General features: G+C 67.1%; 83 protein-coding genes and 1 tRNA gene. 37 read left to right on the top strand and 47 right to left on the bottom strand.

The annotated features are described in order from the left end of the window. Positions 1-308: 308 nt before the first annotated feature. Complete coding sequence (locus tag NA11_RS14255) at positions 309-1,763, top strand: stealth family protein (protein WP_439957073.1); 1,455 nt, start codon at positions 309-311, stop codon at positions 1,761-1,763. Here NA11_RS14255 and NA11_RS14250 read toward each other — a convergent pair. From NA11_RS14250 to NA11_RS14225, 6 genes are all read right to left on the bottom strand, one after another. Beyond that, positions 1,711-2,664, bottom strand: a complete 954-nt coding sequence (locus NA11_RS14250) for a phosphodiesterase (protein WP_174567688.1) — start codon at positions 2,662-2,664, stop codon at positions 1,711-1,713. The two genes, NA11_RS14255 and NA11_RS14250, sit on opposite strands and share 53 nt — an antisense overlap. Before the next feature lie 274 nt (positions 2,665-2,938). Then, a complete protein-coding gene (locus NA11_RS14245; protein ID WP_069162337.1) occupies positions 2,939-4,039 on the bottom strand; it encodes a glycerol dehydrogenase in 1,101 nt (366 codons plus the stop codon). Positions 4,040-4,226: 187 nt separating this feature from the next. Continuing rightward, a complete protein-coding gene (locus NA11_RS14240; RefSeq protein WP_245745873.1) occupies positions 4,227-4,865 on the bottom strand; it encodes a nucleoside triphosphate pyrophosphohydrolase in 639 nt (212 codons plus the stop codon). Between the two features lie 250 nt (positions 4,866-5,115). Further along, positions 5,116-8,730: a transcription-repair coupling factor gene (gene mfd, locus NA11_RS14235; RefSeq protein WP_069162335.1), complete on the bottom strand. Its 3,615-nt coding sequence runs from the start codon at positions 8,728-8,730 to the stop codon at positions 5,116-5,118. A gap of 90 nt (positions 8,731-8,820) precedes the next feature. After that, positions 8,821-9,468, bottom strand: a complete 648-nt coding sequence (locus NA11_RS14230) for a TetR family transcriptional regulator (RefSeq protein WP_069162334.1) — start codon at positions 9,466-9,468, stop codon at positions 8,821-8,823. Between the two features lie 182 nt (positions 9,469-9,650). Further along, a complete protein-coding gene (locus NA11_RS14225) occupies positions 9,651-10,265 on the bottom strand; it encodes a TetR/AcrR family transcriptional regulator (protein WP_069162333.1) in 615 nt (204 codons plus the stop codon). 452 nt (positions 10,266-10,717) lie between these two features. Here NA11_RS14225 and NA11_RS14220 point away from each other — a divergent pair. The 9 genes from NA11_RS14220 to NA11_RS14180 all read left to right on the top strand — a co-directional run bounded on the left by NA11_RS14220 (position 10,718) and on the right by NA11_RS14180 (position 20,085). Then, positions 10,718-10,788, top strand: a tRNA-Gln gene (locus NA11_RS14220). Positions 10,789-10,876: 88 nt separating this feature from the next. Beyond that, positions 10,877-12,364 (top strand): bifunctional UDP-N-acetylglucosamine diphosphorylase/glucosamine-1-phosphate N-acetyltransferase GlmU, encoded by a 1,488-nt coding sequence (gene glmU / locus NA11_RS14215; RefSeq protein WP_069162332.1) that lies wholly within the window; start codon positions 10,877-10,879, stop codon positions 12,362-12,364. Then, positions 12,364-13,344 carry a ribose-phosphate diphosphokinase gene (locus NA11_RS14210; protein WP_069162331.1) on the top strand — a complete coding sequence of 327 codons (981 nt, stop codon included), beginning with the start codon at positions 12,364-12,366 and terminating at the stop codon, positions 13,342-13,344. The genes glmU and NA11_RS14210 overlap by 1 nt, the downstream gene beginning before the upstream one ends. Positions 13,345-13,570: 226 nt before the next feature. Beyond that, positions 13,571-13,831, top strand: coding sequence for a hypothetical protein (locus NA11_RS14205; protein WP_069162330.1), 261 nt, complete (start codon positions 13,571-13,573; stop codon positions 13,829-13,831). Positions 13,832-13,985: 154 nt separating this feature from the next. Then, positions 13,986-14,753: a DUF308 domain-containing protein gene (locus NA11_RS46295; RefSeq protein ID WP_218023297.1), complete on the top strand. Its 768-nt coding sequence runs from the start codon at positions 13,986-13,988 to the stop codon at positions 14,751-14,753. Between the two features lie 43 nt (positions 14,754-14,796). After that, positions 14,797-15,987, top strand: a complete 1,191-nt coding sequence (locus NA11_RS14195; RefSeq protein WP_069162329.1) for a Fic family protein — start codon at positions 14,797-14,799, stop codon at positions 15,985-15,987. A 90-nt stretch (positions 15,988-16,077) separates the two neighbouring features. Beyond that, on the top strand, positions 16,078-16,737 hold the full coding sequence (locus NA11_RS14190; RefSeq protein WP_069162328.1) for a DUF2461 domain-containing protein: 660 nt from the start codon (positions 16,078-16,080) through the stop codon (positions 16,735-16,737). 114 nt (positions 16,738-16,851) lie between these two features. After that, entirely contained in the window at positions 16,852-18,561 is a 1,710-nt protein-coding gene (locus NA11_RS14185; protein ID WP_084654609.1) for a serine/threonine-protein kinase, read from the top strand. A gap of 96 nt (positions 18,562-18,657) precedes the next feature. After that, the gene (locus tag NA11_RS14180) at positions 18,658-20,085 is read left to right on the top strand and encodes a serine/threonine-protein kinase (protein WP_069162326.1); all 1,428 of its coding nucleotides are present in this window, start codon (positions 18,658-18,660) and stop codon (positions 20,083-20,085) included. Positions 20,086-20,089: 4 nt separating this feature from the next. Here NA11_RS14180 and egtD read toward each other — a convergent pair whose 3' ends face one another. From egtD to egtA, 4 genes are all read right to left on the bottom strand, one after another. After that, positions 20,090-21,061, bottom strand: coding sequence for an L-histidine N(alpha)-methyltransferase (egtD, locus tag NA11_RS14175; RefSeq protein WP_069162325.1), 972 nt, complete (start codon positions 21,059-21,061; stop codon positions 20,090-20,092). Next, positions 21,058-21,876: an ergothioneine biosynthesis protein EgtC gene (gene egtC, locus NA11_RS14170; RefSeq protein WP_069162324.1), complete on the bottom strand. Its 819-nt coding sequence runs from the start codon at positions 21,874-21,876 to the stop codon at positions 21,058-21,060. Before egtC ends, egtD begins: the two co-directional genes overlap by 4 nt. Further along, the gene (gene egtB / locus NA11_RS14165) at positions 21,876-23,216 is read right to left on the bottom strand and encodes an ergothioneine biosynthesis protein EgtB (RefSeq protein ID WP_069162323.1); all 1,341 of its coding nucleotides are present in this window, start codon (positions 23,214-23,216) and stop codon (positions 21,876-21,878) included. Before egtB ends, egtC begins: the two co-directional genes overlap by 1 nt. A gap of 148 nt (positions 23,217-23,364) precedes the next feature. Then, positions 23,365-24,720 (bottom strand): ergothioneine biosynthesis glutamate--cysteine ligase EgtA, encoded by a 1,356-nt coding sequence (gene egtA / locus NA11_RS14160; protein ID WP_084654607.1) that lies wholly within the window; start codon positions 24,718-24,720, stop codon positions 23,365-23,367. Between the two features lie 202 nt (positions 24,721-24,922). Here egtA and NA11_RS14155 point away from each other — a divergent pair, with 202 nt between their 5' ends. Next, positions 24,923-26,110: an aminotransferase class V-fold PLP-dependent enzyme gene (locus tag NA11_RS14155; RefSeq protein ID WP_069162322.1), complete on the top strand. Its 1,188-nt coding sequence runs from the start codon at positions 24,923-24,925 to the stop codon at positions 26,108-26,110. A gap of 48 nt (positions 26,111-26,158) precedes the next feature. On the opposite strand, the gene NA11_RS14150 is transcribed toward NA11_RS14155, so the two are convergent. After that, on the bottom strand, positions 26,159-26,716 hold the full coding sequence (locus NA11_RS14150) for a TetR/AcrR family transcriptional regulator (RefSeq protein WP_069162321.1): 558 nt from the start codon (positions 26,714-26,716) through the stop codon (positions 26,159-26,161). 106 nt (positions 26,717-26,822) lie between these two features. Here NA11_RS14150 and NA11_RS14145 point away from each other — a divergent pair, with 106 nt between their 5' ends. The 3 genes from NA11_RS14145 to NA11_RS14135 all read left to right on the top strand — a co-directional run bounded on the left by NA11_RS14145 (position 26,823) and on the right by NA11_RS14135 (position 29,861). Next, entirely contained in the window at positions 26,823-27,485 is a 663-nt protein-coding gene (locus NA11_RS14145; RefSeq protein WP_069162320.1) for a lysophospholipid acyltransferase family protein, read from the top strand. 151 nt (positions 27,486-27,636) lie between these two features. Next, complete coding sequence (locus NA11_RS14140; RefSeq protein ID WP_069162319.1) at positions 27,637-29,283, top strand: fatty acyl-AMP ligase; 1,647 nt, start codon at positions 27,637-27,639, stop codon at positions 29,281-29,283. A gap of 68 nt (positions 29,284-29,351) precedes the next feature. After that, the gene (locus NA11_RS14135; RefSeq protein WP_069162318.1) at positions 29,352-29,861 is read left to right on the top strand and encodes a pyridoxamine 5'-phosphate oxidase family protein; all 510 of its coding nucleotides are present in this window, start codon (positions 29,352-29,354) and stop codon (positions 29,859-29,861) included. 57 nt (positions 29,862-29,918) lie between these two features. On the opposite strand, the gene pth is transcribed toward NA11_RS14135, so the two are convergent. After that, on the bottom strand, positions 29,919-30,497 hold the full coding sequence (pth, locus tag NA11_RS14130) for an aminoacyl-tRNA hydrolase (RefSeq protein ID WP_069162317.1): 579 nt from the start codon (positions 30,495-30,497) through the stop codon (positions 29,919-29,921). Between the two features lie 24 nt (positions 30,498-30,521). Next, entirely contained in the window at positions 30,522-31,112 is a 591-nt protein-coding gene (locus tag NA11_RS14125; RefSeq protein ID WP_069162316.1) for a 50S ribosomal protein L25/general stress protein Ctc, read from the bottom strand. A gap of 304 nt (positions 31,113-31,416) precedes the next feature. On the opposite strand from NA11_RS14125, the gene NA11_RS14120 reads away from it, so the two are divergent. Beyond that, positions 31,417-33,036, top strand: coding sequence for a peptide chain release factor 3 (locus tag NA11_RS14120; protein ID WP_439957072.1), 1,620 nt, complete (start codon positions 31,417-31,419; stop codon positions 33,034-33,036). Between the two features lie 86 nt (positions 33,037-33,122). On the opposite strand, the gene NA11_RS14115 is transcribed toward NA11_RS14120, so the two are convergent. Next, entirely contained in the window at positions 33,123-33,701 is a 579-nt protein-coding gene (locus NA11_RS14115; protein WP_281196891.1) for a nuclear transport factor 2 family protein, read from the bottom strand. Between the two features lie 269 nt (positions 33,702-33,970). Beyond that, positions 33,971-34,864: an Abi-alpha family protein gene (locus NA11_RS14110; RefSeq protein ID WP_069162376.1), complete on the bottom strand. Its 894-nt coding sequence runs from the start codon at positions 34,862-34,864 to the stop codon at positions 33,971-33,973. A 194-nt stretch (positions 34,865-35,058) separates the two neighbouring features. Here NA11_RS14110 and NA11_RS14105 point away from each other — a divergent pair, with 194 nt between their 5' ends. Both NA11_RS14105 and NA11_RS14100 read left to right on the top strand, forming a co-directional pair. Then, positions 35,059-36,450, top strand: coding sequence for a DUF445 domain-containing protein (locus tag NA11_RS14105; protein ID WP_439957075.1), 1,392 nt, complete (start codon positions 35,059-35,061; stop codon positions 36,448-36,450). Beyond that, positions 36,441-37,328 (top strand): Abi-alpha family protein, encoded by an 888-nt coding sequence (locus NA11_RS14100; protein ID WP_069162313.1) that lies wholly within the window; start codon positions 36,441-36,443, stop codon positions 37,326-37,328. The genes NA11_RS14105 and NA11_RS14100 overlap by 10 nt, the downstream gene beginning before the upstream one ends. Before the next feature lie 86 nt (positions 37,329-37,414). Here NA11_RS14100 and NA11_RS14095 read toward each other — a convergent pair whose 3' ends face one another. Next, positions 37,415-39,226 (bottom strand): ABC-F family ATP-binding cassette domain-containing protein, encoded by a 1,812-nt coding sequence (locus NA11_RS14095; RefSeq protein WP_069162312.1) that lies wholly within the window; start codon positions 39,224-39,226, stop codon positions 37,415-37,417. Positions 39,227-39,516: 290 nt separating this feature from the next. Between NA11_RS14095 and NA11_RS14090 the strand changes: the two genes are divergently transcribed. Beyond that, positions 39,517-40,410 carry an LLM class flavin-dependent oxidoreductase gene (locus NA11_RS14090; RefSeq protein WP_281196883.1) on the top strand — a complete coding sequence of 298 codons (894 nt, stop codon included), beginning with the start codon at positions 39,517-39,519 and terminating at the stop codon, positions 40,408-40,410. Between the two features lie 58 nt (positions 40,411-40,468). Here the strand turns inward: NA11_RS14090 and NA11_RS14085 are convergent, their stop codons facing one another. Together NA11_RS14085 and NA11_RS14080 are read right to left on the bottom strand one after the other, a co-directional pair. Beyond that, positions 40,469-41,404, bottom strand: coding sequence for a 4-(cytidine 5'-diphospho)-2-C-methyl-D-erythritol kinase (locus tag NA11_RS14085; protein WP_069162375.1), 936 nt, complete (start codon positions 41,402-41,404; stop codon positions 40,469-40,471). A gap of 77 nt (positions 41,405-41,481) precedes the next feature. Beyond that, positions 41,482-42,234 carry an SDR family oxidoreductase gene (locus NA11_RS14080; RefSeq protein WP_069162310.1) on the bottom strand — a complete coding sequence of 251 codons (753 nt, stop codon included), beginning with the start codon at positions 42,232-42,234 and terminating at the stop codon, positions 41,482-41,484. A 77-nt stretch (positions 42,235-42,311) separates the two neighbouring features. Between NA11_RS14080 and NA11_RS14075 the strand changes: the two genes are divergently transcribed. The 4 genes from NA11_RS14075 (at position 42,312) to NA11_RS14060 (ending at position 44,989) form a co-directional block, all read left to right on the top strand. After that, positions 42,312-42,911, top strand: coding sequence for a TetR/AcrR family transcriptional regulator (locus tag NA11_RS14075; protein ID WP_069162309.1), 600 nt, complete (start codon positions 42,312-42,314; stop codon positions 42,909-42,911). Between the two features lie 72 nt (positions 42,912-42,983). Beyond that, positions 42,984-43,805, top strand: coding sequence for a CPBP family intramembrane glutamic endopeptidase (locus NA11_RS14070; RefSeq protein ID WP_167837641.1), 822 nt, complete (start codon positions 42,984-42,986; stop codon positions 43,803-43,805). Between the two features lie 90 nt (positions 43,806-43,895). Continuing rightward, complete coding sequence (locus NA11_RS14065; protein WP_069162307.1) at positions 43,896-44,102, top strand: heavy-metal-associated domain-containing protein; 207 nt, start codon at positions 43,896-43,898, stop codon at positions 44,100-44,102. After that, entirely contained in the window at positions 44,102-44,989 is an 888-nt protein-coding gene (locus tag NA11_RS14060; protein ID WP_069162306.1) for a DUF8832 domain-containing protein, read from the top strand. Before NA11_RS14065 ends, NA11_RS14060 begins: the two co-directional genes overlap by 1 nt. 232 nt (positions 44,990-45,221) lie before the next feature. Here the strand turns inward: NA11_RS14060 and NA11_RS14055 are convergent, their stop codons facing one another. The 3 genes from NA11_RS14055 to NA11_RS14045 form a co-directional block, all read right to left on the bottom strand. Next, on the bottom strand, positions 45,222-45,668 hold the full coding sequence (locus NA11_RS14055; RefSeq protein WP_069162305.1) for a DUF6392 family protein: 447 nt from the start codon (positions 45,666-45,668) through the stop codon (positions 45,222-45,224). Between the two features lie 54 nt (positions 45,669-45,722). Continuing rightward, on the bottom strand, positions 45,723-46,604 hold the full coding sequence (rsmA, locus tag NA11_RS14050; protein WP_069162304.1) for a 16S rRNA (adenine(1518)-N(6)/adenine(1519)-N(6))-dimethyltransferase RsmA: 882 nt from the start codon (positions 46,602-46,604) through the stop codon (positions 45,723-45,725). Between the two features lie 191 nt (positions 46,605-46,795). Next, positions 46,796-47,953, bottom strand: a complete 1,158-nt coding sequence (locus NA11_RS14045; RefSeq protein WP_069162374.1) for an alpha/beta fold hydrolase — start codon at positions 47,951-47,953, stop codon at positions 46,796-46,798. A 206-nt stretch (positions 47,954-48,159) separates the two neighbouring features. On the opposite strand from NA11_RS14045, the gene NA11_RS14040 reads away from it, so the two are divergent. Then, the gene (locus NA11_RS14040) at positions 48,160-48,741 is read left to right on the top strand and encodes an isochorismatase family protein (RefSeq protein ID WP_069162303.1); all 582 of its coding nucleotides are present in this window, start codon (positions 48,160-48,162) and stop codon (positions 48,739-48,741) included. Here the strand turns inward: NA11_RS14040 and NA11_RS14035 are convergent. Further along, complete coding sequence (locus tag NA11_RS14035; RefSeq protein WP_069162302.1) at positions 48,734-49,861, bottom strand: resuscitation-promoting factor; 1,128 nt, start codon at positions 49,859-49,861, stop codon at positions 48,734-48,736. The genes NA11_RS14040 and NA11_RS14035 overlap by 8 nt on opposite strands. Positions 49,862-50,071: 210 nt before the next feature. Then, positions 50,072-50,899: a TatD family hydrolase gene (locus tag NA11_RS14030; protein WP_069162301.1), complete on the bottom strand. Its 828-nt coding sequence runs from the start codon at positions 50,897-50,899 to the stop codon at positions 50,072-50,074. 166 nt (positions 50,900-51,065) lie between these two features. Between NA11_RS14030 and metG the strand changes: the two genes are divergently transcribed. Together metG and NA11_RS14020 are read left to right on the top strand one after the other, a co-directional pair. Continuing rightward, complete coding sequence (gene metG, locus NA11_RS14025) at positions 51,066-52,625, top strand: methionine--tRNA ligase (protein ID WP_069162300.1); 1,560 nt, start codon at positions 51,066-51,068, stop codon at positions 52,623-52,625. A gap of 157 nt (positions 52,626-52,782) precedes the next feature. Next, complete coding sequence (locus tag NA11_RS14020; protein ID WP_069162299.1) at positions 52,783-53,442, top strand: TetR/AcrR family transcriptional regulator; 660 nt, start codon at positions 52,783-52,785, stop codon at positions 53,440-53,442. Positions 53,443-53,527: 85 nt separating this feature from the next. Here NA11_RS14020 and NA11_RS14015 read toward each other — a convergent pair whose 3' ends face one another. The 3 genes from NA11_RS14015 to rsmI form a co-directional block, all read right to left on the bottom strand. Further along, positions 53,528-54,280, bottom strand: coding sequence for an isocitrate lyase/PEP mutase family protein (locus tag NA11_RS14015; protein ID WP_069162298.1), 753 nt, complete (start codon positions 54,278-54,280; stop codon positions 53,528-53,530). Between the two features lie 98 nt (positions 54,281-54,378). Beyond that, positions 54,379-55,311 carry an SMP-30/gluconolactonase/LRE family protein gene (locus tag NA11_RS14010; RefSeq protein WP_069162373.1) on the bottom strand — a complete coding sequence of 311 codons (933 nt, stop codon included), beginning with the start codon at positions 55,309-55,311 and terminating at the stop codon, positions 54,379-54,381. Positions 55,312-55,516: 205 nt separating this feature from the next. Next, positions 55,517-56,386 carry a 16S rRNA (cytidine(1402)-2'-O)-methyltransferase gene (gene rsmI, locus NA11_RS14005; protein ID WP_084654606.1) on the bottom strand — a complete coding sequence of 290 codons (870 nt, stop codon included), beginning with the start codon at positions 56,384-56,386 and terminating at the stop codon, positions 55,517-55,519. A 192-nt stretch (positions 56,387-56,578) separates the two neighbouring features. Here rsmI and NA11_RS14000 point away from each other — a divergent pair, with 192 nt between their 5' ends. Further along, a complete protein-coding gene (locus NA11_RS14000; RefSeq protein ID WP_069162371.1) occupies positions 56,579-58,204 on the top strand; it encodes a dolichyl-phosphate-mannose--protein mannosyltransferase in 1,626 nt (541 codons plus the stop codon). A 31-nt stretch (positions 58,205-58,235) separates the two neighbouring features. Here the strand turns inward: NA11_RS14000 and NA11_RS13995 are convergent, their stop codons facing one another. Continuing rightward, the gene (locus NA11_RS13995; protein ID WP_069162297.1) at positions 58,236-58,595 is read right to left on the bottom strand and encodes a GntR family transcriptional regulator; all 360 of its coding nucleotides are present in this window, start codon (positions 58,593-58,595) and stop codon (positions 58,236-58,238) included. A 45-nt stretch (positions 58,596-58,640) separates the two neighbouring features. After that, positions 58,641-59,939 (bottom strand): arginine deiminase, encoded by a 1,299-nt coding sequence (arcA, locus tag NA11_RS13990; RefSeq protein ID WP_245745869.1) that lies wholly within the window; start codon positions 59,937-59,939, stop codon positions 58,641-58,643. Between the two features lie 187 nt (positions 59,940-60,126). Here arcA and soxR point away from each other — a divergent pair, with 187 nt between their 5' ends. Beyond that, positions 60,127-60,612 (top strand): redox-sensitive transcriptional activator SoxR, encoded by a 486-nt coding sequence (gene soxR / locus NA11_RS13985; protein WP_069162296.1) that lies wholly within the window; start codon positions 60,127-60,129, stop codon positions 60,610-60,612. On the opposite strand, the gene NA11_RS13980 is transcribed toward soxR, so the two are convergent. The 6 genes from NA11_RS13980 to NA11_RS13955 form a co-directional block, all read right to left on the bottom strand. Continuing rightward, positions 60,581-61,453 (bottom strand): SDR family oxidoreductase, encoded by an 873-nt coding sequence (locus NA11_RS13980; RefSeq protein WP_245745868.1) that lies wholly within the window; start codon positions 61,451-61,453, stop codon positions 60,581-60,583. The two genes, soxR and NA11_RS13980, sit on opposite strands and share 32 nt — an antisense overlap. 58 nt (positions 61,454-61,511) lie before the next feature. Beyond that, positions 61,512-62,639: a glycosyltransferase gene (locus NA11_RS13975; RefSeq protein WP_069162295.1), complete on the bottom strand. Its 1,128-nt coding sequence runs from the start codon at positions 62,637-62,639 to the stop codon at positions 61,512-61,514. Positions 62,640-62,740: 101 nt separating this feature from the next. Beyond that, positions 62,741-63,751 (bottom strand): GAF domain-containing protein, encoded by a 1,011-nt coding sequence (locus NA11_RS13970; RefSeq protein ID WP_069162294.1) that lies wholly within the window; start codon positions 63,749-63,751, stop codon positions 62,741-62,743. Then, positions 63,748-65,565, bottom strand: a complete 1,818-nt coding sequence (locus tag NA11_RS13965; protein WP_069162368.1) for a putative bifunctional diguanylate cyclase/phosphodiesterase — start codon at positions 65,563-65,565, stop codon at positions 63,748-63,750. The genes NA11_RS13970 and NA11_RS13965 overlap by 4 nt, the downstream gene beginning before the upstream one ends. 864 nt (positions 65,566-66,429) lie before the next feature. Then, on the bottom strand, positions 66,430-66,864 hold the full coding sequence (locus NA11_RS13960) for an effector binding domain-containing protein (protein ID WP_069162293.1): 435 nt from the start codon (positions 66,862-66,864) through the stop codon (positions 66,430-66,432). Next, entirely contained in the window at positions 66,861-67,304 is a 444-nt protein-coding gene (locus tag NA11_RS13955) for a GyrI-like domain-containing protein (protein WP_069162292.1), read from the bottom strand. The genes NA11_RS13960 and NA11_RS13955 overlap by 4 nt, the downstream gene beginning before the upstream one ends. Positions 67,305-67,543: 239 nt before the next feature. Here NA11_RS13955 and NA11_RS13950 point away from each other — a divergent pair, with 239 nt between their 5' ends. Next, positions 67,544-68,278: a uracil-DNA glycosylase gene (locus NA11_RS13950; RefSeq protein WP_439957071.1), complete on the top strand. Its 735-nt coding sequence runs from the start codon at positions 67,544-67,546 to the stop codon at positions 68,276-68,278. On the opposite strand, the gene NA11_RS13945 is transcribed toward NA11_RS13950, so the two are convergent. The 7 genes from NA11_RS13945 to NA11_RS13915 form a co-directional block, all read right to left on the bottom strand. Further along, the gene (locus tag NA11_RS13945; RefSeq protein ID WP_069162290.1) at positions 68,255-69,193 is read right to left on the bottom strand and encodes a GlxA family transcriptional regulator; all 939 of its coding nucleotides are present in this window, start codon (positions 69,191-69,193) and stop codon (positions 68,255-68,257) included. The two genes, NA11_RS13950 and NA11_RS13945, sit on opposite strands and share 24 nt — an antisense overlap. 5 nt (positions 69,194-69,198) lie before the next feature. Next, positions 69,199-71,046, bottom strand: a complete 1,848-nt coding sequence (locus NA11_RS13940; RefSeq protein WP_069162289.1) for an NAD(P)/FAD-dependent oxidoreductase — start codon at positions 71,044-71,046, stop codon at positions 69,199-69,201. A 19-nt stretch (positions 71,047-71,065) separates the two neighbouring features. Further along, entirely contained in the window at positions 71,066-71,875 is an 810-nt protein-coding gene (locus NA11_RS13935; RefSeq protein WP_084654605.1) for a TauD/TfdA dioxygenase family protein, read from the bottom strand. Beyond that, entirely contained in the window at positions 71,872-72,816 is a 945-nt protein-coding gene (locus NA11_RS13930) for an L-tyrosine/L-tryptophan isonitrile synthase family protein (protein WP_245745867.1), read from the bottom strand. The genes NA11_RS13935 and NA11_RS13930 overlap by 4 nt, the downstream gene beginning before the upstream one ends. 610 nt (positions 72,817-73,426) lie before the next feature. Next, positions 73,427-74,617, bottom strand: a complete 1,191-nt coding sequence (locus NA11_RS13925; protein ID WP_069162288.1) for an acyltransferase family protein — start codon at positions 74,615-74,617, stop codon at positions 73,427-73,429. 36 nt (positions 74,618-74,653) lie between these two features. Further along, the gene (locus NA11_RS13920) at positions 74,654-75,832 is read right to left on the bottom strand and encodes an acyl-CoA dehydrogenase family protein (RefSeq protein WP_069162287.1); all 1,179 of its coding nucleotides are present in this window, start codon (positions 75,830-75,832) and stop codon (positions 74,654-74,656) included. A 10-nt stretch (positions 75,833-75,842) separates the two neighbouring features. Next, positions 75,843-76,628, bottom strand: a complete 786-nt coding sequence (locus NA11_RS13915; RefSeq protein WP_069162286.1) for an SDR family oxidoreductase — start codon at positions 76,626-76,628, stop codon at positions 75,843-75,845. Positions 76,629-76,927: 299 nt separating this feature from the next. Between NA11_RS13915 and NA11_RS13910 the strand changes: the two genes are divergently transcribed. From NA11_RS13910 to NA11_RS13895, 4 genes are read left to right on the top strand one after another with little or no spacing between them, the layout of a single operon-like run. Beyond that, positions 76,928-78,166, top strand: a complete 1,239-nt coding sequence (locus NA11_RS13910; RefSeq protein WP_069162285.1) for a cation:proton antiporter — start codon at positions 76,928-76,930, stop codon at positions 78,164-78,166. Next, complete coding sequence (locus tag NA11_RS13905) at positions 78,163-78,855, top strand: HAD family hydrolase (protein ID WP_069162284.1); 693 nt, start codon at positions 78,163-78,165, stop codon at positions 78,853-78,855. Before NA11_RS13910 ends, NA11_RS13905 begins: the two co-directional genes overlap by 4 nt. Before the next feature lie 58 nt (positions 78,856-78,913). Beyond that, positions 78,914-79,969: an ABC-2 transporter permease gene (locus NA11_RS13900; protein ID WP_069162283.1), complete on the top strand. Its 1,056-nt coding sequence runs from the start codon at positions 78,914-78,916 to the stop codon at positions 79,967-79,969. 55 nt (positions 79,970-80,024) lie between these two features. Further along, complete coding sequence (locus tag NA11_RS13895) at positions 80,025-80,678, top strand: TetR/AcrR family transcriptional regulator (protein ID WP_069162282.1); 654 nt, start codon at positions 80,025-80,027, stop codon at positions 80,676-80,678. 4 nt (positions 80,679-80,682) lie between these two features. Here the strand turns inward: NA11_RS13895 and NA11_RS13890 are convergent, their stop codons facing one another. Then, positions 80,683-82,713, bottom strand: a complete 2,031-nt coding sequence (locus tag NA11_RS13890) for a CocE/NonD family hydrolase (protein WP_069162281.1) — start codon at positions 82,711-82,713, stop codon at positions 80,683-80,685. 136 nt (positions 82,714-82,849) lie between these two features. Next, positions 82,850-84,028: an alpha/beta hydrolase gene (locus NA11_RS13885; protein ID WP_245745866.1), complete on the bottom strand. Its 1,179-nt coding sequence runs from the start codon at positions 84,026-84,028 to the stop codon at positions 82,850-82,852. 248 nt (positions 84,029-84,276) lie between these two features. Between NA11_RS13885 and NA11_RS13880 the strand changes: the two genes are divergently transcribed. Continuing rightward, entirely contained in the window at positions 84,277-85,575 is a 1,299-nt protein-coding gene (locus NA11_RS13880; RefSeq protein ID WP_167837640.1) for an FAD-binding oxidoreductase, read from the top strand. On the opposite strand, the gene NA11_RS13875 is transcribed toward NA11_RS13880, so the two are convergent. Next, a complete protein-coding gene (locus tag NA11_RS13875) occupies positions 85,565-86,410 on the bottom strand; it encodes a GNAT family N-acetyltransferase (RefSeq protein ID WP_069162278.1) in 846 nt (281 codons plus the stop codon). The genes NA11_RS13880 and NA11_RS13875 overlap by 11 nt on opposite strands. 263 nt (positions 86,411-86,673) lie before the next feature. Between NA11_RS13875 and NA11_RS13870 the strand changes: the two genes are divergently transcribed. After that, positions 86,674-87,066 (top strand): nuclear transport factor 2 family protein, encoded by a 393-nt coding sequence (locus NA11_RS13870; RefSeq protein WP_069162277.1) that lies wholly within the window; start codon positions 86,674-86,676, stop codon positions 87,064-87,066. Between the two features lie 75 nt (positions 87,067-87,141). On the opposite strand, the gene NA11_RS13865 is transcribed toward NA11_RS13870, so the two are convergent. Continuing rightward, a complete protein-coding gene (locus NA11_RS13865) occupies positions 87,142-87,345 on the bottom strand; it encodes a hypothetical protein (protein WP_069162276.1) in 204 nt (67 codons plus the stop codon). Between the two features lie 235 nt (positions 87,346-87,580). On the opposite strand from NA11_RS13865, the gene NA11_RS13860 reads away from it, so the two are divergent. The 3 genes from NA11_RS13860 to NA11_RS13850 all read left to right on the top strand — a co-directional run bounded on the left by NA11_RS13860 (position 87,581) and on the right by NA11_RS13850 (position 90,115). Continuing rightward, a complete protein-coding gene (locus tag NA11_RS13860; RefSeq protein WP_069162275.1) occupies positions 87,581-88,234 on the top strand; it encodes a response regulator in 654 nt (217 codons plus the stop codon). Further along, positions 88,231-89,337, top strand: coding sequence for a sensor histidine kinase (locus tag NA11_RS13855; protein WP_069162274.1), 1,107 nt, complete (start codon positions 88,231-88,233; stop codon positions 89,335-89,337). The genes NA11_RS13860 and NA11_RS13855 overlap by 4 nt, the downstream gene beginning before the upstream one ends. Before the next feature lie 121 nt (positions 89,338-89,458). Beyond that, positions 89,459-90,115: a maleylpyruvate isomerase N-terminal domain-containing protein gene (locus NA11_RS13850; RefSeq protein WP_069162273.1), complete on the top strand. Its 657-nt coding sequence runs from the start codon at positions 89,459-89,461 to the stop codon at positions 90,113-90,115. A 53-nt stretch (positions 90,116-90,168) separates the two neighbouring features. Here the strand turns inward: NA11_RS13850 and NA11_RS13845 are convergent, their stop codons facing one another. Together NA11_RS13845 and NA11_RS13840 are read right to left on the bottom strand one after the other, a co-directional pair. Next, the gene (locus NA11_RS13845) at positions 90,169-101,382 is read right to left on the bottom strand and encodes a non-ribosomal peptide synthetase (RefSeq protein ID WP_084654601.1); all 11,214 of its coding nucleotides are present in this window, start codon (positions 101,380-101,382) and stop codon (positions 90,169-90,171) included. 142 nt (positions 101,383-101,524) lie between these two features. Further along, a partial coding sequence (locus NA11_RS13840) for a non-ribosomal peptide synthetase (RefSeq protein WP_141717577.1) occupies positions 101,525-115,343 on the bottom strand: 13,819 nt, incomplete at its 5' end.

Below are 115,343 nucleotides of genomic sequence, written 5' to 3'. Positions count from 1 at the left end.
TGCTGTCTCCCGTGCGCACGCTCGGTCGTCTCACCGCGCACGGATCCAGCACTTCCCTGCAACGCGTCTGCGTTCTGCCGTGAGTGAGGTGAAAACGAAATGGTTTACCGCTCGTCTGGATACCGCGCGATCAATTCGTTCCTGCGCTACGGCATCGTCCCCCATTTCTGAATCCGACCGCGCTGGGCGCGGTGGTCTGCCTGCCGACGTCACGACGTCGGCGGTGACACCGCTCGGCTCCGGCGCGGTGCCTAGGAGTTGGGACCCAATGGTGCACGGACGAAGGTGGAGTACAGCTGATGATGGACATGGGAGCTCTGAACCCGGGGGCAGTAGACATGGTGACCCGCCCGGTGGCGGGAAATCTGGCGGTATCGGCCGCGATGAGCGCGGATCTCGGCTATCTGCGCTCCGAACTGGCGGCGGCGGAGGTGCCGTTCCTGCTGGTCCGCGATCGCGGGCAGCGACTGGTGCTCGCCGCCGACGCGGCGCATCAGCAGATGGTGCGCCGGGTGACGGCGGCCGCGGTGGCCGCCGGATTCGCGTGCGATGAGGTGCAGCACAACGTTTTCCGGCTCGGACGCGACAACGATCCGGCCCACCACGTCGATCTGGAACTGTGGCAGTACCACGGCGACACGGTCGAATGCCCGCGCCCGAACGCGTTGACCCGCACCATGTTCGACCTCGCGGATGTCGAACAGACCCAGGTGCTGCTGTTCGATCGCGCGTGGCCGACCCTGGTCGACATGTTCGCGGCCCAGGCCACCGACGTGAACTTCGACATCGACCTGGTGTTCTCCTGGGTGGACGGCTCGGACCCGGAGTTCCGGGCCCGGCGCGCAGGCATGCTCGCGCAGGTCGTCGTCGGCGAGGGTGACGACGCCGACGCCAGGATCCGGCAGATCGACGAGCTCAAATACGCACTGCGGTCGGTGTACAAGAACGCGCCGTGGATCCGGCGGATCTTCATCGCCACCGACTCCGCGACGCCGGACTGGCTCGCCGACCATCCCAAGGTGACGATCGTCCGTGCGCTGGAACACTTTTCGGACACCAGCGGGCTGCCGACGTTCAATTCCCATGCGGTGGAATGCCAGTTGCAGCACATCGAAGGGCTCAGCGAGCACTTCCTGTACTCCAACGACGACATGTTCTTCGCCAGGCCGGTGCGTCCGTCGATGTTCTTCACCGCGGGCGGGGTGAGCCGGTTCATCGAGGCGGACACCAGGATCGGGCCAGGCCGGAACAACGAGCGCCGCAGCGGCTTCGAGAACGCCGCGCGGGTGAATCGGGAACTGCTGGCCGAGCGGTTCGGGCACCTCATCACCAGGCATCTCGAACACACGCCGGTCCCGTTGCGCCGCAGCGTCTTACTGGAGATGGAGGAGGAGTTCGCCGCCGATTTCGCACGGACACGGACCAGCAGGTTCCGGGCCGCCACCGATATCTCGGTGACCAACTCGCTCTATCACTACTACGCGCTGCTCACCGGGCGCGCGGTGCCGCAGGAGAAGGCGAAGATGCGCTATGTCGACACGACGAGCCGTAAGGGGCTCGCGCTGCTCGACGGGATCGCGCGGCGGCGCAAGTTCCACTTCTTCTGCCTGAACGACGGGAGTTTCCCGGAGATCTCCGAGGCCGAGCGCGTCCGGGCGGTGTCGGAGTTCCTGTCGAACTACTTCCCCGATCCGGCTCCGTGGGAGCAGCTCAGCGCACCGCCTCGTCATCCGATTCCGGAGTCGTCGCCCGGCGCTGCATGACATGCGGGATGCGGGCGGCGGGCGGGATCACGATCCCCTCCTCCGCCAGCGTCCGGCGCGCCTGCTCGGCGGTCGACGGCGAGCCGACGGTCGGGCCTCGGTCGATCGGGACCACCGAATGCACCACGGTGTCCGGGTAGATGTGCACGTAGTTGAAGGCTTGGGCGCCGTCGCGGCCGCGCAAGCCGCCTTGTTCGACGCCGAGGTCCTGGCTGTAGCAGGTCGCCGAGGCCACCGAGACCGGGATGCCTGCGAAGGTCGCGCTGGTCGAGAAGTGCAGATGGCCTGCCAGGATGGCGCGGACGTCGCTGCCGTCGAGCACGTCGGCGAGCCTGCGCTGGTCCCGCAGTTCGACCGTGACGGCAAGGTCGAGCACGCACGGCACCGGCGGGTGGTGCATGGCGAGGATGGTGCCGAACGGGGCGGGTTCGGCGAGCACCGAGCGCAGCCACGCGAGCTGCTCGTCGGAGATCTCGCCGTAGTGGTGGCCGGGCACCGAGGTGTCGAGGGCGATGATGCGCAGCCCGTCGATCAGGTGTACCCGGTCCAGCGGGGCGGTCGAGGAGCGCTCGCCGAGCAGCCTGCGGCGCAGGATGCCGCGGTCGTCGTGGTTTCCGGCGACCCACACAATGGGCGCTGGCAAACTTCTCGCGAACGGCTCGATCAGCTTCTTGAGCTTGTCGTATGCGCCGGGCTCACCCTTGTCGGTGAGGTCGCCGGTGAACACGATCGCCGTCGGCGTGATCCGGCTGGCCGCAGCCTGCTCGAGCAGCTGACATAATCGCTGGTCGGCATCGACGTCGCCATATAAATCGCCGTCGCCGGCGATTAGATGTGTGTCACTGAAGTGGAACAACACATGATCCGGTCGCGGGTACTCCGCGACTCTGCTGATGTGCACCGGACCGAACGTCCTCCCCGGCGGTTTGCCCGCCATTGGCTTCGGGTTCCACCGCCAGGATAGCGAAGGCCTACCGACAGGTTTCCCGTCAGACGGTGACAACATGCTTGCGAGAAGGTGAGGTTTCCGTGTCGATGCGGGACACGTGTGCGAGTATCGCGGTCCGCACCAGCTCTCGGAATCCGCACCCGTTCTCGGGATCCGCACCCGCTGTGGGCGCCCGGAAGGGGGCGAATCCCCGGAAACAGTGCGGATTCGTGGCGGGAGTGCAGGATCAGGAGGAGTGGCGGCGGCCAAGGGCGTCGGCGGCGCGGAGGGCGTCGAGGGTGATGTCGGCGTCCACCTCGAAGGGTTCGTTGTGGATGGTTTCGCCGGGCGCGGTGGCGCGGGTTGCGATGGCGGCGAGGGTGGTGTGGGCGGGATCGGGGAGGCCGAGGGCGGCGAGGGTGGTCGGGAGGCCGACCTCGGTGCAGAAGTCGAGCACCGTGTTGATCTCGGCCGCAGGGGCGCCTTCGAGCACCAATTGGGTCAGGACGCCGAAGGCGACCTTTTCGCCGTGCAGGAACGGGTGGGTCTGCGGTGCGGCGGTGAGGCCGTTGTGGATGGCGTGCGCGGCGGCCAGGCCGGAGGATTCGAAGCCGAGGCCGGAGAGCAACGTGTTGGCTTCGACGATGCGTTCCAGGGCGGGGGTGACGGCGCGCTCGCGGACCGCGGCCAGCGCTTGCGGGCCGTCGGCCAGGAGGGTGTGGTAGCAGAGCTCGGCCAGCGCGGTGGCGCTGCGGGTGGATGCGCCGCCGCGCATGTTCCTGACGTGTGCCTTCGTGCACGTGCGGGCCTCGAACCAGGTGGCGAGGGCGTCGCCCATACCGGCGGCGAGCAGTCGGGGTGGGGCCTGGACGATCGCGGAGGTGTCGACGAGGACCAGGGCCGGATTGCGCCGGACCAGTTGATAGGCGTCTACTTCGCCTGCGGCGGTGTAGATCACGGAAAGCGCGCTGCACGGCGCGTCGCTGGATGCGGTGGTCGGGCAGCTGATCATCGGGAGATCGAGGTCGTCGGCGACCGCGCGGGCCGCGTCGAGGACCTTGCCGCCGCCCGCGCCGAGCACGGCCGTGCACCCGCTGTCCTGCACCGCCGCGATGATGGCGGCAATCTCCGCCCTGGTGCACTCGCCACCCGAACTATGCACGGAATAGGCGATTTTCGCGTCGGTGAGCGACCGCTCCCAGACCTCGCCCAGCAAGCGTTGCGCGCTACCGCCCGCAACGATCTGCACCGGACCGTCGAGCCCGAGCCGCTTCATCTCCGCCCCGAGCTGCTCGGTCGCGTTCCGCCCCTGCACGTAATGACCCGGTGAAGAAAACACGCTCAGCATCCGACACCTCCCGATCTCGGCCCGCCGCAAGCCATGTCGCCTCCGCGCACAGCACCGCCACCGGCCACCGACGTTCCTACCGACACAAACGTACCCATCCGGTCGCTCGTGGCGGCAGCGACGCGGCAGTGGCGCGCAGAACCGCGCAGTATCGATAGCCAGACCCACAGGTGCGGTCAGCTGATCGTCAGGCGGCAGGAGTCCAGTACTTGCGCCAATCGTCGGCGGCCAGCGGAAGGCGGGCGCCACGGTCGGCCTCGGCGGCGTCTTCGGCGGCGCGGATGGTGGCGGCGAAGGAAAGGGCGGCTTTGCGGAGGCGCTCTTCGGCGCTGTCGGGGGCGCCGAGGTGGACGACGCGGAGATCGGTGGGGATCAGGTCATCCGGGAGGCCCGCCCTGGTGCTGCGGTCGCGGATCTTCTCGGCGAGGGCGAGCGCGGGTTGGGCCATGGCGATGCCGTCGAGGCAGGAGCGGCGCGACTTTTCCGCGGATTTGCTTTCCTCCCAAGCACTTTCCTGGGCGGCGATCTTCTCCGCGAGGGTGGTGCCAGCGGCAAACCGGTCGTCGCGCAGGATGGGACTGCGGTTGACGAGCTTCTCGACCAGGGCGGCGGCCACCTCATCGACGGTGAATTCGCCTGCGGCCTGGGCGATTCGGGAGTGGAAGAGGACCTGGAGCAGCAAATCGCCGAGTTCTTCCTTGATGACATCGATATCGTTGTGCTGGATGGCGTCGAGGAGTTCGTAGGTCTCCTCGAGCAGGTAGGGGCGCAGCGAGTCGTGGGTTTGGGTCACTTCCCAGCCGCCGAAGTGCCAGAGGCGATCCATCACCTCGACCGCCCCGGTCAAACCCGCCGCCACCACGGCGGTATCGGAGGGCGGCTCGTCCGCGTCGCGTCGAGTCGCCTGGCTGGCGGCGTGCCGAGCGGCCCTGAGGACAGCCTCGTCGCGGTTACCACTCATCGTGCACCTCGCTGGCGCTCGGCTCCGGCATCAGCGCCGGGGCAGCTGTCTTCGTTGGTCGCGCACTACGCTCACCCATGCCCGCACCCGCAGGCCGTTGACGTCGCTCGCGCACTCATCGGGCCGCCGAAACCTCGGTCGCGGCGGTGAGATCGACTGCGCCCTGCGCCTTTCCGTCCAACGCGAGCAGCAGGTCGGCGACGAACTGCAGCAGCACGACGTCGCGCACCCGGTCCGCGCCGACGCTGTCCTCGACCCGTGGCAACGGCAGCGAGATGACGCCGCTGGCGGCGCGGTACCCCGCACTCGGGTAGATGCGCTTGAGGCGCAGCTGCTTGGAGTCGGGCAGGTGCAACGGCGACACCTTGAGTGTGGTTCCGGTGACCGCGATTTCGGTGACCTCGTATTCGCGGGCGAGCAGCCGCAGCTTCGCGACCGAGACCAGTCGGCCGACCTCGATCGGCAGTGGCCCGTACCGGTCGACGAGCTCCTCGACCACCGAGGCCAGGGTCGAATCGTCTTGGGCGGAGGCGAGTTTGCGGTACGCCTCCAGCCGGAGCCGATCGCTGGCGATGTAGTCGGGCGGGATGTGCGCGTCGACCGGCAGATCGATGCGCACCTCCTTCGGCTCCTCGGTGGTGATCGGCCTGCCGTCGGCGGCCGCGCGATACGCCTCGACCGCCTCGCCGACCAACCGGACGTAGAGATCGAAACCGACGCCGGCGACGTGGCCGGACTGCTCGGCGCCGAGCACGTTACCGGCGCCACGGATTTCGAGGTCCTTCATCGCCACCGCCATGCCTGCGCCGAGATCGGAGTTCTGCGCGATGGTGGCCAGCCGGTCGTAGGCGGTCTCGGTGAGCGGCTTTTCCGGCGGGTAGAGGAAGTAGGCGTAGCCACGTTCCCTGCTGCGCCCGACCCGCCCGCGCAGCTGGTGCAGCTGCGAAAGACCAAGCGCGTCAGCACGTTCCACGACCAGGGTGTTCGCGTTGGAGATGTCGAGGCCGGTCTCGATGATGGTGGTGCAGACGAGCACGTCGAATTCGCGCTCCCAGAAGCCTTCCACGGTGGATTCGAGGGTGTCCTCGTTCATCTGGCCGTGCGCGACGGCGATCCGCGCCTCCGGAACCAGGTCGCGAATCCGCTTGGCCGCCTTGTCGATCGAGGACACCCGGTTGTGCACGTAGAAGATCTGGCCGTCGCGCAGCAGCTCACGCCGGATGGCGGCGGTGACCTGCTTGTCGTTGTAGGCGCCGACGTAGGTGAGCACCGGGTGCCGCTCCTCGGGCGGGGTGAGGATGGTCGACATCTCGCGGATGCCTGCCAGGCTCATCTCCAGGGTGCGCGGGATCGGCGTCGCGGACATGGTCAGCACGTCGACGTGGGTGCGCAGCGCCTTGATGTGTTCCTTGTGCTCGACGCCGAAGCGCTGCTCCTCGTCGACAACGACGAGACCGAGGTCCTTCCAGCGCACCCCGGTCTGCAACAGCCGGTGCGTGCCGACCACGATGTCGACGCTGCCGTCGGCCATCCCCTCCAGCACCTGCCTGGCATCGGCCGGGTCGGTGAACCGGGACAGGCCCTTCACGGTGATCGGGAAGCCTGCGACGCGTTCGGTGAAGGTCTGCAGATGTTGTTGCGCGAGCAGGGTTGTCGGCACCAGCACGACGACCTGCTTGCCGTCCTGCACCGCCTTGAACGCGGCGCGCACCGCGATCTCGGTCTTGCCGTAGCCGACGTCGCCACACACCACCCGGTCCATCGGCACCGGCTTCTCCATGTCCGACTTGACCTCGGCGATGGCGGTCATCTGATCGACGGTCTCGGTGAACGCGAACGCGTCCTCCATCTCTTGCTGCCACGGCGTGTCCGGACCGAAGGCATGGCCTGGCGCCGCCTGGCGCGCGGCGTACAGCTGCACCAGTTCGCCCGCGATCTCGCGGACGGCCTTGCGCGCCTTGCGTTTCGTGTTGGCCCAGTCGGAGCCGCCGAGCTTGGACAGGCTCGGCATCTCGCCGCCGACATAGCGGGACAGCTGATCGAGCGACTCCATCGGCACGAAAAGCCGGTCGCCTGGCTGACCACGCTTGCCCGGCGCGTATTCGATGACGAGGTATTCCCGGCGCGCGCCGCCGACGGTGCGCTCGATCATCTCGACGAAGCGCCCGATGCCGTGCTGGTCGTGCACCACCATGTCGCCCGCGTTCAACGCGAGCGGGTCGACCTGGTTGCGACGTTTGGCGGGCAGCCGCTTGCCCTCGCCCGGCGCGGTGACCCGGTTGCCGGTGAGATCGGATTCGGCGACAATCACCAGCCCGGCGTCGTCGAACACCAGTCCGTCGTGCAGCGAACCGCACAGCACGCCGACGACACCGTTGGCCGGTTCGGCCCCGGTCTCCAGCGCGGCGGCCGGCACCTCGGCGTCGGCCAGTCGTTCCAGAACGCGTTGTGCCGTACCGTGTCCGGCGACGACGACCACGGCGCGACCGCCGGTGGCCACGTGCGCGCGCAGCGAGGCGAAGATCGTCGCGACCAGCTCATCGGAACCGCGCGCGGTCGGCCCGGCCAGCACCGGGAGCACCACCTCGGTGGCGGCGCCCGAGGTGAGCGGGCTCAGCGTCCACCACGGCAGGCCCTGCTGGTTCGCGCTCTCGTGCACGGCGGGCAGCGCTCGATAGCCCGACGCGGCCAGATCGAGGCCGTGCGCGCCGAGCGGTGCCGCGGCCCCGAACGACGCGGCGGTCCAGGATGCTTCCAGGAACTCCTCACCGGTGCGCACCAGATCGGCAGCGCGCGTACGGATCTTCTCCGGATCGCACAGCAGCACATGGGTTTCCTCGGGCAGCACCTCGGTGAGCAGGCGCAGCTCGCCGGGCTGCAACACCGGAAGCAGCGCCTCCATGCCGTCCACCGGAACGCCGTTGGCCAGCTTCTCCAGCATCTCGACCAGGGCGGCATCGGCCGCGTTGTCGAGCGCGACCTCGGCGGCGCGCTCGCGCACGGCGGCGGTGAGCAGCAGCTCGCGACACGGCGGCGCGACAACCACCTCGACCGACACCTCGCTCAGCGAGCGCTGATCGGCGACGGCGAACGGCCGCAATTCGGTGACCTCGTCACCCCAGAACTCCACGCGCACCGGATGATCGGCGGTCGGCGGGAACAGGTCGAGGATGCCGCCGCGCACCGCGAACTCGCCGCGCTTGCCGACCATGTCGACCCGGGTGTAGGCGAATTCGACCAGCCGCGTGAGCAATTCGTCGAAGTCGAACTCGGCGCCGACGCGAAGCACGACCGGCTCGATGTCGCCGAGCCCGCCGGCCATCGGCTGCATCAGCGAGCGCACGGTGGTCACGACCACCCGTAGCGGCTCGGGAAACACCGGGTCCTCGGGGTGCGCCAGCCTGCGCAGGACTTCGAGTCTGCGACCGACCGTGTCCGCGCCCGGCGACAACCGTTCGTGCGGCAGCGTTTCCCAGGACGGGAACTGCGCGACCGCCGCGCCGAGTATCTCCTCCAACTCGACGGTCAGATCGTCCGCTTCCCTGCCCGTCGCGGTGACCACGACGAGCGGCTGCTTCGCGGCGATCGTCGCGGCAACGAACGGCCGCACCGCGGACGGTCCGACCAGCTCGACCGACGTCTTCCCGACCAGGTCGGCGACGGTCCGCAAGGCGGCGTCGGCACCGGCGACCGCCGCCAGTCCCACCAGCGGTGGACGAAGGGTCGACATGAACAACTCCTGAGCTCAAGCGGCTGATTCGAGCGGCAGGCCGAGTCTAGTTCGTGCCGCCGACAACCCGAGCTTGGGCTGTACCGACTGCTACGGCACGTAGCGGCGTAATCGGCGGGCGGCGAACTCGCGGAAGTAGGCGAGCTTCTCCTCGGGAACGATCGAGGGCAGCAGGAAGTACCAGACGCGTTCCATCCTGGTCGCCATCTGATCGATCGACTCGGTGCCGACGGCGATGATGTGCACGCCCGCGGTCATCTCCTGCAGCAGCATGCCGATCACGTCGGCATCCAGCTCCGGCTGCAAATCGCCCTGGGCGATGGCTCTTTCGGAGAGAACGCGGTAGGTGTCGCCCCAGGTCTTCGCGATGTTGTCGCCTTGGGCGCCGCGATAGTCACCGATCTGGTGGGTCAGCTTGAGCATCGCACCGACCATCGGATCGTTCATCGATAGATCGGCCACCACATAGGTGATTCCGATACACGCTTCCAGCGCAGGCACTCGAGGGTCGAAGAAGCCCTGACACGAGCTGACCAACCGCTCGTTGCCCTGGTCGACGACCGCGCGCGCCAGCTCTTCCTTCGAACCGAAGTGAAAGTACAAGGCGCCCTTGGTCACATTGGACTGCGCGATGATCTCGCTCAGACTCGCGTTCGCGTAACCCAAGCGCAGAAAGACATCGGCAGCGCCCGCAAGAACGGAGTCGCGGGTGATCTCCGCGCGCGCTTGCCTAGCCATCAGATCCGCCTGTCATCCTAAAAACCAGCCATCCTGAAGTAGACCGACATCACGAAGTAGACCGACTTACCGCCCGAACAGCACCCAAAGGATGGGTGAACCGTACCATCAGGTGCCCGTCCGGCAGCCAATTCGAGCATTCGACCGGACCCACTTCGCAATTCGCTGGTTAACACGCTGAGTCACTCCCCCGTACCGGCGCGCCACTCCGAGCTGAGTTGCGGGTCGGCTTCCAGATGACTCAGCCCGTTCCAGCACAGATTCACCAAATGGGCCGCGACAACCTCTTTCGACGGTTTGCGCTCGTCCAACCACCAGGTGGCCGCGGTCGCCACCTGCCCGACCAACGCCTGGGCGTAGAGCGTGGTGAGGCTGGTGTCGAAGCCGCGGCGCTCGAAATCCCCGGCAAGGATGTGCGCTACCTGGTTCGTTGCCTCGTTGAGCAGGCTCGAGTAGCGCCCCTCCGCGGCGGCGGCAGGCTGATCGCGGACCAGAATTCGGAACCCGTCGGTCCGTTCCTCGATGTAGGTCAGCAGCGCGAGCGCAACCTGTTCGAGCCGAATCCTGGAGCGATTCTGGGTGAGCGAGGACACGATCATGTCGAGCAACATCGACATCTCGCGGTCGACCACGACCGCGTACAACCCCTCTTTGCCGCCGAAGTGTTCGTACACCACAGGTTTGGAGACCTGGGCCCGCTGGGCAATCTCTTCGATCGAGGTGGCGTCATAGCCACGCTCGGCGAACAGCGCGCGACCGATCTCGATCAGCTGCTGCCGTCGCTGCGTCCCGGTCATCCGCGGACGGGAAACCCGGGCCGGTTCACTCGCTGACAACGCCCTCCCGCCTCCCTTCGCTGGACCATCCGGTCCCCTAACTGTTCCAGACACCCGGTCAGAACGCCCCGTCAACCCCGGGCGAGCCGTCAAACATCTCCGAACCGCATCCAGTGAGCACGCAAAACACAGTTCGCCACCCCGAGTTCCCACTCGAACTTCTCTGTTCTCCTTGTCTCTATCTCTTCGCAACCCGACAACAGATCTCGCACGAACATGGGTAACTCACCGGGCACGGGCTAACTCACCGAGCACCTCACCGCCGGTCGCCAACGTCACAGTCGCGGCACCCGAATCTGGCCAAAAACCGCGGAGAGGCGGAACAGAATCGCGGAGAAGCGGGACTATGTGCGAGGATCTGTCCCGTGCCGTTTGGCGCAGCGGCGGGTGATCCCGATCCGCCGGTGTGGCAATCCGCCGTGGTGTAATGGCAGCACCTCTGATTTTGGTTCAGATAGTTCAGGTTCGAGTCCTGGCGGCGGAGCTCGGCAGCACGATGACTATCGTTGGCCCGCACATCTGCGCCCAGCACAGTAGAGCCCCAGACGATGACAGGCAGCCGAGGGAGATCCATGCCACAGCAGACCGCCGTCGTCGTTCTCGCAGCAGGTGCCGGGACACGAATGCGGTCGAAGACCCCCAAGGTGCTGCATTCGCTGGCCGGCCGGAGCATGCTCGCGCACGCGCTGCATGCGGCAAACGAGATCGACCCCGCCTATCTGATCACCGTGATCGGGCACGACCGGGAACAGGTCGGCGCCGCGGCCAACGCGGTCGCCACCGACCTCGGCCGTGAGATCACCCCCGCCATCCAGGAGGAGCAGCTCGGCACCGGTCACGCGGTGCAGTGCGCGCTTGCCGCCTTGCCGGTCGGCTTCACCGGCGATCTGCTCGTCACCTCCGCCGATGTGCCGCTGCTCGACGGGCACACCCTGTCCGCGCTGCTCGACGAACACCGCAGCTACTCCGAACGTTCCGCGGTCACCGTGCTGACCTTCGTGCCCGACGACCCGAACGGCTACGGCCGGATCATCAGGGACGCCGAGGGGCACGTGGTCGAGATTGTCGAGCACGCCGACGCCACACCTGCCCAGGCGGCGATCACCGAGGTCAACTCGGGTGTGTACGCGTTCGACGCGGCCGTGCTGCGCACCATGATCAGCCGACTGTCCACGGCAAACGCCCAGCACGAGCTATATCTGACCGACGTGCTGCGGCTGGCCCGCGAGGCCGGACACCCGGTGCACGGCGCAAGGCTCGTCGATGCCGCCAAGGTCACCGGCGTCAACGACCGGGTCCAGTTGGCCAATGCGACGAACACGCTCAACCGCTACATCCTGGAACGGCACATGCGCGCGGGCGTCACCATCATCGACCCGGCGTCCACTTGGGTGGACGCGAGCGTGCGGATCAGCAGGGACGCCGTGATCCGCCCCGGCGTTCAGTTGCTCGGCGACACCGTGATCGGCGAGGACGCCGAGATCGGGCCGGACAGCACGCTGACCGACGTGGTCGTCGGCGACGGCGCGAAGGTGGTGCGCACGCACGGCGAGGGCGCGATGATCGGGCCTGGCGCGAGCATCGGCCCCTACAGCTACCTGCGGCCGGGCACCATTGTCGGCAACTCCGGCAAGCTCGGCGCCTTCGTCGAAACGAAGAATGCCTCGATCGGCGCGCACTCCAAAGTGCCGCATCTGACCTATGTCGGCGACGCGACCATCGGCGAGTACAGCAACATCGGCGCTTCGAGTGTTTTCGTGAATTACGACGGGGTGGCCAAACACCACACCACCGTCGGCTCGCATGTGCGCACCGGCAGCGACACCATGTTCGTCGCACCTGTCACGGTGGGTGACGGTGCGTATACGGCGGCGGGTACTGTACTGCGCAGAAGCGTTCCGCCGGGAGCGCTCGCGATTACCGGCGGTCCGCAGAAGAACATTGAGGGCTGGGTGCAGCGACACCGTCCAGGGACGGCCGCGGCGCGCGCGGCGGCGGAAGCCATCGCGGCCAAGGAATTGTCGGGGCAGGCAATCGAGCAAAAGGATGGCAAACAGTAGTGACCGCGTCATGGATCGACAACCAGAAGAACCTGATGCTCTTCTCGGGACGCGCTCATCCTGAGCTGGCCGAGCAGGTAGCCAAGGAACTCGACGTCCACGTCACGCCGCAGACCGCGCGCGATTTCGCCAACGGCGAGATCTTCGTCCGGTTCGAGGAGTCGGTCCGCGGCTCCGATGCGTTCGTGCTGCAGAGTTTCCCCGCGCCGCTGAACCAGTGGTTGATGGAGCAGCTCATCATGATCGACGCGCTCAAGCGCGGTTCGGCGAAGCGGATCACCGCCGTGCTGCCGTTCTACCCGTACGCCCGCCAGGACAAGAAGCACCGCGGCCGCGAGCCGATCTCGGCCCGCCTGGTCGCCGACCTGCTCAAGACCGCTGGTGCGGATCGCATCATCACCGTCGACCTGCACACCGACCAGATCCAGGGCTTCTTCGACGGCCCCGTCGATCACATGCACGCGCAGCTGCAGCTCGCCGAGTACGTCCGCACCAACTACTCCCTCCACAACATCACCGTGGTGTCCCCCGACTCCGGCCGTGTGCGCGTCGCCGAGAAGTGGGCCGACTCGCTCGGCGGTTCGCCGCTGGCGTTCATCCACAAGACCCGTGATCCGCTGGTGCCCAACCAGGTCAAGTCGAACCGCGTTGTCGGTGAGGTCGAGGGCCGCACCTGCATCCTGATCGACGACATGATCGACACCGGTGGCACCATCGCCGGCGCCGTCAAGGTGCTCAAAGACGCGGGTGCGGGCGATGTCGTCATCGCCGCAACGCACGGTGTGCTGAGCGACCCGGCCGCGGAGCGGCTCGCCTCCTGCGGCGCCAAGGAGGTCGTGGTCACCAACACGCTGCCGATCACCGAAGAGAAGAAGTTCCCGCAGCTGACGGTGCTGTCGATCGCGCCGCTGCTGGCCCGCACCATCCGCGAGGTCTTCGAAAACGGTTCGGTCACCGGCCTTTTCAACGGCAACGCGTAGGAACGCTCCCCCGCCTCTCCGGGATTTCTGGCCAGACCTAGGTGCCGCAACAGTCGCGTTGGCGTCCGGCGGTGAGATAGTGGGGACGCTAGCCCGTACCCGGTGAGTTACCCATGTGCTCACGAAATCAGAGATTGCGTAGAAAGGCCGCCCAGACTTTGGTCAGGGCGGCCTTTCGCTTGCGCGGGGTCCGTTAGTTGTGGCGGTGCGCGGGGATACTGAGGGTATGGACCGTGAACCGTTGGACACTGACCTAGGCGACGACGAGCAGGCCGACGAGATCCGCGCGTATCAGCGCAACGTCGAGGATCCGCCGGATGACCTGCGGATTCGGTATCACGAGAACGACGATGACGGCAGGCTCGGGATCGGCGACGAGCTGGCCCAGGAGTGGACGGCGCGCGGTCAGCGCGCCGAGGACGCGGAAGACGACGAGCGGCCCGCCGAAGTGGCGGCCATGGACATCGTCGACGATTCGGATCTTTGAGCCGCGCCGCCTAGCGCAATCCGCTATCACCGCTCGCGCGGCGTGGTACGCATAACGGGAGCATTCGGACATTGTTCGTCCGTTGGCGACCCGGGGACGACGCGAATGCGGGGCTGCACAGAGGTAGCGACCCGACGATCCGAGGGAGGGCGCGATGAGTACGCCGCACGATCCGAAGTCCACCGGCGGTGCACCGGAACCTGCGGACGCGGAGTCCGCGGCATCGTCGGGCGCTTCCCTGCGCAAGGAACCCGCTGCGCCACCGTCTGGCGCGGCACCTTCCCTCTCGAAAGATGCTGGTGCGGCCCAGTCTTCGAGTCAGTCCGATACCCCGCCGCCCGCGCAGGCCGGTGCATGGTGGGAGCCGTCCGATGCACCCGTCGGGCCGCTGGGCGGGACCGCCTCGGATTCCGGATCATCTGCAGGCAACCAGCCGGGCGTGCATCCTCCGGGTAGCCAACAGCAGTGGGGCACACCGCAACCCGCGCCACCCGGCGGCCAGCAGTGGGGCGCGCAACAGCAGTCCCCGTACCCGCCCTACCCCGGCGGCAGCCAGCCGCAGGACGCGACCAGCCCACCGCAGTATCCGCAGGGCGGAATCTACAACTATCCCGGCTACGGCGAGCCGCAAAGCCCGCCCCCAGGCCAATACGGGGCGTACCCGCAACAGCCCTACCAGCCGTACGCCAACCCGCCCCACCCGTCCGGTTCCCAGGTGTACTCGATCATCGGACTCGTCTGCGGCATCATCGCGGTCCTGTTCTGCCCCATCCTGTTCGGCCCCGCAGGCATCATTCTCGGCGTCATCGGCCACCGAAAGGGCGAACCACTCGGCAAATGGGCCGCGATCGTCTCAGGCGTCTGCATGGTCCTAGGCCTCATCGTCGGGTTCCTCATCTTCAACGGCGACCTGACCACGTAGCGATGTCTAATTAAACTAGACATTTCAAGCGTAGAATGTCTACATGAATGCAACATCGCAACATGCGCCGATCTACGCGATACCAGCGCTGACCAGCGAAGATGAAGTTGTGCTCGGTGAGATCCACCAGATGCGCAAAGAGTTGCGTCACATGCTGCGAACCCCGAAACGCTGGGAGGGCGGGCTGCGACGATCGGCCTTGGCCAAAGCCATCCAAGGGTCCAACAGCATCGAGGGCTACAACGTCGAAGAAGACGACGCAGCGGCAGCTATCGACGGAGACGAACCGCTCAGTGCCGACCAGCAGACCTTTCTCGAGATCCAGGGCTACCAACGGGCGTTGGATTATGTCCTGGCCGTAGGTGATGACAAGCAGACGACATTCTCGGCGGCAGAGTTGCGGGCCATGCATTTCATGCTCTTGCAACACGAGCCCGCGAAATCGCCTGGGCGATACCGGCAAGGGCCCATCTATGTGCATGACGCCAAGACGGACTCGACCGTGTACGAGGGTCCAGACTTCCAAGCCGTGCCTGCATTGATGGAATCGCTGGTGGAATCACTGCAGGAAAACGCAGGCCACGATCCACTCGTCCGGTCGGCGATGGCACATCTGAACTTGGTGATGATTCACCCATTCCGCGACGGAAACGGGCGCATGGCAAGGGCGTTGGCCACGCTGGTGCTGACCAGATCGGATATCGGCGAGCCGACCTTTTCCAGCATCGAGGAGTGGCTCGGAGCCAATACCGAGGACTACTACGCCGCCCTGGCGTTGACCGGCCGAGGTCATTGGGCGCCGCGTGCTGACGCACAGCTCTGGATATCGTTCAATCTGCGGGCACACCACATGCAGGCACAGACCGTGGCGCAGCGCATCGTCGAGGCGAACCGCACCTGGATCGGCCTCGACCAACTGACGGCGGACAACGCGCTGCCCGAACGGACCGTCGACATCATGTTCGACGCGGTACTCGGCTATCGGATCCGTCGGTCCGGGTACATAAAGCGGACCGGTATCGAGGGACATACGGCTACGCGAGACCTGGCGCAGCTGGCGGACTCAGGCGTTCTTGCGCCGCATGGCACCGGGCGCGGGCGCTTCTATACCGCCGGACAACCGTTGGTGGAATTGCGTACGAAGGTCCGATCCGAGCGAAGTCCACTCCGCGATCCCTACCCGTGGATGCGCCCGAAGCTGGCAGAACCAAGGGACAGTGGCCAAGCACGGTGACCTATCGACACTCGATCACTACGTAGCCCGCAACTCGATCAGCGGCGGCCGGAACAACCGGCGGTCCGAGGGAGTCGTAGCGTTGTCACCATGACCGGATTCAGTGGGTTCCCACTCGCGGGCCTGGATTTCTATGAGGACTTGGAAGCGGACAACTCGAAGGCGTTTTGGAATGCGCACAAGGAGGTCTATGAGTCTGCGGTGCGGGGGCCGATGGTTGCGTTGACCGCTGGGTTGGAGTCGGAGTTTGGTCCGGCCAAGATCTTTCGGCCCTATCGTGACGTGCGGTTCTCCAAGGACAAGGTGCCGTACAAGACGGCGCAGGGGGCCGTGGTGCGCGCGGCGGAAGGGGTCGGCTGGTATGTGCAGATCGGGGCGGCTGGGCTGTTCATCGGCGGCGGATTCTATCAGGGTTCGCCCGCGCAGATCGCGCAGTTGCGCGCCACCATCGCCGACGAGGTGCGCGGGCCTGAGCTCGAGGCCATCCTCGCCAAGCTCACCAAGGCGGGCTACACCATCGACGGGGAGAAGCTGAAGACCAAGCCCAAGGGCTATGAGGCCGACCATCCGCGGATCGACCTGCTTCGGCACAAATCCCTGCGCTGCGGCAAGGAGATCGGTGCCCCGGCGTGGCTCGATACGCCGCGGACGGCCAAGGAAGTGCGTGCCGCCTGGGAGACGATGCGACCGCTGATCGAATGGCTGGCCGCCGTGGTCAGCGGTTCCGGGGCACTGGGCGCCAGCCGCTAGCGGCCCCAAGCCCCCGGAATGGGCTTCGACACCGGTCAACCGCACGGGCGGGCGTCGTCCAGCCGCCGCGGTTATGCTCCCCTGGATCCGAGAGCTCGAGAGAAAGGCGTCGTCGTGTTGGGGGTGGGCCAGACATTCGCCGACTATCTGATCGAAGACGTGCTCGGCCAAGGTGGGATGGGCACCGTCTATCGGGCCAGGCATCCACGCCTCCCGCGATTGGTCGCGCTCAAGTTGCTGCACCGCGCGGTGTCCCAGGACGAGGAACTGCGGCGGCGTTTCGTGCAGGAAGCCAATGTGGTCGCCCGCCTGGAGCATCCGGGCGTCGTCGGCATCTATGACCGCGGCACCCACGACGGGCATCTGTGGATCTCCATGCAGTACATCGCGGGCACCGACGCGGCTCGCCTCGAGCAGCGCGCGGCGCCGCCGGGGCATATCGTGCAGATCATCGCCGAGACGGCCGACGCCCTCGATTACGCGCACAGCCAGGGCGTTTTGCACCGCGACATCAAACCGGCGAATATCCTGCTCGCCCCGTCACATTCCGGTCGCGCACCACGGGCCGTGCTCACCGACTTCGGCATCGCCCGACTACTCGAGTCCGATACGAAGCTGACCGCCACCGGAACCTTCACCGCCACGCTCGCCTACGCCTCACCCGAACAACTCTCCGGCGAGCCGATCGATCACCGCGCCGACCAATATTCGCTCGCCTGCACGCTGTACACCCTGCTGGCTGGGCAAACACCGTTCCCGTCGACCAACCCTGGCCAGATCATCACCGGTCATCTCGCGAAGCCGGTGCCCCGGCTCAGCGAAAGCCGACCTGATCTGCCGCCACCGCTCGACGATGTAATCGCCCGCGCGATGGCCAAGCAGCGTCAGGACAGGTTCGCCACCTGCCGTGAATTCGCCGCAGCCGCGACGTCAGCCCTGCACGGCCAACGCGTCGCGCTCGGCGCTCGGCTCGCACCTACGGCATTGAACTCTCGACCGGCTCCGGGCTCGCCGACACCGCAGCCCGCTCCAGCACGGCGGGCCGCCCCGCCCGCACAACCGGATCCGACGCGGCGCGACGGCTCGCCCCTATCCACCGCGCAACCCGGCCCGGCGCAGCGCGGCGGTTCGCCCGTAGCTACCGCACAACCGGATCCGGCGCAGCGCGGCGGCTCGTCTTTGCCTACCGCACAACCAGATCCGGCACAGCGCGGCGGCTCGCCCCTATCCACCGCACAACCAGATCCGACGCGGCGCGACAGCTCGTCTGTGTCCGGCGCACAACCGGATCCGACCAGGCGCGGCGGCTCGTCCGTTTCTACCGCACAACCGGATCCGGCACAGCGCGGCGGCCCGTCCTACCCACCCATGCGGCCGGTCACGACGCGGCCACCTTCGGGCCGCGCTGCCCGAACCGGCGCCTTCCTCGCCGCGATCCTCAGCCTGTTTGCCGCGTATCGCGCCGTCACCGCGCTACGCGAGATCGCAACCTGGCGTAGGTATTACGGATCGTTCGACCTCACCAGTGAACTGGTCTTCATCGCGGTGATCGCCGCCGCCCTGGCGCTGCTGCTGTTCTGCGGATCCGTCGCGCTGTTCGCCCGACGACCCGTCGGCAGGCTCGCCATCGCTGCCAGCACCGGCATCCTGTCACTGGCTGCCCTCGGAGCTACGGCTCGGCATATCGTCGATTTCGGCCTGCACGACCAGGATTACTACGCCTTCTATGCCGCGGTGCTGATCCTCTCGCTGATCACCTTCGCGATCGTGGTCTCACCCGCCACCGCCCGCTGGCTCGCCCAGCGCCGCTCCGGCCGCCGATAACCACCGGCTCGGAGAGACGTGCCGCGCGGACCGGTCGGGCACGATTATGATCCCCGGGCATAGGGGAGTCGAGAGGAAGGCGTTCTCGTGTTGGGGGTGGGCCAGACATTCGCCGAGTATCTGATCGAAGACGTGCTCGGCCAGGGCGGAATGGGCACCGTCTATCGAGCCAGGCATCCGCGTCTGCCCCGACTGGTTGCGCTGAAACTACTGCACCGCGCGGTGTCTCAGGACGAAGAGCTGCGGCGGCGCTTCATCCGAGAGGCCAATGTCGTTGCCCGCCTGGAACATCCAGGGATAGTCGGAATATACGATCGCGGCACCCACGACGGCCACCTGTGGATCTCCATGCAGTACATCGCAGGCACCGACGCGACGCGCCTCGACCACCACTCGACATCGCCAGCCCACGTCGTGCAGATCATCGCCGACACCGCCGACGCCCTCGACTACGCACACAGCCAGGGCGTACTGCACCGCGACATCAAACCAGCCAACATCCTGCTCGCCCCATCACATTCCGGACGCGCACCACGGGCCGTGCTCACCGACTTCGGCATCGCCCGACTACTCGAATCCGACACCAAACTCACCGCCACCGGAACCTTCACCGCCACCCTCGCCTACGCCTCACCCGAACAACTCTCCGGCGAACCGATCGATCACCGCGCCGACCAATATTCGCTCGCCTGCACGCTGTACACCCTGCTGGCGGGACAAACACCGTTCCCATCGACCAACCCCGGCCAGATCATCACCGGACATCTCACCAAACCCGTCCCACGCCTGAGCGAAAGTCGACCCGACCTACCGCCACCACTCGACGACGTCATCGCCCGCGCGATGGCCAAACAACGTCAGGACAGGTTCACCACCTGTAGCGAATTCGCCGCAGCCGCAACAGCAGCCCTGCACGGCCAGTCCGCGCTCGGCGCTCGATCGGCACCGACGGTACTCAACTCGCCACCAGCGCCGAGCCCGCCGCAGGCACCCGATCCGTGGCGTCGTGTCTCCCCGACCCTGCACAACCCACAGCCAGATCGCCACACCGGCGAATCGATGTACCTGGAACCGATGTCCCCGGTCTCACTGGCCCCTTCGCTGCCGCCAAGGGGCCGTGGCGCGAAATTCGCTGCCGTCCTTTCGCTGATACTCGGCTTGATCGCCGTGATCCCTACCGTAACTGCAGTTTTCGGGCTGATAGTCGGGCATGGTCAGGCCTTCGACGACACCGTCGGGTTGATCGCGGGCGGGTTGATTTCAGGGTCGCTCGCGGTGCTACTCATCGGCGGGTCCATTGCCCTGTTGGCCCGAAAGCGCCTCGGACGGTGGGCAGTCGCGCTCGGTTCCGGAATCGTCTCGTTCGGTGCGGTTGCCCTTGTCGCCCAAGGCCTGGTCAGCGCTGACCAGGCCATCCTGGCGATCGCCACCCCGGTGGCGCTGGTGTCCCTGACCGTGCTGTGGAATATGTTCTCGCCCTCGACAATCCGCTGGCTAGAACACGGTCGTTCCGCACGCAGGTAGCTACTCAGCTACGCGCCGCGAGGACGAGAGCGAATCGGTCGTCGGGGTCGGTCCACACCTGCTCGGTCTCGAAGCCTGCGGCGGCCAGCTCCGCGGCCAGGCCGTCGACCCGGAATTTGGCCGAGATCTCGGTGCGCAGCTGCTCGCCGCGGGCGAATTGCACGGTGAGATCCAGGTCGCGCACCGAAACGGTCATGTCTTCGGTGGCCGCCAACCGCATTTCGATCCATTCGTGCTCCGCGTCCCACAGCGCGATGTGCTCGAACTTCTCCGGCGCGAAGTCGGCGTCGAGGCGGGAGTTCAACACGTGCAGCACATTTCGGTTGAACTCGGCGGTGACGCCTGCCGCGTCGTCGTAGGCGGGGACCAGGACCGCCGGGTCGATGACCAGTCCTGCGCCGAGCAGCAGCTGCTCACCCGGTTCGAGCACGTCGTAGATGCTGCCGAGGAATTCGGCACGCTCGGCGGGAATCAGGTTGCCGATGGTGCCGCCGAGGAAGGCGATCATCCTGCGCCCGCCGCCGGGCAGGTTGTGCAGGGTATCGGTGAAGTCGCTGACCACACCGTGCACGGCGAGACCGGGGAACTCGGCCGCGATCTCGTCGGCCGCGGCGCGCAACGCCGAGGACGAGACATCCTGGGGCACATAGGTCTTCAACGGCCCCTCGGAGGTCAGTGCGGTGAGCAGCAGCCGCGTCTTGGCCGCGGAGCCCGCACCGAGCTCGACGAGCACCTCGGCCTGGGCGACCCTGGCGATCTCGCCGACCACCCGCTCCAGCAGTGCGCGTTCGGTGCGCGTCGGGTAGTACTCGGGGAGCTCGGTGATCTGCTCGAACAGCTCACTGCCGCGCGCGTCGTAGAACCACTTGGGCGGCAGCCACTTCGGATCCGCGGTGAGGCCGAGCCTGGCGTCCGCGCGCAGTGCCGAGGTGAGGTCGTCGTCGGATAGGTGGATCTCCAGCGTCGGTGCGGTCATAGCGATGGGCCTTTCGTGCCGTTGGTCAAGGGGTCGATGGTGAGCCGCCCGGGGCGGGCGGTCACCAGACTGCGGTCGGGAATCGACTGCCACTGCGGATCGTCGTCGTAGGGTTCGGAGGCGAGCACGGCAACGGTGTCGGTGACCAGGGCGGACAGCGAGTGGTACACCGTTGTCGCCCAGAGGGTTTCGCCGTCGCCGAGCAGGAGGTTCAGCCGCGCCGCCGGCGCGTGCCGGAGCACGGTGGAGGCCAGCAGGCCGAGGGCGGCCGCGGGCGATTCGAGGAAACCACCCGGCTCGACGCCTGCCAGCAACTGCCGCAACAACACCCAGAGCGTTGCGGCGTCGGTGGGCGCCTCCGCGTCGAGCAGCCGGATGGTCTCCAGCAGCCTGGTCGCGCCGGAATAGGTCGCGGCGGTGTCCAAGTCTGACGACACCGCGGACAGCACCGGTCGCCAGTTCGGCACCACCCCGTTGTGACTGAACGCCCAGCGGTCGGCGGTGAACGGCGCACACGCGGCCCGCTCGATCGGCATGCCGACGGTGGCGGACCGGATCGAGCCGAGCACTGCGGTCGAATGCAGTTGCGGCAGCACCTCTTCCACCGCGGGGTCGGTCCAGATCGGCGCGGCATTGCGGTAGCGGCTGGCTACCCCGTCCCGCCACCAGGCCACCCCGAACCCGTCGGCATTGATGGTGCCGCCGCCGCGCATGTCGTTCGGCGCCCACGCCTGGGTGCGCAGCGCATGTGTGCCGGCCGTGAGCAGGTCACCGACGCCGACGGCCGGGCCGAGGTACCCGAGATGCCTGCACATCAGCCCTCCCCCTCGACCAGATCCCTGGCGAGCCGGAAGCCGGCGAAGATCTGCCGCCGGATCGGGTGATCCCAGTTGCGGAAGGTGCTGCGGCAGGCGACCGGATCGGTGCCGAAGGAACCGCCGCGCAACACGCGATAGTCGCCGCCGAAGAAGACCTCGGAGTACTCCCGGTAGGGGAAGGCGCGGAAACCCGGGTACGGCTCGAAACCCGAAGCCGTCCACTCCCATACGTCGCCGATGAGCTGATGCACACCCGCAGGCGTCGCACCCGCCGGATAGGCGCCGACGTCGGCCGGTTCCAGGTGGCGCTGACCGAGATTCGCGGTGGTGTCGTCGGGTTCTGTTTCACCCCACGGGAATCGGCGCACCGCACCGGTGGCGGGGTCGTGCGTGGTGGCCTTCTCCCATTCGGCCTCGGTGGGTAGCCGCTTGCCCGCCCAGTTCGCGTAGGCCTCGGCTTCGAACCAGCAGACGTGCACCACCGGCTGATGGGGGCGCAGCGGGGTCAGCACGCCGAAGACTCGGCGCCACCAGTTGCCTGAGGAATCACGCTCCCAGAACTGCGGAGCGACCAGGCCTGCCTCCTGCCGATGCGCCCAGCCGTGGGTGGACCACAGCTCGGGGCGGTCGTAGCCACCGTCATCGAGGAAGGCCAGGTATTGCGCATTGGTCACCGGTGCGGCGTCGATCGCGAAGCCGGGCAACCGCACGCGGTGTGCGGTGCGCTCGTTGTCGAGCGCCCACGGGTCGGTGCTGGTGCCCATGGTGAATTCGCCTGCGGGAATGACGACTTCACCGGTGACGGGCGCGGCGACGGTCGGAACGGCGAGCCCGGTCAGCACCGGCGCGCCGGTGCGCAGCTGGTGGGTGGCCAGCATGGTCTCGTCGTGTTGCTGTTCGTGCTGGGCGATCATGCCGAAGGCGAAGCCGCCGTCGATCAGCGGCGATCCGCGTAACTCACTGCGGTCGAGCACATCCCAGACCTTGTCGCGCACGGTGCCGACGTAGCCACGTGCCTGGGTCGGGTCGAGCAGCGGCAGGGTCGGACGATTCGCGCGCGCATGCTTGAACGCGTCGTACAGCTCGTCGATGTCGGCACGGATCGGTTCCCGGCCGCCGACGTCGCGGACCAGCCACAGTTCTTCCTGATTGCCGATATGCGCGAGATCCCAGACCAGTGGGCTCATCAGCCGCGAATGCTGCGCGGTCAGTTCGGCTTCGTCCATGCCGTCGGTGAGGGTGAGGGTGCGCTGCCGCGCCCGCGTGAGCACGGCGGCGATCTGGTCGCGTAGGCGCTCGGTCGCGGAGTTGTCGGTGGCAGGCGAATGAATGGTCATGATAGGTCTCCGGTGGTTGTGCTTATCGGCTGCGGCCACGGCGCATCGTCCGATGCCAGGCCATGCCGAATCGGTGCGGCAGCATGCTGCTGATGTCCTCGGCCGAGGGGCCGACGACGGTGGTCGGCGCTGCGCCGACCGAGGCCTTTCACGAAGTGACTCCGGAACCGCCCGTCCCGTGCGCACCGGATTCCGCGGTGGGAATCCGGCCGTTGCGACATCGCTCGGCGGCGGCCTCGATCTCGCGTGCGGCGTCCGTGCCGCGTGCGTTGGCGGCGGCCAGGCTGAGCAGGTCCACGGCCACGGCACGAATGTCCAAGTCGGCGAGGCCGTATCGCGCGGCGTCGAGCCAGTGCCCGGCCAGCGGTGCGGCCAGCGCGGTCGCCTCGGCGATCACGGCACGGCTGGACAGCAGCGCGTCGAGGACATGGATGGGCACGGTCCAGCTGTCGCCGGGCTGGGCGTCGAGGTAGCGGACCTCCAGGTACCCGGACGCACGCACCGGCGGGAACAGCGTGGTCAGGTGATAGTCGAGATCATGGCGATCGGGCCTGCGGCCCACCTCGTCGTCGAGTGCGCCGGACAGCCAGTCCGCGAAGGTCGCCCCCGGCGGCGGCGACCAACTGAGGTCATGCCCCGCGCCGTTGCCGTTGGCGGGGCGCCCCTCGGTGTCGTCGGGTCTTCGGACGCACAGCAGCGGCACGTCGAGCGCCCACCGGCTGTAGCCGAGGATGGGATCCGGCCAATCCAGCAGCGGCGGGCGCGTCCTGGCATTGTCGAGCCGCAGCCAGGCCCGCATCCGCTGGGAGGCCCATGCGCCCGGCGGTGCGCTGTGCAGCACGGGCGAACAGGCGAAGGCGGCGAGCAGGGCCGGTCCCATGGCGTAGAGCGCGGTCCAGCGGGCGGTGACATCGGCGCGATCGGCGCCCGCATCGACGCTGACCTGGGTCGCGGCGGTGTTGCACATCATCAGCTTGCCGTAGGGGCCGATGCCGCCGAAGCTCTGTTCCATGGCGCGGTAGCGCGGCAGCTGGAGCAGGCGTTCGGGGTGGCGATCCGCGTCGGCGGCAGCGGAAACCATGCGGATGGATCGAGATTCGAGAAGGTCCCGCAAATAGCGGGCGTCGTCGCGGAGCGAGGAAGTCAGCTGCGCGGCATCAGCGAACGGTGCGCTGGATAGTTCGATTTGACCGCCGGGTTCGATGGTGACCCGGCTGCCCCCTGGCAACGCTAGCGCCGGAGAATCGGGGGCGATGGACCGTGGTGCGTGGGGTCCGAGGGCATCCGCCAGAGCAGTCAGCTGCGGACGCGGGGCGGCCGAGGGGCCTGACGCCGGACACTCACCCTGCACGGTGAGCCACTCGAGCTCGGCGCCGATCAGCGTGGGTGGGCCCTGCTTGAAGCAGACACCGCCGATATACGCCTCGGCGGCGGCCCGCGACCCTAGGTCTCCGTCGTGGATAACGCGACTGACCAGCTCTGAATGTTCCAGCGTGACCGCCATACCAACCTCCACCTGCTGTGCGAGCAACCGTGGCACCTGGTTGCCGTGGGTTCGTGTCCGCCGTGGTTCTTGTCCGCCGTTGTTCCGTTATCACCGTGTTGCCGTCCTGTGTCCGGCACACAGCGATTCATCCAGAGTAGCGAGACCGACCGACAAGAAATCGACAAGAAGTGATCTCGGCCGCCCCGATAGGGTCGGAACCATGCTGGATCAAGATCGTGTGCGAGCCGATACCCCAGGATGCGCGTCGGGTACCGACCCAGGACTGGTGTTCCTCGACAGCGCCGGTTCGTCGCTGCCTCCACAGGTGGTCCTCGACACCACCGTCAATCATCTGCGCCGGGAGGCCGAGGTCGGCGGCTACCGTGCCGCGAACGAACGCCTCGCCGATCTCGCCGCGGTGAAGACCTCGATCGGCACGCTGATCAACGCGGCGCCGACCAGTATCGCGCTGAGCGACAGCGCATCTCGGTCATGGACCGACTTCTTCTACTCGATCCCGCTTGCCGAGGGCGACCGCATCCTCATCTCCGAAGCCGACTACGCGAGCAACGCCATCGCGGCACTGCAGCGCGCCCGTGCCACCGGGGCCACGGTGGAGACGATCCCGAGCGACGGCAACGGACAGCTCGATCTCGACGCGTTGACCGCGCTGGTCGACGAACGGGTCAAGGTGGTGTCGGTGCTGCACGCACCAACCAACGGCGGCCTGGTGAACCCGGCCGCGGAGGCCACCCGTATCGCGCATTCGGTAGGTGCGCTGGTGTTGCTCGACGCCTGCCAGTCGACCGGGCAGCTCCCGATCGACGTTGCCGACCTCGACGTCGACGCGCTCTCGGCGACCGGACGCAAGTGGCTGCGTGGCCCGCGCGGCACCGGATTCCTTTACGTCCGGCCGGAATTGGCGGCAACGATGGAACCGCAGCGGCTCGATCTGCACAGCGCGGCATGGACCGGCCCCGACGAGTATCGGCTCGCACCGGATGCCGGTCGCTTCGAGTTCTGGGAGTGCGACGTGGCCGGGCGACTCGGGCTCGGCGCCGCCGTCGACTATCTGCTCGAGCTCGGCCCCGACAACGTCTACGCCGCCGTCGCCGCCCGTGCCGAGCACCTGCGCACACGCCTGCCGGAGATCGACGGGGTGACCGTGCGCGATCTCGGCGTCCGGCGCAGCGGCATCGTGTCGTTCACGGTGGCGGGCATCGACTCGATCGAGGTGCGCGATCGCCTTGCCGCACAAGACATCACGGTGACCGTGAGTCACGCGGGCTCGACCCTGCTCGACATGACATGGCGTGGACTCACCTCCGTGGTGCGCGCCTCGCCGCACTACTTCGTGAGCTTCGAGGAACTGGATCGTTTTGTCGCCGCGGTGGCCGCATTGCGTTGACCGCCAGGCCGACTCGGTCGCGCTACCGCGCCGTGGAACCGAATCCGTTCAGGCCAAGTGCAATTCGAGTTCGCGGTCGACCAGCGCGCGGATGTCGACCGATGGGCCGATCAGGTGCAGGCTGCGATTCGCGTAGAGCGTTGCGATGCCGTGCATGCTCGTCCACAGCGCGAACGCGCGGAACTCGGGATCGGGCACGCTTGGATGCGCCGCGGCGACCAGGCCCGCGAAGCGGCCGAACAGCGGCCGGGTGGTCGCACGCAGATTCTCGCCGGACCCCTCCAGCAGATCGTGCCGGAACATCAGGCCGAACATCTCCGGCCGCAGCCGGGCAAACTCGACGTACTCGATGCTCATGCGCGCCAAGCGATCCCGCGGGTCCGCCGCCTCGATCGCGGCGAACCGTTCGATCAGATCGGCGAACCCGCGCGCCGCGACGGCAGCGAGCAGCGCACGATGCGTCGGGAAGTGCCGCCGCGGCGCCCCATGGGAGACACCGGCGGCCCGCGTGATCGCGCGAAGTCCCAATTGCGCCGCGCCGACCTCTTCGAGTAGCTCGACGCCCACGTCGACCAGCCGCTCCCTGAGCGGTTCACGCTGATCCATGCAGATATTGTCTACGGCTGCCGTCCGAACTCCCCTCACTGGGTGTAGACACTGTCTACTCCGATGCGGTAGACAGTGTCTACACATTCACTCCGGGAGGTTTCACGTGTGGTACTGGCTCTTCAAGTATGTACTGGTCGGCCCAGCACTTCGGCTGCTCGGCAGGCCGGACATCGAAGGGCTCGACCAGGTTCCGCGTACCGGACCGGTGATCATCGCGGCCAACCATCTCGCGTTCATCGACTCGCTGTACCTGTGCCTGGTGCTGCCGCGGCGGGTCACCTTCCTGGCCAAGCAGGAGTACTTCACCGGCACCGGACTGCGCGGCCGCTGCCAGCGGTGGTTCTACACAGTGTCCGGCCAGGTGCCGGTCGACCGGACCGGCGGCAGCGCCGCGGCCGACGCACTCGCCGCAGCCACCCGGATTCTCGAATCCGGCGGCATCTGGGCCATCCATCCCGAGGGCACCCGCTCCCCGGACGGGCGCATCTACCGCGGCCGCACCGGCACCCTGCGCGTCGCGCTGGCGACCGGCGCCCCGTTGATCCCGGTCGCTATCTCCGGCACCGACCACGTCAATCCGCGCGGTAAACGACTGATGCGCTTCGGCAAGGTCCGCATCAGCTTCGGCGCCCCGCGCTACTACCTGCCCGTCGAGGCCGATGCTCGTGCCGTTGCCAGGACCGCAACCGATGAGCTCATGCGCGAGCTCGCCACCCGCACGGGCCGTCACTACGTCGACCATTACGCCGCCACTTTCCGCGGCTAGAAAAGGCGCATTCCGCCCGCTCCGTCCGGTATTCCGCGACACTCCAGCAAACCAAGACACGCGGGAAGGGGGTTAACGCCACGCCGGAATGGCGGGATAGTTGGTTGCAGGTCGGCAGGCGACCGACAGCAACGTGATGAGGGAGTCGACGTTGAGCAGGTTCACCGACGAGATGTATGCGACGGCGCAGGCGTCGACCCGGGGGCTGGTGACCGGCGAACCAGCTGCACCGCTGCGCCAGTCGTGGGGAGAAATCCATCGGATCGCGCGCAAGATGGCGGGCGGCCTTGCCGCGGCGGGCATCGGGCACGGTGATGCCGTCGGCGTGCTCGCGGGCATGCCGGTCGATATCGCGCCAGCCTGCCAGGCCATCTGGATGCGCGGCGCGTCGATCACCATGCTGCACCAGCCGACCCCGCGCACCGACCTGGTGGTCTGGGCCCGCGACACCGAGGCCGTGCTGACCATGATCGAGGCGCGCGCGGTGGTGCTCGGCGCCCCGTTCGAGGCGGCAGAGTCGTTGCTGCGCGAGCGCGGCATCACCGTGGTGCGCATCGACCAGCTGCGCGACGGCGCCGACACCGACCCGGTGCCGACCACCGAGGACGATATCGCCTTGCAGCAGTTGACCTCCGGATCGACCGGATCACCCAAGGCGGTGCGGATCACGCACGGCAACTTCTTCGTCAACGCGTACGCCATGTTCGACCGGGTGAAGTTCCAGCTCGACGACGACGTGATGATCAGCTGGCTGCCGCTGTTCCACGACATGGGCATGGTCGGATTCCTCAGCGTCCCCATGCAAATCGGCGCCGAGGTGGTGTGCGTGACGCCGCTGGACTTCCTGATGCGCCCGCTGCTGTGGGCCGACCTGATCGACAAGTATCGCGGCACCGTCACCGCCGCACCGAATTTCGCGTACTCGCTGCTGGCCCGCAGGTTGAAGCAGGCCGACGACGGCGCGTTCGACCTCAGCAGCGTCCGCTACATGTGGAACGGCGCCGAGCCGGTCGACCCGGACACGATGGAGACGCTTGCGCAGGCAGGCAAGCGCTTCGGGCTCAACCCGCTGGCGCTGACCCCGGTATATGGCATGGCCGAAACCACACTGGCCGTGTCGATCCCGGATCCAGGCCGGGGTCAGGTGCTCGACGTGATCGACGCCGACCTGCTCGACGCGCTCGGTAAGGCCGTTCCGGTACCCGACGAGCACGGGCACCCAGGCAACATCCGCAGGCTGCCGACGCTCGGCTATCTGGTCGACCATCTGGAGGGCCGGGTCGTCGACGCGGAGCGCCAGACATTACCGACCCGATCCGTCGGCCTCATCGAATTACGGGGCCCGGCGGTCACTTCCGGCTATGTCACGGTCGAAGGGTTCCGTCCGGCGCAGGACGCCGCAGGCTGGATCGACACCGGCGACATCGGGTACTTCACCGAGGAGGGCCTGATCGTGGTGTGCGGCCGGGTCAAGGACGTGATCATCATGGGCGGCCGCAACATCTACCCCACCGACATCGAACGCGCGGCCACCCGGGTGAAGGGGGTGCGGCCGGGCAACGCGGTGGCCGTGCGCCTGGACGCCGGGCAGAAGCGGGAAAGTTTCGCCGTGGTGGTGGAGAGCAACGACCATCAGAATCCCGAGGAGGTCAAGCGCATCGAGCGCGAGATCGTGCACGCGGTGTTCTCCGAGGTCGGCGCCAGGCCACGCACCGTCGCCATCCTCGGCCCCGGCGCACTCCCCAAGACCTCCTCAGGCAAGCTGCGCCGCGCGGCCACCGCCATCCACCTGCGCTGACGGACCGCGGCGATGAATTCGCGCCGCCGACATCGTCTGTACTGATATCCGAGAGAAGGAGATCAGTGATGCCCGAGCTCGAACCCGTTGCCGTCCTCAACCCGGAATTCAGCAGCGCAGGCGCCACCGCGCCCAGTTGGTCCTCGGTCGCCGAGGTGCTGTCCACCTCGGAGATGTTCTGGCTGTCCACCACTCGGCCCGACGGCAGGCCGCACGTGGCGCCGCTGCCCGCGATCTGGCACGACGGCAGCCTGCACTTCTGCACCGGCGGCAAGGAACAGAAGGCGGTGAACCTCGCGGCCGAGCCGCGGTGTGTGCTCAGCACCGGCACCAACACGATGAACGCGGGCCTGGACGTTGTGCTGGAGGGCACGGTAGCCCGCATCACCGATCCGGCGACGCTGCACGAGCTGTCCGCGCTGTGGAAAGCCAAGCTGGACTGGGACTTCGCCGTGGTCGACGGCGGTTTCAACGACGGAAGGGGCAACACAGCGCCGGTGTTCGCGATCGCCCCGGAGAAGGTGCTCGCCTTCGGCAAGGGCGAGCCGTTCAGCCAAACCCGTTACCAATTCAGCTGACTGGCCGACTCGACACCGAGAAACGATGCCTGCGTGGCGAATTCGCCACGCAGGCGCTCAATGCACCTGGTTCTGCGCGGTTTCCAGGCCGACGCGCAGCAGTAGTTCCACCGCGTCGGCGGCCTGCTCGACGATCACCGGCACCTCTTTGCGCTCCGGCGCCGCGAACGGCTTGAGCACATAGTCGGCGGGATCCTGCCGACCGGGCGGGCGGCCGATGCCGATCCTGGTCCGCAGATAGTCCTTCGTGGTGAGGGCGCTCGACACCGAGCGGAGCCCGTTGTGCCCGCCCTCGCCGCCGCCGCGCTTGAGCTTGATCTCGCCGAACGGCAGGTCGAGTTCGTCGTGCACGACGATCACCTCGGTCGGCGGCACCGAGAAGAACTTCGCGAGCGCGGCGACCGGGCGGCCGGACAGGTTCATGAAGGACCGCGGCTTGGCGATCAGCACCTGACGGCCGTCGAGCCGGGCCTGCAGCAGGTCGGCGCCGGACTTCTTGTGCACGGTAAAACGGCCGCCGACGCGCTCCGCGAGCACGTCGGCGACCAGAAACCCCACGTTGTGCCGGGTCCGCTCGTATTCGGCGCCTGGATTACCCAGTCCGACAACGAGCGCGGGCCCGGTGGATTCGGTCATCGAGATGAACCGATTCCGTAGTTCTTACTCGGCGCTCTCGGCGGCAGCCTCTTCCGCCTCGGCGGACGACTGCGGCGCGGCGATCACGTTGACGATCAGCGTCTCGGCGTCGATGTTCAGCGTGACGCCCTTCGGCAGCGGCAGCGAACCGGCGTTGATCTGGGTGCCGGCCTCGACGCCCTCGACCGAGACCTCGATGGACTCGGGGATGTTCATCGCGTCGGACTCGATGGAGATCGTGGTGACGTCCTGGGTGACCAGGGTGCCGGAGGCCGCGTCGCCGGTGATGATGATGTTGACGTCGGCGGTGACCTTCTCACCCTTCTTGATGATGAGCAGGTCGGCGTGCTCGATGTAGCGGCGAATCGGGTGCACCACAACGGATTTGGTCAGCGCGAGCTGCTTCTTGCCGTCGATGACGAGGTTGAGCACCGCGTTGGTGCCGTGCTCGCGCAGGATGGCGGAGAAGGCCTGGGCGTTGACCGACAGGTGCTGCGGGTCGGCCTGGTGGCCGTACAGGACGGCGGGAACGTTGCCGGCCCGACGGGTACGGCGGGCGGCACCCTTACCGAACTCGGTGCGGACGGCGGCTTCGAGAAGGTTGGCGTCGGACATGACTGGATCTACTCCCTACGGCTGTTCCGGGCTGTCAACAGTGCGCCAGGGACTGTTATCCGCCCTGGCTAGGTTGGTCTACTCGTCGGGCGAAGAACAAACGAGGACGGCCGGAAGCCGAGCCGCGTCGATCACGGTGAACGCAAATCTGGTCTGCGGTCACCCTCGCCGAGACAACCCGGACACTGTACCGCAAGGGTTATGCGCAGATGGAATCGGGTGGTCAGACTAGGTCGTGTCGCGGCCATATCGATCCAGTAGATTAGAGCGGTTGCCGATCGGACGTCTGTGAAAGGTTGTTCTGTTGACCGCCTCCCCTGAGGGACTGCCCGCCGAGGTTTCCCGACGGCGTACGTTCGCGGTGATCTCGCACCCCGACGCCGGCAAGTCGACGCTCACCGAGGCACTAGCGCTGCACGCCAGGATGATCTCCGAGGCGGGCGCGATCCACGGCAAGGCCGGGCGCCGCTCGACCGTCTCGGACTGGATGGAGATGGAGAAGGCGCGCGGCATCTCGGTCAGTTCGACCGCGCTGCAGTTCAATTACCGCGCCGAGGGCTCCGACATCGACAACGTGATCAACCTCGTCGACACGCCGGGCCACTCCGATTTCTCCGAGGACACCTACCGGGTGCTCACCGCCGTCGACGCCGCGGTGATGCTGATCGACGCCGCGAAGGGCCTGGAGCCGCAGACGCTCAAGCTCTTCCAGGTGTGCAGGCACCGCGGCATCCCGGTGATCACCGTGATCAACAAGTGGGACCGGCCGGGCCAGGCGCCGCTGGAACTGCTCGACGAGATCAACGAGCGGATCGGGCTCACCCCGACGCCGCTGTTTCTCCCGGTCGGCATCGCGGGCGACTTCCGAGGGCTGCTTCGCCGCGGCGACGAGGGCGCCGCGCTCGAATACATCCACTTCACCCGCACCGCGGGCGGCGCGACCATCGCGCCGGAGGAGTCGCTGACCCCGGCCCAGGCCGAGGCGCGCGAGGGCGAGCCGTGGACGACCGCGGCCGAGGAGAGCGAGCTGCTCTCGGCGACCGGGCAGGACCATGATCAGGAACTGTTCCTCGCCGGGCAGACCTCCCCGGTCATCTATGCCTCGGCGATGCTGAATTTCGGTGTGCGACAGCTGCTGGAGACGCTGGTGGCGCTGGCCCCGGCGCCCGGCTCGCGCGACGACGTGAGCGGTAAGCCGCGCGCGACCACCGAGCCGTTCAGCGCGGTGGTGTTCAAGGTGCAGGCAGGCATGGATGCCGCGCACCGGGACCGGCTGGCGTTCATGCGGATCGTGTCCGGCGAGTTCGAGCGCGGCATGGTGGTCACGCACGCGCAGACCGGTCGCCCGTTCGCGACGAAATACGCGCTGACGGTGTTCGGCCGGGAACGCAACACCGTCGACACCGCCTACCCCGGCGACGTGGTCGGCCTGGTCAACGCGACGGCACTGGCCCCTGGCCACACGCTGTTCGTGGACAAGAAGGTGGAGTTCCCGCCGATCCCGTCCTTCGCGCCGGAGCATTTCGCCGTGCTGCGCGCCGAAAGCGCAGGCAAATACAAGCAGTTCCGCAAGGCCATCGACCAGCTCGATTCCGAGGGCGTTGTCCAGGTGCTGCGCAACGATATTCGCGGCGATGCCTCGCCGGTGCTCGCGGCCGTCGGCCCGATGCAGTTCGAGGTGGTCACCGCGCGCATGCTGACCGAGTTCAACGTCGAGACCAGGATGGAGAACCTGGCCTACACGCTGGCGCGGCGCACCGACACCGCCTCGGCCGACGAGCTCGGCAGGCAGCGCGGCGTCGAGGTGTTCCTGCGCAGCGACGGGGTGCTGCTCGCGTTGTTCAGCGACAAATGGCGGCTGCAGTACATCGAGAAGGAATTCCCGAAGCTCACCCTCGAGCCCTTGGTCGCGACGGCGGACTGAGGGCTGAGCGTCAGCGCCGGAGGAGGTAGCGCAGCGTCACCACGTAGGCGTAGCGAAGCCCTCCATCGGTACTGAGGGCTGGGGGTTTACCCCGCTTCCGGTTCGCGCCGCATCGGCGGCACGCCGGGGTCACGTTCGATGGTGGACATGCCGTCCTCTCTGGCGATGAGCCCCCACCGACTCGAGGTGAGCCGCAAGCTCGGCAGATCGCTGAGCGAGAGCACCACTTCATAGGTGCGTTCGTAGCCGGTGTGCGAAATTCGCCATTGCCCGTCGTCGCAGCGCACATATTCGTCGGAGTAGAAGGCCGCGCCGCGCAGCAGCATGTTGTGGCCGGGAATGAGCACGGTGTCGGCGAGGTACCAGGTGCCGATCGCACTGTCGCCGTCGACGTCGATCTCGGGATGGTCGCAGCGGTGCTCGGTGATCACGTGCGGGCCGAGGGTGTTGCGCATGAACGCGAGAAACGCGTCGCGCGATTCGAACTGGAGGTACTCGCTGTAGGTGGCGGTCGCCTCGGGAATCATGGTGTCCGCGAACTCATCCCAAGACTTGGTGTCCAAGCTGCGGAGGTAGCGGAACTTCAACCTGCTTATCGCGGTGATGTCATCGAGTCTGCGGTCGTCGACGGGCGCTCCCCGGGTCCGTCGCTCCTGCGCGCCGATTTCGATCCCCGGTTCGCCGGGCGGTGCCGAGGTACTTCGCTCTGTTGCCACGTCATTGTGCCGCTGTTGCTGCGGCCCACCACCACCCGCGCTCGGGTCGCCGCGGCCCTGCCCGCCGGTTCCCTGATTCATCCCTCAACAATCCCATCCAAAGCCCGATGGCTACACCAATTACGAGATTTGTATCAGATTGCTATCACTGTTCGACGGACATTCCCCCGTAGATCAACTACGGACCCGGGCAGAAACGACGCCCGCGACGATCGCGGTCAGTTTCCGATGGTGAAGCAGGTGCGGCAGAAATCTTCACCGAACTCGGTGAGGCGCAGCGATTTGCGCACAATTTTCGGCGCGCGGCCCGCCTTCTTCAGTGCCGCCTCGACCACCGGCTGCACCTCGAGCACCATGTATCGGCTCAACACCACCGGGTCGTCGGAGATCAGCGTGAGCCCGAGCCGGTTGAGGTTGATCAGATAGGGGCGCGACCGGTCCGGGTAGCGCACGCCCGCCTGCTCGGGGACCGAGGTCAGATCACCCTGCACCAGTTCGGATCCGATGCCGAGCGGCCGGTTGGTCCGCACATCGACCGAGGGCTGCGCGCCGTTCTGCGCCATGAAGCGCAGGATGCGCGCCTCGTCGGGGGCGAGCTCGTCGAGGATGCGGTCGTAGGCCGGATGCACGTCCTCGGTGAAATACACGTCGGCGGAGCGAGCGAGCAGCGCGTCGCCGCGCCTGCGTAGCTCGTCGGTGCTCGCCGAGCGCAGATAGGAGCCGACGGCGAGGGCCTGTTGCTGGCTGCCGTGGTTGTTCGCCGGGCCGTTCGGCGTCGGCACGTAGCTCACGATCTCGCGCACCGAGCCCTCGGTGACGCCGAGCGCGCTACGAGCTATGGAGCGCAACGCATTTCCGGTCCGCTCCGCGATGTCGGCGGACGATTCGCCGTCCAGCGCGGCCTGGGTGATCTCCTTGGTGACCTCGAACGTGGTGCCGACCGCCCACTGCCCACCCCGCACCACGGTGCCCGCCGCGAGCCCCGCCGCGCGGAAGACCCCGCGAATCAGCCGCGCCTCATTGCTGATCTGCCGTTGTTCGACATCCGCGCTGCGCTCCACGGAGCGGGAACCGGCTCGGGTGATGTCCTGTCCGGTCCTGTCGTCTGCCACGTCATACTCCGATATCGCCAGGTGAACGAATCCGCCCCACAGATTACTGCCCCCTGTGTCGCTGGTCATTGTCGCCGCCGGGCTCCGGCGATGCGGCATTGCAGACAAACACTGTGACCGATATCTCCGCATGCGGGACTGTGGGTCCGCACACTCGAGGTGGACCCAGTTCCTCTGATCACAATAGAGTCCCGATGCCGACGGGGTGCTACTTTGAGGTGCCGGTGAGGCGGCGGTCACCGGTGTGTCGGCAGGAGGGTGTCGTGTTAGAGAGTGTGTTCGGAATCCACCCGACAATCCTGCTAGAGCTTCTGACAATCCCACTATTCACGGGGATCATCGGCTACATCACCAACTGGACCGGCGTGCTCATGCTGTTCCGGCCGATCGCGTTCCACGGTTTCCGGCTACCCGGATTGAAGGCGCTGTACCCGTTCCTGCCCAAACGAATTCAAGTGCTCCCGCTGCTCAGCTACGACGGGCGAATCGGCTGGCAGGGCATCGTGCCGTCGCGTGCGGACAAGATGGCAAGCATCGCGGTCGACAAGGGCCTGGCCAAACTCGGTAGCGTCGCCGACTTTTATCGCGAACTGGAGCCGGACAAGCTCGCCGAACATCTCGCCAGCATCGCCGACGCACAGATCCAGGACATCGTCGAAGAAATTCTCAAACGAGAACACCCGCAGCTCTGGTACAACCTGCCGACCCAAGTGCGCGAGATGGTGCACGCGCGGGTCAGGCAGCAACTTCCGGATATTTTGCGCGAGCTGACAGATGAATTGGGCGCGAATATTGATCAACTGCTCGACGTGAAGCAGATGGTCATTCGTTACTTCCAGGCAAGGCCGCAACTGCTCAACACACTGTTCCAGGTGCTCGGTGCGAAAGAGTTGCGATTCATGATCAACTTCGGCTTCTGGTTCGGCGCGCCGATGGGCGCCGTACTGGTAGCGATCCTGCATCTCACCGGCTGGTCGACGCTGGTGGTGCTGCCGATCGGCGGCGTGATCATCGGCTGGACCGTCAACTGGGTCGGCATCAACATGATCTTCGCGCCCGCCTACCCGAAGTGGTGGTGCCCGTGGCGGCGCGGCCTGCTGATCAAGCGCCAATCCGAAATCACCGACGGGTACGCCGAATTGGTGTCCAGTCAGGTGATGACGGTGGCCAACATCGGCGACGAGCTGCTCAACGGCCCGCGCTCGGACCGCACCATGCAGATGCTGGAGGACACCCTGCGCCCGGCCGCGGACCGCGCGCTCGGGCCTGCCAGGCCCGCCGTGAAGTTCATGCTCGGCAGCCGCGAATACGACTCGCTGCAGTCGACGCTGACCACCGAGGCGATGGCCATCGCCCCCATCGCCTTCGCCGACCCCGAGTTCAACGTCCGCCAGGGCAGGCAGATCAACCAGTACATCGCCAGGCAGATGGCGGCGCTGAAGCCGCCGGACTTCGTCGACATGCTGCGCTCAGCCATCAAGCAGGACGAGTGGCTGCTTTTTCTCCATGGCGGCGTGTTGGGTCTGTTCGCCGGATACGCTCATATCCTGATTTTCGGAACGGGAGTGGCGACCACATGGCTGTAGCGAAATCCGACCCTGGCGACGATGCCGGGGCCGCCGGGCATCCTCCCGAGGCCGTCGCGCCGTCGACGGAGCTCGCCCGACGGCCGGACAGCGAGATCGTGCGGGCCGACGAATCACCTTCGCGGGTGCCGGTTCCCATTGCGACCGTGCGTGCGGCCACCGGCGTGGCCAGGGTCGCCTGGAGCGCGTTCACCGGCGTGACGGCGTGGAGCCTCGGCACCGCGGTGGGGGTCACCTCGACCGTCGTCGCGCGCAGCATTCAGGGAGTGTCGCCGCGAGAAGTGCTGGCAGAGGCCGAATCCGAGGTGCGCGATCGGATGCGCCAGGCGCTCGGACTGCCCGAGGTCCCGAATGAGCCTGCCGCGCATGCCGTTCCCACGCTGCGCGAGCAGGGCGCCGCGCTGCTGCGGTGGTCGCCGAGCACCAACGACGAAGACGAGAACCATCCGGCGTTCGCAGGCATGCTCGCCGAGCTGACGCCGGACGAGGCGCGGGTGCTGCGCTTCCTGCATCTGGACGGCCCGCAGCCCTCGATCGACATCCGCACCGGGCGGCCGCGCGCGCTCGGCGCGGAACGCCTCGGGTCCATGCTGACGCTGGTCGGCGAGCAGGCCGGGCTGCGCTTCCCGAACCGGATCCAGCAGTATCTGACCAACCTGCGCAGGCTCGGCCTGATCGAGCACGAGCGGGAGCCCGTCGGCAACCCGCAGCGGTATCAGCTGCTGGAGGCGCAGACCACGGTGCGAGAGTTGTTGAAGCGCTCCGGTTTCGGCACCAAGGTCATCTACCGCAGCGTGGCCCTGACCGGGTTCGGCACCGACTTCGTGCGCACCTGTCTGCCGGTGGCGATCCAGGACGACCGCGCCGCCGGGCACTGACGCACACAGACGTCCCAGGCGGCTTGACCTTCGCCCCGCCGCACAGCAGCTGGCACCACGGTGCGGCGGGGTGAGCACGCGACGGGCTACGCGCCGTCCGCCAGCTCCATCCAACGTTCTTCCGCGGCTTCCTTGTCCGCGACGACCTGCTTCAGCTCGGCATTGAGGGTGACCAGCTTGTCCGGGTCGGTGGCCGCGGCGGCCAGTGCGTCGTGCAGCTTGCGCTCGCGGTCGTCGAACTTCTCGATGGCGCGTTCCAGCCTGGACAGTTCCTTGCGGGCGGCACGCTGGGCGGCGGCATCGGTCACCGGCGCGGACTTGGCGTCCGCGGCGCCTGCGCGGGCCGGGACGGCGGCGAGCGTCGCGCGCTTCTTCAGGTATTCATCGATGCCACCGGGCAGGTTGGTGAGCTTGCCGTCGCCGAACAGCGCCCAGGTCGAATCGCAGATGCGCTCGATCAGGTAGCGGTCGTGACTGATGACGACCAGCGTGCCCGCCCAGTTGTCGAGCAGGTCTTCCAGCTGCTGCAGGGTGTCGATGTCCAGGTCGTTGGTCGGCTCGTCGAGCAGTAGCACGTTCGGTTCGGCCATCAGGATGCGGGTCAGCTGCAGCCTGCGCCGCTCGCCACCGGACAGATCGCCGACCGGGGTGCGCTGGCGGGCAGGCGTGAAGCCGAGCCGTTCGGCCAACTGACCGGCAGAGATCTCCTTGTCGCCGAGCATGATTCGCTGCGCGATCTGTTGCACCGCCTCCAGCACGCGCATATCGGTCGGCAGGTCGTCGAGTTCCTGCCGCAGCCAACCGATCTGCACCGTCTGGCCCTGAATGCGCTTGCCGACAGCCGGTTCCGCATCGCCGGCCAGCGTGCGCAGCAGCGTCGTCTTGCCGGAACCGTTCACGCCGACCAGACCGACCCGCTCCCCCGGCGCGAGCCGCCAGGTCAGATCGCGCACCAGCTCCCGGCCGTCCGGGGTGGTCAGGGTGGTGTCCTCGAGCTCGATGACGACGCGCCCAAGGCGCTTTCGTGCGAACGCGGCCAGCGAGACACTGTCGCGCGGCGGCGGCACGTCGGCGATCAGCGCCTCGGCCGCCTCCACCCGGTAGCGCGGTTTGGAGGTGCGGGCCTTCGCGCCACGCCGCAACCAAGCCAGTTCCTTGCGCGCCAGGTTGGCGCGCCGTGCCTCGGAAGCATCGGCCTGCCTTGCCCGTTCGGCGCGCGCGAAAATCCAGTCGCCGTAACCGCCCTCGTAGCTCTCCACCTTGCCGCCGACGACCTCCCAGGTGTTGGTGGCGACGGTGTCGAGGAACCAGCGATCGTGGGTCACCACGACGAGTGCGCTGCGCCTGCCGAGCAGATGCTCGGCGAGCCACTGCACGCCCTCGACGTCGAGGTGGTTGGTCGGCTCGTCGAGGACGAGCAGGTCGAGATCGCGAACCAGCGCGGCGGCCAAGGCAACTCGGCGGCGCTCGCCACCGGAGAGGTTGTCGATCGAGGTCTCCAGGCCGAGTCCGGCGATGCCGATGCCCTCCATCACCGAGCGGATGCGCGGGTTGGCGGCCCATTCGTGTTCGGCGACATCGTCGGATCCACCCGCCGCCCGACCGCTCCCGATGTCGTCGGCCAGACCGGCGAGCACCACCGAGCCGACGGTCGAACCAGGGGGCAGCACACCGCGCTGCGTCACCACGGCCAGGCGCAGACCACCGACTCGGCTGACCCGTCCGCTGTCCGGCGGCTCCAGTCCGGTGAGCACCTCGAGCAGGGTGGTCTTGCCACCACCGTTCAGACCGACCACCCCAATGCGCTCGCCAGCGTGCACGCCGAGCGAGACGTCGTCCAGTAGCGGGGTGATCCCGAAGCTCTTGGAGACTTGTTCGAGGTTGATCAGATTGGACATGAAACCTACTAGCCCGCCTCTCCGCGTTTTTTGCCGGCCGTGAGAGCCTACTCACGGCGCGTGCCGGGCCGGCGGGCGCGTACGGGGCCGGGTTCTGGACGTACCCGACGAGTTACCCATGTACGACCGAAACCAGTTGTCACCTGCCCATTCCGGAACACTTGCGGAACGAACGGCGTTCGTCTACAGTCAAGTCGACGAACGACGTTCGTTACGAACATAGTTAGTCAGACAGGCGCTCCCCGGAACCACAGCCGCAGAATGGGAGCCCCACCTCGGCCTACCGAGGTGTGAGAGGGCGGCACGACTCCGTCTTTTCGCTCTGGAGGTTCTCCATGCACGTCGGCCTTGGCCTGCCCATCTCCGATTCCACCCGGCTGCTCGACTGGGCCCGTCGCGCCGATGCCGGCCCGTTCAGCACGCTCGGCCTGCTCGACCGGCTCGTCTACGACAACCCCGAACCACTCGTCGCACTCGCATTGCTCGCCGGCGCAACGACCCGCATCACGCTGCAGACCGAAGTTCTGATCGCGCCGCTGCGCGAACCGACCCTGCTCGCCAAACAAGCCGCGACACTGGACCGCATGTCCGGCGGGCGCTTCGTGCTCGGCCTCGGCGTCGGCGGCCGCGCGGACGATCACCTCGCCTCCGGCACCGATCTCCGCACCCGAGGACGTCGCCTCGACGAACAGCTCGAGGTCATGCGCCGCATCTGGTCCGGCGCGCCGTACAGCGACGAGTGCGGCCCGATCGGACCTGCTCCGCTGCGCGCCGAAGGCCCCGAGTTGCTCTTCGGCGGCTTCCAGCCTGCCGCCCTCGAACGGGTAGGCCGTTGGGGCGGAGGCTTTCTCGCGGCCGCCGCCCCCTCGTGGGCCGGTGGCCTTTTCGACACCGTCCGCCGCTCATGGACCGACAACGGCCGTGCCGGACAGCCCCGCATCGTCGCCCAGGTCAACGTCGCACTCGGCAGTCCAAGGCTGATCGAGGACGCCCGCGCCTCGATGGGCGGCTACTACGAGTTCAGCGGTCGCGCCGATTACATGCTCGCCGGGATGCTCACCACTCCCGACGAGATCCGTTCTGCCATCAAGCAGCTCGATGATCTCGGGGCCGACGAGGTGATGCTGTACTGCTACGGCCGCGATGCCGACCAGGTCGATCGCCTGGCCGACGTGGTCGCCTGAATCACGAAAGAGCCACCCGCAGTGGCACCGTGCTCATCGACACGGCGCGGTGCCACACTCAGCGCTTGCCAGGGGTTTCGCTACTGAGAACGCGAGCGCCGGGAACCGGGCCGCTGGCCGTTCGGACGCTACGGCACACTCCGGCCCCTGCGAGTTCCGCAGCCACCGCCACCGCGGATTCCTCACTCTCGCAAAGGAATGCACAGGTAGGCCCGGAGCCGGAGACCAAACCGGCCAGCGCGCCCGCGTTGACACCGGCGCGCAACGTCCGGCGCAGCTCCGGCTCGAGCGACAACGCCGCCGCCTGCAGGTCGTTACCCAGCAGCGGCGCAAGCTGTTTCGGGTCACCGAAGGCCAACGCCTGCATCAGCTGTTGCGGCTCACCGAGCCGCGGCGGCGTGCCGTGTGCGCGCAGGCGGTCGAGCTCGGCGAAGACCGCAGGTGTGGACAGCCCGCCCTTGGCCAGCGCGAGCACCCAGTAGAAGGTGTTGCGGGACAACACCGGAAGCAGCCGCTCGCCCCTGCCGGTGCCGAGCGCCGTACCACCGTGCAGCGCGAACGGCACATCGCTGCCGAGTTCGGCGGCAACGGCGGCGAGTTCGTCGCGGCTGAGCCCCAAGTCCCATAGCTCGTTGAGTCCGACGAGCGCCGCGGCGGCGTCCGCGCTGCCACCCGCCATACCGCCTGCCACCGGAATGCCTTTGGCGATGGCGATTTCCACCAGCGGCGCCCTGCCCGCCAGATGCGCGAGCCGGACGGCCGCCTTCCACACCAGATTGGTGCGGTCGGTCGGCACCTCGGCGGCGCCTTCGCCGGAGACCCGCACTGCCATCGATGCGGCGGGGGTGATCTCCAGATCGTCGCTGAGCGACAGCGCCTGGAAGACCGTCGTCAGGTCGTGAAAGCCATCGGCGCGCAGGTCACCGACTCCGAGATGGAGGTTCACCTTGGACGGTGCGCGCACGGTGATCGGGCTTGGCACAACTGACAGCACGGTGCCCAAGCCTAACCGGTGGTTCTGCCGGACGCGCGCCTCTGCCTCGGCCTTTCCATGCGGCAGCAATCATCCGGTCACAGCAACGCGCCGCCGGTCGCGTCGATCCATTGGCCGGTGACCCAGCGGCCGTCCTCCGACGCGAGAAATCCGACGACATCGGCGACCTCGGCGGGTTGGGCGAGCCGCCGCAGCGGGGACATCGCCGTGATGGCCGCCACCGTGTCCGGGTCGTTCAGGAAGGACGCGTTCATATCGGTGTCGACGATGCCAGGCGCGACCGCGTTCACCGTGATGCCGCGCACCCCGACCTCTTTGGCAAGCACGTTGGTCATCGTGTTGATCGCACCCTTGGTCATCGTGTACGCGATGAGTTCCGGCATGTGCGCGCCGTGGGTGAGGCCGGTGGAGATATTGATGATCCGGCCGCCGTCGCGGAGCCGGTCGAGGCCGAGCTTGGTGACGAAGAACGGCGCCTTGGTGTTGACCGCGAAGACCCGGTCGAATGCGGCCTCGTCGGTGCCTGCGATCGGTTCGCGGATGCCGTCGGTGCCCGCGTTGTTGACGATGATGTCGACGCCATCGGCGTGCGCGTCGAAGGCGGCCCACAGCGTGACGGCGTCGTCGGGCACACCCAGTTCGGCGCGAATCGCGAAGGCCGTGCCGCCCGCGGCTTCGATGGCGGCGACGGTGTCCTTGGCCGCCTCCTCGTTCCCGTTGTAGTGGACCGCAACCCGCGCCCCATCCCGTCCGAGCCGTTCGGCGATGCCACGGCCGATGCCACGGCTGCCTCCGGTCACCAACGCGGTCTTGCCTGCCAGTGCGCTCATCGTGCGCCCCTTTCTCTAGCGATCACTACAGAACTGGACAGTAGCACATTCTCTAGCGCTCGCTATAAAATACGAAGATGGTGACAACGACCCGCGGCAGGCCCCGCTCCTTCGACCGGGATGCCGCGCTGGACAAGGCCACCCGGCTGTTCTGGGCGCGCGGCTACGAGGCCACCTCCATCGGCGACCTGACCGCGGCGATGGGCATCGGCGCACCGAGCCTCTACGCGGCCTTCGGCGACAAGGCGACGCTGTTCAACGAGGTGGTGCAGTCCTACGGCGCGCGCTACGGCTTGTTCATCCCGCGCGCGCTCGCCGAAGAGCCGACGGCCGAGGCGGCCATGCGACGGGCGATGCGCGAGGCGGCCGCGGAATACACCCGGCCCGACTGGCCGCACGGCTGCCTGGTGATCAGCGCGGGCATCAACACCACAAGCACCGCGGTCGCGGAGATGCTACGGACGATGCGTAACCAGAACATCGGGTTGTTCACGGCGCGAATCCAGGCCGATATCGACGCAGGCATCCTGCCTGCCGAACTCGACGCGGCCGTCATGGCGCGCTACATCGGGACTGTGCTGCAAGGGATGTCGCAGGCGTCGAGGGATGGCGCGACCCGGGCAGAACTGGAGAAGGTTGCCGAGCTGGCCATGCACGGCTGGGGCCGGGTGGACTAGCGAGCGACACAACGCGGGGAACGACACTGCGGTATGACGGAGAACAGCGGGGCATCGTGCGACGATCGCCCGGTGATAGATCACTGGCAGCATCCCACCGGATCATCATCCCCAGACATCACCTCCGACTCGACGCGAACGACCGCGGCAGCGGCCCGCGTCTTCTGGACGATCATCGTGACCTTCGTGCTGGCAACCATGCTGTGCACGGTGGCTATGCTTGCGGCGCAATCGCTTTCGGGTATCGATCCGGCCGCGTTGACGCTGACCCAGTTCGGCCCCGCACTCGGCGCGCTGGCCACCTGGCTCAGCTGGCGCAAGGTCATCGCGTCGCTCCTGCCCTTGCGGGCACCGCTGCGCGCGGTGCGCGCGAATCTCGGGTACCTGGCGGCGGCATGCGTCTTGCTCGGCCTGCTTGTCGCCGCGGCGATGACGCTGACAGGACACGACCTGGTCGGCCCCGTCGCGGTGGGCGGGGTGCCGTTCGCGGTGTTCGTCGCGGTGCAACTGCTCGGCGCGACCGGCGAGGAGATCGGGTGGCGCGGATTCATGCAGCCGCTGCTGGAATCCCGGGTGCGCCGCTACACCGCGATCGCGGTGACCGGCGCGGTCTGGGCGCTGTGGCATGTGCCGTCGTACAGCCACGGGCTGGTGACCGGGGTGTCGTTCTTCGTCGCGGCGGTGGCGTTCGCGGTGATCCTCGGCACGCTCACGATCGGCAGCTACTGGCAGCGGGTCGCGGTCGCCGCGGTGGGACACTGGTTGATCAATATCGGGCTCTACCTGAGCGCGGGCGACGCGACGCTCGGCAGGCCGCAGGTCGTGTTCATGGCGCTCGCAGCGGTTTTCGTCGCCGCAGGCGTCGTCGGCGCGCGCGAGTGGCGCGGGCGATGAACCCTTGCGCGCAATACCCAGTGGGGGTATGGTCGTTCGTGTCGGGGTACCCCCGGCCCGTATGATGAGAAAGAGCGAAGGAGTCGACAGATGCCCAGTTCCACCTACACCGTCACGGGGATGACCTGCGGGCACTGCGTGAGCTCCGTCAAGACGGAGATCGGCAAGATCGACGGCGTCACCAGCGTCGACGTGGATCTCGCCAGCGGCGCGGTCCGGGTCGACAGCACAGCGCCGATCACCGATTCCGTCATTGCCGCCGCCGTCGACGAGGCAGGCTACGAGGTCGCCGTCTGATGCAGGACCGGCTGAAGTTCGCCGCCTTCGGCGGTGCGCTTGTCGTGTTGTTCGGTGTCGCGCTCGGCATCGGCGCCCTGGTCGGCGAACCCGCCGGGCCGGCATCGAACAGCAAGCAGGCCGCGACAGGGTTGTCGGACGCGCAATCTGGCTACACCCTCACCGACCTGACCGCGCCGACGGAGCCGAATCAAGCCGGTACCCTGCGCTTTCGGATCACCGGACCGGATGGTGCGCCGGTGGTCCGCTTTCGTACGCAGCACGACAAGAAGCTGCATCTGATCGTCGTCCGCTCCGACGGCACCCAGTATCGGCACGCGCATCCGACGATGGACGACGCAGGCGCCTGGTCGATCGAATGGAGCTGGGCACAGCCTGGCACCTACCGGGTGTTCGCCGACTTCATGTCGGACACCGACGGGATCGCAGCGGTGCTCAGCCGCACCGCCACCGTGGCGGGAACAGTTGAGCTGCAACCACTTCCGCCACCGGCACGCACCGCGTCGGTGGACGGATACCAGGTGACGGCGGCAGGCGAGCTGACCACCGCGGGGAGCGAGCTGCGCTTCACGATCAGTCGCGACGGCGTTCCGGTCACCGATCTGGCGCCTTACCTCGGCGCCTACGCACATCTGGTTGCCTTGCGCGCCAACGACCTCGCCTATCTGCACGTCCATCCGGAGGGCGAGATCGGCCGCACGCCCGCCGGACCCGACGTGGCATTCCATGCACAGGCCCCGAGTGCGGGCGCTTATCGGCTGTATCTAGACTTCTCGCACGGCGGCGCGGTGCACACCGCGGAGTTCACCATGGAAACACCCGTGGCCGAATCATCCACAGGCTCATCCACATCCGGTGACACGCCCCAGCACGGCGGTGGCCACTGACCAGCGGCCCACCGAGCCGCACAGGAGCAATCGATGGATCGCCGAACCGACCTGCACCTGCCTTCTCTCCACCACCGCTGAACGCAACTCCGGCGAACAGGTAGCGCCGCACCGAGCACGCGGCGCGCCACCTGAAGGCAAAGACACGTTATCCACAACTGTGTAATCCGTTCCGCCCCAACGCAAACTGACCAGTCTGCAACGCGGACTGCTGGCGCTGGTCCGACGATTGTCAGACCGGTTCGAGCAGCGCCGTGAGCTTGGCGGCATGTCCAGCAGCGTCGAATTCGAAGTGCAGATAGCGGCCGTTCACCGCGTACCTGTCGAAGTGCTGCCCGCTGCGCTCCGGCTTCCCCAGCAGCGCCGCCACTTCGGCGCGGGTTGCCGTTGGTGCGAGGCCGTCCACTAGATCGTCTGGGCGCGGATACAGCCCGTAGGCCGGGTCTGCGCTGTCCGGCTGGGTCCGCACCATCGCAGCCACCAGCACGTCGTTTTCGAAAAGCAGGTCCGTCCCGGCCGGGTGGAAGACGTAATACTTCGACTTCTCCCCGTCCCAGTCGAACTCTGCGATCTCCATCCTCGGACCGACGAGTGCGATTGCCGCGAGAATACGGTCGTCCCCTTGCCGCAGCCCGAGAACCTCCAGCATTACCGCGATCTCGCCTCGGACGACGGTCATATCTCTACTCCGACTCAGCTCGTGCGGCAGATCAACAGTTGACGACGGTGCGGATCAGGATTGGGCGGCCAGGCGGACGAAGGCTGCGGTGTCGAGGGTTTCACCGCGGGCAGTCGGTGCGATGCCCGCTGCGACGAGGCGGCGTTCGGCCTCGGCGGGCGAGCCTGCCCAGCCGGCGAGTGCGGCGCGGAGGGTTTTGCGACGTTGGGCGAAGGCGGCGTCTATGACGTCGAAGACGCGGCGGCGGTGGTCGACGTCCATCGGCCACGGCGGTTCGGCGTAGCGGTCGATGCGGACCAGGCCGGACTCGACGCGTGGGACCGGCCAGAAGACCTGGGTGCCGACGGCGCCCGCCCGGCGGACGGTGCCGAAGAAGCCTGCCTTGACGCTCGGCACGCCGTAGATGCGGCCGCCGGGTTCGGCGGCGAGCCGATCCGCGACCTCGGCCTGCACCATCACCAAAGAGACTGCGATGCTCGGCAATTCGGCAAGCAGGTGGAGCAGCACCGGGACCGCGACGTTGTACGGCAGGTTCGCGACCAAGGCGGTCGGCCGCGCGGGGATGTCCGCGGCGGCGACGCGCAGCGCGTCGGCCTCGACCACCGTCAACCGATCGGCCAGTTCCGGCGCTCGATCGGCGACCGTCACCGGAAGGTGCCGCGCGAGTACCGGATCGATCTCGACCGCGACGACCGAGTCGACCACGTCGAGCAACGCCAACGTCAGCGAGCCGAGCCCGGGGCCGACCTCGAGCACCACATCGTCGCGGCCGACCCCGGCCGCCGTGACGATCCGGCGCACCGTGTTCGCGTCGTGCACGAAGTTCTGTCCGAGCTGCTTGGTCGGTCGCACGCCGAGCCGCTCGGCCAGCACCCGCACCTCGGCGGGCCCGAGCAACGCGGCACTCCCACGCGCGGCAACTTCAGGTTCGGACACCTGAAGAACCTATCAACCCGCAGCACCCCACCCCGACTGCAGCCACGCCCCACGCCTACCGCCAGCAACCCGACAATGCGGACGCCCCGCCGGGGAACGGCGAGATCCGCACTCCTTCTGTGGATCCGCACTCGTTCCGGGCGCCCAGAGTGGGGCGGATCCGCAGAAGGGGTGCGGACTCGGAGGTGGTGTTAGGGGGTCGCCTTGATGCGGGCGAGGAAGGTGTCTAGGGCCGTGTGCATGGCGGGGTTGAGTTCGGTGTGCTTGCCCGTGCCAGGGACCACGTCGAGGTCCGCGCCGTTGGCGGCCAGTTGCGCGGCCAGGGTGCCGTGCAGGGGGCTGGGGACCGTGGTGTCGGTGACGTTGAGCAGCAGCAGGATTGGCGCGTTGTACCCGGAGGTCGGCACGGTGAGGTATTGGGTGAGGGCGGCGCGGAGAGGTTCGGTGGCCAGGGGTTTGGCGAGCAGGTCACCGACGCCGAGGCCCCGCACCTGGTCGAGGATGCCGTCGAGGCAGAGTGCACCGACGGCGTCGACGACGGTGCGGCCGCGGGGCGTGAGGTACTGATCGACGTCGATGTCGGGGCGGGCGGCGCGCAGGCCTGCCAGGATGCTGACGAAGAAGCTCATCGCGTTGTCGGCGCCCTGGATGGCGGGCGTGTCAGGTCCTGCGATCGGGAGCAGCTTCTCGACATCGGACTCGGGGTCGATCGCGACGGTGCCGCGGAAGTCGAGGTCCGGCGCGTAGGTGGACTGGAGATGGCCGGTGCCGAGTGCGGCTTGGCCGCCCTGCGAGACGCCGAGCACGGCCCAGGTGCGCGAGAGTTCGGGGCGGGTAGCGCGAGCGGCACGCAGCAGATCGATGGTGGCGGACGCCTCGGTCGCGATCTCCAGGTACGGGTGCGGCCCGGTGTCGAAGCGGCCGAGGCCGAGGTAGTCGGGGGCGACGACCGCGAAGCCCTGCCCGACCAGTCGCTGGATGAAGCGCTCCTCACGCACCCGAACCTGTTGGTACGGATGGCCGTCCGGATCGGACTGTCCGCCGCAGCCCGCACCGAGGCCGCTGGTGCCGTGGTCGTAGGCGATGACCGGCCAGCCTGCGGCAGGCGGCGGGCCCTGCGGGACGAACAGTGCGCCACTGGCTCGCCGCGGCGTGCCGTCGGACCCGCGCATCCAGTATTCGAGCACCGAGGCGTCCGAGGCGCCACGCCAGCCGTCCGCTTGTGCGTCGACCGCGATCACCGTCCCCGGCGCTTCCGCCTGTGCGGGAGCGACATTCGCGAACAGCACGGCACTCGCGGACACCACGGACACCACCAGCGCCCGCAGGCACACCGGACCTACCCTCATCAGAACAACCTCACTGACCCGACTGACACACCACCACAAACCTGGACGATCGTACAGATCGGCGGGATGTTGCCAGCATCCCGTGACCAGCCGGCCAACCACAGGCAACACCGAGGAATCGGGTACGCCGCCATCCGGTTTCACGCCCGTGTAGCCGCGCTCAACATGTTTGACCGGGCACGATGCCACTCAGCAGAATTTCCCCGATGTCAGAAATCGCCCCCGTCGACGCCCTCCTCGTCGTAGATGTGCAATCCGCTTTCTTCGAAGGCCAGGAAGCAATCCCGTACGCGGACGCGGTCAAGATACAGATCGCCGCGCTGATCGCCCGCGCGCGGCTGACGGGTGCGTTCGTCGCCCACCTGCAGAACGATGGCGGGCCAGGCGCCGTCGACGAGCCGGGGACCGACGGCTGGCAGTTGCTGCTGCCCGTCCAGCCCGGCCCGCGAGAAGCAGTGGTGCACAAGGCAACCGACGACGGCTTCGACGGCACCGAGTTGAACTCACTGCTGGTCGAGCGTGGCGTCAACGCACTGGCGATCGGCGGCGTGCAGTCGGAGATGTGCGTGCTCGCCACCGCCCGCACGGCGCTCGACCATGGTTATCGCGTGGTCCTACCGCACGACGCGCACGGCACCTACGACATTCCCCCGGCACCCGGCGACACCGAAGGCGTTCCGGCCAAGCAGGCTTCGCGAGTGGCTGAGTGGGCACTCGGCGACGAGGTCGAGGTCATCGCGCACGCGAAGGAGGTGGAATTCCGTGCCATCGATCCAACAGTCAGCTGAGCCCGAGTCGACTCGTACACGCAGGCCAGGCACCCCAGCCCTGCCGCGCCCGTGTTACCTCGGCGATCGCGATCTGCTCCTCGCGGGTGGCCAGGTCGGCGCGGGGCGCGTACTTCAGGCCGCCCTGGCGTTCCCAGGTGCTCTGGTCGAACTGGATGCCGCCGTAGTACCCGTTGCCGTTGTTGATGGCCCAGTTGCCGGTGGACTCGCAGCGGGCCAGCGCATCCCAGATCGCGCCGTCGCGCACCGGCGGCACCTCGGTGCCGGGCTTGGCGCCCTTGCGGACGGTCTTCGGCGCCGCGGTCACCGTCACCGTCGAGGCGATCGGCTTGCGATCCACTTCCTGACCATTGACCATGGTGACCGCGAAGGTGACGTCCTGAACGCCGGGCGCGCCCTTGCTTTCCACCACCGAGCGGCTCATGTTCATGGTCGGGTCTTCGATCACCTGCTCGGGCGGGTCGAGCGGCAGCGTCTCCATGCGGTTCTCGATCCGCTTGCGGGTCACCGTGATGCGCAGGCCGTCGGTCAGCGGAGTGGTCGCGGCGGGCTCGACGGAATCCTGCTGGATCAGCGGAACGCCTGCCACGGCAAGGAATTCCCCCACCGTCGGCGCCGCGAGCCTGACGTCGACGAACCCACCGATGCCGTCGAGCAATGACACCGACTTGGGCGAGGCGACCTGCAGCGCGGCACCTGCGAGCGGCAGCTTCTCGTCGCGGGCAGGCGATACGTACATCTCTTTGGGCAGGCTCAATTGCTCGAGCGCCTCGCCCGCGGTCAGGCCGGTGGTCCACACCTTGCGCTCCTGGCCGTCGACCATGAGCTGAACCTCGCGCGCCCGGTTGAGCGTGATGGTCGCGCCGTCGCCGATCCGCGCGGCGAGCGCGGGGGCGACCCGGTCCCGCTCGGTGACGGCGAACCCGGCGGCGCGCAGCACGCCGCGGACATCGGGCGACATCGTGGTCTCGAACAGGCGCTCACCGTCGACGACGACGGTCACCGTCTTGCGATTCACAATCGCCAGTCCGGCGCCGACGATCAGCGTCATCAACAGCGCCGCGACCGCTACGTACAGCAGCGGGGAGCGAGACTGGTTGATTCTCGTGAATGGCGACATGGTCACAGTACGATAACGAGGGGGTTAGGGGTCGACAACCATCATGTGCGTCAACTGCGGGATTCAATATCACAGACAGATATCGCCGCCGCAGGTTAATCGCGAAACGTGCAGACAATAGTGATGTAGGACACACCACACATATCCAGGCCCCTTACGGGTACGCAAAAGGCCGGAAAACGACAAACGTCGTCCAACCGTCCGCGTCGTTCAGATGCCGTAGACGCGGCGTGCGTTGGCCGTGGTGATCTTCGCCAATTCGGCAGGATCCTGCTCCCGTAATTCCGCGAGCGCGCGCACCGTGTACGGCAGGCAGTACGGTTCGTTGGGAGCGCCACGGAACGGATGCGGCGTCAGATACGGTGCGTCCGTTTCGACCAGAATGAGCTCGTCGGGCACCACCTTGGCGGCCTCGCGCAACTCGTGCGCATTCTTGAAACTCACCGTGCCGGAGAAACTCAGCACATAGCCCTCTGCCACGCAGGACAGCGCCATATTGGTGTCGGACGAGAAGCAATGGAAGATCACCGTCGGCGGCGCGCCCTCGTCCAGCAGTACCGTCAGCAAATCGTGGTCGGCCTCGCGGTTGTGGATCATCAACGGCTTGCCGACCCGCTTCGCCAGGTCGATATGCCAACGGAAGCCTTCGATCTGGGTCTCGATGTCGGCGCAGCCGTCGAGCTTGCCAGGCCAGTAGTAGTCGAGGCCGGTCTCGCCGATCGCCACCACCCTCGGGTCCGCCGCGAGGCGCTCCAACTCGCGCTTGGCCGCATCGTCGAGCGCGTTCGCCCGCGTCGGATGCAGTGCGACAGCGGCATACACCCGCGGGTCGGCGTTGGCGGCCTGCACCGCCCACTGCGCGGCGGTCAGGTCATCGGCAACGGTGACCACCTGGCCGACGCCGACCGAGGCGGCGCGGTCCACGATCACGGCCGTCGACGCCGCGTCGCTCGCGCCGCAGGCATCGAGGTGGGTGTGCGCGTCGACGAGCGGTGTCAGCGGCTCGGGAAGCTCGGGCGCGGGACGCGTGGCCTTCACCGCAAACCCCCGGTCGAGACCTCGGGATCCGCGGCGGGGATATTCACGTGAGGGCAGGAAACCACGCGCATTACAGTAGACGCACCATGAGTGAGCGAAGCGAGCGATCAATCAACACAGCTGCGTATGCGGTCATGCCGGAACCGAGCGTCAGCGAGGTGCAGGCATGAGTGCAGCTGAGCGTCCCGCCTTCTACATCACCACGGCCATCGCCTATCCGAACGGTGCGCCGCATATCGGGCATGCGTACGAGTACATCTCGGCCGACGCCATCGCCCGCTTCAAGCGGCTCGACGGGTACGACGTCTTCTTCATGACCGGCACCGACGAGCACGGTCAGAAGATGCAGCAGGCGGCCGTCGCCGCAGGCGTCCCGGTCGAGGAGCTCGCCGCGCGCAACTCGGACGTGTTCGAGGCGATGGACAAGACGCTCGACATCTCCTTCGACCGGTTCATCCGCACCACCGACGAGGACCACCAGGTCTCCAGCGTCGCGATCTGGGAGCGGATGCTGGCCAACGGCGATATCTACCTCGGCAACTACTCGGGGTGGTACTCGGTGCGCGACGAGGCCTTCTACACCGATGAGGAGACCACGCTGCTCGAGGACGGCAGCCGGATCTCCACCGAGTCGAAGACGCCGGTCACCTGGACCGAGGAGTCGAACTTCTTCTTCAAACTCTCGGCCTACCAGGACAAGCTGCTCGCGCTGTACGAGGAGCATCCCGAATTCATCGCGCCCGCAACGCGTCGCAACGAGATCGTCAGCTACGTCAAGGCCGGCCTGAAGGATCTGTCGGTCTCGCGCACCACGTTCGACTGGGGTGTGCCGGTGCCGGGCCACCCCGATCACGTGATGTACGTCTGGGTGGACGCGCTCACCAACTACATCACCGGCGTCGGCTTCCCTGACACGGAATCTGCGGCGTTCCAACGATTCTGGCCTGCCGACGTGCACATCATCGGCAAGGACATCACCCGGTTCCACACGGTCTACTGGCCTGCGTTCCTGCTGTCCGCCGGCGTCGAACTGCCGAAACGCGTTTTCGTGCACGGGTTCCTGTACAACAAGGGCGAGAAGATGTCCAAGTCGGTCGGCAACGTGGTCGACCCGCTCGAACTCGTCGAGACCTATGGCCTCGACGCGGTGCGCTTCTTCCTGCTGCGCGAGATCTCCTACGGCCAGGACGGCAGCTACAGCCACGACGCGATCGTCGGCCGGATCAACAGCGACCTCGCCAACGAGTTCGGCAACCTCGTGCAGCGCAGCACCAAGATGGTGGCGCGCGACTGCGGCGCCGTGGTGCCGACGCCAGGCGCGTTCACCGACGACGACCGCAAGCTGCTCGATTCGGTGAACGGTCTGCTCGCCCGCTGCCGCGCCGAATACGACGCCCAGCAAATGCATCTCGCGCTGGAGGCGATCTGGCTGGTGCTCGGCGAGACGAACCGGTACTTCTCGGCGCAGGCGCCGTGGACGCTGGCCAAGTCAGGCACGCCGGAGGATCTGGCCCGCGAGGCGACGGTGCTGTACGTGACGCTCGAGGTGTTGCGCATCGTCGCGATCCTGGTGCAGCCGGTGATGCCGGGTTCGGCGGCCAAGATCCTCGATCAGCTCGGCCAGCAGGAGCGCACGTTCGCCGCGATCGCGACGCCGATCGAGCCGGGGGTGCCGCTCCCCGCGCCGGAGCCGGTGTACCCCAAGTACGTCGAGCCCAAGGACTGACTCCTTTCCGCGAATCACGCTGCGCCCGTACCCCATTCGCGGGGTACGGGCGAAAGGCCGTTGGCGGTGACCACCGTTGTCGCCAGCCCGCGCGTAAACCGCTGGCACGCAGACGGATAATGCTTGGTTACGGACGCTCACGATCGGGAGGTACGTGATGGACCGAGACCAGGCACCGGGCGCGGCGCGAACCAGTTTCGCCGACCGGCATCGGGCAGCACGCGACGCCGTCCTCGTCTCGCAGCGCGGACGGCTCATCGAGGCGATGGTCGAATGTGTCGACGGCAAGGGGTATTCCGGCACCACCCTCACCGATATCGTGGCCAGCGCGCGGGTTTCGCGCAGCACCTTCTACGAACACTTCGCCAACAAGGAGGAGTGCTTCATCGAGGCGGTGCACACCGGCGTCGACATCGTCGCCACCCGGATCGCCGAGGAGCTCGCACAGCTCGACGCGGACGCCGACGCCACGGCCAAGATCGAGTCGATCGTGGTCACGTTCTGTCGCACCGTCGCCACCGAACCGGATTTCGCCAGACTCGTCCTCGTCGAATCGTTCAAGGTCAATCAAGCCGCGGTCGGCTACCGCGACCTGGCCGTCGACCGATTCGCGGAGCTGTACCGCCTCTTCTATGACCAAGCGCGGCAGGCGAATCCGGCGCTGCCCGAGGTGTCGGACGAGTTGATCGCCCTCATCCCGGACGCGATCGGCGAACGGACCCGCCGAGTGATCGTTTCCGACGGGCCCGACCGTGTACCCGATCTGGCGCCACTGTTCATCCAGTTCGTCACTGCGACATTAGGACTGGCCGCGTAGGCCTGAAACGGCCTGCCTCACTTGCATATCGAACAAACGCTGGAGCACCCGCCGCTCCAGCGATCAGCGATGCGTACGAGAGCCCCTACTTCCAGCGAGTGAGCAGCCGCTCGATCTCGGCGGTCAACGCACGCTGCAGGAAGGGGCCGAAGCTGATTCGGGCCACACCCTGAGCGGCGAGTTCCGCCTTGTCGGACTTGTCCGGCAGCCCGACCATGCTGATGGGCAGCGACAATTCACTGGTCAGGCGGCGCACCACGACGTCACCCCTGGCGCCGGCGGGGAAGAGGACGTCGGCGCCTGCCGCAGCAGCGAGCCGCAGTCGCTCGATGGCGCGATCGGCCCGGTCGGCCTCGTCACCGTCTTCCCGGATGAACAGGTCGGTCCTGGCGTTCACCACCACGTGCACCCCGGCCGCGTCGGCGAACTGACGCAAGCCGTGCACCAGGTCGGCGTGCTCCTGCGGTGCGCGCAGGCGCTTGCCCTCGCTGTGCACCGTGTCCTCGATATTGAGGCCGACCGCGCCCGCCTCCAGCAGCCCCTCGATCAGCTGCGCAGGCTCGAGGCCATAGCCGGACTCGATGTCGACCGACACCGGAACGTCGACCGCGTCGGTGATCTGCTTGACCCTGGTGAGCGACTCGGCGAAAGTCATGCCTTCACCGTCACCACGCCCGATCGAGTCGGCGACCGGATGACTGCCAACGGTCAGCGCCGCGAATCCCGAATCCACCACGACTTTCGCCGACCAGGCGTCCCACACGGTCGGCAGCACAACGGGATCACCGGGTTGGTGCAGTGCGAGGAATGCCTTGGCCTTGCTCTCCAGAGAAGTCATGGGTTCAATCATGCCGCGTTGGGCGTCGGCTGCACCATGACAATCAACACCGGACCAGAGCCGCGGTCCCGAACCGTGGACAGGCAGCCGGTCTCGCCTCAAGCGGTCGGGGTCAACCGGGTGACGGTTCCCGCAAAACTCGTGACATAGAGCGAGCGCGGATCCCAGCCGTGGCCTGCACCGAAGCGGGCCGACGTGGGAAACGAAATGTCCTCGGCGACTGTGCAGGAGCGGCCGGTCTCCGGGTCGACGCGGACGATCCGGCCCGCGACGTTCAAGGCGAGATAGACGTTGCCGTCGGGCCCGACCGTCAGATCGTCGGCCGCGTTGAGCGGGCCGTACCCGGGCACCGTGATGCGGACGGGCGCGACATCGGGTCGATCCATGTCGAGCACCGCGAGCGCGCTGACCGGCTCGAAGGTGGTCGAGACGAACAGCTTTCGCCGATTCGGATCGTAGGCGAGCCCATTGGTCGAGGTCAGGTCCGTGGCGAGCGGAGCGAGCGAACCGTCGGCGGCGACCCTGGTCAGCGTGGTCGGCGTGCCGACATCCCGGCTCACCACGAAGCCACCGTCCGGCAGCACCGCGAGGCCGTTGGGCGCGACGAGACCACGCGCCACGGTCGAGACCGTGCCCCGATCCAGGTCGAGTGCTTGGATGACCCCGTCCGCGCGACCGGCCACACCGCTGATCAACGAGCCGCCGTTGGTGAAATACGCCGTGCTGCCCGACACCACGATGCCGCCGGGAGACCCCGCGAACGCCAACACTTCTCGGACCCCGTCGGCGCGGATACGCCGCAACGCACCGTCGGTGCCGGACGCGGGCACCTCCGACAGCAGCAGCCCGCCGCGCCCATCGAACGCCAGGTTCTCCAGCACGCCCAGCCCCGACGACACAGTCGACGCGGTCCAGCGCCCGCACTGATCGGTGCTACCCGGCTCAGCGGCCCCAACCCCGGCACCTGTTGCCATCGCGAGCACAGCACTGAGCGCGAGCACACCGCGGGCCGCGACACGGCGCACAGTCATCGACATTCCTCCCCGTCGGGCCGGCCGCACGGTCGGCACCGCTGACAACTTAACGGCCGATCGACGCGAAAAGGGCGGAAACTCAACGCTTTGTGCAAATGCCAGAATCCGCCCAGCGACCTTCTCGGTGCGCCCGAGATCTGCTATCTCGTCGACCGCCGGGTGATCGACGGTTGCTCCGGTTACCGCCCGGCGCGCGGCCCGATCACGCCTCGCCGTCGCGCCGCGCGACCAGCACGGCGTCGTACAACTCGTTGCGGGAGGCGCCGTTGGCGGTGGCCACCTGCGCGCAGGCGTCCTTGAGGCGCACGCCCGTCGCGGTCAGCGCCTCGACCTCGTCGACCAGATCTGCCGGGTCGGCGGAGCGGGGTTGCGCCCCTTCGAGAACCACGGTGATCTCGCCGCGGGCACCGTCGACGGCCCACGCGGCGAGCTCGGCCAGCGTGCCGCGGACGACCTCCTCGTAGGTCTTGGTGAGCTCACGGCAGACGGCCGCGCGCCGATCCGGCCCGAGCACCGCGACGGCGTCGGCCAGACAATCGGCGAGGCGGTGCGGCGCCTCGAAGAACACGCAGGCGCGCGGCTCGGTGGCCAACGTGCGCAACCACTCTCGCCGCTGCCCGGATTTGCGCGGCGCGAAGCCGTCGAAGCAGAACCGCTCCACCGGAAGCGCGGACAGCGCAAGTGCGGTGGTGACCGCCGAGGGGCCTGGCAGGCAGGTCACCGGCAGCGAGCGCGCCGCGCAGGCCGCGACCAGCCGGTATCCGGGATCGCTGACCGACGGCATGCCTGCGTCGGTCACCAGCAGCACCGTGCGCCCCGCCTCGATCTCGCCGAGCAGCGTCGGGATTCGGGCGGTCTCCACGTGGTCGTAGAAACTCACGACCCGTCCGGTGATCTCCACCCCGAGTGCCTTGGCCAGCGACTTGGTGCGGCGGGTGTCTTCGGCCGCGACGACATCGGCCGACCCGAGCGCGTCGCGCAGCCGCTGCGACGCGTCACCGATGTCGCCCATCGGCGTCGCCGCCAGTACCAGCCTGCCCTGCCCTGGCTCACCCGTCGCCTCGTCCGCCACCGCACTCCCGTCTGGACACACCCGGCACCCGCCGGACCATGGCAGCCTATCGAGCCACGCCGAACGTACCGCCGTCGCACGGTTCGATATGTGATCGTGACAACGCGGGAGTCGGCCGCGTGCTATGTGATTCGTACTGTGTCGGGCTCACCGCTGCGGGACCTCGCGGCGCGCACAGCATACGATCGGGGCGTGACACAGGTGACCGACCAGCGCGCGACCGCTCCATTCGGGGCCGTGCCCTCCTGGTCGAGCCCCGCGCCGCTGCGGCCGCCGCCCGATTTCGGGCCGACCGACACCCTGCGCGGCTGGGTGGTCACCGCGTTCCTCACGGCAATCGCGGCAGTGACGCGGTTCATCATGCTCAGCTATCCGACCGACGCGGGCACCCCGGTGTTCGACGAGAAGCATTACGCGCCGCAGGGCTGGCAGATGCTCACCGGCGGCTGGGTGGAGGACAACCCCGGCTACGGGCTGGTGGTGCATCCGCCGATCGGCAAGCAGCTCATCGCGATCGGCGAGGCGATGTTCGGCTACAACGGCTGGGGCTGGCGGTTCGCCTCGGCGGTGGCAGGCACGCTGCTCGTGCTGCTGGTGATCAGGATCGTGCGGCGGCTGGCGCGCTCCACCCTGATCGGTGCGTTCGCGGGCGTCCTGCTGATCGCCGACGGGCTCACCTTCGTCTCCTCGCGCATCGGCATGCTCGACATCTTTCTCGCGTTGTTCGTCACCGCCGCCTTCGGTTGTCTGATCGTCGACCGGGACGAGGTCCGCGCCCGCATGGCGAAGGTCGACGCGGAGGGCCGGATCGACATGAGCCCTTGGGGCCCGCGGCTCGGCGTGCGGTGGTGGCGCTTCGGTGCAGGCGTGCTGCTCGGCTTGGCCTGCGGAACCAAATGGTCCGGCGTGTATTTCATCGTCGCCTTCGGCCTGCTCAGCGTCTGCTTCGATCTGGCGGCGCGGCGGGCCTACGGGGTACGCAGGCCGTGGTTCGGCACCGCGCTCCGCGATATCGGGCCCGCGCTGTATGCCTTGGTGCTGATACCGATCGGGGTGTATCTCGCCTCGTACTGGGCCTGGTTCGCCAGTGAGACCGGCGTCGATCGGTACATGGCAGGCAATCCGTCCGCGCCGACCGCGCCGATCGGCACCGGCGGATTCTGGTCGCATATCGTGCCCGACGCGATGCGGTCGCTGTGGTATTTCAACGCGCGGGCGCTGGAATTCCATGAGGGCCTGACCAATTCGGCGGGCAATCACCATCCGTGGGAATCGAAGCCGTGGACCTGGCCGATGGGCCTGCGGCCGATGCTCTACTACTACGCCGACAACGGCGTCAGCGGTTGTGGGCAGACCCAGTGCGTGAAGGCCGTCATGTTGATCGGCACGCCCGCGATCTGGTGGCTCGCGTTCCCGTTGCTCGCGTGGATGCTGTGGCGCAGCGTGGTCCGCCGCGACTGGCGCTACATCACGGTGCTCGTCGGCTACGGCGCGGCGCTGCTGCCCTGGTTCCTGACCCTCGATCGGCAGATGTACTACTTCTACGCGGTGGCGCTCGCGCCGTTCCTGGTGATGGGGATGGCACTGGCGCTCGGCGATGTGCTCGGGCCCACCCGGCGAGTCCCGGTGCCGCGCAGCCCCGTCGGGACCTACCTACCCGTGGCGCCCGACGAACGACATGCCTTAGGACTGCTTGCGGTCTGTCTCTATCTCGGTTTGGTGATCGCCAACTTCATCTGGCTGTGGCCCATTCTCACCGCGCTGCCGATCACACCGGGCAACTGGCACGACCATCTGTGGCTGCCGAGCTGGCGTTGACGCTCCGCATCCCGCGCTCGACGCCGCGCGCTCAACTATCCAGCGCCGCTTTCACATAACGCAGCGCCGCCTCGTCGTCCAGGCCGAGCCGCCGCACGGTGGCGACATAGGCGGTGGCGGCGCGACCAGCGACATCGCGGGTCGGGTCACCGGAGGAGGCAATGAAAGACCCTTGCCTGCCCCGGGTTTCGACCACCCCGTCCGTTTCCAGCTCCCGATAGGCGCGGGCCACCGTGTTCGGCGCGAGCCCGAGTTGCGCGGCAAGGGCACGGACCGTGGGAATCTTGGTGCCCGCGGTCAGCTCGCCGGAGCGCACCTGAGCGATGATCCCCATGCGTAGTTGTTCGTAGGGCGGCACGGTCGACTCGTGCGACACGGTGATGTTGAACATGGTTCGCTCCTATGCCTCACTCACAGTCGCCTGCGCCCCGACGTCTTACCGGTGATCCCGAGAAAGCGGACAGGACAGGCAGCGGGGACCGCCTCTGCCGGAACCCAATTCGGAGCCCGGTATCCGCAGCACCTCGATGCCCGCGTCCTCCAGTCGCCCGTTGGTCATCTCGTTGCGCTCATAGGCCGCGACCACGCCCGGCGCCAGCGCGAGCGTGTTGTTTCCGTCGTCCCACTGTTCGCGCTCGGCGGTGACGCCGTCGAGTCCGGTATCGATGACCCGCAGCTTGTCGATGCCCATGGCCTTGGCGGCGGCGACCAGGAACGGGTCGGGTCCGCTCATCGAGACCCGGCCAGCGCCGTTGCGCCCGCCGTAATCGTCTTCGCGCTGAATGGTGAACGCGCACAAGGAGTCACGCACCGCCGGATACATCACCAGCGCGTCGGTGTCGACCATCGTGCACACGGTGTCCAGGTGCATGGTCGCCCGGCTCTGCGCGATCGGGATGACCAGCACGGTGTGCGCGAGGTCGTCGTCGAACAGGCTGCGCGCCAACGCTTCCGCGCCCGCCGGTGAGGTGCGCTCGCCGACGCCGACCGCGACGACGCCCGGTGCGAGCAGCAGCACGTCGCCGCCTTCGATGGGCGCGGTGTGCGATTCGTAGGCACGGCGGACCCCGAGGAACCGGGGATGGAACGCGTAGATCAGATCGGTGAGCGAGGTTTCCCTGGCTCTGGCGGGCAGCGCCAGCGAGGTGATCGCGACGCGCGGGCCGATCCAGAACGAGGAATCCCTGGTGAACAGCAGGTTGGGCAGCGGATCGATGACGAAGTCGGCGCCGTGATGCATCCGGCGCACCAGCGAGGTGGCGTCCGGCCCGAACGGTAGCTCGTCGAAGGTCATCCCGGCCATCAGGATGTTGGCCAGGTCCCTGGCGCGCACGCCACGCAGGAACGCGGCGAGCTGGTCGGCCAGGGTGTGCCCGAGCCTGCGCGCGTCGACGGCCGCGGAGATGCCCTGGATGCGGGCCGCGCCGCTGACGGCGAGGGTCTCGGCGAGCAGATCGGCGAGCAGCAGCACCTCGACGCCGCGCTCGCGCAGCACGCCCGCGAAGGCGTCGTGTTCCTGTTGGGCCCGTTCCACCCAGGGAATGCCGTCGAACAGCAACTGGTCGTTGTTGCGCGGGGTGAGCCTGCGCAGCTCGTCACCCGGCCGGTGCAGCAGCACCGTGCGCAGCGTGCCGACCTCGGAGGTCACCGTCAACTGCACGCCCGGACGGTCGGGATCTAGCCCGTCCGCGTCCGAATCCTCTCCGTGCCGCGCGGGCACAGCGTCTGCTCCCATGCTCAGACCGTAGTTCGCCGCGGCCACAAGAGCACGCAATTCTTCCCTTCGTTGCGGTGTTGCTGCGCACACGGGCGGATCCGGGGACGAGGAGGTGGGCCCCGGGGACATTGACATACCGTTGTCCCGATTCCTCCCCCAGGTCGCCCTAACCTCAAGTATTGTTTAGGCGAATGGAGGAGCGTGAATGTCGACAGCCGATTGGCGAGCGAAGGAGCTGACCCCCGGGCAGCTTTCCGAGCGTAGCGGAGTAGCCGTTTCCGCGTTGCACTTCTACGAACGCGAAGGCCTGATCAGCAGCCGCCGGACCAGCGGAAATCAGCGCAGATACGCGCGAGAGACGCTGCGGCGGGTCGCCTTTATCCGCATTTCCCAACGAGTCGGTATCCCGCTCAGTGAAATTCGCGACGCACTCGATCAATTGCCGGAAGGCCGCAATCCCACCCGCCGCGACTGGGAGACGCTGTCCACCAACTGGCGGGCCGACCTCGACGACCGCATCACCCAACTGATCCGGTTGCGCGACAACCTGACCGGCTGCATCGGCTGCGGCTGCCTGTCGCTCGGCAGCTGCAAACTCGTCAACGAACACGACCGGCTCGGCACCGAGGGACCCGGCGCCCGCGTGCTCGACGTGCAGCTCAATTGCGCTGCGAAGCCAGCAATCGGGTGAACCGGGCGCTGGCCTGGCGCATCACGATTTCGTAGGGCAGCGCGAACTTGCGCGCCCACCAGTAGCCGAACCGGATGTCGAACGAGGTGTAGATCAGGAACCGGTTGCGCGCCATGCCGCGCAGGATCGCGGCGGCCACGTGCTCCGGCGCGACAGCGTGCCTGGTGAACGACTTGATCGCGCGCTGGATCTTCGGCGACTCCCGGTCGACGCCGACCAGCTCGACCGTGTGCACCAGCGGCGTGTCCACCGCGCCTGGCACCACCAGGTGCACCGAGATGTCGTGCTGGTCCAGGTCGAAGCGCAGCACCTCGGAGACGCCGCGGATGCCGTATTTGCCCGCGCTGTAGGCCGCGTGCCACGGCAGCGCGAGCAGGCCTGCCGCCGAGGACACGTTGACCAGCGCGCCGCCCTTGCCCGCCCGCACCATCGGCGGCACGAAGTTCTCGATGACGTGGATCGGGCCCATCAGATTGACCTCGACCATGCGCCGCCAGTGCTTGTGCTCCAGGTTCTCCACCGTGCCCCACGCCGAGGTGCCTGCCACGTTCATCACGACGTCGAGGCTGCCGTGCGCGGTGTGCACCTTCTCCGCGAATGCGGTGACGGCGTCGTAATCGGTGATGTCGAAGGCCTCGGCGACGAGCACGACACCGCCGCTGCCGCGAATGTCGGCCACCGTCGCGTCCAACCCCGCCGCGTCGATATCGGTGAGCACCAGCTCTGCGCCCGCCGCGCCCGCGGCCTGCGCGGTAGCCCGGCCTATTCCGCTGGCCGCCCCCGTGATCAGCACCTTCGCGTCCCGCACGGTCCTGCGGCCGCGTCGCCAACTACCTCGCACTACGCATCCCATCTCGAATTGCTCGAATCGGTTCATCGCAGGGTACTCGAGGCAGGCACTACCGGCCCAGCACGTCAAGCATTCCTGCCACCGCCCGCGGCCAGGTGTACTGCTCGGCCCTGCTGCGTGCGGCCTTCCTGCGCCCTGCCGTCGGCATCGCCAGCACGTCGGTGACGGCCTGCGCGAACGCGGAGCCGCGGTCGGCGGCGACCGCGCCGCACTCGGCGGTCACGATGTCGGCGAGCGCCGAGGATCGGCTCGCCACCACCGGCGTGCCCGCCGCGAGCGCTTCCAGCGCGGCGAGGCCGAAGGTCTCGTGCGGGCCTGGCGCCAGGGAAACATCCGCGGTGGCAAGCAGTTTCGCGACCATCGCGCGTTCGGAGATGAAGCCGGTGAAGTGTACGGCGGATTGTCCGTCGGCCAGTGGCGGCAATGCGCGGGCCCGGCGTTCCAGCGCCTCGCGGCGCGGGCCGTCACCGGCGACGACCAGGCGGACCTCGGTGCCCGCCCTGCGCAGCGCGGCCACCGCGTCGATGCTGCGGTCCACCCGCTTCTCCACCGAAAGCCTGCCGCAGTGCACCAGCAGCGGATGGCCCTGCGCACCGAGGTCGGCGCGCAGCCTGCCGTCGCGCCTGCGTGGACTGAACAGTTCGAGATCGACGCCGAGCGGCACCAGCTCGGCGTTCGACGCGCCGATGCGCAGGAATTCCTCGCGGGCGAATTCGGTGGTGCAGACCACGATGTCGTAGTCGGCGGCGGTCCGGCCGTTGGCCACATCGGCGCAGCGGCGCGCGGCCTGGCGTGGCATGAACTGACCGAGCAGCCGGTCGAGGCGTTCGTGCGAGATCATCACCCCTGCCACGTCGCGCTTGCGCGCCCAGCGGCCGAATCCGCGCAGCGTCAACCGATCCGAGACCTCGAGCACGTCCGGGCGCAGGCCTGTCAGCACGTCGGCGACCCGCCGTGGATCGGCCGCGCGATAGCCGCCGGTCCACGGAATGGCCAAGGCGGGCAACGTGACCCGGACGACCCCGGTGGGCAGCAGCTCTTCGGATCGGCGCGCACCAGGCACAATGAGCACCACTTCGTGCCCGGCCGCCACATATCCCTCACCGAGATGATGCAAGGCAGTGCGCAACCCACCCGAACGCGGGCCGTAGAAGTTCGCAAGCTGAACTATGCGCACCTCGCCGATGGTGCAGCTAGTCGGGTTATCTTCGGGACCACTGCGCCGAACGGCACGTGAACAGCCGTGAAAGACCCGGCGAAACCGGTTTGTCCGTATTTTCAGTCGGTCGGTTCCGCCCAGACCCGAAGCAGCCCGTGCCCGCTCGCGTCGACCACGACCGGCCGCAATTCGGCGCGCACCGGAATCCACTCGGAGTCGAGGAATCGCACCCGCAGGCGTAGCTCGATGGCGGTGGTGCCTGCCAGATCCGCACAGGCGGTGCGGAACTCCTCGATATCGTCCGGGTGCACGGTCGGCCGCTCGACCGCCCAGCGGTCCAAGGGCGGGGCGGGGATGCGGGTCCACTCGTAGATCAGACCGGTGCTCAGCCAGACGAAGCCGACGCCGTCGTCGGCGCGCTGGGCGACGGCGCGGAGCATGGTCATGTCGACGTCGGGTCGAGCCGGTGCGACGTCGGTGCACTCGTGCATCAGCGCCCGCACCCGGCGGGCCACCGGGTCGGCCCTGGTCACCATCTGGAAGCTGCGGACGACGTCGTCGTCGCCGATCATGTCGACGGCGCTCTGGTGCCGGCCGTCGAGCTTGCCGACCATGTCGAAGTAGTCGAGCCGTCCGTCGAACCGCACCATCCGGCCGAACGCCTCGGGCGGTGTCCGGATCACCCGCACCTCCTGCGGCGCCCTGGCAAAGATCAACTCCTCCAAACCCGGTCCGTGGTGGGCCAATTCGGTGTCGGCGACCCAGTCCCATGCCGCAACGCGCGGGCGCGGCGCCGGGTGCGCGTCGACCGGCCCCACCCACACCTGGACCCCGTGCACCTCGCCGAACGCGCACCGCACGGGCACACCGACGATCGCGAATCCGCTCTCGCAGTTGCTGATCGGCTCGGCCGTCGCGACGCAGCGCCGCACGACCTCCTCGATCCATTGCGGTGCGGCCGCATGCAATTCCCGGCGCGGCCGCAACAGGCTCACCCAGTCCTTGACCCGAGGACCGTCGGCGACCAGCGTCGGCACCGAGGGCGACCCGTCGGCAGCCCGCTCCAGCGTTTCGATCAGCAGCCAATCATGTTCGGACGGTGGGCTTTCCGACGCATGATCGCCGGTCATATGCCGGCCGTACCCCGACTCGCACGCGGTAGATCGAGATCGAGCGGGATGCGCCCCACCGCAAGATGCGCTTCCACCTCATCGGCGGGCATCGGCCGCGCGATCAAAAAGCCCTGTGCCCGATAGCAACCGAGACCGACCAGAGTGCGCGCGGCCACCGCCGTCTCGACGCCCTCGCCGACTACCCCGAGGCCGAACGAACCGGCAAGGCCGATAATGGATTTCACGATCGCGAGATCGTCGGTGCTCGCACCGAGCCGCTGCACGAAACCGCGGTCGATCTTCACCGCGTCGACCGGAAGCGCCTTCAGGTGCGACAGCGAGCTGTAGCCGGTGCCGAAATCGTCGATCGCGATCTGCACGCCCATCCGCTTGAGTCCGCGCAGCGTGACCTGGGTGCGCGCCAGGTCCTGCACGACGACGTGCTCGGTGATCTCCAGGCAGATCGAGCTGCCGTCGATGCCGAACAACCGCAGGATGTCTTCGATCCGCTCCACGAAATCGAGGCTGACCAACTGCACCGGCGAAACATTGATCCGCATCACGACATTCGCCGCGAGCCCGCGCCTGCGCCACTCGGCGAACTGCGCGCAGGCCGACCTGATCACCCAGCGGCCGAGCTCGCCCGCCAGGTTGGTCGCCTCGGCCACGGTGACGAACGCGGCGGGCGGCAGCAGGCCTCGCGTCGGATGCAGCCAGCGGACCAGCGCCTCCAGCGCGACGATCCGGCCGGTGCGCAGGTCGACCTCCGGCTGATAGTGCAGCAGCAACGACCCGTCGGACACCGCGCCGCGCAGGTTGAGCTCCACATCGTCCTGCAGCTCGAACTGGGCCCGCATCGCATCGGTGAACACCGCGACGCCGTTGCCGCCGCCCGACTTGGCCGAGAGCAGTGCGTGATCGGCCCGGCGCAGCACGTCGGCCACGGTGGTCTCGCCGGGAATGCCGACGGCGACACCGATGCTCGCGGCCCGGCTCACCGACTCACCGCCGACGGTGACCCGGCGCCCGATGAGCTGCTGAATCCTGGTGCCCTCCTCCTCGGCGGCCACCGCGTCCATCGGCTTGGCAGGCACGATGACGAATTCGTCGCCGCCGAGGCGCGCGATCATGTCGTCGGGATCGAGATGCTCACGCAGGCGCGAGGACAGCGTGCGGATGAAGTTGTCGCCTGCGGTGTGCCCGAGGAAGTCGTTGAGCGCCTTGAGCCGATCCAGGTCGAGGAAGAACGCCGCCACCGGGCCGGGGCTGCCAGGCCGGAGGCGTTCCTCCATGTGCTCGAGCAAGGCGCGCCGGTTCGCGAGCCCGGTCAGGTCGTCGTGCAGCGCGATGTAGCGCAGCCGTTCCTCGGCGACGACCCGTGCCTGCAGCTGCGCGAACAGCGCGGCGATCGCCTTGAGCACGTTGAGCTCGCGGGTACTCCACTCCCGGTCGCCGGTCTTGATGAAGCCGAGCACGCCGGTGGACTCACCGCGCGAGAGCAGCGGCACCGCGGCGGTGGTGACCACCGGGATGCCGGAGGCCCGGCGCATCGTCTCCTGATAATCGGCGAACTCGGGCGTCGGGCGGGCGATCATCGGCTCGGTCGCATGCTCGAACGCGCGGAACACCGGGTCGGCGCCCTCGAAGTAGACGACCTCCAGCGGATCCGGATCGGGCACCTGCGGCCGATGCGGCCACTCGGCGATCAGCACCGACGCCCGGCGTTCCCGGTCGGTGTGGCGCACGTAGCTGAAGTCGACGTCGAAGTATTCGACCAGCTGGGCAAGGACCCGCTCGGTCGTCTCGGCCATGTTCGTGGCGTCGACGCCCATCAGCTCGGAGGCGACCTGAGTCACCAATGAGTCGAGCGTCCGCCGAGGCACCTTGTCTCCGATCACGCTATCCACGGGTGTCCACGCCCGGCATCGGACGCCGCCTGCTACCGGGCTGCCGATTCCGCACCCGGGCAGCAGCCGAATCGCTCAGGCATAGCACCAACGCCATGGTCTCATGCTCGGGTTCTCCGAGCAGGTCCGAGAAACGAAGCGACGCCAGTCTATCCAGGGGATCCACGAAAGTCGGTGCCGCTGCGCTGGGGAGTCGCGCTTTTCGGCTGTTGTCATCACCCATCCGTCACCCCACCGCTCCGGGGTCGGTCTCCGACACTGCGCGTCCGTGCTTCGTCGGCTCGAATCGGCGAGCCGTGCAATCCATCGGCAATTGGCCGATGTCGACGATTATCCCACCAGACCGGACCGGCCCGGTAGCGATCATGGGAATCGGCGCAGGGCGGGAAATGACCTGCAACCGCCGCGTCGCGTCGACCAGCAACCCGTAGCGGCGCGGCCGCGGTGCGCGAGGCACCCATGGCCTGACCGTCCCGAAGCCGCAGCCTTCCGCCGGGGAATTCTCTCGGGACGACTGCGATCGCCTCGACAGCCATACTGTTCCTACTCCGTTGCTCCGCATGCCAGCGCGGTGGTCGATCCGGGGTCGGCATCCCCGTCCGAAACCCTGCTTCCGGACGACTTTGCCTAGGGCAGTATCCGTCATCCGGCAGGAATTGACCAGACGTCTGGTTAATCTTCCGAAAACTGGAGGCATCTCCACAAATCCCTCCTGGTCAGAACCCTTCTTACGGTTCAGCTAGATAACCAGGAGACCGGTTGGTTCTAGTGCAGCTAACCAACAGCAAGCTATACGAGGATGGAGATGAACAGCTCAACCGTGTCCGGACCCTGCCAGATCTCGATCTCTTCACGATAGGCGCGAGTGATCTCCGCCGAGGCCGTCGCGTCGTCGACCTGGGCCCACACATCCTCGACCGGATCGTGGTAGTCCCCGTTCGGCGCGAAGCGCGCGTAGACGCCCTTCGGCACCCGCACCAGCACGTCACCGATCGGCACCGCCTCCGGCTCGCGGTACTCGAAACAGACCACGGCGTTGTAGTTGCCTGCCGGGTCGGGCACGTACACCGTGAACATCGGCCGATCCGCGCCCTTCCGGTCGCGCAGCCGGTCCTTCAGGAACTCGATCAGGTCGCTGTTGCTGACCTTGAAACTCGGGCGCACCCGCGGGACCACCAGGCCGCCGTAGATCGCCTCGTTGCGCACCGCGATCGCATAACTCATCGGGCGTCGACCGCCAGGTACAGCTCGATCTTGTAGGCGTGCGGATAACACTCGAAGTCGCCGGTGTAGGTCCGCTTGATCTGGTTGTGCTCCTCGGCGTACGCGATCTGGGTCCAGAGGTCGGTCATCACCTGCGGGAAGTTACCGACCGAGGCGAATCTCGCATAGGTGCCGCGCGGCAGCCTGGCCACCAGATGGCCGCGAGTGACATCGCCGAAGGACGCGCACTCATAGCCGACGATCTGGGTGTTGTAGGTGCCGAGCTCGCCGGTGTAGTCGGTGTAGGCGCTGGCCAGCGGGCCGCCGAGCTCCTGATGTAAGACGGCGGCCCACGCGGCCTCCAGGTCGTGGTCACGCAGTTCTCCGAGCGCACGCTTCGGGCTGCGCACCGGCAATCCGGCAACCCACGTTTCGTCCCGCTCGACGATGTCAAACTGCATGGAAAACTCTTTCGAGGTGAATCCGGGGGCGAAGCCCCCAGATGAACACAGCGGCCCCGCCCGGCGAGCGCAGCGAGCTTCGGGCGAAGCCCGCATCCGGTCGGTCAGAAAGGCCATGCTATCAAGCAGGGCGGGGTGGCAACGATCACATGTCCTGGTCGTTATCCGTACTCAGGACGTGCATTGAACTGGACAAATGACCTGTCGAGCGGCACCGGCGCTGTGGTCGAATGGATCTCGTGTGCCGCACCATTGCCGAGCTCGACGCAGCCGTCGCGGACTGCTTCGCGTGCGAGCGGCTTGTGGCCTGGCGCGAGCAGGTCGCGCGGGACAAGCGCGCCGCCTTTCGTGACGAAACCTATTGGGGACGGGCGGTTCCCGGATTCGGCCCGGACGACGCCCGACTGCTGATCGTCGGGTTGGCTCCCGCCGCGCACGGCGCCAACCGGACCGGCCGGATGTTCACCGGCGACCGCAGCGGTGACGTGCTCTACGCGGCGCTGCACGCCGTCGGCCTCGCCAGCCAACCGACCGCCGTGCACGCCGACGACGGCCTGCGCCTCTTCGGCGTCCGCATCACCGCCCCCGTGCACTGCGCACCGCCGGACAACAAGCCGACACCGGACGAACGCGACCGCTGCCGCCACTGGCTCAGCACCGAATTGGCCTTACTCACCCCGACCCTCCGCGCCGTCGTCGTCCTCGGCGCCTTCGGCTGGCAAGCCCTGCTCCCCGTGCTCGCCGACGCAGGCTGGACCATCCCCCGCCCCCGCCCCAAGTTCACCCACGGCGCCCACACCCAACTAACCCCCACCGACACAGGCCGCGCACCCCTACACCTGTTCGGCTGCTACCACGTAAGCCAACAAAACACCTTCACCGGCCGACTCACCCCAGCCATGGTCGAAGAGGTGCTGCGTACGGCGGCCGATGCCGCAGGGATCGGCGGGTCAGAGGAAGGCTTTGCGGTATGACTGGGGGGTGACGCCGGTGGTTTTGCGGAAAGCCTTGCGTAGGGCGGCTACTGAGGCGAAGCCTGCTTGGTGGGCGATGTTTTCCATTGTGGCGTCGGTCTTTTCCAGCAGCTCCTGCGACTTGCGCACCCGGACGGTCTGCAACCATTCGTTGGGTGTCATCCGGACTTGTTCGTTGAAACGCCGGATCAGCGTGCGCTGGCTCACGCCTGCGCGGGCGGCCAAGTCCGACACGGTGATTCGGGTGCCGAGCACGGATTCGGCCCACTCCAGTGTTGGATTGATCGACTTCTGGTCGGCCTCGGACCGCGGGCGATCCGCGATGAACTGCGCCTGGCCGCCGTCGCGGGTCAACGGCATCACCGAAAGACGTGCGGTCTCGGCCGCCACCGCCGACCCGTAGTCCCTGCGCACCATGTGCAGGCACAGGTCCAATCCGGCGGCCGCACCCGCTGAGGTGAGCACACTTTCGTTGTCTACGAACAACACGGCCGGATCCACCCGGACCCGCGGATAGTCGGAAGCCAGTTCGGCGGCCGCCATCCAGTGCGTGGTGACGCGCATGCCATCGAGCAATCCGACCGACGCAAGAGTGAACGCCCCCAGGCAGATCGAGGCCACCCGTGCGCCGCGCTCGTGGGCGCGGCGCAGGGCAGCCCGCAGTCTCGGTGACGGCGCCGAACGATAGCTGAGTGAGCCGGGAACGATGATCGTGTCCGCCTCGTCGAGGAATTCGATGTCCCGCACCGCGGAAATCGCGAAAAACCTCGACGAGACATCGGAATTCTCGCCACAGACACGAACGTCGTACCCCGCGGTGCCATCTTCCAGCCTGGCCCGGCCGAAGATCTCGATCGGGACCGAGAGGTCGAACGGTATGACGTCGTCGACCGCTAGAACCGCCACTGACCTCATAGGAACTACCCTTGCTCTCCCCCTTGGCCGAGCCCCGCCCCAATTTCGGCATCCCCCACCGGGTTATCGGGCTGGGCGTTGGTCTCGTTAATCACCAGGCCCGCGCGGAGCAATCGTTTGAGCGCACGGCCCTGCAATACCGACAGCGTCGGCGCCAGCTCCGCCCAGCGCACCGGACCGTTCGAGAGCGCGGCCCACAGTTCTTGTCCGCCGTCGCGTTCCAGACAGCGCACCTCGACCTCGGGGTCCGCGCTGGAGTAGAAGCGGTGACACGGCACCGCGTCGGCGAGCGGCTCCGGCGCCGAATCGGCGTTGGCGATCGGATCGAGCCAGTATCGGCCGAGTCCGTCGCGCACCTCCTGCGGCACCTCGAACGGTGGGGACATGCCTTTGAAGCCGGGCATATCCGCACCGAGCCCTGACCTGATCCGCGTCTGCGGCGCCAGCGAAATCCAGTCGTCCGCACCGAGTTCCACCGCGTCGGCCGCGGTGAGCGCGGTGAGATAGGGCCCCTCGGTGGCCAGATCGCGTGGATCCCGGCTGCCGTTGGTCATCACGTTGAGCAGGTCGGGGACCAGCGCCGTGTTCAGCAACGCTTGGAAGGTGCCCTCGGTGGCGTTGCCGAGTGCGGTACCACGCTTTTGACCCTGCCAGTACATGCTGTCAGGGTGGGTGCGCGAGATCTCGTGGTACCACTGGTCAATGCTGAGGGCCCAGGTCTCGGCCATGCCTCGCCATTCGACGTCGTAGTCGCGCCACAGATCCCGCTTGGTCTGCTCGTCGACCGAGGCATCGAAACTCTTGCGCAGCACCAACGCCGCCGCCCACGCCTGAGTCACCGCGAACGACATCCCCGACGAGAACAACGGATCCACGAAATACGACGCATCCCCCACCGCGAGCCAACGCTCGTCGAAGGACCCGAAGTGATCGCTGATCCGCGAATAGTTCGTCGCCGTCAGCATTTCCGGGCGAATCGGCTCCGCATCGACGATCAGATCACGCAGCACCGGAATCGAATGGATCGTCTTGCGGAAGATCTCCGGATCGCGCAGATCCACTCTGGCCAGCGAGTCCGGGTTGGTCACGATGCCGATGGACCAGACATTCTCGCGCACCCCGTCGATCAGTCGCGGTGTCGGGATGTACCAGACCCAGCCGTGCTCGAAGGCAACGGCGTAGATGGGCGACAAGTTGTTCTCCCGGAACATATTCCACTCGCCGGCGGCATGCTGTGCGGGGATGCAGTTGCGGAAGTGCGACCACACCGCGATGTTGCGGTACTCCGAGAGCCACTGCTTGTCCCGCTGCGATCCACGCGCGGCCACCGAGTTCGCCCGGCCCGACGCGTCCACGAAGTACCCGGCGCGCAGCTCCGTGCCGTCCTCGAGCACAACGGTCGTATACCCGTCGCCAGGAAGGAATTTCGTGATGCGAACGCCCTGGAAGACGTGCGCGCCGCTGTCCTCGGCGTGATCGAGCAGGACGGTGTCGAACTCCTCCCGGTTGACGTGAATCGACCAGCGATAGATCCCGTCGACCAGATAGTCGGCGTGCTCGAAGAACGACACGAACGGACGATCGTTGTCCCACTGGTAGATTCCGCCGAACTTCTGAATCCAGCATTGGCTGGCGAGCACCTTTTCCAGTGCCCCACTGGCTTGCAGGACCGGCACCAGCGGATGCGCGCCGGATTCCCCGATGTGTTCACGCGGGAACACTTCTCGGTCGATGACGGCGACTCGCAGATCGCTCTCCCGGCACAGTATCGCCGCGAGGGTCGATCCGGCGGGTCCGCCGCCCATGATCACCACGTCGTATTCGGTAGCTATTTCGGTGATGGGTGTTGGCATGTCACGTGCCTTTCGACGCTCAGACGATCTGGATTCGCTGCACGTGGCGCTCAGCGGATCCACTGAATCCGTTGCGTCCGTGTAGCAAAGCATGGTTTTCGACGACGACGATGTCGCCGGTTTCCCACGGATGGGCATAGCAATAGCGCGGATCGTGCAATCGCTCGCGCAGGTCCTCCATCACCCGCACCCCGTCCTCCGGGGAAATCCCCTCGAGGGTGAGGAAGAGCGGGTTGAGATACTTTGCGGGATCAAGAGGTTCGGCGTAACGAATCGTCACCTCGCCGGTGGCCGGGTGCGTACCGAGCAGTGGCCACTTGGCCAGCCCGCCGTAGTGGGCGAGCTTGTCGGTCCGATAGGTGATCGTGGTGCGTGCCCAGAGCTGTTTGAGCTCTTGCGGCGCTTCGCGATACACCTCAGTGGTGTCGGAGAACACCGTCTCCCCACCCGCACCCGGCGCACTGCCCTGCACACACTGGAACAAGAAGAACCGCGGCACCCGTGCGGCGAACGCACCGTCCCAGTGGAACGGCACATCACCCTTGTCGAACAGGTAGTTCTGCGGATCGTCCCGAACCACCAAGTCCAGGATCGTGCCGAAATCCCACTCCAACAACTCCCCCGCGGCACGGCAATACCGCTCCAGCTCAAGCTTGTTCAGCAGACCGTAGCCACGTAACACGGTCACCTTGGTGGCGAGCACGGTCTCGAGCAGATCCTCGATCGGCAGATCGGCCAGGGATTGCCCGGGGGATTCGGCGGTCACGATCCGGGCGAACGGCTCCAGATCGATACCGTCCAGCGGAGCCGGGCGGACGCTGCTTGTCATGATGCTCCTCGAGGTGCGGTGACGAAATGGCTCGGGCGGCTGTTCCGCCAAACCAGGCGTGCGCCAAGGCTTTCCGCCTCGGCCCGTTTGATCAGCGTGTACTTCGTGCCGTCGTCGAGCACGACACCGTGCCACGGAGTCAGCCAGTTGTCCTGCGTGCGCAGGAGATGGAAGCCGATCTTGTCGCTGTGATGGGTTTGCGGATGGATCGACAACCGCACCGCGTCAGGGAACACGCCCGCGACCAGCCTGCTCCACGCCTGACTGCGCTGCACCACCTCATAGGCGGTCTCCTTCGACCGGTTGCGCCGCTGGGTCGCGCTCAACTCCGGCATCAACGCCGTGTTGTCCTCCACCATGAACCGGTGAATCCCGTTGAACATCCGCCGCATCGCCGGATCCGTCTTCACCGACTCACGAATCGAGTCGATACTCGTGGCGAACTCCTCGAGCAGCCGAGCACGCCGCTCATCCCACGACAGACCAGGCATCGCATCACGCAACCCGTACAAGCCGATCGAGCCGCCGCCAGTGGACCGGATCACCCGGCGCAGCTCAGCGGCATACTCGTCGACATGCGGATCCGGGATCTCCAGCGAGTCGCTGAACACGTGGCCGTCGGAACAGATCGTCACGATCGCACCGGGGGCATAGACCGCCGAGACCTGATCGCAGAACCCCTGCAGCGACTCGATCGCCAACGTCTCAGCCATATCCGGCAGTCGCCCAAGGGTTTTGCGACGATTACGCGACTTTGCCGGAAAGGCGGGAATCACGAAGTGCACCGGCTTGCCCGCCTCGACAAAACCGATCACCTTCTTCAGATGCGGCGCGAAACACTCATCGCAGGCGATGACGTCGCAGACCGTATCCGGTTCGGCGCACCGTCGCCTGGCAAAGACGACGCGGAGTACGCCCGTCGCGACCGCCTCGGCGGCCACTGGAATCGGAGGCGACGTCGGCTCCGAGAGATGTCTATGTACGAATTCAGAACTACTACCGACGGTTGTGCTCATAACTACCTTTCGGTGACTTATGACAGCACGGACGGATACGGCCGGATCAGTAAGTAGACGGTTCGCCGCATGGCATACCGCCCGTGTCCGTCCGAGCACCTGTACTGAAAATATCGCCTGGTCACCGCATGTCGTTGACATCAATATTCGGATCCAAGCTGACATCGGCTGCATTCAATTCGATAATGAAGGTTGCGGACCCCTCCGCCTCCATTCATCGAGCATCGCGCTGCCTATTGAGCGATTCATTTGTCGCTCAGCTCCACAGTCGCCTGAACAGCATGCACCGAAGAATTGTCGATCTATGACTTCGGCCAGCTGACCGCGGCACATCATCTGCACCCGCGTGCGGCCGGAAAACGGCCCCCCAATCTCTACACGCCGATCGTTAATAACGTAATCATCGTAACTCTGTTCGAGTGACCCTGCAAGCAAGTTTCAGTGCGCATATCAGCATTTTGCAATCCTCGGAGATCGGCCTTGCATACCGGATCTCCGAGTTCGCACATGGTGAACACATCGTGAAAAATAGGAACTAATCTCCCGCGATCTGCGTCTGCGGAACGCCACGCTCGGCGGGTGCACCGGCTGAGACAGACGTGGGCTTGCGCTTCGGTTTCGGCCGCGCCAGGTGGCGCATGGCCGGCGATTCCACGAAGCTGTGCAGCGCCCACGCCATCAGGATGTTCAAGACGAACAACGCGAAGATCACGAGTACCGCGATCGGCGCACTGAATGTCACGTCACCCATTTGGTGCCTGACATAGAACAGTGCGACCCCCTGACATATGTAGAAGGCGAACGAAATATCGCCGAGCCAGACGACGAATCTGCTGGACAGGAACCGCGACCTGCCCTCGATGTCCGACACCGCGGCCGACCCGATCAGCAGGGCCAGCGGGATGGCGGTGGCCAGGAAGAACCCGACGACGAACGGGGTGTACATGGCGACCAGGTACCCGGCGAGGCAGCCGAGCAGGCAGGCCCAGATCGGCAGCCGGAGCCAGCGGCCCTCCGCAACGATGCGCGCGACGAAGACGCCGAGGAAGAACTCGAACAGCCGCGCGGGCGGGAACAGATACCCGAACCACAGTTGGAGCACCGGAATGGGAGTCAACTCGGATTTCGCCGAGCCTGGTATCAGATAGACATTCGCCAGTTCGATCAGGCCCATACCGAGGACCATGGCCGCAGCGCCGTACCAGAGATACTTTGCCGGAATCTTGAGTATCAGCGGAACGACGAACGGGAACAATACGTAGAACAGGAACTCACAGGACAGCGTCCAGGACGGCGTATTGACACCGGCGTTGATGTAGTTCTGCGGGAACCATGCGTGTACCAGGAAAAGATTCGGCAGCCACGACTTCCACGGTGTGATCGCCGCGGCGAACAACACCATGCAGACGACCCACAAGGTCAGGTGGTTCGGAAAGATCTTCACGACCCGGCGCCTGATGAACAGCAGCCTGCTCGATCCCGCCCGCCACGACCAGGTCAACACGAATCCACTGAGAATAAAGAAGAAGGAAACTCCGAGGAACCCGAGCTTGCCGACAACGACCGCGCTGTCGTGCGCGAGATCGGGGTCCGCGAAGAAATTGACCGGAAGAAAGGGTGGTATGGGCGAGTTCGGCAACATCGAATGGAATATGAATACCGAGAGTGCCGCGAAGAACCGGAGCCCGGTCAGCGACGGCAGCCGTGGCCGATTGTCTACGTCCACTGCACTACTTCCCCTCTTAGTACAACAAAGTTCGGCTCAGCCGAGGCCGAGCACGAACGGGAATTCTGGTTGTCCACCGAGCAAGAAAGCGCCGGTGGACTGGATCACGGCGTCGTGCGCGATGATGTGCGTCGCCATGGTGTTGATATCGCGCTGCCAGATATCGAGCGGATTCGGCTTGTAGATCGAATCGGTGCCGACCAGCTCACACAGGCGCGCGATGATCCGGCGGGCGGCGCGGAACGCATGCGTTCGAGCGAGCGCGGTGCTGATGCGGGCATCGGGCGACAGGTTCGCGAAGCGCTCCTCGTCTAACGAATCCCACAGCGTGTCAATGGTTTCCACCACCGCACTGCGCGCGACGATGTACTCCATCTCGCATTCGCCGAGGATGTACTGTGCGCGATAGTTGTCCGCCCACTTCTGCCCGGTCGCGGCGATGACCTTGCCCGCGGCGATATCGCGCACATAGTCGAGCGCGGCGCGCGCCATGCCGAGCGGAACACCGGGCATGATGCGGGCCAGTGCTTCCGGCTCGGCTAATTTGCCTGTGCCGCTTTTTCGTTCGCCGAAGTCGAACGAATGATGCTCGGGGACAAAGAGATTCTCGACCGCGTAATCGTTGCTGCCGCTCCCCCGCAGACCCGTGGTGTCCCAGGTGTCGAACACCTCGACCTGATCGCGGCGCATGAAGAAGATCCGGACCACCAGTCTGCCCGCCGGGGTGAAGTCCATGTTGCCGTCGGTGCACACGAAGGCGCCGCCGATGACCAGATCCGCGTGGGTGATCGCACTGCCGAACTTCCAGCGTCCGGTCAGCCGATAGCCGCCAGGCACCCGCTCGGCCCGACCCGCGGGAAAGATGAGTCCCGCGGTGACCAGGTCGAGCGACGGTATGAGTTCCGCGACCGCCTGCTCGTTCAGGTAGCCCGCGTAGATGCCGGTGGCCGCGCCGATCATCGCGCACCAGCCGGTCGCGGTGTCGCCGTAGGACAACGCCTCGACGATCTCCAGCTGCGCCAACGAGGTCAGCCCTGGCCCGCCGTGGTCGGCGCTGAAGCACATGCGGTAGATGCCGAGCGAGCGCAACAGTTCGACGATATCGTCGGGAATGCGCCTGGCCGTGTCGATTTCGCTGCGGCGTTCGGCCAGTTTGGGCGCTACCGATCGGGCAGCGGCCAGCAGTTCAGTGCCCGATAACGTGTCTTTGTTCACCGTCGTGTTCCTAACTCTGTTGCAGCAGTAGGGCGATCGCCGAGGTCGTCTGTTCGGGCCCGAGCGCCGTGTAGCCGCCATCGGCGGCCCATTCCGCGCCGGTCACGAAACTCGCTTTCGGCGAAGCGAGAAAGGCGACAACCTCGCCGATCTCGCCGGCGTCGGCCGCACGGCCGAGCATGTGGAAGCCTGCCGCTACGGCATCGGTGCGTGCCCGATCGCCGCCGGTGATGTCGTGCATCACCCGCGACCAGGTCCAGCCGGGCGACACACTGTTCACCCGCACCCCGTCCGCCGCGTACGCCAGGGCGAGACTGCGGGTGAGTTGGGCGATCCCGGCCTTGCTCACCGGATATTGGAGCCTGCCGTGCTGGGCGACGTGGCCGCTCGGCGAGGTGAAGTTCACGATGGCGCCGCCCGATTCCTTCAAATACGCTCGCGCGCCGTAGCACATCAGCGCGGTGCCGACGATATTCGTATTCAGCACGTCGAGCCACTGGGCGCGCACGTCGGTCGTCTCGTCGTCGCCATAGAGGCAGGCGATATTCACCAAAGCGTCTATCCGACCGGTATTCCCGGCGGCCTGCGCAATAAATTTCTCGATGGATTCATCGTTCCGAATGTCGAGCGGGATGAACACCGCCCGGTCTCCTATTTCGGCCGCCGCGCGCCGGCCGCCGTCCTCGTCGATATCACCGAGGACAATGTCTGCGGAATAGTTCGCGAATACGCGCGCCACTTCGGTGCCGATAATCGTTGCGGCGCCGGTGATCAGAACCGTCTTACCTTCGAACAACTAGTGCCTCCCCTCACTGGGGCAACTCGAGCCTAGGTTCGAAGTATGTTCGGTCGGACCAGCCTCTGACCAGCGCGATCCACGACAGGGAGGTACAACTTTCCGCCAGCACGGTTGACCGGATTCGCGATGTTGTGCCGAGTGTCACAGGGAACTCGCCGCGGTCAGAGTCGCACGTTATCGTTGTACCCGGGGAGTCGGGAGTCTAACCGGGAATCTGCGACGGACGGGTCTACTCGGTCGGCTCCGACGGAGGACACGGGCGGCCACAAGCATGCCCTTTTCGAACGGAGCGAACGTTGCCGAGTAACCAAATCGTCTTCCTGCTACTGGATCTGGTGCTCATCGCAGCCGCAGCGCGCGTGTTGGGCCGAGTCGCGGAGCGCCTCGGTCAACCTGCGGTGATCGGAGAAATCGCGGCCGGAATTATCGCCGGGCCCACAATTCTGGGGGCACACCTCTCCGGAATGGTCTTTCCACAAGACATCCGGTCCTACCTGAGCGCGTTCGCGAATGTCGGCGTGATGATCTTCATGTTCCTGGCCGGGCTGGAGATCGACCGCGGCTCGTTCAACGGCAACCGCCGCGTGATCGGCGCGGTGTCACTGTCCGCCTACGTCGTCCCGTTCGTCCTCGGCTGCATCGTCGCGGTCGCCGTGCTGTCCAGGCACGAACGCGACAACCAGTTGAGCTTCGCCCTTTTCATCGGCTGCGCGCTCGCGGTCACCGCGTTCCCGGTGCTGGCCCGCATCCTGCACGATCGCGGCCTGATGGGCAGCAGGATCGGGCAGCTCAGCTTGGCCAGCGCGGCCATCGACGATATTTTGGCGTGGACCGTGCTCGCCATCGTCATCGGCGTCGCGCGGCCAGGCGCAAACGAGCAGTGGCGACTGCTGCTGTTCGTGCCGCTGGTCGCGGCCATGTGGTGGATCGCGCGGCCGCTGCTCGCCCGCATCGGGCGGTCGACGGCGCCGACCACCGTCAATACGATGATCTTCCTTGCGGTTTCGGGCGCGCTGCTGTGGGGCGCGGCCACCGAGTGGATCGGCCTGCACCTGATCTTCGGCGCCTTCCTGTTCGGCGTCATCTTCCCGCGCGGCCACCGTCCCGCCGTGGAAACCGGTGCGCAACTGTTGAGTTCGGTCTTCCTGCCCGCCTTCTTCGTGATCGCGGGACTGCAGGTCGACCTCAGCTCGATCGACCGCGCAGGCATCGGCGAGATGCTCGCGATCCTGCTTGCCGCGCTGCTCGGCAAGCTCGGCGGCACCTATCTGGCCGCGCGCGCCACCGGTATCGAGCGCAAGGAAGCGGGGGCGCTGGCCAGCCTCATGAACACCAGGGGGCTGACCGAACTGATCATCCTCAACGTCGGTTTGTCGATCGGGCTCATCGGCGGGCAGCTGTATTCGATGCTCGTGGTGATGGCACTGGTGACCACCGCGATGACCTCGCCGATGCTGAAGTTGTTCGGGGTGACCTCGCAGGAGCGCCAGTTCCTCGTGCAAGCCGCCGAGCCGACCAAGGTCGTCGCGTCATGAGTCGCGGTCCACTGGAAACCCTGCGGGCGCAACAGACTACGACCAGGCTGCCGATTCCCGCCGCCTTCGTCGACGTCGACGAAACCCTGGTCCGCGACATCACCTTCCTGTCCCTGTTCGCCTTCGACGCCGAGCGCTTTCCCGAGGTCGACGGTCCGGGAACGATCCGCGAGTTCTTCGCGCTGCGGGCACAAGGCATGAGCCGCAGCGATTCTCACCGGTGGTTCTACCGATTGTGGGCGGGTCGCGAGGTGGCCGAGGTGCATCGCGTCGGCCGCGCCTGGTGCACCGCACGCATCGCCACTGCGGGTTTCTTCAATCCCGCTGTGCGCCAACGCATCCAGCAGCTCGCCAGTTCCGGGACCCGGATCGTGCTCGTCTCCGGCTCGTTCGACGCCGCGCTGCGCCCCCTCGCCACCCTGCTCCGCACTGACGCCGTGCTGTGCACTGTGCTGGAAGTCCACAACGGTTTCTACACAGGCGAAGTCGTCGAGACGATGGTCGGCGCCGACAAGTCCGCTGCATTACGCCGCTACGCCGCACAGACCGGTATCGACCTGTCGGCCTGCGCGGCCTTCGGTGACCACCACTCCGACATCGCCATGTTCGACCTCGTCGGCCACCCGGTCATCGTCGGCAACGCCGACCGCGCACTCGACGACTACCCCGCGGACCGACTGCCGGGCTGAGCGGACCCCTTCGGCGTGGCCGATCAGCATCCAGCCTGGTAGGGCCTAGTCTGCGGGGATGCCCAACCTGCGGGGACAGCATGAGCGACGACGCACGCGCGCCGAGTGGTTGACCATGGTCCGCACCTCGCCGTACTTCCCCGCGACCGTGCTCGTGCTGCTCGTCGCGGCGGCGGCGGGCCTGTTCGCCGGCTCCTACACCTACGCGTTGGCGAATCCGACGCCACGGCAGCTCCCGATCGCCGTGGTCGGGCCACCGCACGCGCCGCCGGTCTCGGAATTCCTGGCCCGGCTGTCCCCCACGCTCGACGATTCGCCTGCCGTGCACGAGTACGACACCGCGGCGGCGGCCCGCGCCGCCGTCGAGGAGCAGCAGGTCTTCGCCATCGTCACGGCGCACCCGCCTGGCGTGCGACTCGAGATCGCCAGCGCGTCCGGCCAATCCGTCGCGCAACTGCTCACCGAGGCCGCAACCACGGTGAGCCGAGCGGCGAACATCCCGGTGGCGGTCGTCGACATCGTGCCGTTGCAACGCGGCGACCCGCACGGGCTGGCGATCTTCTACATCTCGCTGGCCGCGGTGGTCATCGGCTTCATCGGCGCGACCCAGCTCAGCGTGCACGCTGCCGCGCTCAATCCCGCCGAGCGGATCGGATTCACCCTCGCGTACTCGGCGTGTGGCGGCCTTGCCATCGCCGCCATGGTGGATTGGGTGCTCGGCGCGGTCCGGCTGCCGTTCGCGGAATCCTGGTTCATCCTGTCGCTGACGATGTTCACCTCCGGAATGGTGTTCACCATGTTCAACACCATGGTCGGGCGGTGGGCGATCCTGCCGACCTGGGGCCTGATGGTGCTGCTCGGCAATCCGTCCTCGGGCGGGGCGGTGTCGTGGCCGCTGCTGCCGTCGCTGCTCGGCCACATCGGGCGCTGGCTGCCGCCGGGCGCGTCGGTGAATGCCCAGCACACCGCGGTGTACTTCGGTGCGCACCAACACCTTTTCCCGTTCCTTGTGCTCGCGGGCTGGGCGCTGATCAGCTGCGCGGTGTTCTGGATCTGGCGGGAACGCCATCCCGGCGGGCGGGCACTCGACAGCGCGCACACCGCAGGAAAATAGTCGGCGACCCGGACAGCAGGGACCGGAATTTCCGTGTGGCACACTCGACGTCACTATGAACGTCCTGACCACCGGTGCTCCTGGACGGCTTCCGCGGGGTCCGCACCGCTTGAGCCGCGACGAGGTGACCACCTCGCAGCGCGAGCGGCTGTGCATCGCCGCGCTGGAGGCGATCGCCGAGCTCGGGTACGGCCCGACGACGCTCGCCGACATCGTCGGCCGCGCCAAGGTGGCCAGGCGCACGTTCTACACCCTGTTCGACAGTAAGGAAGAGTGCTTCACCGCCGCCTTCGATCTCGCGGTCGAGGTGGTGGCGCGCGAACTGGATCGCGTCGTCGCCGAGTCCGGCGCACGCGCGTTCTGCGATCTGGTGCGCACGACGCTGATCGCGTACCTGGACTTCTTGGTGGCCGAGCCCGCCGCAGCCCGCGCGCTGCACATCGAAACCCTGGCCGCCGGACCGGGTCTCATCGCACACCGGGCCAAGATGCACCGGCTGTTCGCCTACCGCATGCTCGCCGCGGCCCGCATCGGCGTGCGCAACGGCGAGCTCGCGGCCGTGCCCGACCTGCGCCTGGTCGACGTACTGATCGGCGGCATCGACGACCGGGTGCGGGCCGTGCTGATCGAGTCAGGTCCGCAGGCGCTGCCCGAGCTGGCGGACCCGCTCAACCGAGCGGCCCTGGCACTGCTGGGATCCGGCGCCTGACCGCTCACCACCCGGTGCCCGCGGCGACCGGAATGTTCACCCAGCTCGGCTGATTCGGGTCGAGCTGCAGATGCTGCGGCTTGAGTTCGCTCTCGTTCAACAACGGGCGCAACGGAATACTGCTCGGGAAGTTGCCCGCAAACACGTCGATGCGCAGCCGATGACCGGGTTGCAGCACGCCGTCGGTGGCGAACAGGCCGATATCGATGACGGTCGGCTGCCCCGGCACGATCGGCTGCCTGGTCTCCAGCGTCAGCGGTGGGTACGGGTCGGTGTAATCACCATTCGGCGAGCGCGTCGACTTGGCCTCGTTCACCGCGCGCAGCGACGCGGTGCGCTGCCCGGTGCTCCATACCGTCGAACGACCATCCGGCGCAACGTCGTTCACGGTCACCGTCCAGTAGCCGTCGGTGGCGTCGAGCACCGTGTTGAGGTGGACGGCGATCGGCCCTGACACTTGAGTCGGCCGGTCGACCGGCGCACTGGTGAAGGTCAGCGCGTTCATCTCGCTGATGCGCGCGTCCTTCGCACAGGCATCGAACGCGGACAGGATGCCTGCGGTGCCCTGCGCCGCGTCGCGGGAGCACAAGGTGGACAGGCCGGGCGCCACCGTCACGCGTGCAGGCCCACCAGGCGTGGTGACGAGGCTGCCGTCGTATGCGCTGCCCGGCGCGGTTCCCGACGATGCCGCGTCGAAATACATACGGCGGTAATCCATTCCGGGGCGCGGGAAGGACGGGGCGGTGGTCCAGCCGCCGCCCTGCTGCCACAGGTGCACCTGCTCGTAGCCGTCGATGCCGTTGTCGATGTCCTTGAGCCACTTGTCGAACCAGGCCCGTTGCAGCACGTCCAGTGCCGGCGGCGCACCGGGAACGCCGAGGCCGGAGCCGGTGCTGACGTGGTAGGTGTCGCCCATCACCAGCTTCTTCTGGCTCGCAGGCACATTCACCGCGTTGTAGACCCGCGGCGAGGAGTAGGTGAAGATGTCGTGCCAGCCGCCGTAGATGAAGGTCGGCACCTCGATCCGCTCCGGATTGCCGATGAACGCGGTGCGCACCGGGCTTTGTTCGTCGAGGAGGGTCCGCATCTCCGGCTTGATCTGTTCGATGCTCGGCGTCGCCAAGGCCTCGATGACGAGATTGAAGAAGGTGAACGGATCGCGCACCCGGTCGGCGAGCCAGACCCAGTCGAACTTGCCGTTCAGGATGGACATCAGGTCAGGCAGCAGCTTGGTGGCGTTCACCGCGAGCAGCCACTCGGGGATGAACCCGATGCCGAGCGCGCCGCCGGGCGCGGCGACATCGCGGATCAGGTCGCTGCCAGGCACGATCGGGAAGATCGCGCGCAGCGCGGCTGGCCTGCGTTCGGCGGTCTGCAGCTGGTTGATCGCGGAGTAGGAGATGCCACTCATCCCGATCTTGCCGTTGGACCACGGCTGTGCGGCAGCCCAATCCACCACTTCCGCACCGTCCTGCTGCTCTCGATCGCCGAACACCTGCCAGGTGCCCTGCGAGAAGCCGGTGCCGCGCACATCGACGACCACCTGGGTGTAGCCGCTCTGCACCAGGTTGCGATCGACGGCGAAAGTCCTTGCCGCGCCGCCGGGTAGCGCGTGCATCAGGTCGCTGATGCCGCCCATGCCGAAGGCGGACAGGTCGATGCTGCTCAGTATCCGCATCAGCGGCTCGGCGAGGCCGGGCACCGCCATGGTCGAATCTGCGATGTTGCCAATGAGTTTCGTGTAGGGCGTGAGATTGACGATCGTCGGCATCGGCGCGGCAACCGGTTGCCCGGTGGCGTCGGCGGGCCGGTACACGTTGCCCTTCAGCACGGTGCCGTCGCTCATCGTGATCGGCACGTCCCAGTCGATGAAGACCCGCGGAAACTGCTGTTGGCCTTGATGAGTCGCGATGAGCTGAGCGTCGAGCGGATCGGCGGCGGCGGTCTGCCCCGACGCCACGAGCACGCCCGAGAACAGCGCGAACGCGGTCGCGGCGGCAGCAAGAGCCCGAATCGGACGTCGGCGTCTGAGCATTCTTCGCGCACCCTCCCACAGTGGGGAACTGCCTCGTTCCCCTTAACGAGGCGTTACAGTAACGCGCGTCACGCTTAATGCACAACAGTGACCGCCGCCACAGTTACTCGGGAGTACGCCCGCGGGTGTGCGCGATTCAGTTGGCAGGGAAGTGGTTTGCGAGGAATGTGCCGAAGACGTGCTTGGACATCTGGGTGCCCCAATCGCCCCAGGTGAAATCGTAGATGTGTTCGCCGTAAGGCACGGCGAGCAGCTGACCTTCGACACCGACTCGGCGCAGCCGCTCCATCAGCTCGACCGAACCCCGGTACGGCGCAACATGATCGCGGGTGCCGTGCATGACCAGCGTCGGCGGCACGTTGGGGCGGATGTAGGTGACCGGGGACGCCGCCTTGTATCGGTCGGGCACCTGATCGGGGGTGCCGCCGGTGTAATCCGAAAGGAAGGTGCGCATTCGGCCGGGCAGCCCGGAATCACGCCACGCCTCCGCCAGATCGGGCATCGGATAGAACGCCGCGACCGCCTTGACCCTGGTGTCGTCGACCGCGCAGCTCGGCAGCACGCGATCGTCGGCATAGGCGCCCATCAGCGCGAGGTTGCCGCCCGCCGAGCCGCCCGCGATCATCACCCGCGCCGGGTCGACGCCGTACTTCGCCGCCTGCTGCTTGACCCAGCCGACGGCACACTTCACATCGGCGGGCGCCTGATCCCAGCGCGGTGGCGGCGTCATCCGGTAGTCGATCGCGAAGACGGCATAGCCCTTGTCGGTCAACCACTTATGCCACAGCGGCGCCTCGCCGCGGTCGCCGTTGGCCCAGCCGCCGCCGTGCACCCAGACCACTGCGGGCCGTGGGCGATCCGATGCCGCCGCGGGCAGCTTCACATCCAGCAGCAGATCCTGACCGTCGATGGTGTTGTACGCGGTGCTCAGCGCTTCGACGGGCGCGCCGACGTTCCGCTCTCCGGCGAAATAGTCACGGAACGACAGCTTGGCATCGTTGCGGATCGCCGTCCCCCACGACGCGGCCAGCGGCAGACCGGCAGTGAGCACGCCGAGCAGGCACACCAGCCCCGCGACCGCCGCCGTCCGGCGCACCCGGACACGTCCCTTCGGCGCGAACGCGATCAGCGCCAACACGAATCCGCTGAGCCCAACGGGGACCAGGTACAGCCCGAAGTCGCTCACCACGTGCGTCAACACCACGAACGGCGCGGGCACCCGCACCACCATGATCACGTAAATGAACAGCGCCATCACCGCGGCGAGCACCGCCGCCGCAGCCGCACACAGCCACCGAATGACCATGTACCCCATTAACCCACGATCACCCCCGCGCGAGCCGATGGCACGCCGACCGAACACGGCAGGTCAGGGCCAGTGGCTGAAGGACCTACGCTGCATGGATCGACACCAACCTCTCCCGCGGCGTATTCCTGCGCGGCGCCTTCGGCATCGGCGCGACAACCCTGGCATTCGGCGGTACCGCGCACCGCGGCATCGCCCGTGCTGAGCCGTCGCCGCTAACATCCAGCCGCGCTGCGGCGGGCGTGGATTGGGGCGGCTTGGAGCAGCGACTGCGCCGCCCGGTCAGCCTCGCGAGCGACCCGGATTACGCGAAGGCGAAGCAGCTCTTCAACACCCGATTCGACAGCGCGGCGCCGACGGCCGTCGTACGGGTCACCTCGGCGGCGGATGTCGCGACCGCGGTCGCGTTCGCCGCCGAGCACGACGTCGTGCTGGCGGCACGCGCGGGCGGTCACTCCTACGTGGGCGCCTCGGCGGCCAGCGGCGCGATGATCATCGATCTGCGCGGGTTGACGGGACTGACCTACCGCGACGGCATGGCGGTGGTGGCGCCGGGGATGACGCTGCAGCAGGTGTACCGCGAGCTCGACAAGCACGGGCAGACCATTCCTGCGGGTATGTGCCCGATGGTCGGCGTCGCCGGGCTCACCCTCGGCGGCGGTCTCGGGTTCGAGGCCCGCAGATACGGCCTGACCTGCGACCGGCTGGTCGCGGCGACGATGGTGCTGCCGGACGGCACGACGACCGAGGTGTCGCCGACCTACCGGCCCGATCTGTTCTGGGCCGTTCGCGGCGGCGGCGCCCACCTCGGTGTCGTCACCTCGCTCACCTACCACACCTGCCCGGCAACGCCGAAAGACGTTGTGGAACTGACCTTTCCCGGCGACCAGGCGGCTCAGGTGATCGCCGGATGGGCGAACTGGCTGCGCACCGCGGGCCGCGACCAGTGGGCCGATGTCAGCGTCGACGCCGACGGGCGCGGCGGGCTGACCTGCTGGCTCCAGCTGGTCAGCCCCGCCAGGGACGGCGTGCGCGCGGCCGTCGAGCTGATGACCAACACGGCGAAACCACTGAACGTCGAATATCGGTCCCTCAGCCACTTGGACGCAGTCACCCATCTTGCAAGCGGCACCCCACCGCGCGCCACGTTCACCTGTGGTTCCGATGTCATCACCGAACTCACGGCGGACACCATCGCCGCGATCGTGGAGGCGGTCACCAAGCATTCGCGCGCGGGCGGCACCGGATGGGTCCAGATCAACGCGCTCGACGGTGCCATCCGCGACACCGGCCCGACCGAGACCGCCTTCCCGTGGCGCGCGCATGCCGCCCTCGTGGAATGGGGCAACTACCAACCGATTCCGCACGAGCGAGCCGCCGAGTGGATCGCCGAAGCACACAGTCTGGTCGCGCCCGCCTCGGCGGGGGCCTATATCAACTACCTCGAATCCGGTGACCCGCTCGAGCGCTACTACGCCCACAACTACGCGCAATTCGCCGAGATCCGGCGTGTGGTGGATCCGGCGAACCGCATCCACACGGTGCTCACGCCTTGACGAGGATGGTGCGCACGTAGAGCAGCTGGAAGCCGAGGCGTTGCACGTTCTGCTGCGACTTCGAGCCGGGCAGCACGGTGACGGTCGCGAGGTCGCAGCCCGCCGCCGCGGCCGTGGCGAGCCGATGCGCCAGCAAGGAGGCTTGAATGCCGCGGCGGCGGAACGCCGGTAGCGTCGACGCGCCGCAGAGTTGGGCGATGCCATCGTGCAGGCGCAGGCTGGCCGAGCCCGCCGCAACACCGTCTACCTGTGCGATCAATCGGCTGAAGCCGGTGGTCGCGGCGAGATCGCCCATCGCGTGCTCGAGTGATTCGCGCGGGAATTCCTCACTGGACGGCACGCCCTGGGTGTCCGGAGTGGCGAAGCCGTCGACGCAGACCTGCAACCAGGTGTCGAATTGTGCGGGCGTCGCAGGCGCGATCTCGACACCATGCGCCGAGTTCGCCTGCCTGCCCGGCGCCAGCCGCAGGCCGAGCACGTTCTCGAAACCGACGAGCACATAGCCGCGGCGGGTGAGGCGTTCGACCACGGCCGGGTCGGCGAGGGTGGACACCTCGAACTGCACCGGGGTGTCGCGGTCCGCGAACTCCTGCTCCACCGCGGCCAGTTCCTGGTCGCTGAATTCGCCGTCCATGCCGACGCCGACGACCTTGTCGAACGGCGAGCCAGGGCCTGCCCACACCGCGAGCCCGCTGCCGAGCGGCTGAGTGAGGACCCGCAGCTGCGGGTCCCGCGCGGCGGCCGCGCGCGCACCCTGCTCGATCAGCGATCTTTCGGCACGCTCGACCCGCGCCGAAAGCTCGGTCCCAGCAAAAAGATTCGGTTCAGTCGGCATGGGTGCATTCCTACCAGGGGCAGAACCACTGCGGCGACAACATTTCCGGACGCCGCGGCACCCCCTGCGGGCCACGATTGTTCGACGCCGGAAAATTCGTGGTTCAACGGTGGCAAACTGGGTACTCGGAATCGCCGTCGAATGACCGCCGCCCGCACCGTGACGTCGATGCCAAAATGACTCCTTCTTCATGTAGCGACACCGGCGCCGAACGGCAAAGATGTTGGTGTTCTACACGATTCATCCCACGAGGAGCCCCTTCAGTGTCCCAAACCAATCTCGACCTCGTCACCCAGGTGTACCAGGCATTCGGTGAACTCGATTTCACAGTTATCGAGCGACTCTTCGATCCGGATATCGAGATAAAACAGGCCGAGCAATTGCCGTGGGGTGGTCGACATGTCGGATACGAGGGCGCTGCCACCTACTTCACCACGATGCTCGCCCATGTCGAACCCAACACCATCCCGGACAACATCTTCGCCGCGGGCGACGACGTCGTCATGATGGGCCGCGGCGTCGGCAAGACCAAGGACGGTGTCGCCTTCGACGTCGCGCAGATCCACATCTGGCACCTGCGTGACGGCCGCGTCGCCGGCTTCGACAACTACCTCGACACCCCCGCCATGCTCGCCGCGCTCGGCGCATCCCAGTAAATAGATCGCTACCCCTGATCGACACTTTGGGCCGGGACTTACCAGTCCCGGCCCAAGGCTTTTTCCAAGCTGTGGTTAGGCGGTCAGCTGGTCCGAGTACTGGTGGAAGTGCAGATGCTCGGCACAATCGAGGAGCAGGCCGATGGAATTCGCGGAGAGATCCTGTGCGGTGTTGAGCAGGGTACGCAGCGCGGGCTCGGTCAGTCGGGCAATGATCTTGGTGTCGGCGGGATGTGCGGCGGTAGCGAGGTGGGAGGCGGCGGATGCGTTGTCGGGCATGGTGTTTCCTTCCTAGCGAGGATCGCGCAGCCACGCATCGATCGAGCGATGACGCGATCCCTTTCAGAACCGGGCCGATCGGGGGTGGCTCGGCCGGGCTGAACACGTACCCGGCGAACCGTATGTGCAATCGGACAACCGGCGCGTCGCCGTAAGGTCTGATTTCCGCACCGCCAACTGGCTGCTTCAACCATGGCTGTGTAGCCGGACGGTAACTACAGTATTGTTCCCAGGCATGATTCGAGTCATCGTGATCGACGACGAGGCGCTCGTCCGGTCCGGATTCGAGCTGATTCTCGGACAGGATGCCGATATCGACGTGGTCGCCACCGCTGACGGCGTCACGGCATTGGCACAAATCGACCGCCACCACCCCGATGTCGTCCTGCTCGACATTCGCATGCCCCACGTCGACGGCCTCACCATTTTGCGTGAGGTGCTGACGCGCGCGAATCCGCCCGTGGTCGCCATGCTGACGACGTTCGACGCCGACGAATACGTCCTGCAGGCGCTCACGCTCGGCGCCGCCGGATTCCTGCTCAAGGACACCAATCCCCGCCAACTCGTGACGCTGGTGAAAAGCCTGGCCGCGGGCGGCGTTGTGCTGTCGCCGACGCTGACCCGATCGGTGATCCGCGGGTTCTCGGCCGCCGAGGCGGTCTCCTCGGCCGTCGCCGCGGTCGCCAAACTGTCCGAACGCGAGCAGACAGTGCTGCGGCACGTCGCCGCCGGGCGTTCCAACCGCGAGATCGCCGGGCTGATCCGGCACAGCACCGGGACGGTCAAGGACGATATGAGCGCGATCCTGGCCAAGCTCGGCGTCGGCACCAGAGTCGAGGCGGCACTGATCGCGCAACAGGCCGGGCTGGTCGACGGACCACAGACATGACAACACCGTGGTATCGGGTGCTGCTGTATCTCCTACCGATACCACTGTCCGTGCTGGATGTCTGGCTGGTGCCGCAGATGCCGACCTCGCTGCCCGAGCATCTGTCGGCCGCATTCGGTGTGGTTGCGCTGCTCTGGCGGCGGCGGTTTCCGGTGCTGACGTTCCTGTGCACCATCCCGGCCGCGTGGCATTCGCTGCTCATCCCCTCGGTCGCGATCTACACCGTCGGCAGGCACAGCAAGCGCAGCCTGACCGTCGTCGTCTGCACGATCATCCTGGCGGTCGTCTTCATCGTCGTGCGGTATTCCGTTGCCTGGGAACATATTCCGCTCGACATGTTCACCGTCATCATCATCACCCGGGTCCTCTCCGCGATCGCGCCTGCGGTGCTCGGCAGGCTGCTCCGCTCCCGAGTCGCGTTGCAGGACAAGATCGCCGAGCTGACCGCGGCGCGCGAAGAAGGCGACGCCCTTCGCATCCAATCCGCACTCGCCCGCGACCGCGCCGAGCTCGCGTCCGAGATGCACGACGTGGTGTCGCATCAGGTCAGCATGATCGCCATCCAGGCAGGCGCGCTCGAGGTGAGCAGTCCCGACCCGAAAACCGTTGGCGTTGCGGAAACGATCAGAGAGCTCAGCGCCAAAACCCTGGACGAACTACGGCATATGGTGACCGTGCTGCGCGCCTCCGGAACCAACGGCGGCGCGCTCACCCCGCAACCCACCGTCGCGGATCTGCCGAAACTGTTGCACGACAGCGGCATCGACGTCACGCTGATCGGCGCCATGCCCGACGATCTCGGTGCGGCCACCCAGCGGGCGATCTACCGCACCGTGCAGGAAGCACTCACCAACGTCCGCAAGCACGCGCCGGGCGCCGCAGTGACCGTGACGCTCACGGCCGACACGACCGAGGTCACGGTGATCGTGCGCAACACCGCGGGTCAGCACACCCCGATGACGCTGCCGAGCGCCGGGCACGGGCTGCGTGGGCTGACCGAGCGCGCCGAACTGCTCGACGGGACGCTGCGCACCCACCACGAGGCGGATGGTGGCTTCCGACTGGAACTCCGGATACCTCGCTCCGCCGATGCGCGGCCGTGATCAGCAGACGCCGGCCAAGTCGACGGCTTCGGACAGAGGTCGAAAGTGCGCTCCTGAACGAGGCTTTGGTGATCCATGGAAAAAATTCGCCAGGACGACCATGCACTGCTAACTTGCGGCCGTGGACCTCTTCTCACGCTCATGGACAGCGTTGCGCACCGCGGTCGCCGAACTCCCCGATCACGACTTCGCCATGCCATCCGGCTGCACCGGCTGGCTCGTCCGGGACCTGGTGTGCCACCTGATCATCGACGCCCAAGACGTCCTGATCACCCTCGTCACGCCCGCAGATTCGGCGCCGACCCGCAACGCCGTGACCTACTGGAACATCTCCGACACTCCGCCCACCGGCGACGATCCGCTCGACGCGCTGATCGTCCGGCTCGCCGCCGCCTACCAGGAACCGGGCCTGCTGAAGTTCCATCTCGACGACGTCGGCTCGGCTGCGGGCCGCGCCGCCACCCTCGTCGACCCGACCATCCTCGTCAGCACCTGCGACCAAGTCCTCACCGCAGGCGATTACCTCTCCGCCTACGTCCTCGAATGGACACTGCACCACCTCGACCTCATCGCCCATCTCCCCGAACTCGCCGACCCACCCGCCGAATCCCTGGCCCGCTCCCGCGAAATGCTCGACCAGATCGCCGGAACCCCTTTCCCCGCAACAATGTCCGACAAAGACGCCCTCCTCGTCGGCACCGGCCGCCGTATTCCCACCGACGCCGAAAAACTCGCCATGGCCGACCTCCCCATCACCCTTCCCCTGATCCTCGGCTGACCACACCGTTCGAACCACCCCGCAACGCACGGATAGCGGGGTGGTCCACCGAGTCACTGTGCGCGCTTGCGCCAGAACTCGTTCAACACGGATCCGATTCGCGTCAGCGCGGCCTGGTCGGTCATCCGCCAGTGCGTCGCAGGCACCGGGTGATCGTTGACCGTGCCCGCCACTGCGCTCGACCACGTCGCAGCTCCCGCCGTGGCGGCAGGAGCCTCCTCGGCCGCGGTGAAGTACACGAGGTCGCCTCGGAACTTCGCGGCCTGGTACCCGTCCGTCAACGCGGTCATGTCGACGTTCGCCTGCATGAACCAGGCGATCCGCTCGGCACCGAGCGAGCCGAACGGCTCCGGCAGACCAGCCAGCTGGGTGGCGATTGCCGAGACATCCGCACTCTCGTCGAGTGCCAAATCGACCATGTTGTCGCCGAACAGACCACCCAGCAACTCCTGCAGCGGCATTCCGCCTGCCTCGGCGTCCGCGTCGCCCGGCACCCGCTCCGCATGGAGATAGCTGTCCATCATCGCCAGCAGAGCCACCTGTTCGCCCTCATCCTGCAACTGCACGGCCATGGCGTGCGCGAGCACACCGCCGAGCGACCAGCCAAGCAGGTGGTAGGGGCCGGTCGGCTGCACCGACCGGATCTCCTTGACATAGATCCGCGCCCACTCCTCGACCGACTCCGGCAAGGACGAGGCGTCGGTTGCCTGAAGTGCAGGCGATTGCAGTCCGTAGATCGGACGATCAGCGTCCAGGTGCGCGGCCAAGCCCGCAAACGACCACGCGATGCCGCCGAAGGGATGCACGCAGAACAGTGGTTCCGCCGAGCCTGCGGAACGCAGCGGCAGCAGTACGTCGAAGGCAGCGTCCAGGTCGAGCTGACCCGACCGGCGCTGCTGCAGCTGGGCCGCCAGCTCGCCCGGCGTCGGTGCGGTGAACAACCACACCAACGGAACGGCCTCCTGAAGTTCGGCGCCGAGCCGCGCCGCCGCACGGACGGCCAGCAGTGAGTTGCCGCCGAGTTCGAAGAACGAGTCGTCAAGACCAATCCGCTCCACGCCGAGCAGATCCGCGAACACCTCCGCAACGATCTGCTGCTCCGGCGTCACCGGCGCACGGAACTCCCGTGCTTCGAACACCGGCTCCGGCAACGCCTTTCGATCGAGCTTGCCCGAGCTGTTGAGCGGAAGCTCCGCCAGCACAACGGTCGCCGCAGGCACCATGTACGACGGCAACCGCTCGCCACCGAACCGGGCCAACTCCGCCGAATCAACCGAAACACCATCCACCGCAACCACATACGCCACCAGCTGCTGACCGGTCGCGGTATCGACCACCAGCGCCACCGCCTGCGACACCGCGGCGTGCTCCAGCAGCACCGCCTCGATCTCGCCGAGCTCGATCCGCTGACCGCGCAGCTTCACCTGGAAATCAGAACGACCGACATACTCCAGTGCACCAGAAGCGTTCCAACGCACCACGTCACCGGTCCGGTACATCCGCTCACCCACAGCACCGAACGGATCAGCAACAAACCGGTCCGCCGTCAAATCCACTCGACCCTGATACCCGCGCGCCACCTGAGCACCGGCCAGATACAACTCACCACGCACCCCGACCGGCACCGGACGCAACGCCGAATCCAGCACATACGCCCGCGAATTCCATACCGGAGCACCGATCGGCACCGAACCAGGTATCACCTCACCTACCTGCCATGAGGTAGCAGTGATGGTGAATTCGGTAGGACCGTAAGTGTTGTACACCTTGGCATCCGAAATCTCGCGGAAAGCGCTGACCGTCGCGGGCGGCAACACCTCACCACCAGCGAAAACCCATCGCAGCGAACGGCATTCGTCGGCCGAAGCCTCCGCAGCGAATACCGTGAGCAGCGAAGGAACCATCTCCATCGCGGTCACCCCGTACCGCCCGATCAATTCGGCCTGATACCGCGGATCACGGTAGCCCTCGTGCGTGGTGACGACCACACTCGCACCAACCATCAACGGAGCAAACATCTCCCACACCGACGGATCGAACGTGAACGGCGTCCGCTGCAACAGCACATCGGACTCGTCCAGCCCGAGCTCACCAACCATCCACGCCATCTGATTGACCAACGCCGCATGGCTCACCGCCACACCCTTCGGACGACCAGTCGAACCCGAGGTATAGATCACGTAAGCCGTGTTGTCCGCCCGCACCGGCGCCAACCGATCCACATCGGTCACCGGCGCATCGGAGAGACCGGACATCTCCACGGTGTCGATCTGCACCTGGCGCACCGACTCCGGCAACGCCAACTCGGCACCGGACGTGGTCAGCACACAGGCCGGGCGCGCGGTGTCGAGGATATGAGCGATGCGTTCGGCCGGATGATCCGGATCGACCGGCACATACGCGCCACCGGCAGCCAACACCGCGTAGACCGCGACCATCGTGTCGACCGACCGGCGAATACCGACCGCCACCAATATCTCGGGACCGACGCCGAGGTCGATCAGCTTGCGCGCCAACCAGTTCACCCGCGCAGCAAACCCCCCATACGTCAGCGTCGTCGCCCCAGCACCCGAATCGAAGACGAGGGCGACAGCATCCGGTCGCAACCGCACCTGCGCCTGGAAGCGATCCAGCACACTCACCAGATCGGGCACCGCATGCGCGGTCTCGTTCCAACCCCGCAACACCAACGACCGCTCGACCTCATCGACCAGATCGATATCACGCACCCGCCGCTGCGCATCACCCGCAATCGACGCCAACACCCGCACATAGCGATCGGCGAAACCCGCAATCGTCCCCGCATCGAACAGGTCAGTGGCATACGAGAACTCAGCGACCATGCCACCGCCGACCGCGCCGGATTCCTTGAAGGTCAGCGACAGGTCGACGTCCTCGGCCGGGTTCTCGAGTTCGACCCCCGAAACCCGCAGCCCCGGCAGCTCGAATGCCCCCTCCGGGACCGACAGCATCACCTGGAACAACGGGTTCCGGTTCAACGCGCGCTCCGGAGCAAGCAGGTCGGCCAAACGCTCGAACGGAATATCGGCGTGCGCGAACGCCTGCAGATCGGCGTCGCGAGTAGCGGCCAGCAACTCGGCGATGGTCAACTCGCCACTGATCCGTGTACGCAGCACCAGAGTGTTGACGAGCATGCCGACCCGGTCATCGGGCGCGGCCGCAGCACGCTCGGCCACCGGGGTACCGATAGCGATGTCATCCGTGCTGGACATCCCGGCTAATAACACCGCGAGCGCAGCATGCACGACCGTGAACAACGAGCCATGCTGCTCCCTGGCAACCTCCTGCAACCGCCGGTGCAGATCCGCCGCGATCGGGAACACCATCCGATCGCTGCCGAGCGATCGGGCCGCCGTGCGTTGCCGGTCAACCGGCAGGCCGAGCTGCTGCGGAATGTCGGCCAAAATCGCACGCCAGTACCGGGTTTGGGTGATCGGGTCGTTTCGTCCGGCCGCCAGCTGACGGATGGTCTCGCCGAGGGTGCGCTGCGGTGCGGCGACGAATTCCGCGATCAAGGTTCGCAACCAGTCGGTCAGTGCCGTTGCCGTGTCCTCGGCGACGGTGTCGCGCCGGTAGGCGAGTTGCACCTTCAGCTGGTCGTCGAGCAGGACACTCACCGAGACCGGGTAGTGGGTGGACTCGGTCACCTCCATGCTCTTGATCGTCAAACCGTCGATCGAGCCGTGGGCCTGCCGCAGTCCCTCGGCGTCGACCGGATAGGACTCATAGGCCACCAGCGAGTCGAACAATTCGCCTGCGCCTGCGGCACGGTGAATATCGGCCAAACCGAGGTAATGGTGATCGAGCAGTGCCGACTGCTCAGTCAGCAGTCCGGTCAGCAGCTCGAGCACCGTCGCGTCCGGATCGCAGCGCACCCACACCGGGATGGTGTTGACGAACATGCCGATCATCTCGCCGACACCGTCGAGTTGGGGCGGCCGGCCCGAGACTACGGCACCGAACACCGCGTCCTCGCGACCCAGGCATGCGGCGACCAGAACGCCCCAAGCGGCCTGCACGACCGTGTTGACCGTGATACCGGCACCGGCGGCGAACGCGGTCAATCCGGCGGTGTCGGCGGGCGAGAGGGCGAAGGTGCAGTTGCCGACCTCGTCGACCGGAACTTCTGGTCCGACAAGGGCAGGCGCCAGCAGCGCAGGCCGCACTCCGGCAAGCGTCGATCCCCAGACTCGGGCCGAGGCCTGGTGGTCTTGGCGCGAAAGCCACGCCAGATAGTCGCGATACGGGCGCACCCGCGGCAGCACCGACGAATCCCCATGCGTCGCATAGAGAATCATCATCTCTTTGAACAACAACGGTGTCGACCAGCCATCGAGCAGGATGTGATGCTCGGTCATCGACAGGTAGGAGCGTCCGGACTCGGTGCGGTACACCGTGAATCGCATCAGCGGCGCCACCGCGGGATCGAACCCGCGCCGCTGCTCGGCGTTCAGCAACGCGGGCAGTTCGGCATCGGATACTCCGGAGACGACCTGCCATGGCACCTGAACACCGTCGGCGATCACCTGCACCGGCGTGCCGTCGGCCGCCGCGACGAACGCGGCGCGCAGGTTCGCGTGCCGGGTCAGCACCGCCTGTGCCGCACGATGCAGCCGCTCCACATCCAACTCACCGGCCAGCTCCATGACCATCTGCGGGACATAGGCATCCGAATCCGCCATCGCCGCCATGAGGAACAACATGCCGAACTGCAACGGCGACAACGGCAACACATCGACCAGGCCGGGATACTCGCGACGCCACGTATCCAACTCGGCTTGGGACACCGGAACGAGCGGCACGTCCGACGGGGTCAGACCACCGGCGGCGGGGTGGGTGGCATGCTCGGCGAGCACGGTCAGCGCGGCGACCCACTCCTGGGCCAACTCCCGCACGTCGGCTTCCTCGAGAATCTGACCGGCGAATTGGAACGACACATCCATGCGCGGGCCCGCGTCGGTGTCGACCACCGCCGCATTGATGTCGATGACCATGTCGGCGGGCAGCGCCGGGTCGAAGTCGGCGTTGAGTGCACCGAGTTCATCGGTGGGCAGGAACCCGGCATCGGTCAGGCCCTCGGGAATCTTGCCCGCCGAAATCCGACCCAGGTAGTTGAACCCGATCTGCCCGAGCACACCCGCCAGCTCCGGCGCGGCGTCTGGATTCAGATAGCGCAGGATCCCGAAGCCGACACCGCGCTGCGGAATGGCAAGCAACTGCTCTTTCACCGACCGCAGTGCCGTCGCGGTCACGTCCGCATCGACGAGCACCGCGTCCGCGTCGATGCCGGTCAGATCGACCGCAACCGGGAACGTACTGGTGAACCAGCCGATCGTGCGAGTCAGATCGGCGCCGGGCAGCACGCCCTCCTCCCGACCATGGCCTTCGAGCCGAATCCGGGTGACCGGTGCGTCGACGCCACGACGAGCACGCCACCTGCGCACCGCAATGGCCAACGCGGCCAACAATCCATCGTTGACACCGCCGCGATACCGCGCGGGAAGCTCGGTCAGCACCGCATCGGTGACCGCCACCGGCACCTCGACACCGACGGCCCGCACCGTGGCATAGGTATCGATCGCCCGATCGAGGCCACGCGCGCCGAGCAGCGGATCCGGCTCGGCGAGCACCTGCCGCCAGTAGGCCAGCTCATCGGCGGAATCGGCCGTGGTAGCCACGTCGGCCAAGCCATGTGCCCAACGGCGGAACGAGGTGCCGACGGCGGGCAGGTCGACCTGTTGACCGGCGGCATACTGCGACCAGGCCACCACCAGGTCCGGGATCAGGATCCGCCAGGACACCCCGTCGATGACGAAGTGGTGGGCAACGACGATCAGCGCGTCGCGGGCGCCGTGGCGACGCACCCAGGCGAAGCCGAGCATCCGGCCTGCGATCGGATCCACCACCTCGAGAGCGGAATCCATTGCTGCAGTGGCAATCCGGTGCCGTTCGGCCTCGTCCGCACCTGCGGGCACCTCGACCTCGACGACCAGCGGATCGACATCGACCGAACCCTTGGGGAAGGTCTCGAGTCGCCACTGCCCCTCGGCCTGCGCTACCCGGGATCGCAACATGTCGTGCTGATCGAGCACCGCGGTCAGGACGGTCAGCAGACCGGCGCGGTCGATGCCGTCGGGCAGCGCGAGCACCATATTCTGGGTGAACCGGTTGTACACGCCGCCTGCGAGGGAGCTGGCCAGGATCGGGGTCAGCGGGATATCGCCGACGCCGGCGCCTGCTAGCTCGGTCAGCTGCACCGTCGCGGCTTCGCCGAGTACCGCGACCTCCGCCAGTCCGGCAATAGTCTTGCGCTCGAACACATCTCGCGGAGTGAACAGCAATCCGGCCGCCTTGGCCCGCGACACCAGCTGGATCGACATGATGCTGTCGCCGCCGAGGGCGAAGAACGAATCATCGGCTCCAACGCGCGCCACACCGAGCATCTGCGCGACCAGCTCCGCAAGCTGCGATTCCACCGGACCGACCGGATCGCGCGACACCGTCGGCGCGACCACCGGGTCCGGCAACGCTTTACGGTCGAGCTTGCCGTTCACGGTGAGCGGCAACGCATCCAGCAACACGAACGCCTGCGGCACCATGTAGGACGGCAACCGTTCGCCACCGAACCGGGCCAGCTCCACCGAGTCAACCGAAACGCCCGACACGGCAACCACATACGCCACCAGCTGTTGACTGATCGCGGTCTCGACCACCAGCGCCACCGCCTGCGACACCGCAGGATGCTCCAGCAGCACCGCCTCGATCTCGCCGAGCTCGATCCGCTGGCCGCGCAACTTCACCTGGAAGTCGGTGCGGCCCAAGTACTCCAGCTCACCCGCTGGCAGCCAGCGCACCAGATCACCGGTGCGATACATCCGTGCACCCGCAGCGCCGAACGGATCAGCCACAAACCGATCCGCAGTAAGATCCGCGCGGCCCACATACCCGCGCGCCAACTGCGCACCGGCCAAATATAGTTCACCACGCACCCCGACCGGCACCGGCCGCAGCGCCGCATCCAGCACATACACGCGCGTGTTGAACACCGCACGACCGATCGGCACCGACACGCTGTCGACATCGATCACCTCGTGATAAGTGACATCGACCGCAGCCTCGGTCGGGCCGTACAGGTTGTGCACCCTGGCACCGGCCAACTCCCGCAACCGCTGCGCCGTCGGCGCGGGAAGCGCCTCGCCCGAAGCAAACACCTGCCGAAGCGAACCACACTCCACCGCAGCACGTTCGGCCACGAATACCGCCATCATCGACGGCACGAAGTGCACAGTCGTCACCTGCTCGGCCTCGATCACCTCGGCCAAGTAGGCCGGATCACGATGCCCTTCGGGCCTCGCAACCACCAGACGCGCACCGATCTGCAACGGCCAGAAGAACTCCCACACCGACACATCGAAAGTCGCCGGGGTCTTCTGCAACACCACGTCCTCGGACGTAAGCCCGTACTCGGCCTGCATCCACACCAGACGGTTGACAATCGCAGCGTGCGACACCGCAACACCCTTGGGCCGCCCCGTCGAACCCGACGTGAAAATCACATACGCCGTATTCGAAGACCGCACCGGCGCAACCCGATCCGCATCGGTCACCGGTGCCGCCGAATATCCGGACACATCAAGGGAATCCAGCTCGACGAGCTCGAAACCGTCGTGCACCGCAGCGAATTCAGCACCGGTGGTCAGCACACACACCGGCCGCGCGGTGTCGAGAATATGCGCGATGCGTTCGGCCGGATGGTCCGGATCCAGCGGCAGATAACCGCCACCGGCCAGACTGACCGCATACATGCCGACCACCAGCTCCAGCGACCGGCGCATCCCGAGACCGACCAGCTTGTCCGGCCCCACACCCAACGAAATCAAATGCCGAGCAAGACGATTGGCGCGCGCCGCGAACTCGGCATAAGACAGCGACTCGCCCTCGAAGGTCACCGCGGCCGCATCCGGTGTCCGCGCCACCTGCGCCTGGAACATCGACACCAGGGTGGCCGCCGAATCCACCGGCGACACCGCACCGGTGCCCGCCCACAACACACGACCGCGCTCAGCATCATCGAGCAGATCAATATCGCGCACCCGCCGCTGCGCATCACCTGCAATCGACGCCAACACCCGCACATAACGATCGGCGAGACCCGTCACCGTCGCCGCGTCGAACAGGTCAGTGGCATAAGAGAACTCAGCGAAGATGCCACCGTCCGCCGCGTCGGATTCCTTGATCGTCAACGACAAGTCGAACTTCTCGGTGACCATCGCCATGTCGACGCCTGAGACGCGCAACCCCGGCAGTTCGAACGCACCCTCCGGCAAGTTCTGGAACGACAGCATCACCTGGAACAACGGGTTCCGGTTCAGCGCGCGCTCCGGCGCAAGCAGGTCGACCAAACGCTCGAACGGAATATCGGCATGCGCGAACGCCTGCAGATCGGTGTCCCGAACAGCGGCCAGTAAGTCGGTGACGGTCAGCTCGCCACCGACCTGCGTGCGCAGCACCAAAGTATTGACAAACATGCCGACCAGATCATCGAGCGCCGCCTCGCCACGCCCAGCCACCGGCGTGCCGATCGCAATGTCCTCGGTGCCCGACATGCCGGCCAGCAATACCGCCAACGCAGCATGCATGACCATGAACAGCGAGCCCTGCTGCTCCCTGGCGACCTCCTGCAGCCGCTGGTGCAGATCCGCCCCGATCCGGAACTCGACCTGCGCACCGGCGAACGATTGGGCGGCCCCGCGCGGACGATCGAACGGCAGCGCCAGCTCGTCCGGCGCCCCGGCCAAAGCCGTCCGCCAGAACTCGGCCTGAGCCGAAATCACGCTCTGCGGATCATCTTCCGAGCCGAGCACACTGCGCTGCCAAATACTGAAGTCGGCGTATTGCACCGGCAACGGCGCCCAGTCCGGAGCCGTGCCCGCCGCGCAGGCGACATAGGCGGTCATCAAATCACGGGTCAGCGCACCGAGTGACCAGCCGTCGCCTGCGATATGGTGCACCACACACACCAGCACGTGCTCGGTCTCACCGATCCGCAACGCGCGCAACCGTATCGGTGGCGCCGCGGTCACATCGAATGTCTCGGCAACGGTGTCGACGACCTGCCCGCGCAGCTGCTCGTGGTCCGCCGCCACCACCACAAGCTCCGGCACCGCCCGCGGATCATCCATGGGAAGCACCACTTGACGGCCCTCGCCGTCGAGCGCGGGGTAGATGGTGCGCAGGACTTCGTGTCGCTCGACCAGCGCACGCACCGCGGCACGCAAAGCGTCCAGATCCAGTGCACCGGTCAACCGCACCGCCATCGGGATGTTGTCCACCACGCTGTCGGGATCGAACCGATTCAGGAACCACATCCGCTGCTGGGCGTAGGACAACGGAATACGGTCGGGCCGCGGCATCGGCCGCAACTGCTGAACCGCGTCCGCACCGGCCAACCCGGCGTGCCGCTGCACCTGTTCGGCAAGCCCGGCCACGGTGGGTGTCTCGAATACCAGGTGCAGCGGTATCCGGATGTCCAAGGCGGCACCGAGCCGAGCCGCAATCCGGGTAGCGATCAACGAGTTGCCGCCGAGCTCGAAGAAGTCGTCGTCGGCACCGACCCGGTCGAGTCCGAGTACCTCACCGAAGATCTCGGCGACGGTCTCCTCGGCTCGGGTAGCAGGCGCCCTGAATTCCCGTGCCGCGAACACAGGTTCGGGCAGCGCGGCCCGATCGACCTTGCCGACCGGGGTCAGCGGAATCTCGTCGAGCACCGTGATCGAGGCCGGAACCATGTAGGCGGGCAACGACTTCGAGACAAAATCGGCAAGCGCGGACGGCTCGAGGGTGGCTCCGGGACGACCGAGCACATACGACACCAATGCGGTCGTCCCCGAGGGCAGCGCACGACCGAGCGTGACCGCGAACGCGACATCCGGATGCACCGACAGCGCGCTGTCGACCTCCCCCAGCTCGATCCGCAGACCACGGATCTTCACCTGGAAGTCCGCACGACCCAAGTGCTCGAGCGTGCCGTCCTCGCCGCGGCGCACCAGATCACCGGTGCGATACATCCGCGAGGCGGGCAAACCCAGCTCCGCCGCAAACGGGTTGGCCACAAAGCGCTCCGCGGTCAAACCCGGTCGCCCCAAATACCCTTGCGCCAGACCTGATCCCGCAATGTACAACTCACCGGCCACCCTGGCCGGCGCCATCCGCAGTCGCGAATCCAGAATGAGCGCACGGGTGCCCTCGGTCACCGGCCCCACCGTCACCGGCGCACCCACCGCCACCGGCCCGGTCGTGACGATCACCGTTGTCTCGGTCGGCCCGTAGGCGTTGAACACCACCCGATCGGCCGTGGTCCACCGATCGACAAGCACGGGGCTCAAGGTGTCGCCGGCGCAGACAACAGCCTGTAGATCGGAATACTCGTCCAGCGGCACCGATTCCAGCGCACCGGGCGTGATCGTCAGATGCGTGACGCGCTCCCGCTTCAGCAACGCCGCCAATTCCTCGCCACCGAATACCGTCGGCGGCACGATGACCAAGGTGGCACCCGCGGCAAAAGTGTGCAGGAACTCCAGAATCGAGAAATCGAAGCTGGGCGAACTCAGATGGGTCACCCGCGACGCTGCCGAAATGCCGTACCTGGCACCGGCCGCCGCCACCCGCGCCATACCGTCGCTGGTGACCACCACCGCTTTCGGTCGACCGGTCGAGCCCGAGGTGTAGATCAGGTAGGCCGGATGCCGCGCGGTCAACGGCCGAACCCGATCGCCGTACCAGAACGGATGCGTCGGCCGAGCCCCCACTCGCTGCACCACGACCGGATCGTCCAATACCAGCCACTCGATGCCTTCGCCCAACCCCGGCCGGTGCGCCGAGGTGGTCAGCCCGAGCACCGCCGCCGAATCGGCAAGCATGAACTCGATCCGATCCTGCGGATACAACGGATCCACCGGCACGAACGCCGCACCCGTCCGCGCAACCGCCCACACCGTGAGCACCGATTCGATACTGCGGGCAATCGCGATCGCGACGATATCCCCTGGACCGACACCACGATCGATCAACTCGCGCGCCAACTGTGTCGAACGCTCATCCAGCTGCCGGTAGGTGAGTTCACGATCCTCGAATCGCAACGCCACCCGATCAGCAGCCGATTCCGCCGCCGCAGTCAATACATCACCGAATGGCGGAGCCACCGACCCACGACGACGACCTGAGCGTCCATCTCGACGCACGTTCATTCACGATCCTCACTCTCCGGACGGCTCCGTCCGGAACATCAGCGCGGCCACCACGAACGGCGGCACCGCAAGTCGATCCACCAGGCTGGTAACCCGGTTTTGTTGCGTTCCGAGATGTTTTCGTCACCGCTGGGGTGACGATCTATTCGGCGACGATGCGCAACCCGTCATCGACGGCCTCCTCCTCATGTCCGTCTCCTGCGCCGACAAACCAGTGACTGACCTCGCCATCGGCACGATCGGACACCGGGTCGCCGGTGGGCAGCACCGACAGCGCGCCGACGGTGGCGGCAGCCAGGAATTCGGCGAGCGCCGCACTGCCCGATGCCGCTGTGGTGTATGTCACGGACTCGTAGTCGATCCCGTGCTCCGCGCACAGCGCCCGTGCTCGTGCCAGCGCCTGGGTCTGCGTGAGGACCAGCGACGAGTCGCCTGCCGGAAGCACGAAGGCAGGCTGGTCCTCCTGCAGCGGCCGGATCCGCTCGGCGTCGGACACCGGATGCGGCGCTGCGCCAGCCACTTCCGCACGCACCGCAGGTTCCGCCAGGGCAAGCCACCTCGGCGACCCGTCCGCCCGCTCCGCCGCGATCGTGAAATCGACACCGGCGGAGTGCATTTCGTCAGCGGACAGCCCGTCGGCGAACACGGCAGCTGCACCGGTCTTCTGGACCGCCCACAGCGCGACCACCTGCTCGACCGAATGCGGCAGCGCCACGGCGACGATGTCGCCGGAGCCGACGTCACGGCCGATCAACACCCGCGCCAGCTGCGATGACTGGGAATCCAGCGCCGAGAACAGGACTTCGGTGTCACCGATGAGCAGCGCCGCCGCGAGGGGGTCCGCCCCGGCGGCGGCACGGAGCGCCGCCGCCACCGTGCGCGGGCCGACGCCGAGCGCGGCTTCGGCATGACCAGCCGAGGTGGCGCCGGAGACCGCGGCGCCGGATTCATCGAGCAACGCGGCCCGCTCGGCAGCATCGAAGATATCGATGTCGACGACGGGGTCTGCGGGGTCGCCGAGCAGTGCCTCCAGCACGCGGTGCATGCGCGCGGCTAGCACCGGGATCTCGTCGGCGGTGAACCACCCATCCCGGTAGGTCCAGGTCAATTCCATCGTCGATTCGACGGTGACCATCAGCGTCAACGGGTAGTTGGTTGCGACGTCGGTCATGCCGATGCCGGTGACCGACATACCGTCGACGGATTTGGCGGCGGCGATGGCATCCTTGTCCACCGGATAGGACTCGAACACGAGCAGGGTGTCGAATTGTGCTCCGGCACCGGCGATCTGCTGAATATCGGTCAAGCCGACGTAGTGGTGCTCCAGCAGCTCGGCCTGCTCGCCCTGCAGACCGCGCAGGTACTCACCGACCGTGCGGTGTTCGTCGACCCGAACCCGCACCGGCACCGTGTTGATGAACAGACCGACCATCGACTCCACGCCGGGCAGATCGGCAGGGCGACCGGAAACGGTGGCGCCGAACACCACGTCCGAGCGACCGGTCATCCGGCCGAGTACAAGGCCCCACGCCGCCTGAACCAGCGTGTTCACCGTAACGCCGAGTGCCGCAGCCTGTTTGGCGATCCGGCTGGTGTCATCGGCGTCGAACGCGGTGATCAGCGTGCCCGCTTCGCCGCTGTCGACCCCGCGCAGCTGCGGCGCCAACTGGGTCGGCTCCGTCGCCTCGGCGAGCGCGTTCCGCCAGACCTGCACCGACTCCTGCTGATTCCGTTCGGCCAGCCAGGACAGGAAGGCCCGGTACGGCGTCACCGCAGGCAGTGCGGCGGCGTCACCGTGCACGGCGTACAGCACAAGCAGGTCCCGCATCAACAGCGGCAACGACCAGCCGTCGAGCAGGATGTGGTGGGTCGTGACCGCCAGCTGCCATGCCCCGCTTGCGGGGGTGACCGCTCCGGCGGCCGCGGCCGCCGCGGGCAGATCCACGGCCGCACCGGCGCCGACCAGGTCGGTGCGATACAGCGTGAAGCGGATCAGCGGTGCCGCCGTCATGTCGAAATTGGTCGCGCGCTCCTCGGTCACCAGGCGCCGCAGTTCCCCGCGCCGCTGGTCATGCGGCAGCGCGGTCAGGTCGACCTCGCACCAGGCCACCTCGACCTGGTCCTGGATCACCTGGACCGGTTGGCCGATCGAATCGATGACGAAGGCCGCCCGCAGGTTCGGGTAGCGGTCGAGGATGCCGCGGGCCGCCGCCCGCAACCGTGCGACATCAAGCGCGCCTTCGAGGTCGATGCCCGCATGCATGGTGTAGCCGTCGACCGACGAGCGGTTGCTCGTCGCCTCGACCAGCAGACCGGACTGCAGCGGCGTCAGCGGCCACACCTCTGTCAGCGCCGGGTATTCGCGTTCCCAGGTTTCGATATCGGCCTGCCCGACCGACACCAGCGGCAGATCCGACGGCGTGCGGCCGCCCGCGTCCGGCTGCCCGGCGTGGGTGGCCAACGCGGTGAGCGCGGCAACCCACAGCTCGGTGAGTTCGTGCACCCGCGCGTGGGTCAGCAGACCACTCGGGTAGGCGAATGAGGTGCGTAGTCGTGGCCCTTCCGCCCCGTCGGTGACGCTCACGGTGATATCGACCGTCGCGTTGGCCGACCTGCTCGGATCGAGGTCGGTATCCGGCAGGCCGAGTTCGGCCGCGGGCACCCAGTCCATCGGCGCGGACTGATCGGCGAAGTCACCGGTCAGCGCGGCGCCGGCGGGCAGGTGACCCGCGTAGCAGAACCTGATCTGACCGGGGACGTCGTGCCCGAGCTCAACTGCGGTGTCCCCGTTCAGGTATCGCAGCACGCCATAGCCGAGACCCGCGCCAGGCACCGCGAGCAGTTGCTCCTTCACGGATTTCACGATGCTGCCGAGGACCGTTTCGCCAGCGAACGCCGCGGTGAGGTCGGCGCCCGCCAGATCCAAGCGCGCCGGGAATTCGCTGGCGAACCAGCCGACGGTGCGCGAAAGATCAGCACCGGCAACACTGTTCGCGGCTCGACCGTTGTGCACGACCCGCACCAGCGCCGCACCGCCCGCCGCGTCGCCGCGCCAGCGGGACACCGCCAGTGCGAGCGCCGAAAGCAGGCCGTCGGTCTCGGCTCCCCGGTACAACTCCGGAATCGCGGTCAGCACCGCCTCGGTCACGGCCGCGGACACGCTCACCTCCACCCGGTCCACCGTGGCGATGGTGTCGACCGTCGGATCGAATGCGCGCGCGCCGAGCTGCGGATCGGGTGTAGCCGAAACCTCTTGCCAGAACGGCAGTTCGGCAATGCGAGCCGGGTCGTGTGCGGCCTCGGTGAGCGCGTGCGCCCAGCGGCGCATCGAGGTGCCGACGGCAGGCAAGGCAACCGGCTGCCCTGCCGCCAACTGCGACCACGCCACCGCCAGGTCGGCGAGCACGATGCGCCAGGACGCATCGTCGCCGACGCAGCGATGTCCGACCAGCAGCAGCGCATCCGGCTGAGCATCGCCGAACGCGAACCACAGGAACTGGGTCATCACCGCATTCGCCGGATCGAGACGATCGAGGGCAGCGTCGTATTCGGCCCGTGCCAGCTGCGACAAACCGACGGCGCCGATGCCCTCCGGCACGTCGACCCGATGCACAAGGGCGTCGATGTCGATCGTGCCGCGTTCCAGCGTTTCGAAGACCACCGCATCCGTGCCGTGGCGCAGGCGGGCGCGCAGCGCATCGTGGTGATCGACAACGGCGCCGATCATCGCGACCAAGGTCGTCCTGTCGATGTCGTCGGGTAGCCGCAACGCGATCGACCTCGCGAATCGCCGCAGCGACGCGTCAGCGGCCACCGCCGCCAACACCTGCGGCGACAACGGGATCTCGCCGATCCCGGCACCGGGCAACTCCGCAAGCAGCCGCTGTGCGGTGCTCTCAGTCATGGTGGCGACCGCGGCCAGCGCGGCGACACTCCGCCGATCGAACACGTCGCGCGGGGTGAACCGCACACCGCGCTCCTTGGCCCGGGCAACCAGCTGAATGGTCCGGATCGAATCACCGCCGAGGCCGAAGAAGTCGTCGTCGGCACCGACTCGCTCGATACCGAGCACGTCCGCCACCACCGCCGCCACGATCGCCTCCACCGGCGTCGACGGCGCCCGGAACACGGCGACCTCGAATTCCGGCTCGGGCAGCGCCCTGCGGTCCAGCTTGCCGTTCGCGTTCAGCGGCAACGCTTCCAGCACCACGAACGCCGACGGCATCATGTACGACGGCAGCGCCTCGGTCAGCGCCGACTTCACCTGCGCCACATCGAGTTCGGCAGCGGCGGGCACCAGATAGGCCACCAGTCGATCACCGGCGCGCTCGTCCTGCTTGGCCACCACGGCGACCTGCCCGATCAGCGGAAGTGCGAGCAATGCCGCTTCGATCTCGCCGAGCTCGATCCGGAAACCACGGATCTTCACCTGGAAGTCGGTGCGACCACGGTAGTCCAGCTCACCAGAAGCGTTCCACGCCACCAGGTCACCGGTGCGATACATGCGCTCGCCCGTATCGAACGGATCGGCAACGAACCGGTCCGCGGTCAAATCCGCACGACCGAAATAGCCGCGCGCCAACTGCGCACCCGCCAGATACAACTCACCCGACACACCCACCGGCACCGGCCGCAGCCTGGCGTCGAGGACGTAGACCCGCGAATTCCATTCCGGCGCACCGATGGGCACCGACGTCCGGTCGGCGTCGGTGACCAGGTGGCTGGTGATCGACACGGCCGCTTCGGTCGGGCCGTACAGGTTATACAGCGACGCGGAGTGGGCTAGCGCCGCAGCATTACCGGAACGGAACCGCTGCGCGACCGCAGCGGGCAGCGCCTCACCGATCGCGAGGACTCGGCGCAGCGAAGGACTCAGTGCACCACCGGATTCCGTGAGCAGCGCGTCCAGCATGGACGGGACCACATGCAGCGTGGTCACTCCCGTGGCGCGCATCAGCTCGTTCAGGTAGGCCGGGTCGCGATGCCCGTCCGGCGCGGCGATCACCAAGCGGCCGCCACTGACGGCGGCAGTCCAGAACTCCCACACCGACAGGTCGAACGTGGCTGCCGTCTTCAGCAGCACCGCGTCCTCGGGTCCGAGGTCGAATTCCGCTGTCTTCCACAGCAACTGGTTCACCACCGCGCCGTGCGGCACCGCGACGCCCTTCGGACGGCCCGTCGAACCGGACGTGAAGATCACGTACGCCGTGTTGGCGGCACCGAACTCGCGGACCAGCTCGGCCGGAGCTAGCGCGTGGCCGGACAGGCCGGACAGGTCAAGGTCGTCGAGGTTCACCCACTCGGGCGCCACACTCTGCGAGTGCTCGTCCGCCGCGGGCCGGGCCGCGAGCACCGCAGCCGTGGTCAACACGCACGACGGCGCGGCGGTCGCCAGGATGTAGTCCAAGCGGTCGGCCGGTTGCGACGGGTCGAGCGGCACATAGGTTGCGCCGGTCCGCGCGACGGCGTACATGGCGACCACCAGATCCACCGAGCGGTGGATGGCCATGGCCACCCGATCCTCCGCGCCGATGCCGCGAGCGATCAGGTAGCGCGACAACCGATTTACTCTGGCATCGAGGTCGGCATAAGACAAGCTCACCTCGTCCGCCACAATCGCGACCGCGTCCTGGTGGGCGGCCACGGTCGCATCCAGCAGCGAGACCAGCGTCTCCGAACCGTGCAGCACGTGCTCGGTGTCGTTCCAGCCGCACACGATCTGCTTGCTCTCGGCCGCGTCGAGCAGCTCGATATCGCCGATGCGCACCGACTCGTCGGCCAGCACCGCGTCGAGCACCCGAACGAAGCGGTCCGCGAAACCCTGCACCGTGAACTCGTCGAACAGGTCGATGGCATAACCGAATTCGACGAGGAGTTCAGCCGTCGTGCCGTCCTCCGCGTAATGATCGCTGAGGGTGACGTGCAGATCGGTCTTGGCCAGCTGGGTGTCGAAGCTGACCGGTCGCGCCGACATGCCAGGCAGTTCGAAGCTGGTGTCGGCCAGATTCTGGAAGGTCAGACCCACCTGGAACAACGGGTTGCGCGCGGTGGAGCGCTCCGGGTTGAGCACTTCGACCAGACGCTCGAACGGCACGTCGGCGTTGCCGAAGGCCGCCAGGTCCCGCTCCCGCACCTCGGCCAGGAAGTCGGCGAACGAGACGCCGCCGTCGACTCGGGTGCGGAACACGAGCGTGTTGACGAACATGCCGATCAAGTCGTCGAGCGCGCGCTCGCCGCGACCGGCGATCGGCGTGCCGACGGCGATGTCGTCGGTGTTCGAGGTCCGCGCCAGCAGCACCGCCAACGCCGCATGCGCCACCATGAACAACGACGCGTTGTGTGCCCGCGCCAACTCGTGCAAGCGAGCGTGCCGCTGCGCGTCGATCTCGAAACGGACCGCCTTGCCCTGGAACGACTGGGCAGGCGGACGCGGCCGATCCGTCGGCAGCTCCAACTGGTCGGGCAGACCGTCGAGGGTCCGCTGCCAGTAGGCGATCTGCTGGGCGGCAAGCGATTCCGGATCGTCCTCGGAGCCGAGCACCGCGTGTTGCCACACCGCGTAGTCGGCGTACTGCACCGGCAGCGGCGCCCACTGCGGCGCCTCGCCCTGCATCCGCGCCACATAGGCGGCCATCACGTCCCGCGCCAGCGGACCGAGCGAGAAACCATCCGCCGAAACGTGGTGCACGGTCAACGCGAGCACATGATCGGCCGTGCCCGCCACCTTGAACAACGCCACCGCCAGCGGCACCTCGGTGGTCACGTCGAAGGTGGTCACCGCGAATTCGATGATCTTGCCGACCAGTTCGGCCTCGCTGACCTCGACCGGCGCCAACCGCGGCTTGGCCGCCGCGACCGGCAGGATCACCTGATGCGGGCCGTCCGCCGTCTGCGGGTAGATCGTCCGCAGCGCTTCGTGCCGCACCACCAGATCGCCGATCGCCTGCTCCAGCGCGACCACATCGAGGGCGCCGGACAGGCGAACGGCCAGCGGGATGTTGTCCACCGCGGACGTGGTCGTGTCGAACTGGTTGAGGAACCAGTAGCGCCGCTGTGCCGAGGACAGCGGAATCCGTTCCGGCCGTTCGCCCGCGACCAACGCAGGCCGGGCCCGGCCTGCTCCGGCACTGTGCTCCAGCCTGGCCGCCAGCGCGATCACACTGGAGGCCTCGAACAGATCGCGCACCGACAACTGCCGGTCGAGCACCGTGCCGAGTCGCGCGGTCATCTGGGTGGCGATCAACGAGTTGCCGCCGAGCGCGAAGAAGTCGTCGTCCAAGCCGACCCGCTCGACACCGAGCACCTCGGCAAACGCATCCGCGACGATTTCTTCCATCGCCGTGGACGGTGCCCGGAAGACCTTCGCCTCGAACACCGGCGCGGGCAACGCCTTCCGATCCAACTTGCCCGAAGGATTGAGCGGGAACGCGTCGAGCACCAGCACCTGCGCGGGCACCATGTAGCCCGGCAGCCGCTTGCCGAGCCCCGCGCGCACCTGCTCGGCATCGATCGACGATCCCGGCACCGCCACGACATAGCCAACCAGCTGTTCGCCGGTGCGCTGGTCGCGGTGCACGGTCACGACCGCCTGGGCCACCTCGTCCACCGCGGTCAGCGCCGACTCGATTTCGCCGAGCTCGATCCGCAGACCACGCAGCTTCACCTGGAAGTCGGTGCGGCCGAGGAACGCAACCTCACCACTACCGGTCCAGGCGACCAGGTCACCGGTCCGATACATCCGCGCACCATCGGCATCGAATGGGTTGGCCACGAACCGATCCGCGGTGAGGTCGGGCCGCCCGACATAGCCGCGCGCCAACTGCGTGCCCGCCAGGTACAGCTCGCCGGGGACACCGATCGGCACCGGGTGTAGTCGCGAATCCAGCACGTACATCTGGGTGTTCCACACCGGTGCGCCGATCGGAAGCACGCCGGACACGTCGTCGCCGACGGGGCCGTGGGTGGCGTGCACCGTTGTTTCGGTCGGTCCGTACAGATTGTGCAACGCAGCCGCGCTGATCTGCCGGATCGCGGCGACCGTCGTCGCCGTCAATGCTTCACCCGCCATCAGCAGCAGCCGCAGCGAGGTCAGCCGGTCCGCGGCGGCGCTGCCTGCGAAGACCGACAGCATGGACGGCACGAACGAGGTCATCGTGACGCGCTCGGCCGCGATGATGTCGGCCAGATACCGCGGATCGCGATGTCCGTCCGGCGCGGCGACCACTTGGCGAGCACCGCTCACCAACGGGGCGAACAGTTCCCACACCGACACGTCGAACGTGGCCGGGGTCTTGAACAGCACCACATCGTCGACGCCGATGCCGTATTCGCCGGCAATCCACCGGATTTGGTTCACCACGGCGGCGTGCGGCACGGCAACGCCCTTCGGGCGGCCGGTCGAACCCGAGGTGAAAATGACGTACGCGACGTTGTGCGGCCGCAACGGGCTCCGCCGATCAGCGTCGGTGATCGGCGCCTCGACCGCGGCATCCGACGCGGCCACCCGGAATTCGTCCATCGCGACGATCGGTATGCCCGCCGGGATCTCCACCTCGACGCCCTCGCCGGTCAACACGACCGCCGGGTGCGCGTCCGCCAGCACGTTGGCGATGCGCTCGCGGGGATGCGTCGGGTCGATCGGAACATATCCGGCACCGGCCCGGAGCACCGCGAGCAGCGCAACCACTAGATCCAGTGAGCGCGGCATGACTACCGCGACCAACGTCTCCGGCGCCGCACCGGCGGCGATCAGGGCGCGCGCCACTCGATTCACCCGCCGACTCAGCTCGTCATAGCTGATTGTGTCGGCGTCGAAGGTCACCGCGGCACGGTCGCCGTTGGTGGCGACTGCGGCGTCGAACAGCTCCGACAGCGTCACCTGCTCCGGGAAAAGCCCGGTGCCACTGTCGATTCCCGCGTCGCTCCGCTCCAGTGCCGCGGTGTCGATGCCCGACACCCAGTGTCGCGTGACGTTGGCGCGCTCGACCTCGCCGAGCAGATCGATGTCACCGACCACGACGTCCGGATCGGCCACTACTCGCCGCAGGATCCGCACGATGCGCTTGGCCAGCACCGCCACCGTCGCCACGTCGAACAGATCGGTGGCGTAGTTCCACGCCAGCTCGAGGCCACCGTCCAAGGATTCGGCGACGGACAACGCGAGATCGAACTTCGCTGTCCCCGGATCGAAGTCGACCGCGGCGAGCTCCAGGCCGGGCAGCTCCACCCGTGCGGTCTCACCGGCACCGGTGGCCTCGAAGGTCAGCGCCACCTGGAACAGCGGGTGCCGCGCCTGCGAGCGTTCCGGGCTGAGCACCTCGACCAGCCGCTCGAACGGGACATCGGCATGGGCGAACGCCGCGAGATCGGTGTCCTTGGCCTGCGCGAGCAGGTCCGTGAACGGCGCGCTCGGATCCACTGCCGTCCGCAGCACCAGGGTGTTGACGAACATGCCGATCAGATCGTCCAGCTCGGCCTCGCCGCGACCGGCGACCGGAGTGCCGATCGCGATGTCGTCGCTGTTGGACATCCGGCCGAGCAGCACCGCCAACGCGGCGTGCAGCACCATGAACGAGCTGGCGCCGTGTTCCCTGGCCAGGTCCGTCAGCTGCTGTTGCAGCTCGGCCTCGATCGGGAATTGGTACACGCCACCCCGGTTGGACGCCACGACCGGACGCGGCCGGTCGGTGGGCAGGTCGAGCTGCCCCGGCAGTCCGGCCAGTGTCGCCGTCCAGTAGGCGGTCTGCTCGGCGAGCAGCGACTCCGGATCGTCCTCGGCGCCAAGGGTTTCGCGCTGCCACAGCGCGTAATCGGCGTACTGCACCGGCAGCGGCGCCCAGCTGGGCGCCTCGCCACGCGAGCGGGCGACGTAGGCAGCCACCACATCCCGCGCCAGTGGGCGCATGGACCAACCGTCACTGCTGATGTGGTGCACCACGACCACGAGCACGTGGTTGTCCGGAGCGATGCGCAACAGCTCGGCGCGCACCGGAACGTCGGTGGTGACATCGAATCCAGCCAGCACGACCGCCGCAATGCGGTCGTGCAGATCCGCCGCGGCGACCGCGATCGGTGCCAGCGCCGGAGCTCCCGCGCCGACCGGCAGGATCACCTGCACACCTTGACCGTCGGCGGTCTCCGGGTAGTACGTGCGCAGCACCTCGTGCCGGTCGACGACGTCGCCAACGGCCTGCTGCAGCGCGGCGACATCGAGGTCGCCGGTCAACCGGATCGCCATCGGGATGTTGTTGACCGCGCTTGCCTTGTCGAACCGGTTGAGGAACCACATGCGCTGCTGCGCCAACGACAACGGGATCTGCTCCGGTCGCGTCGCGGCCACCAAGGCCCGGCGACGACCTGCGCCGACCTGCCCCGACAGCAGTGCGGCCAGCGCGCCCACCGTCGGTGCCTCGAACAACGTGCGCACCGGGATGGTGGTGTCCAGCGCCGCACCCAGCCTGGCGATCACCTGGGTCGCGATCAGCGAATTGCCACCGAGTGCGAAGAAGTCGTCGTCGAGGCCGACCTCGGCGCCGTCGCCGTGGATGCCGAGTACATCGGCGTAGGTCGCGGCGACGATCGCCTCGATCGTCGTGGTCGGTTTGCGGAACACCCGTGCCGTAGGCGCCGGGTTCGGCAGCGCCTTGCGGTCGAGCTTGCCGGAAGCGTTGAGCGGGAACGCATCCAGGATCACATAGACCGAGGGGACCATGTAGGCGGGCAGTGCGAGCGCCAATTCCGCACGCACGTCATCGGTATCGATGGCGTGCTCGGCGGCCGCGACGAGGTAGCCGACCAGCTGATCGCCCAACCGTTCGTCGGAGCGCACCACCACGACCGACTGCGCAACCGAGTCCAGCGCAACGAGCGCAGCCTCGATCTCACCGAGCTCGATCCGCAGACCACGCAGCTTCACCTGGAAGTCGGTGCGGCCCAAGTACTCCAACTCACCGGTACCCGTCGAGTTCACCCAGCGCACCAGGTCACCGGTGCGATACATCCGCTCACCCGGCGTGAAGGGGTTCGCCACGAACCGATCCGAACTCAGGTCGGGTCGCTCCACATAGCCGCGCGCCAGCTGCGCACCGGCCAAGTAAAGCTCACCGGCCACCCCGACCGGGACCGGCCGCAGCCGCGCATCCAGTACATACACCTGAGTGTTGAACACCGGCCGACCGATCGGCACCGACACCGTGTCGGCATCTACGACCTCGTGGAAAGTCACATCGACAGCGGCCTCGGTCGGGCCGTACAGGTTGTGCAACCTGGCCCCGGTCAACTCCCGCAGTCGCTGCGCGGTCGGCGCGGGCAACGCCTCGCCAGAGGCGAAAACGTTACGCAGACTGCCACATTCACCGACCCGCAGATCAGCAACGAACACCGCGAGCATCGACGGCACGAAATGCGCCGTCGTAACACCCTCGTCCATGATCAACTGCGCCAGATAAGCCGGATCACGATGCCCATCCGGCTTGGCGACCACGAGCCGCGCACCAACTTGCAAGGGCCAGAAGAACTCCCACACCGACACATCGAAGGTGGCAGGCGTCTTCTGCAACACCACATCCTCGACGGTGAGACCGTAGGCGGCCTGCATCCAGACCAGGCGATTCACGATCGCCGCGTGCGACACCGCGACACCCTTCGGCCGTCCCGTCGAACCCGACGTGAAGATCACATACGCGGTGTTCGAAGGCCGCACCGGCACACGCCGATCCGCATCGGTCACCGGCGTCGTCGTGTACGTGGACAGCTCGAGCAGATCGATCCGCACCTGCGCGGTATCGATCGGCAGATCAGCGCCACTGGTCAGCACACACACCGGGTCGGCTGTCTCGAGCACGTAGGCGGTGCGTTCGGCCGGGTGATCCGGGTCCAGCGGCAGGTAGCCGCCACCTGCGGTCAGCACCGCGTACATGCCGACCACCAGATCGATCGACCGCTGCATACCTAGCGCCACAAGCGATTCCGCCCCGACACCGTGCTCGATCAACCACCTGGCCAGCGGCCGGACGCGATCGGCCAGCTCGGCATATGTCAGCGTCTCGTAGTGACTCGATGAGGGGTGGTGGCCAGGCGACGGGTGGACCAGACTTGTCCCGTCGAAGGTGACCGCGATGGCATCCGGTGTCGCGGCGACCTGCGCCTCGAACAGCGAAATCAACGTTCCCGCAGCATCACCCGGCGGCACCTCGATGGCGGCGGCGGTGTTGTTCCAGTCGCGCAGCAGCACCGCGTTTTCGGTGACATCGAGCAGCGGCAGGTCGCCGACCGGACGATCCGGCGTAGCGACAATGGCCTTCAACACCCGAGTGAACCGCCGCACGACCTCCGTGATGGTCTCGGCATCGAACAGATCAGTGGCGTAGATGAACTCGGCATCGATCCGGCCCTGCGCACCGGGCTCTTCGGCGAGCACCAGTTGCAGATCGAACTTCGCGGTGTCACTCGGCAGATCGACGGCACTGACGGTGAGCTCGGACAGTTCGAGCGCGGTCTGGCCGAGGTTCTGCAGTGTGAGCATCACCTGGAACAGTGGGTTGCGTGCCTGCGAGCGAGCCGGGTTGATGATCTCCACCAGCCGCTCGAACGGCAGGTCGGCGTGCCCGAACGCGGCAATGTCAGTGCCACGCACCGCCTGCAGCAACTCACTGAACGTGGCACCGCCGTCGACCTCGGTCCGCAAAACCAAGGTGTTGACGAACATACCGACCAGATCATCGAGCGCCCGCTCACCACGACCAGCCACCGGGGTACCGATCGCAATGTCGGACTCACCGCTCAACCGCGCCAACAACACCGCAAGCGCGGCGTGCACAACCATGAACAGCGTCGCGCCCTGCGCCTGCCCCAGCCCGGCAAGACCAGCATGCACATCGGCGTCGATCTCGAAACGCACCCGTCCACCACGACCGGACGCGACCGCCGGACGCGGCCGATCCGACGGCAGATCCAACTGCTCAGGCAACCCAGCCAGCGCCTGCCGCCAGAACGAGACCTGCTGCGCGATCACCGATTCCGGATCATCCTCACGACCGAGCACCCGACGCTGCCACAACGCGAAGTCCGCGTACTGCACCGCCAGCGGCACCCACGCAGGCTCACCGCCCGCGACGCGTGCCGCATAAGCGATCATCACATCCCGGGTCAACGGCCCCATCGAGAAACCATCCGCACCAATGTGGTGCACCACCAGCGCAAGCACATGCTCGGTCGGGCTGACCTCGAACAGCTTGGCCCGCAACGGCACCTCGACAGTGACATCGAAACCACGCAGCACCAGCTCCGAAAGCCGCTGCGGCAATTCAGCCTCAGCCACCTCGACCGGGGACAGATCGGGGATGACCTTCCCGGTCGCCACGATCTCCTGATACGCCGTCCCATCCACCTCGGGATACCGGGTACGCAATGACTCGTGGCGGGCCAGGACATCGGCCACCGCGATCTGCAACGCCTGCCGATCCAGCAGGCCCGAAAGCCGCACCGCCACCGGGATGTTGTCCACGAACGACTCGGGATCGAACCGGTTCAGGAACCACATGCGCTGCTGCGCCAGCGACAGCGGCACCAACGCCGGACGCTCCTGCGCCACCAACGGCGGACGCACACCCGCCCCGGCGCCCGCACCGGTTCCGGCGTCAGCCCGCGCGGCCAACGCGACCACGGTGGACGCCTCGAAAATCTCCCTCACCCCGATATGGGTGTCCAGCGCCGCCGACAAGCGGGCTGCCACCTGGGTGGCGATCAGCGAGTTGCCGCCGAGTGCGAAGAAGTCGTCGTCCAGGCCGGCCCGGTCGACGCCGAGCACCTCAGCGAAGACACCGGACACGATCTGCTCGGCAGCGGTGACCGGCGCGCGGAAGGCCGCGGCCTCGAGCACCGGCGCGGGCAGCGCCTTGCGATCCAGCTTGCCGTTGACCGTGAGCGGCAATGCCGTGAGCACCATCAGCACCGACGGAATC

This window comes from Nocardia altamirensis NBRC 108246, assembly GCF_001612685.1.
GTDB lineage: Bacteria > Actinomycetota > Actinomycetes > Mycobacteriales > Mycobacteriaceae > Nocardia > Nocardia altamirensis.
The sequence above is the reverse complement of the archived record's forward strand: the minus strand, read 5'-3'. Positions and strand labels throughout refer to the sequence as shown.

Bases quoted from the DNA above. Each gene is read 5' to 3' on its own strand.
- NA11_RS14225 (WP_069162333.1), bottom strand. From the start codon at position 10,265: ATGACCGGGACGCAGCGACGGCAGCAGCTGATCGAGATCGGTCGCGCG.
- NA11_RS14125 (WP_069162316.1), bottom strand. From the start codon at position 31,112: ATGTCCGACGCCAACCTTCTCGAAGCCGCCGTCCGCACCGAGTTCGGT.
- NA11_RS13935 (WP_084654605.1), bottom strand. From the start codon at position 71,875: ATGACAAGCAGCGTCCGCCCGGCTCCGCTGGACGGTATCGATCTGGAG.
- NA11_RS14075 (WP_069162309.1), top strand. From the start codon at position 42,312: ATGGTGACAACGACCCGCGGCAGGCCCCGCTCCTTCGACCGGGATGCC.
- glmU (WP_069162332.1), top strand. From the start codon at position 10,877: ATGCCACAGCAGACCGCCGTCGTCGTTCTCGCAGCAGGTGCCGGGACA.
- NA11_RS13875 (WP_069162278.1), bottom strand. From the start codon at position 86,410: ATGCCGACTGAACCGAATCTTTTTGCTGGGACCGAGCTTTCGGCGCGG.
- NA11_RS14080 (WP_069162310.1), bottom strand. From the start codon at position 42,234: ATGAGCGCACTGGCAGGCAAGACCGCGTTGGTGACCGGAGGCAGCCGT.
- NA11_RS13905 (WP_069162284.1), top strand. From the start codon at position 78,163: ATGAGTCGCGGTCCACTGGAAACCCTGCGGGCGCAACAGACTACGACC.
- NA11_RS13965 (WP_069162368.1), bottom strand. From the start codon at position 65,565: ATGGGCGTCGACGCCACGAACATGGCCGAGACGACCGAGCGGGTCCTT.
- NA11_RS14020 (WP_069162299.1), top strand. From the start codon at position 52,783: ATGGACCGAGACCAGGCACCGGGCGCGGCGCGAACCAGTTTCGCCGAC.
- NA11_RS14100 (WP_069162313.1), top strand. From the start codon at position 36,441: ATGGCTGTAGCGAAATCCGACCCTGGCGACGATGCCGGGGCCGCCGGG.
- NA11_RS14045 (WP_069162374.1), bottom strand. From the start codon at position 47,953: ATGAGGGTAGGTCCGGTGTGCCTGCGGGCGCTGGTGGTGTCCGTGGTG.
- NA11_RS14155 (WP_069162322.1), top strand. From the start codon at position 24,923: ATGCTGGATCAAGATCGTGTGCGAGCCGATACCCCAGGATGCGCGTCG.
- NA11_RS14040 (WP_069162303.1), top strand. From the start codon at position 48,160: ATGTCAGAAATCGCCCCCGTCGACGCCCTCCTCGTCGTAGATGTGCAA.
- NA11_RS14015 (WP_069162298.1), bottom strand. From the start codon at position 54,280: ATGACTTCTCTGGAGAGCAAGGCCAAGGCATTCCTCGCACTGCACCAA.
- soxR (WP_069162296.1), top strand. From the start codon at position 60,127: ATGTCGACAGCCGATTGGCGAGCGAAGGAGCTGACCCCCGGGCAGCTT.
- metG (WP_069162300.1), top strand. From the start codon at position 51,066: ATGAGTGCAGCTGAGCGTCCCGCCTTCTACATCACCACGGCCATCGCC.
- NA11_RS13945 (WP_069162290.1), bottom strand. From the start codon at position 69,193: ATGAGGTCAGTGGCGGTTCTAGCGGTCGACGACGTCATACCGTTCGAC.
- NA11_RS13890 (WP_069162281.1), bottom strand. From the start codon at position 82,713: ATGCTCAGACGCCGACGTCCGATTCGGGCTCTTGCTGCCGCCGCGACC.
- NA11_RS13860 (WP_069162275.1), top strand. From the start codon at position 87,581: ATGATTCGAGTCATCGTGATCGACGACGAGGCGCTCGTCCGGTCCGGA.
- NA11_RS14060 (WP_069162306.1), top strand. From the start codon at position 44,102: ATGCAGGACCGGCTGAAGTTCGCCGCCTTCGGCGGTGCGCTTGTCGTG.
- NA11_RS14245 (WP_069162337.1), bottom strand. From the start codon at position 4,039: ATGCTGAGCGTGTTTTCTTCACCGGGTCATTACGTGCAGGGGCGGAAC.
- NA11_RS13845 (WP_084654601.1), bottom strand. From the start codon at position 101,382: ATGAACGTGCGTCGAGATGGACGCTCAGGTCGTCGTCGTGGGTCGGTG.
- NA11_RS14010 (WP_069162373.1), bottom strand. From the start codon at position 55,311: ATGACTGTGCGCCGTGTCGCGGCCCGCGGTGTGCTCGCGCTCAGTGCT.
- NA11_RS13900 (WP_069162283.1), top strand. From the start codon at position 78,914: ATGCCCAACCTGCGGGGACAGCATGAGCGACGACGCACGCGCGCCGAG.
- egtD (WP_069162325.1), bottom strand. From the start codon at position 21,061: ATGACCGCACCGACGCTGGAGATCCACCTATCCGACGACGACCTCACC.
- NA11_RS14240 (WP_245745873.1), bottom strand. From the start codon at position 4,865: ATGGATCGCCTCTGGCACTTCGGCGGCTGGGAAGTGACCCAAACCCAC.
- NA11_RS14105 (WP_439957075.1), top strand. From the start codon at position 35,059: ATGCCGACGGGGTGCTACTTTGAGGTGCCGGTGAGGCGGCGGTCACCG.
- NA11_RS13895 (WP_069162282.1), top strand. From the start codon at position 80,025: ATGAACGTCCTGACCACCGGTGCTCCTGGACGGCTTCCGCGGGGTCCG.
- NA11_RS13970 (WP_069162294.1), bottom strand. From the start codon at position 63,751: ATGACCGGCGATCATGCGTCGGAAAGCCCACCGTCCGAACATGATTGG.
- mfd (WP_069162335.1), bottom strand. From the start codon at position 8,730: ATGTCGACCCTTCGTCCACCGCTGGTGGGACTGGCGGCGGTCGCCGGT.
- NA11_RS14095 (WP_069162312.1), bottom strand. From the start codon at position 39,226: ATGTCCAATCTGATCAACCTCGAACAAGTCTCCAAGAGCTTCGGGATC.
- NA11_RS14205 (WP_069162330.1), top strand. From the start codon at position 13,571: ATGGACCGTGAACCGTTGGACACTGACCTAGGCGACGACGAGCAGGCC.
- NA11_RS13960 (WP_069162293.1), bottom strand. From the start codon at position 66,864: ATGAGTTATGCGATCGCGGTGCGCAACGAGGCGATCTACGGCGGCCTG.
- pth (WP_069162317.1), bottom strand. From the start codon at position 30,497: ATGACCGAATCCACCGGGCCCGCGCTCGTTGTCGGACTGGGTAATCCA.
- NA11_RS14055 (WP_069162305.1), bottom strand. From the start codon at position 45,668: ATGACCGTCGTCCGAGGCGAGATCGCGGTAATGCTGGAGGTTCTCGGG.
- arcA (WP_245745869.1), bottom strand. From the start codon at position 59,939: ATGGGAGCAGACGCTGTGCCCGCGCGGCACGGAGAGGATTCGGACGCG.
- NA11_RS13940 (WP_069162289.1), bottom strand. From the start codon at position 71,046: ATGCCAACACCCATCACCGAAATAGCTACCGAATACGACGTGGTGATC.
- NA11_RS14255 (WP_439957073.1), top strand. From the start codon at position 309: ATGGGAGCTCTGAACCCGGGGGCAGTAGACATGGTGACCCGCCCGGTG.
- NA11_RS14135 (WP_069162318.1), top strand. From the start codon at position 29,352: ATGCCCGAGCTCGAACCCGTTGCCGTCCTCAACCCGGAATTCAGCAGC.
- NA11_RS13955 (WP_069162292.1), bottom strand. From the start codon at position 67,304: ATGCAGTTTGACATCGTCGAGCGGGACGAAACGTGGGTTGCCGGATTG.
- NA11_RS14230 (WP_069162334.1), bottom strand. From the start codon at position 9,468: ATGGCTAGGCAAGCGCGCGCGGAGATCACCCGCGACTCCGTTCTTGCG.
- NA11_RS13865 (WP_069162276.1), bottom strand. From the start codon at position 87,345: ATGCCCGACAACGCATCCGCCGCCTCCCACCTCGCTACCGCCGCACAT.
- NA11_RS14150 (WP_069162321.1), bottom strand. From the start codon at position 26,716: ATGGATCAGCGTGAACCGCTCAGGGAGCGGCTGGTCGACGTGGGCGTC.
- NA11_RS14195 (WP_069162329.1), top strand. From the start codon at position 14,797: ATGAATGCAACATCGCAACATGCGCCGATCTACGCGATACCAGCGCTG.
- NA11_RS13995 (WP_069162297.1), bottom strand. From the start codon at position 58,595: ATGTTCAACATCACCGTGTCGCACGAGTCGACCGTGCCGCCCTACGAA.
- NA11_RS14035 (WP_069162302.1), bottom strand. From the start codon at position 49,861: ATGTCGCCATTCACGAGAATCAACCAGTCTCGCTCCCCGCTGCTGTAC.
- NA11_RS13855 (WP_069162274.1), top strand. From the start codon at position 88,231: ATGACAACACCGTGGTATCGGGTGCTGCTGTATCTCCTACCGATACCA.
- egtC (WP_069162324.1), bottom strand. From the start codon at position 21,876: ATGTGCAGGCATCTCGGGTACCTCGGCCCGGCCGTCGGCGTCGGTGAC.
- NA11_RS13885 (WP_245745866.1), bottom strand. From the start codon at position 84,028: ATGGGGTACATGGTCATTCGGTGGCTGTGTGCGGCTGCGGCGGCGGTG.
- NA11_RS46295 (WP_218023297.1), top strand. From the start codon at position 13,986: ATGAGTACGCCGCACGATCCGAAGTCCACCGGCGGTGCACCGGAACCT.
- egtB (WP_069162323.1), bottom strand. From the start codon at position 23,216: ATGACCATTCATTCGCCTGCCACCGACAACTCCGCGACCGAGCGCCTA.
- NA11_RS14065 (WP_069162307.1), top strand. From the start codon at position 43,896: ATGCCCAGTTCCACCTACACCGTCACGGGGATGACCTGCGGGCACTGC.
- NA11_RS14190 (WP_069162328.1), top strand. From the start codon at position 16,078: ATGACCGGATTCAGTGGGTTCCCACTCGCGGGCCTGGATTTCTATGAG.
- egtA (WP_084654607.1), bottom strand. From the start codon at position 24,720: ATGGCGGTCACGCTGGAACATTCAGAGCTGGTCAGTCGCGTTATCCAC.